We start from the raw sequence: 113622 nt of genomic DNA, 5'->3' as shown, positions 1-113622 counted from the left end.
GTGGACGGGACCAACGTAGGACGCCGGGGGGCCCCGACACGCCAGGACGGCTGGTACTAGGACCAAAGGACACCCCAGGGCCGCACCACCCGGACCCGCGGGCGGGACCGCGCGCGTACCGTGACGCCAGCCACACCGGACCGCACGCTCGGAGAGACCATGCCCCGCACGCCCGCCACGACCGCCGCCACGTCGATCGCAGCCCTGGGCTCGCTGCTCGGCTCGCTGCTCGGCGCCTCGCTCGTCACCGCCGGCGGCGCGCAGGCCGCGCCCGCCAGGGCCGCGCTGGAGTACGTCGCGCTCGGCGACTCCTACAGCTCGGCGGCCGGGGTCCAGCCGGTCGACCCGACGGCGCCGGTGGCGTGCCAGCGCTCGACCCGCAACTACCCCCACGTGATCGCGCGGCGGACCGGTGCGCAGCTCACCGACGTGACCTGCGGCGGCGCGGACACCACCGACTACCGCGAGGCGCAGCACCCCGGGGTGGCGCCGCAGCTCGACGCGCTCTCCGCCGGCACCGACCTGGTGACGATGACCATCGGCGGCAACGACAGCGGGGTCTTCGGCACGGCGATCGCGCAGTGCAGCCTCGCCGGCTTCCGCAGCGGCGGCGTCGGCAGCCCGTGCCGCGACGAGCACGGGTCGACCTACGAGGACACGGTCCGCACCTCGACGTACCCGGCCCTGGTCCGGGCGCTCACCGACGTCCGCGAGCGCGCGCCCCGGGCGCGGGTCGCCGCGCTGGGCTACCCCTGGATCCTCCCGGCCACCGGCGGCTGCTTCGCCAGCATGCCGGTCGCCGAGGGCGACGTGGCATACCTCCGCAGCCTGCAGCACACCCTCAACGACGCCGTCCGGCGCGCGGCCGAGGCGACGGGCGCGACGTACGTCGACATGGAGCAGGTCTCCGAGGGCCACGACGCCTGCCAGCCGGCCGGCACCCGCTGGATCGAGCCGGTCTTCGGCGGCACCAACCCCGTCGTGGTGCACCCCAACGCCTACGGCGAGGCACGGATGGCGGCCCGGACGATCGACGTGCTCGGCCTGGCGACGGTCCCCGACCAGCCGGCGGGCCGCGGCGCGAAGGTGCTCAAGCGCTACGACGCCCTCGCCGCCCACCAGCACCTGCGGGCGGGCGTCGACCACCGGCTCCGCACGCGGGTCTGGGCCATCGTGCGGTACGCCGGCCTCGGGCTCGACTCCGACGCCCGCACCCGGCTCGGGACCTTCCGCGACCAGGTGACCCGGGAGCGCCGGGCGGACCGGCTGACCCGGCCGCAGGCCGAGGCGCTCAAGCGCTTCAGCCGCCGGGCGGCGGAGCTGCTCGACCTCTGACCCCCGGCCGACCCCGGTCCTCCCGCGAGCGGAGCCGTCCGCGCCGGCGGCTACGGTGAGGGCGACGACCCGGGCGACGGAGGTGGGGATGGGGACGGACGCGGAGGACGCGGGCGCGACCCTGCGGTTGTGCGGCGTGGTCGGCGCCCTGCTGCTCTTCGTCGCCGCGACCGGCTGGGCGGTCAGCCTGGGCGTGCGGGCGTCGCGTGAGCCCGTCCGGGACGGAGCGGTCCGTGCCGACTGAGCTGGGCACCGACGAGGTGCTGGCCATGCTGCAGGAGGTCGCCGCGCAGGTGATCACCCCGCGGTTCCAGCGCCTCTCCGAGGACGACATCAGCTCCAAGTCGCACCCCGGCGACCTGGTGACCGTGGCCGACCGCGAGGCGGAGGTGCTCATCACCGAGCGGCTGCTCGCGGCGTACCCGCGGGCGCTGGTGCTGGGCGAGGAGGCCGCCTCCGCCGATCCCGGCGTGCTGGACCGGTTCCGCGACGCCGACCACGCCTTCACCGTCGACCCGGTCGACGGCACCCGCAACTTCGTGAAGGGCTCGCCCGACCACGCCGTGATGGCCGCCGAGCTGCGCGGTGGCGAGGTCGTGCGCAGCTGGATCTGGCAGCCCCAGCACCGGGCGGCGTACGTCGCCGAGCGCGGCGCCGGCGCCTGGCGCAACGACGTGCGGGTGCACCGTCCGCCGGTCGGCGACGGACTGCTCGGCATCACCTCCCGGCGCGGCTGGATCGGTCGCGCGCTGGGCACGCTGCGCACCCTGGAGCTCTCGTGGCGCTGCTGCGGGGTGGACTACCCGGCGATCGTCGACGGCCGGGCCGACTACGCGCTCTACAAGAAGACCAAGCCGTGGGACCACGCGCCGGGCTCCCTGCTCGTGGCCGAGGCCGGCGGGCACGTCGGCACGTTCCGCGGGGAGCCGTACCGCCCGCAGGGGCCCGCCCCCACGGGGCTGGTGGTCGCCGCCGACCGCGCGACGTACGACGTGGTGCGCGGCCTGGTGCCGACCCTTCCCGGGAGGTAGGTGCCGGGCGCACCCTGGAGGCAACCCGGGGGACCGATCCTGCGTCCTCCTGGTGACCAGCCCCCCGCCTGGAAGGAACCTCCCGTGCTCACCAAGCCCACCGCTGCGGTCGTACCCACCGCGCTCGCCGCCCTCCTCCTCGCCACCGCCGGCCCGGCCGCCGCGGCGACCAGCACCTTCACCGACAAGGCCGACGACATCGGTCCCGGGGTCGACCTCCGCTCGGTGAAGGTCGTCAACGGCGAGCAGAATCTCCGGATCACCACCACCCACCGCGACCTGCGCCGCAGCCCGGCCACGGCGGCAGGTGGCACGGTGTTCATCGACACCGACCCCGACGACAAGGGCCCGGAGTACGCCCTCATCGGCGGCTACTTCGACGGCACCGACTACACGCTGCTCGAGGTCGAGGGGTGGCGCACCTCCTCCGACGACGTGGAGCGGGTGAGCTGCTCCTACCGCAGCCGGCTGGACTACCGCGCGGACACGGTGCGCTCGCGGTTCGCCCAGGACTGCTTCGACGACGACGGCGACACCGGCCCGGTGCGGGTCGAGGTCCGGGTCAGCGGCGCGAAGAAGGGCGGCGGCACCGCCGTCGACTGGCTCGGCACGCCGCGGACCTTCAGCGCGGCGGTCCAGCAGGGCTGAGCGGCGCCGCTCAGGCGGCGGGGGTCCCCGCCGCCTGAGCCGTGTCCGCCGGCTCCACCGCGTCCGCCGGCCCGGCCGGCGCGGTGCCCTGGCGCACCAGCAGCGCGACCAGCACGGCCACCGCGGAGATCACCCCGCCGTAGAGGAGCGCCGCGTGCACCCCCGCGGCGGTGGCGTCGACGACGGACGCGCCGCCCTCGACCTCGCTCACCGAGCGGCGGGTCATCACGGTCACGAACAGCGCGGTGCCGGCGGCTCCCGCCACCTGCTGGAGCGTCGAGACGGTCGCGCTGCCGTGGGAGTACAGGTGCTGGGGCAGCGAGCCGAGCGCGGAGGTCAGCAGCGGGGTGAACATCAGCGCCAGGCCGATGCTCATCACGACGTGCACCACGATGACCGTGCCCGCGCCGGTGCCGGTGTCGAACATCGACATGCCCCAGAGGCCCACCGACGTGACGGTGGCGCCCGGAGCGACGAGGGGCCGCGGGCCTACCCGGTCGAACGCGCGGCCGACGAACGGCGCCAGCAGGCCCATCACGAGGCCGCCCGGCAGCAGCACGAGGCCCGTCTCGAGGGTGCTCAGGCCGAGCACCGACTGCAGGTAGATCGGGAGCAGGATCAGGCTGCCGAAGAGCGCCATCATGCTGACCGCCACCAGCAGCACGGCGATGGTGAAGGTGCGGCTGGCGAACGTGCGCAGGTCCAGCAGCGCGCGCTCGCGCAGGGAGAGCTGGCGCGCGACGAACACGGCGAGCGCGAGCCCGCCGACCACGAGCGGCACCCAGACGGGCACGGCGGTCTCGCCGGTCGCGGACTCGCCGATGCTGCTGAGGCCGTAGATCAGGCCGCCGAAGGCGAGGGCGGAGAGGACCACGGACAGCACGTCCAGCGGGACGGCGAGGGGCTCGGTGACGTTGCGGACCCACGCCGCGCCCAGGGCGAGGGAGAGCACGGCGATCGGCAGGACCAGCCAGAACATCCAGCGCCAGTCGAGCTGGTCGAGCACGACGCCGGAGATGGTGGGCCCGATGGCCGGGGCGACCGAGATGACGATCGAGATCGTGCCCATCATCCGACCGCGGCGCTCGGCCGGGACGATCGTGAGGATGGTGGTGATCAGCAGCGGCATCATCAGCGCGGTGCCGACGGCCTGCACGACGCGGGCCGCGACGAGGACCTCGAACGTCGGTGCGAGCGCGGCCAGCAGCGTGCCGACGCCGAAGGAGCCCATGGCGGCGATGAACACCCGGCGCAGCGGGAAGCGGACCAGCAGGAAGCCGGTCACCGGGATGACCACCGCCATCGTGAGCAGGAACGCGGTCGTGAGCCACTGCGCGGTCGTCGCCGGCACGTCGAACTCGCGCATGAGCTCGGGCAGCGCCACGCTCATGATCGTCTCGTTGAGGATGACCACGAAGGCCGAGCCGACGAGGAGGGCGATCAGCCGCCCGGCGCGGTCGACGGTGGGTGGCGGGGTCGTGCTCGGCGCGGGCGCCGCGGTGCTGGTCACGGGGAGTGCTCCTGGGTGGTGTCGGGGCCGCCGGGCCGGGACGTCATGCCGGTGGCAGTGACTGCCAACGCGGCGGGGACCGTCAGCATTCCCTACCCTGGGCCCTGTGACCACGCTTCAGGAGCGACGCCGCCGGACGACCGAGCGCGAGATCAGCGACGCCGCGCTCCGGCTGTTCGAGCAGCACGGCGTGGACGGCACCACCGTCGACGACATCGCCCGCGAGGCGGGGGTCTCGGCCCGCACGGTGTTCCGGTACGCCGCGACGAAGGAGCGCGCCGCCCTCGTCCCGCACCGCGACCTCGAGGACCGGGCGGAGGAGCGGCTGGACTCCCTGGACCCCGCCCGGCCCCTCCTGCCGCAGCTCGAGGCGATGTGGCGCGACCTGCTCGCGGCCTTCGACGACGGCCGCAGCGACGCCGGCGCGCAGGTGCTGCGGCTGCGCCGGCTGATGTGCGCCGAGCCGTCGCTCCAGCTCGCCGCGATCGGGCTGGACGAGGAGCGCGCGGCCGTGCTGGCCGACCGGCTGGCCGGCCTCCTCGACGGCGACGCGCTGACCGCCCGGGTGCTGGTGGAGACCGCCGCCGCGGTCCTGCGCACCGCGCTGGACCGGTGGGCCCAGGACCACGAGGCGGGGCGGCCCACCGACCTGGTCGCGACGTACGACGAGGCCTGCCGGCGGCTGCGCGCGGTCGTCGCCTGAGTCGCCGCCGTCAGCCGCGCAGGCGGGTGAGCAGCGCCTCGAGGTCGCCCGGCGCGACGCCCAGCCCGTCGAGCACGTAGCCCCGCAGGTCGCCGTACGACGCGGCGACGGCGTCCCACGCGGTCCGGAGGTAGGCCTCGTCGGCGACCATGACCGCCTCGTAGACCTCGACCTTCTCGGGACCGAGGTGCTCGGCGATGATCGCGAGGTACTTGTCCCGGGTGGCGGTCGAGAAGGTGTTGGTGAGCAGGTAGTCCTCGAGCACGACCTCCTCGGGCACGCCGAGCAGGCCGAGGACGACCGCGGCGGCCCAGCCGGTGCGGTCCTTCCCGGCAGTGCAGTGGAAGAGCTGGGCGCCGTCGGTCGTCGCCAGCCGGGTCAGCAGCTCGCCGAAGGACGCGCGGGCGTCGGGGTGCTCCACGAACGCGCGGTAGACCGCCAGCATCGCGGCGAGCGACTGCTCCCGCGTCGCCAGCGCGGCCACCTCGTCCATCGGGATCCCGCCCACGGCGAGGTGGTGCCAGGTCGCCCCCGGGACGGGCACGTCGGGGTGCGCCTCGACCTCGTGGGCGGCCCGGAGGTCGTAGACCGCGGTGATGCCGAGGCCGCGCATGGAGTCGGCGTCGGCGTCGGTCAGCTGCAGCTCGTTGGAGCGGAACAGCACGCCGCGGCGCACCCGCCCACCGTCGGAGGTCGGGTGGCCGGGACCGGCGACGTCGCGGAAGTTGTCCGCCGACGCGAGTCGGACCAGCTCCTCGCCGACCTGGGGCTCGCTGGGGAGTTCGCTCACCCGCGCAGGATAGGGGCGGTCGGCGAACGGCGGACGGACAGCGCGCGACGCTCAGACGAGCGGCACGAACCGGTAGCGGCCGTGGCGCTCGACCCCCGGCTCCCGGTCGGGCCGGCGCTCCACCAGCAGCATCTCGCCCGCGACGGGCGCCACCATCCGGCCACCGGGGACGAGCTGGTCGACCAGCGCCCGGGGCAGGTGCCGGGCCTCGGCGGAGACCAGGACCCGGTCGTACGGCGCGCGCCCCGGGTCGCCGAGCACCTCGGGGTCGGCCGGGGAGATCGAGGCCCAGGGACGCCGCGTCCGCGCCAGGTTCGCCGAGCCGAAGGCGACCAGGTCGGGCACCATCTCGCGGCCGACGACGCTGCCGCCCGGCCCCGTGAGGTGCGCGAGCAGCGCGGTGGTCCACCCCGAGCCGGTGCCGACGTCGAGGACGTGGTGGCCGGGGTGGACGTCGAGGAGCCGGAGCATCGCCTCGACGGTGCGGGGCTGGGAGCAGGTCTGCCCGTGACCGAGCGGCAGCGGCCCGTCGTACGACGCCCGCTCGCGCACGGCCTGCGGCAGGAAGTCCGACCGGGGCGTCGCGGCGAACGCCTCGGCCACCGGGTCGGGTGTGGGTGGCACACCCGCCCGGTGACCCGTCAGGCGCTGCCGAAGTCCACGAGGAGCACCGGCTGCTTGGACGGGACGACCGACCCGCCGGCCGGCTCCACGGTGATCCCGAAGCCGTTGGCGGTGGCCGGGTCGCCCTCGAGCGGCACGGTGTTGTCGGGGCCCTCGGGCATCAGCCCGGCCGAGACCATGACGTCGTCGTGCTGCAGCCAGGCCTGGTAGACCTTGCCGTCCGGGGCCGGCCCCATGTCGTGGGTGACGATGACCGCCTCGTTGAGCGAGGCCGACCGGTAGAGCACCGCCTCGGCGCCGTCGGGGAACTCGTGCTCGAAGGTCTGCACGTCGGGCGCGGCCTTGATCCGGTCGACGGCCGACGGCAGCGGGGCCTGGCTGGTGTCGTCCTCCCACGGCTGCTCGACGAGCACGCCGGTGCCGGCGCCGATCGCGACGACCGCGGCAGCAGCGGCCACCAGGCCGGTGAGGCGGCGGCGCCGGGGCCGGGCCGGGTCGGCCGGGACCGAGCCCGTGCTGGGTGCGGGGGCATGGGCCGGCACCAGCGGGGGCAACGGTCGGACGGTGGAGACCTGGGCGAGCACGCGGGCCCGCAGGTCGGCGGACGGCTCGAGCATGGTGGTCTCGGCGAGCAGCGCGGAGGCCTCGCGGAGGCTGTCCACCTCCTCGCGGCAGGTGTCGCACCCGGCGAGGTGCCGCTCGAACTGGGCGCGCTCGATGTCGTCCAGGGCGTCGACGGCGTAGGCGCCGGACAGAGCATGGATGTCGTCGCTCATGTCAGCTCCCCACTCCCATCGTGTCTCGTAGTCTGATCAGGCCGTCCCGGATGCGGGTCTTGGCCGTGCCCACCGGCAGCTCGAGCATGCTGGCCACCTCGGTGTGGGTGTACCCCCCGAAGTACGCCAGCTCAAGTGCCTCGCGCTGGACCGGGGTGAGGCTGCCGAGCGCGGTGCGCACCCGACGGGCCTCGAGGGAGGCGTGTGCGGCCTCCGCGGTGGCGTCGTGCGCCACCGGCTGGTTCTGGTGGTGGTAGTTCTGGTCGCGCCGGGTGGCGGCCTCGGCCGAGCGGACCCGGTCGACCGCCTTGCGGTGGACGATCGTCAGCAGCCAGGCGAGCGGGCTGCCCCGGTCGGCGTCGAACCTGCTGGCCGTCCGCCAGATCTCGAGGAACGCCTCCTGGGCGACCTCCTCGGCCTGCGCCGGGTCCCGCACCACGCGGACGGCGAGGCCGACCACGCGGGAGGAGGTGGCGTCGTACAGCTGCGCGAAGGCGTGCTGGTCCCCGCGACCCGCCGCCCGCAGCAGGTCGGCGAGGTCGGGCGCAGCGGGCGCCCCCTCGGAGGAGGGGTCGCCCGCTGCCACGGGCCTCAGGTGTTCCACCCGTCGATCCTGTCAGTCGTCCTGAAGCCGGTCCGGTCAGGCCTTGGGCATGAGGACCTGGTCGATGACGTACACGGTCGCGTTGGCGGTCGGGATGTTGCCGCAGAGCACGTTCGCGCCCTCGACGGTCATGCCCGAGGTGTCGCCCTCGACGGTGACCATGTCCTTGTTCAGCGTCTCCTGCTTGCCGACCACGGCGTCGGGGTCGAGCTGACCGGCGACGACGTGGTGGGACAGGATCGCGCCGAGGGTCTTCTGGTCCTTGAGGACCGCCTGGAGCTTCTTCTCCGGGATCGCGCCGAAGGCGTCGTTGGTGGGCGCGAAGACGGTGAGCGCCTCGGCGGAGTTCAGCGTGTCGGCGAGGCCGTCGACCGCGCCGACGGCGGTGACCAGGGTCTCGAGGAGCGGGTTGTTCGAGGCGGCGGTCGCGACCGGGTCCTGGACCATGCCGTCGAAGGAGCCGGGGCCGTCGGTCGGGACGGCGGAGCAGGCGTCACCGAAGGTCTGCGCGGCGGCGCCCTCGGCGGCCGCGGTGGTCTCCTCCTCGGCGGGGGCGCTGCTCTCGCTCTCGGTGCTGCTCGACGACGAGGTCGAGTCCGAGGCGCTGTCGCTGCTGTCGTCCTCGCTGCTGCATGCGGCCAGGCCGAGGGAGAGCGAGATCGCGGCGGCCGCGACACCGGTACGGCGCAGGGTCTGGAGCTTCATGGTGGAGCCTTCCTGGAGGGTGCTGGTCCGGAGTGGACTGTCGGGGGTTGTTCGGTCCCGTCGCCGGACCGGATTGGTCCTCGGTCGAAGTGATCGGCGGCACACGGCCCGCCCGGCGCCCTGCTCCACAGGTCCAGTCCGCGCGGCCGGTCCGCTCCGAACCAGTGCCGTGACCAGACCGCTCGCCGCCCTCAGATCCGCCTTCGTCCCCGCCCTGTCCGGTGTGCTCGCCACGCTCGCGGGCGTGGGGGCCGGCCACCTGGTGGCCGCCCTCCTGGACCCGGCGGACTCGCCGGTGCTGGCGGTCGGGTCGCAGGTCATCGACCTGACGCCCACCCCGGTCAAGGAGTGGGCGGTCGCGGAGTTCGGGACCGCCGACAAGCCGATCCTCATCGGCTCGGTCCTGGTCGGCGTGGTGCTCCTCGCCGCCGCCGCCGGGCTGCTGGCCCGGCGGCGGTTCGCGTACGGCGCGGCCGCGCTGGTCGTGCTGGTGGCCATCCCCGCCGTCGTCGCCGCGACCCGGCCGACGGCCGGGGCCGCCGCGGTCGTGCCGAGCCTGGTCGCCGGCCTCGTCGGCGTCGCCGCGCTGTGGTGGCTGGTGCGGGCGGCCCGGCCGGCCGCCGCCGGCTCGGTGCCGGAGGGCGAGCACGCCCGGCGCACCGGCGACGCCGGGCACGGGCCGTCGCGCCGCGGGCTGCTGGTCGCGGTGGGCGTGGTCGCCGGCGCCGCGGCCGTCATGGGCGGCGCGGGACGCTGGATCGCGTCGTACCGCTCCCGGGCCGTCGACATCGACCTCCCCGCAGCCGCGGACCCGCTGCGGGCGCTGCCGAAGGGGCTCGAGACGCGCTTCGACGGCATCACGCCGCTGCAGGTGCCGAACGCGGACTTCTACCGCGTGGACACCCGCCTCGACGTGCCGATCGTCGACGTCGACGACTGGACGCTCACCATCGACGGCGACGTCGACCAGGAGGTCACCTTCACCTTCGACGACCTGCTCGCGATGGACCTGGTCGAGCGTGACATCACCCTGACCTGCGTCTCGACGAGCGTCGGCGGCAAGTTCGTCGGCGGCGCCCGCTGGCTCGGCGTGCCGCTCACCGACCTGCTCGACCGGGCCGGCGTCGGGTCGAGGGCGGACCAGATCTTCTCCACCGACGTCGACGGGATGACCATCTCCACGCCGCTCGCCGTGGCGACCGACGGCCGCGACTCGATGCTGGCGATCGGGATGAACGGCGAGCCGCTGCCGCGCGAGCACGGCTTCCCCGCGCGGATGGTCGTGCCGGGCCTGTACGGCTTCATCAGCGCCACCAAGTGGGTCACCCGGATGACGCTCACGACGTACGACGACCAGCAGGCGTACTGGACCGAGCGGGACTGGGCGACCGACGCCCCGATCAAGCCCTCCAGCCGGATCGACACGCCCAAGGCGCTCGCCCAGCTCGACCCCGGTGAGAACGTCATCGGCGGCGTCGCGTGGGCGCAGTACGACGGCGGCGTCGGCACCGTGCAGGTGCGCGTCGACGGCGGCGCCTGGCAGGACGCCGAGCTGGGCCCCGACCTCGGCACCGACTACTGGCGCCAGTGGTTCCACCGCTGGGACGCCGAGCCCGGCCAGCACCGGATCGCGACCCGGGTCGTCGACGGGCGTGGCGAGCCGCAGACCGCGGTCCGCGCCGAGCCGTTCCCGGCCGGCTCCAGCGGCATCCAGGAGCTCATCGTCACCGTCGGCTGACCCCTGGCTGACCCAAGGCCGCCTCGTGATGCCCAGCGCGCGCCGGGGCGCGCGCCGGGCATCACGAGGCGGGCCACGGGTCGGGCAGGATGCGTCCATGCCCGACGCCCAGCAGCCAGCCCAGCCCGACGAGCTGGTCCACTACGCGGTCGCCGACCAGGTCGCGACCATCACCCTCGACTCCCCGCACAACCGCAACGCGCTGTCCGCGCGGCTGGTGGCCGAGCTCGGCGACCGCCTCGAGCGCGCCGAGGCCGACCCGGCGGCGAAGGTGGTGCTGCTGCGCGCGGAGGGCTCGGTGTTCTGCTCCGGCGCCGACCTCTCCGAGGCCTCGGCGGCCGGCTCCGAGGACGCCCCGCGCGGGATCGTGCGCCTGCAGCGGCTCGTCGTGGGCTCGACGAAGCCGGTGGTGCTGCGGCTGCAGGGCGCGGTGCGCGCCGGCGGGATCGGGCTGGTGGCCGCCGCCGACGTCGTCGTCGCCGTCGAGGACGCCACCTTCGCGCTCACCGAGGTCAAGCTCGGGCTGGCCCCCGCCGTCATCTCGCTCACGGTGCTGCCGCGGCTGACGTCGCGCGCCGCGGCGTACACCTTCCTGACGGGGGAGACCTTCACCGGCACCGAGGCCGAGCGGATGGGCCTGGTGACCCGGGCGGTGCCGGCCGACGCCCTCGACGCGGAGGTGGAGCGGGTCTGCGCCTCGCTCGCGACCGGTGCGGTGCAGGGCCTGCGGGAGAGCAAGGCGCTGCTGGCCGAGGACCTGCTCGAGCGGATCGACCGGCTCGGCGACGACGTGGCGGCGCGGAGCGCGCGGCTCTTCGGGTCCGAGGAGGCCCGCGAGGCGATGACGGCGTTCCTGTCGCGCAAGAAGTAGCCGGGAGACGACGAAACCCGTCCGGCGGTCCCCCAAAGGCGCCGGACGGGTCTCGACGGGCGAGGACGCTCGGCGCCCCCCGGCGCCGCACGCGAGCCATCCCCCCGGTGGCCCGTGTCGTTCCTCGCTGCCAGGCAGGTCGCCCTGCCGATGACCAGAACGCTACGGGCGGACGGTCAACACGACGTCCACGGCCGAGTCAGGGTTCGGTAACAGTTCGTCGCATCAGGAGCCGGCCGCCAGCGCGGTGAGCGCCGCCGCCAGCGCCGGTGAGACGCCGAGCCGGTCCGCGTCCACCGACACCGCGTCGCACGCGCCGCGGTCCAGGCCGATCTCGTACGTCGCGCCGTCGCGGCCCGCGACGACGACGGCGTGCGCCGGGGCCGCCGGGTCGGGCGTGCAGGCCCCGGGCGTGGGGTCGAAGGCGCCGAGGGCGAGCACCCGGACGCGCTCGGCGTCCGTGGCGCGCAGCGCGGTGCTCCGCGGGGCGGCGCCGGGGCCGTCCGCGGGGTCGTAGGTGCACAGCACGGCCGCCGCGGCCGCCGTGGCCGTCAGCCCGGTGGCCGGCCCGTCGGTCACCGGTCCGGCCGCCTCCGGGGCCGCAGCCGGGCAGGACGGGGTCGCGGTCGACCCGCTGGCGCCGGCCGGCGACTCCTGGGCCGCCAGGGCCGTCATCAGCTCGCGGTAGACCTGGCCGCCGGGGACGACCCGGGCGGACGGGGCCGGCCGGGTGTACGCCGCACAGGCCGACGTCTCGCCGTACACCTCGGCCACGGTGCCGTCCTCGAAGCCGACCTGCACCGCCAGCTTCGTGGCCGACGGGGTCGGCCGGCAGGGCTCGTCGGACCCGGCCGCGCGCTGCCAGCCGCGGACGAGCGTCGCGGCGCCGTCGGTGAGCACGGCGTCCGGCACGAGCGCCGAGCCGATCGGTCGCGGGTAGGAGCCGCCCACGACGCAGAACCGCGCCCAGGCCGCCTCGCCGAGCAGGAAGTCGGGGTGGTCGAGCTCCCCGTCGGCGCGCGTGCGGCACCCGGTCGACACCTCGACCACCGACCCCGTGGGCGCCTCGCCTACGGCCGCGACCGGCCGGGAGCCCTCCACCCAGCGCGGGGCGAGCGGGACCGCCACCGCCACCGTCGCGGCCACCGCGATCGCGCCGACGACGCGGGCCCGCCGGCCGCGCCGGGCCCTCCGGGTGGCCTCGGCGAGCAGGCCGGCCAGGTCGGGGGTGCGGGGCACGTCGCGACGCGGGCGGGCGGCGAGCGCCCGGTCGACCGCGTCGGCGGGGTCCTCGACCTCCCGTGCGCCGCGCGGGGCGGGCCGGTGGCGGGGGAGCGCGGCGACCAGCCCGTCGCGCACCAGGGGTGCTGCCGCGTCGGCCGAGCCGTCGGTGAGGTGGGCACGCCGCCCGGCCCGCCGCAGCGCGTCGGCCACCAGCCGCTCGGCGCGGTCCGGGTCGTCCGGCTCGCCGACCAGCAGCCACGCCGCCCGCCACAGCGCGCGGCCGCGCTGGTCGACGTACGCCGCCAGGGCGCCGCTCGGCGGGGGTGTCGGCATGGGCCGCAGGATCCCACAGCGGCCCGCCCGGCGCGGGCCCCGTGTGACGTTCTGGTGAACCCGTCGGCGACCGTCCGCGGCCCCGGTTACGCTTGTCCACTTGCCGCTCCGGGTGCGACGACCGGTGGCGGAGCCCGCGTGGACGTCGCCACGAGTGGAGATCGAAAGCGTTGTCCGAACAGCAGCAGTCCCAGTCCGACGACCGGTCGGCGGATCGGTCCGTCGAGGAGCGCGAGGTCGCGGCCGAGCAGGAGTTCGTCGACCGCGTCTACCGCCAGCTGGCCGACTCGGCCGCGGCGGCGCGCCAGCTCGCCCGGGAGGGCCACCAGCGCGGCCGGCTCGGGCACGAGGGCGGGCTCGTCGAGCGCGACGCGATGGTCTTCCAGGCCGCGAAGCGGATCGCCCAGCTCGACGCCGCCCACGAGGGACTCGTCTTCGGCCGCCTCGACCTGACGCCCGAGCTCGACGCGGCACCGCGGTACGTCGGCCGCATCGGCCTGCGCGACGCCGACCGGGACTCCCTGCTCATCGACTGGCGCGCCCCGGCCGCCGCGGTGTTCTACCAGGCGACCGCGGCCGAGCCGCACCACGTGATCCGTCGCCGGGTGCTGCGCTGCGTCGGCCCCGAGGTCGTCGGCGTCGAGGACGAGCTGCTGGACGCCGAGGCGCTCGAGGAGTCCGGCCTGGACCTGCCGATCGTCGGCGAGGGCGCGCTGATGGCGCAGCTCTCCCGGGCCCGCGACCGGTCGATGCACTCGATCGTCGCGACCATCCAGGCCGAGCAGGACAAGGCGATCCGCGCGCCGGGCAAGGGCGTGGTCACCATCTCCGGCGGTCCCGGCACGGGCAAGACGGTCGTCGCGCTGCACCGCGCGGCGTACCTGCTCTACACCGACCGCCGCCGCTACGAGACCGGCGGCGTGCTGGTCGTCGGCCCCAGCGGGGTGTTCATGCGCTACATCGAGCGGGTGCTGCCGAGCCTCGGTGAGACCGCGGTGGCGCTGCGCTCCCTGGGCGAGGTCGTCGACGGGGTGCGGGCGACCCGGCACGACGAGCCGGCGGTCGCCGACGTCAAGGGCACCGAGCGGATGGCCGAGCTGCTGCGGCGCACGGCGCGGCAGCAGGCGCCGGGCAGCCCGACCCAGTTCCGGATCTTCTGGCGCGACGACACGATCGTGCTCGACCGCGGCCTGCTCGGCCGGCTGCGCCGCCAGCTCATGTCGCAGGGCCGCCGCAACAAGCAGCTGCCCCGGGTCGCCCCGACGCTCCTGGACGCGATGTGGCGGCAGGTGCGCGGCGAGCGCGGGCGCGACCGCGGCCGCGAGGCCTTCGACGAGGAGATGCTGTCCGACCAGCGGTTCGTGGACTTCGCGGTCGCCTGGTGGCCGCCGCTCGACGCCCGGACCGTCCTGGGCTGGCTGCGCGACCCCGAGCTCCTCGCCCGGGTCGGCGAGGGCGTCGTCACGGCCGAGGAGCAGCGGCTGCTGCTGAAGTCCTGGGCCGGGGCCACCGACCTCTCGGTCGCCGACGTCGCGCTGCTCGACGAGCTGCGCTACGCCCTGGGCGACGTGCCGGCCAAGCCCGAGGACGAGCGCGACGACCCGCTCGCGGTCATCGAGGGCGCGGTCGACCTGCAGGAGCTGACCACCGCCTCGGACCGGGAGTACGCCCCCTCCGGCCGGGCCTGGGCACCGCCCCAGCACCGGATCGAGGACGACGGCTTCGCCCACGTGCTCGTCGACGAGGCGCAGGACCTCACGCCGATGCAGTGGCGGATGGTCGGCCGGCGCGGCCGCACGGCGTCCTGGACCATCGTCGGCGACCCGGCCCAGTCCTCCTGGCCGGTCCGCGAGGAGGCCGAGGCGGCCCGCGCCGCGGCGCTCGAGGGCAAGCAGGTCCACGCCTTCCACCTCTCGACCAACTACCGGAACTCCTCGGAGATCTACGCCTACGCCGAGGCCTACGCCCGGCGCGTCGGGCTCGACGCCGACCTCCCGACCGCGGTGCGCTCGACCGGAGTGGAGCCGGTCGAGGTGACCGGCGTGACCGACCTCGAGGCCGCGACCCGCGCGGCGGTGGTCGACCTCGCCGGCCGGGTCGGCGGCACCGTCGGCATCGTGGTGCCGGTGGCGCGGCGCTCGGAGGTCAACTCCTGGCTCGCCTCGTGGTCGGAGCTGGCCGCGGACGCCCCGAGCGCCCGGGCGGCCGTCGACTCCTCGGTCACGCCCTCGGGCGAGGACCGCGTCGTCGTGCTGACCGGCCTGGACACCAAGGGACTGGAGTTCGACGGCATCGTCGTGGTCCGCCCCCAGGAGATCGAGGACGAGTCGCTGACCGGCCGGGCGACGCTGTACGTCGTGCTCACCCGCGCCACCCAGCTGCTGACCACCATCAGCTGACGTCCCTGCTGGTCGAGCAGACGAGCGCCGGCGGGCCGTGTCGACATCCGGTGACCATGGCTGAGTCCATGCGCCCCTCACCGGGTCTCGACACGCTCAGGCCGTCAGCCGGCCTTCGCTGCTCGACCAGCGGGTGGCGGGGCTTCGCCGCCCGGCCGGCGCGCTCACTAGAGTTCGCCCATGACCTCCACGCCGAACGCCCGGGACGCCATCGCCGCGCTCCAGGGGCACGAGGCGTGGGCGATCATCCGGCGCTCCACCCGGGCCGGTGACCGCGACAGCGTCGGGCTCGTCGGCGGCCGGCGCTCCGTGGTCGAGTCCCTGCTCGACGTACCGCTCGAGGAGGGCCCGCCGGCCGAGGGTCACATCGCCGACCGGCTGCTCGCGGTGCCGTTCCGCCAGGTCGCCGAGCGCGGCTTCGAGGCCCACGACGACGGGACGCCGCTGGTCGTGGTCGACGTCGAGACCGAGCTGGAGTTCTCCGTCGCCGAGGTGGTCGAGGCGATCGACGAGGCCGAGGTGGCCTTCGCCGACCGCGGCGGGTTCGAGACCGACGACGAGGAGTACGGGAAGCTCGTCGAGTCGATCATCCGCGACGAGATCGGCCAGGGCGAGGGCGCGAACCTGGTGATCGGCCGGCACTACCGCGCGAAGGTCGCCGACTGGGGCGCCGCCAAGGCGCTCGCGGTGTTCCGCCGGCTGCTCGAGCGCGAGCGCGGCGCCTACTGGACCTACGTCTTCTTCACCGGCGACCGCTACCTCATCGGCGCCAGCCCCGAGCGGCACGTCTCCATCCACGGCGGCGACGTCCGGATGAACCCGATCAGCGGCACCTTCCGCATCCCCCGCGAGCCCGACGCGGACGTCCGCGGTCGGCTCCTGGAGTTCCTGCGCGACGAGAAGGAGATCTACGAGCTCTTCATGGTCGTCGACGAGGAGCTGAAGATGATGTGTGACATCTGCAACCAGGGCGGCCAGGTGCTCGGGCCGTTCCTCAAGCCGATGAGCCGCCTCGTCCACACCGAGTACCTCCTCGCCGGCCGCACCGACCGGGACCCGCGCGAGGTGCTGCGCGACACGATGTACGCCGCCACCGTCACCGGCAGCCCGGTGGAGAACGCCTGCCGGCTGATCAAGGCCTACGAGACCGAGGGGCGCGGCTACTACGGCGCCGCCCTGGCCGTGCTCGGCCGCGACGCGACCGGGGGGCCGGTCGTGGACAGCCCGATCGTGATCCGCACCGCCGACGTCGACCTCGAGGGCAACCTCAAGGTGACGGCCGGCGCGACGCTCGTGCGCGACTCCGACGCGGCGTACGAGGTCGCCGAGACCCACGCCAAGGCCGGCGGCATCCTCAGCGCCTTCGGCCTGGTGGCGCCGGCGCCGACCCCCGACGTCAACGTCGCCGAGCTGGTCAACGACGAGGACGTGCTGCTCGCGCTCAACGCCCGCAACCGGCGGCTCTCGTCGTTCTGGCTGACCGACCAGGGCGGCTCGGCGCCGGACCCGCGGCTGGCCGGCCGGAGCGCGGTGATCCTCGACGGCGAGGACGACTTCGTGAACATGCTGCGCCACGTGCTCGGCGTGCTCGGCATGACCAGCGAGGTCGTGCGCCACGAGGAGTACGTCGCCGGGTGCCTCGACGGGTTCGACCTGGTGATCGTCGGGCCCGGCCCCGGCGACCCGCGCGACGACGACGACCCCAAGATGGCCAACCTGCGGGCCGCGGTCGCCGAGCTGCTCGAGGAGCGGCGCCCGTTCCTCGCGGTGTGCCTGGGACACCAGGCGCTGTGCCACCAGCTCGGGATCCCGCTGGCCTACAAGGACATCGTCTTCCAGGGGACCCAGTCGCCGGTGCCGCTCGAGGGCCGGACCGAGCGGGTCGGGTTCTACAACACCTTCGTGGGGCGGGTCGGCAGGGACGACGCGCTCCCCGCGGGGGTCCGGGTCGACACCGACCCGGACTCGGGCGACGTGCACCACCTGGCCGGGCCGCACTACCGCGGCATCCAGTTCCACGCCGAGTCGATCCTGACCGAGCACGGCTACGACCTGCTGCACGACTACGTCGTGTCGCTGCTGCTGGATGAGCCGGGGAACCCCGCCGCCACGCGGTAGTCTCGGAGGTGCGAGCCCGGTGGAAGCTGCCCCCCAGTCCCATCGGGCTCGCCTCCACTCCTCGCAGCCGGCCCGCCGGACCCCGAGCGGGCCCGCCGCCCGGGACGTCGTCGTCGTCGACCACCACGACTCCTACACGTGGAGCCTGGTCCACCTCGTCGCCCGGGTGACCGGCTCGCTGCCGCTCGTGGTCCAGCACGACGAGGTCACCGCGGACGAGGTCCTCGCGCACGAGCACGTCGTGCTCTCGCCCGGTCCCGGCCGCCCCGACCGGCCGGCCGACTTCGCGGTCGGCCGCGAGGTGCTGGTCGCGGGCACCCGCCCGGTGCTGGGCGTCTGCCTGGGCATGCAGGGCCTGGTGACGACGTACGGCGGGCGGGTCGAGCGGGTGCGGCCGGCGCACGGGGTGGTGTCCCGGGTGACCCACGACGGCCGTGGCGTCCTCGCCGGGCTGCCGCAGGGCTTCGACGCGGTGCGCTACCACTCGCTTGCCGCCACCGTCGTCCCCGACTGCCTCGAGGTCACCGCCCGCTCCGAGGACGGGGCGGTCATGGGGGTGCGCCACCGGACGCTGCCGCTCGAGGGCGTGCAGTTCCACCCCGAGTCGGTGCTCTCCGAGCACGGGCTGCGGATCGTCGCGTCGTTCCTCGGGGCCGCCGGATGAGCGGCCCCCACGGTGGGCCGGCGGGCGGGCCGGGGGTGCTCGAGGCCTTCCGCGAGGTCGCCGGCACGCACCCGCGCTGCTTCTGGCTCGACGGTGCCGGCGCCCGCGGCTGGTCGGGCCGCCGGTCGGTGCTCGGCTGGCTGGAGCCCGACGACGTGTCGTTGTCGTACTCCGCCGCCACCCGCACCGTCACCCGCCACGCCGCCGGCCGGTCGGAGGTGGTGGCGAGCGGGAGCGCCGACGTCTTCGCGGCGCTGGAGGCCGAGCTCGCCGCGGGCGGGCCCGACGACCAGTGGTTCGGCTACCTCGGCTACGCCTGCCGGCCCGACCTGCCCGCCCGCCCCGCGGTGGGGCTGCCCGACGCGGTGTGGATGCGGCCCTCGCACGTCCGCGTGTGGACGCCTCCCGGGCCGGACGAGGCGCGAGGTCCCGCGTCCACGGGGGACGTCGCGCCGGCGCGCCGGCCGACCGCCCACGAATCGTCCCCACCCGCGGCGCCCCCGTGGTACGTCGCGGCGTTCGAGCGGGTGCAGGAGGCGCTGCACGCCGGGGACAGCTACGAGGTCAACCTGACCCACCGCGAGCAGGTGGCGAGCGACCTCGACCCGGTGACGGCGTACCTCCGGCTCCGCGCGCTCAACCCCGCGCCGTACGCCGGGTTCCTCCAGCACGACGTGCCCGGTGCGCGCGCCTGGCTGCTCTCCAGCAGCCCCGAGCGGTACGCCACGGTGACCACCGAGGGCACCCGCGGCGCTCGCGGAACGGGTGGGCGGACGCTCGAGACCCGGCCGATCAAGGGGACGACGCCGCGCGGGGCGACGCCGGCCGAGGACGCGGCGGCGGCGCTGCGGCTGCGCACCGAGCAGCGCTACCGCGCCGAGAACCTCATGGTCGTCGACCTGCTGCGCAACGACCTGGCGACGGTGTGCGAGCCGGGCACGGTCGAGGTGCCGGTGCTGATGGACGTCGAGTCCTACCCCAGCGTGCACCAGCTCGTCTCGACCGTCCGCGGCCGGCTGCGGCCGGAGGTGACCACCGTGGCCGCGCTGCGGGCGCTGTTCCCCGCCGGCTCGATGACCGGGGCGCCCAAGCGGCGCACCATGGAGGTCGTCGACGAGGTCGAGTCGAGCGCGCGGGGCGTGTACGCCGGTGCGTTCGGCTGGGTCGCCGCCGACGGGCGCGCCGACCTGGGGGTGGTGATCCGCAGCCTGGTCACCACGGGTCAGGGCCGGTGGGAGCTGGGTACCGGTGGCGGCATCACCGTCCACTCCGACGCGGCGTCGGAGCACGCCGAGGCAGGATGGAAGGCCGAGCGCCTGCTCGCCGTCTTCGCGACACCAGGAGGTAACACCGCGTGACTACCGTCGAGAGCATGGCCAAGCCGCACGTCATCGTGCTGTTCGGCGCGACAGGCGACCTGTCCCGCCGCAAGCTGCTGCCGGGTCTGCTGCACCTGTTCGAGGCGGGCCTGCTCACCGACACCCGCATCGTGGGGACGTCCCTGGAGGACGTCGACTCGACCCACTTCGAGACCTTCGCGCGCGACGCCTGCGAGGAGTTCGGCGAGGGCACCATCGACGACGCCCGCTGGGCGCCGTTCGGGAACCTGCTCAGCTACCTGCCGCAGTCCGCCGGCCCGCAGGCGCTGGCCGACGAGGTCGCGCGCGCCGAGGACACCCTGCCCGGGCCCGACGAGCGCAAGCGCCGGCTGCACTACCTCAGCGTGCCGCCCAAGGCGGCCCTCGACGTGGTGCACCAGCTGGACAAGGCGGGCCTGGTCGAGCGGTCGCGGATCGTCATGGAGAAGCCGTTCGGCACCGACCTGGAGTCGGCGGTCAACCTCAACGCCGAGCTGCACGAGGTCTTCGACGAGCACCAGATCTTCCGCATCGACCACTTCCTGGGCAAGGAGGCGGCGCAGAACATCCTCGCCTTCCGGTTCGCCAACGGCCTCTTCGAGCCGATCTGGAACCGCAACTTCATCGACCACGTGCAGATCGACGTGCCCGAGACACTCGGCCTCGAGGGCCGCACCAAGTTCTACGAGTCGACCGGCGCCTACCGCGACATGGTCGTCACCCACCTGATGCAGGTGCTGGCGTTCATGGCGATGGAGCCGCCGACGTCGCTGGAGCCGGACCCGATCAGCGACGAGAAGAACAAGGTCTTCCGCTCGATGAAGCCGATCGACCCCCACGACGTGGTGCGCGGGCAGTACGCCGGCTACCGCGGCAAGGAGGAGGTGGCCGACGACTCCGACACCGAGACCTTCATCGCGCTCAAGGTCGAGATCGACAACTGGCGGTGGGCCGGCGTGCCGATCTACCTGCGCACCGGCAAGAAGATGGCCGAGAGTGCGCGGATCATCTCGATCGCGTTCAAGGAGCCGCCGCTGTCGATGTTCCCGGCCGGCTCGCAGGCGGGCATGCAGGGCCCCGACCACCTGACCTTCGACCTCGCCGACCAGTCGCGGATGTCGCTGTCGTTCTACGGCAAGAAGCCCGGTCCGGGCATGAAGCTGGAGAAGCTCTCGATGCAGTTCGCCACCCACGAGACGTCGTCCTCGACCGGCGTGCTGGCGGCGTACGAGCGGCTCATCCACGACGCGATGCGCGGCGACCACACGCTGTTCACGACCGCCGAGGGCATCGAGACGCTGTGGGAGAAGTCCTCGGCGCTGCTGGAGATGCCGCCGCCGGTGCGCACCTACCAGCCCGGCACGTGGGGTCCGAACGCGATCCACCAGCTCGTCGCGCCGCACGCGTGGCGGCTGCCGTTCGAGCGCACCTGGCGGATGCCGTCCCCGGACGGCGCCAACGCCTGAGGGTCAGGCGCCCGACGTCGTACGCCGCCCGTCGTCCTCCCACTGCTCCTTGCCGAGGTCGACGGCGCGGCGGGCGTTGGCGAGCGAGGCCAGCACGATGGTGCCCAGCGCGCCCTCGCGGTCGAAGACGGTCGCGGTGCCGACCGCGATGCCCTCCTGCTCCAGCCGGTCGATGGCGTGCAGCCCGATCTCGGTGCCGGCGGGGCGGCGGACCAGGGTCAGGGTGATGTCGGTGTTGATGTGCTCCACGCCCCGCGTGCCCCAGTTGGTCACGAGGCTGGCGCCGTCGGCGATCGCGGCGACGGCCTGGAACGGCGTGGCCCGCTCACCGGCGACGACCGGGACCGCGCTGTTCCACGACGTCTTGCGCGAGGCGTTCTGGTGCGCCCGGAAGTCCTGGGACCAGCCGGCGTCGCTGTGCAGGAACGGCACGTGGGGCTCGGTCGTCGGCGGCGCGACGTCCTCCGGCGGGGGAGAGGGGTGCACGTCCGGCATCCACACCTCGCCCTCCGTGTCGGCCGTCGGCTTGAGGAACAGCCCGCTGGCGCGGGCGACCGGCACGCCGTCCTGCAGCGCGACGACGTCGACGAGCGCGAGCCGCGGGCCGGCGCGCACGACGTCGGTGGCGAAGGTCAGCGGCTGCCGGGTGGCGGGGCGGAACAGGTCGACGGTGTAGCGCGCCGGCCGCAGGTCGGTGCGTCCCTCCTCCTCGACCCGCCGCTCCAGCGCGCGGGCCATCGCGCCGCTCACGGCCACGCCGTGCAGGTGGTCCTTGCCCCAGCTGCTGACCGCGAGGTCGGTGGCGAGGAGGCTCGCGCCACCGTCGTCGGTCGTGAAGAACGCCAGCTCCATGGCGGCATCCTGGCAGGCGGTCAGTCGGCCGCGCGCTCCGGAGCCCGCTCGGAGAGGCGCGCGAGGACGCCGCGGGTGGCGCGGACCAGGCGCGTGCGGTCGGCGGGGTCGAGCGCGATGGCGTTGACCGACTCGATCAGGCCGCGCGTCTGGACGAACCCGGTGACCGCGACGGCGTCGTCGGTGACCTGGGTGACGGTGCGCGCGGCGTCGGCGCTGGGCAGGTCGAGGTCCTGCACGTCACCGGCGACCTCGCCGATGGTGTCCCACGCGTCCTCGAAGGACCCGTCGAACCACAGGTAGTTCAGGTCCAGCGTCGGCCCGCCCTCGGCGACCGGCACGTAGGTGCAGCGCATCGCGCCGGGGTCTCCGGTCTCCTCGGTCACCTCCTCGCCGAGCAGCCGACCGACCTCGGCGGGGGTGAGGTCGTCGCACGGGTTCCACGAGGGCGGGTCGGCGGACGCGCCGGACGTCGCCGTGCTGCCGCCGTGGGGCGAGGCCGACGACTCCGCGGGCTCGTCGGAGGAGCACCCGGCGGCGGCGAGCGCCAGGACCAGCAGGGGCAGCAGGGGCCCGGCGACGGGTCGGCGGCTCATGCCCGGCTCCCGGTGGTCGAGGGCGCCGGGGACGCCGGGGCCTCGGCGGGCAGGGCCAGGACGAGCCGCGCCCCGCCGGCGGGCGACGTGGTGACCTCCAGCCGCCCGGCGTGGCGGTCGGCGACCTGGCGGACGATGGAGAGGCCGAGCCCGGACCCGGGCATGCCCCGGGACTCCTCGGCGCGCCAGAAGCGGTCGAACACGTGCGGTCGGTCCTCCTCGGAGATGCCGGGTCCCTCGTCGTCCACGGAGAGGACGCCGTCGGCGAGCCGGACGGTGACGGTGCCGCCGGGCGGGCTCCACTTGGCGGCGTTGTCGAGCAGGTTGGTGACGGCGCGCTCCAGCGCGGCCGCGTCGCCGACCAGCTCGAACGGCTCGGCCGCGACGTCGAAGGCCAGGCCGGGTGCCCGGCGGCGTACCCGTGCCAGGGCCTGGTCGACGACCTCGGCGAGGTCGACCGGGGCGACCAGGTGGTCGGCTCGGTCGTCGCGGGACAGCTCGACCAGGTCCCCGACGAGGGTGCTGAGCTCCTCGATCTGGGCACGGACGTCGTCGAGGAGCTCGGCGCGGGCGTCCTCGGGGAGGGTCATCGCCCCCGGGCCGTCGGCCTGGGTGAGCAGCTCGATGTTGGTGCGCAGCGAGGTGAGCGGGGTGCGCAGCTCGTGGCCGGCGTCGGCGACCAGCTGGCGCTGCCGGTCGCGGGACGCGGCGAGCGCGGTGAGCATCTCGTTGAACGCCGAGGCGAGGCGGGCGACCTCGTCGTCCTCCTTGCCCTCCACCTGGATGGGCGTCAGGTCCTCGGTGCGCGCGATGGCCTCGACCTCGGTGGTCAGCCGCCGCACCGGCCGCAGGCCGTTGGTCGCCACCGCCCACCCGGCCATCCCCGCCGCGACGACGCCGAGCAGGCCGAAGAGCAGCATCACCACGCCGAGGCGGGCCAGGACCTGCTGCTGGGGCTCGAGCGACTGGGCGACGACCAGCGCCTCGCCGTCGGTGTTCGCGGGGACCGTCGCCACGCGGTAGCGGGTGTCGCCGGCGACGATCGTGCGGATGTTCCACTTCCGCTCGCCGTGGGCGACCGCCAGCTCGGGCTCGCCGATGTAGAGGCGCGGCCCCTTGTCCTGGGTGAGCACCGACCCGTCGGGGTAGACGAACGCCACCCGGATGTCACCGGCGCCCAGCGCCCACGACGGGATCTCCAGCCTGGTGCTGAGGCTCGACAGCGCCTGGGTGCGGGCGGCGGCCTGCGCCCGGTCCAGCAGCGAGTTGTCCAGCGTGGACTGCATCTGCACGCGGACCGTCATGAAGGCGCCCAGCGCCACGAACGCCACGGACAACCCCACCGCGATCGTGGTCAGCAGCGTGACGCGGCCCGCCAGGGAGGGGTGGCGCAGGGCCCTCATGCTTCCTTCAGCACGTAGCCGACGCCGCGGACCGTGTGGATCAGGCGGGGCTCGCCCTCGGCCTCGGTCTTGCGCCGCAAGTAGCCGACGTAGACCTCGAGGGAGTTCGCGGTGGTCGGGAAGTCGTAGCCCCAGACCTCCTCGAGGATGAACGAGCGCTCCAGGACGCGACGCGGCCGCCGCAGGAACATCTCGAGCAGCGTGAACTCGGTCCGGGTCAGCTCGATGAGGCGTTCGCCGCGGCGGACCTCGCGGGTGGCGACGTCCATCGAGAGGTCGGCGAATGACAGCACCTCGTCGGCGGCGTCGTCGGCCGGCACGACCCGGCGCAGGAGCGCGCGGAGGCGGGCGAGCAGCTCGGCGAGCGCGAACGGCTTGGTCAGGTAGTCGTCGGCCCCCGCGTCCAGCCCCTCGACGCGGTCGCCGACGGCGTCGCGGGCGGTGAGGACCAGGACGGGTACGTCGTTCCCGGCCGCGCGCAGCGCGCGGGTCGCCTCGATCCCGTCGAGCCGCGGCATCATCACGTCCATCACGACCACGTCCGGCGCCGCCCGGCCGATCGCGGCCAGCGCCTCGGCGCCGTCGGTGGCCAGGTGCACGTCGTACCCGTTGAACTCCAGCGACCGCCGCAGCGACTCCCGCACGGCCCGGTCGTCGTCGACGACGAGCACGCGGGGCTTGGCGGTCGGTGGCACCCCGCCATGGTGCCAGCAGGTCCTGAGCCGGCGCTGAGAGCCGGGCACCCGGGCGGGAACCCGGGCAGAGGACCGGAAGCCGGGACACGGGCGCGATCGCTCCCTAGGCTGCGGACGACCTTGGGGGGTCTCCATGCTGCATCGCGGTCTCGTGCTCGCGCTCGTCTCGTCCGTGCTCGCCGTGCTGGGGGTGACGGCGCCCGGGGCGGCGGCGCCCTCGGCGGAGCGGCGCGCGGCGCCGCGGGTCGAGCGGCACGCGGAGCCGGTGCTGCCCGACCGGTTCCAGGAGGAGGTCGTGCTCGGCGGGCTCGACGAGCCGACGGCGGTCGACTTCGGGCCGGACGGCGAGATCTTCGTGGCCTCCAAGAGCGGCGTCGTCCAGGTCTGGGCCACGCCGGAGGCGGAGCCGGTCGAGGTCGTCGACCTCAGCACCGAGACCCACAACCTCTACGACCGCGGGATGCTCGGCCTGGCCCTCGACCCCGGCTTCCCGGCGCGGCCGTACCTCTACCTGCTCCACGCCTACGACCACATCCTCGGCAGCGACCTGCCGACGCCGCAGTGGGGCGTCCCCGGCGTGCCGTACGACGAGTGCCCCGACCCCGAGGACGGCGGACCGGGCGCCGAGGACATGGGCTGCCTGGCCAGCGGCCGCCTCGTGCGGCTGGCCCTGGCCGAGGTGCCCGGCGGCTGGCGGGCGGCCGGCGAGCCGGAGGTCATGCTCGAGGACTGGTGCATGCAGTACCCCTCGCACGCCACCGGCTCGCTGCACGTCGGCCCCGACGGCGACCTGTGGGCCAGCGGCGGCGAGGGCGCGCACTACCTCGAGGTCGACCACGGCCAGCTCGGCGCGCCGTTCTGGCCCGGCGGCAACGCCTGCGACGACCCGGCGCGCGAGGGCGGCTCGCTGCGCGCCCAGGACGTCCGCGCCGGCGGCGACCCGACCGGCCTGTCCGGCACCGTCGTGCGCATCGACCTCGACACCGCCGAGGGCGTGCCCGGCAACCCGCTCGCCGGCCGGGACAGCGCGAACGAGCGTCGGATCGTGGCGTACGGCATGCGCAACCCGTTCCGGTTCGCGTTCCGCCCCGGCACCGGCGCCGACCCGGAGGTGTACGTCGGCGACGTCGGGCAGGGCGGCTGGGAGGAGATCGACCGGTTCCGCCCCGGCGGCCGGCAGCCGGAGAACTTCGGCTGGCCCTGCTACGAGGGCCCGGACCGCAACGCGGGCTTCGACCCGCTCGACCTGCCGCTGTGCGAGTCGCTGTACAAGGCGCGCACGGCGAGCGAGCCGTTCTTCGCCTACCCCCGGACCGGGGCGCTCGCGGGCGAGACCTGCCCGACCGGGTCGGCCTCGATCTCCGGGCTGCAGTTCGGCGCCAGCCGGTCCTACCCGGCGGCGTACCGCGGGGCGCTCTTCTTCTCCGACTACTCCCGCCAGTGCGTGTGGGTGATGGGCAAGAAGGCCGACGGGTCGCCCGACCCGCGAAGGGTGCGGCCGTTCCTCCAGGGCGCCGCCAGCCCCGTGGACCTGCTCACCGGCCCCGAGGGGGACCTGTACTACCTCAGCCTCGGCGTCGACGAGCAGGGCTACCCCTCGGCGGGCGCGGGCTCGCTGCGCCGGATCCGGTACGTCGCCGGCAACCGCGCACCGGTCGCGCGCCTGGTCCCCCGCACCCCGACCTGGGGCCCGACGCCGCTCGAGGCGGTCCTCGACGCCTCCGGCTCGACCGACGCCGAGGGCGACGACCTGACCTACCGCTGGGACCTCGACGGCGACGGCGGGTTCGACGACGCCCAGGGGCCCCTGGTGCGGACGACCGTCACCGGCACCGACGACGTGACGGTGCGGGTCCGGGTGGCCGACGGCGGCGGTGGCGAGGACGAGGCGGCGCTGGTCCTGCACCCGGGCGACGCCGGCCCGCCGGTGGTCAGCATCGCCTCCCCGGCCCGGGACCTGCGCTGGTCGGTCGGCGAGGCGATCGACCTCTCCGCGACCGCGGTCGACCCCGACGGGACCGACACCACGGTCACCTGGTCGGTCGCGCTCGCCCACTGCCCGAACGACACCTGCCACACCCACCCGCTGCAGACCGCGGTGGCCGACGGCACGACCGTCCGGGGGCCCGACCACGAGCACCCGTCGTACCTCCTGGTGTCGGTCACCGCCACGGACGCCCGGGGCCTGAGCACCACCGAGTCCTATCGGCTGGAGCCGCGGACGGTGCGGCTGCGGTTCCGGACCCGGCCGGGCGGACTGCCCCTGTCGGTGGCCGGCGTCAGGCACCGGCGCACCTGGACGGGCACCTTCATCGTCGGCTCCCGGATCACCCTCACCGCGCCGCGCAGGCAGCGGCGCGGCCGGGCGGCGTACGCGTTCGCGCGGTGGTCCGACGGCGGGTCGCGGTCCCACACCCTGGTGGCGCCCGGTCGGACGCGCACCCTCACGGCCGTCTACCGCCGGCGGTGACCGAGGGGCGGGGTCAGCGGTAGCGGGCGGCCGCGGCCGCGGCGCGCGCGCCGTACCCGCCGCCGAACATGCAGGCGTGCACGAGCAGCGGGAAGAGCTGGTGCAGCGCCAGCCGGTCCTCCCAGCCGTCCGCGAGCGGGGCGGCGTCGACGTACGCCTCGAGCGCCTTGGGCAGGTGCGGCAGCCCGAACAGCGACAGCATCGCCAGGTCGGTCTCGCGGTGGCCGCCGTGGGCGGCGGGGTCGACCAGGTGGACGCCGTCGCCGCCCCAGACGACGTTGCCGTTCCACAGGTCGCCGTGCAGCCGGGCCGGGCCCTCCTCGGGCACCAGGGTGGGCAGCCGGCCGACCACCGACTCGACGCTCGCGGCCTGCTCGGGGGTGACGGCGCCCCGGTCGCGGGCGAGCTTGAGGTAGGGCAGCACCCGGCGGACGGCGAAGAACTCCGCCCAGGTGGGGGCGGCCCGGTTCGGCAGGGGGAGGCGGGCGATGTAGCCGTCGCGGTGCTCGCCGTCCGGTCCCGCCCCGTACGCCGCGGCGCCGGCGGCGTGGGTGGCGGCCAGCGCCCGGCCGAGGTCCGCGGCCGCCTCGGCCGTCTGCTTGCCCGGTTCGACCCAGCGCACCACGAGGCACTCGGCGTCCACGGCCAGCACGTCCGGCACGCGGGCCCCGCCCTCGACCGCGCCCAGCCAGCGCAGTCCTCGGGCCTCGACCTCGAAGAAGTCGGCCGGCGCGTGCGCGAGCGTCTTCATCAGCGCGGTGGTGCCGTCGCTGAGCCGCAGCTTGGTGGCGGTGGCGGTGTCGCCGCCGGCCACCGGGGCCGTGGCCACCACGGCGGCGCCGAGGAGCTCCTCGGCGCGACGGGCGACCAGTGGCTGGCGGGCCATCTCAGCCCAGCGTCCGCTGGCGGGTCACGGGCGGTCCATCAGCCGCTGCAGGGCCGCGGTGATCGCGACCGACGTTCGCTCGACCATCTGCAGCACCTCCTCGAAGCCGTCCGGGCCACCGTAGTACGGGTCCGGCACCTCGGTGCCGGGGGTGACGGGGTCGAACTCGCCGAAGAGCATGACCCGCTCGCTGCGCCCGCCGACGTCGTCGAGGTTCGCGCCGTCCATCACCAGCACCAGGTCCAGCTCGTCGAGCCAGCTGCGCGCGAACTGCCGGGCGCGGTGCCGGGTCGCGTCGTACCCCGCGGCGGTGAGGGTCGCCGCGGCCCGGTCGTCCATCGGGTTGCCGACGTGCCAGTCGCCGGTGCCGGAGCTGCGGACCTGGACCAGGCCGGACAGCCCGGCGTCGTCGAGGCGCTGGACGAGCACGACGTCGGCCATCGGCGAGCGGCAGATGTTGCCCAGGCAGACCAGCGCGATCGCGTAGCGGCCGGGCAGGCGGGGCTGGGGCAGCAGGGTGTGGGCGTTGCTCATCGGCGGTCCTCCCCGACCAGGCGGTCGACGACCCACGTCATCAGGGTGATGACGATCGCACCGAGGACGGCCGGCCAGAACCCGTCGACCCGGAAGCCGAGGTCGAGCTGCTCGGCCAGCCAGCCGGTGAGCGCGAGCATCGCGGCATTGATGACCAGCAGGAACAGCCCGAGGGTGACGATGATGAACGGGATCGACAGCAGGGTGAGCACCGGCTTCACCACCGAGGTGACCACGCCGAGGATGAGCGCGACCAGCAGCAGGGACGCCCACTTGTGCTCGAGCTCGGCGGTGCCGCTCGAGGGGCCGGTGAACCGGACCCCGTCGACCAGCCAGGCCGCCGTCGCCAGCGCGACCGCGTTGGTCAGGAGCCAGGAGAGGAAGCGCACGCCGCCATCCTGGCAGCCGGGCCTGAGGCGGGGCTGAGCCCCTGCCGGGTCAGCGCTCGATGCCCAGCGCCTCGATGATCGCCACCTCGGCGTCGGCGAGGTGGCGGTCGAGGAAGGCCGAGGCGCCCGGGATGTCCCCCGCCTCGAGCAGGTCCAGCAGCGCCCGGTGGGAGTCGGCCTGGTCGTGGGCGTTGCGGCGGATGCGGTCGACCTGGGCGAGCGCCAGCTTCAGCTCGGTGACCAGGAGCTCGGCCATGTGCACCAGCCGCGGGGACCCGGTCAGGCCGACCAGCGAGACGTGGAAGGCGAGGTGCCGCTCGTTGAGGAGCTGGTAGGAGCCGCCGTCGGCGACGGCCGAGGTGTAGGCGACCAGCGTCGTGCGGACCAGGTCCCGGGCGGGCTGGCCGGCCTCCCCCCAGCGGTGGACGCCGGCGCCCTCGAGGACCGCGCGGGCGCGGCACACGTCGCGCACCGAGTCCGGGTCGGGCGTGGTCACGCTGACGCCCCGGTGCGGCTCGCGGGTGGCCAGTCCCTCGGCCACCAGCAGGGTGAGCGCCTCCCGGACCGTCGGCCGCGAGACACCGAGCGAGGCCGCGAGGGCGACCTCCCGCAGGGCGGTGCCGCTCGCGAGCTCGCCGTCGAACACCGCCCGCCGCAGCTCCTCGGCCACGCGGTCGACGGTCGAGGAGTGATCGAGGCTCAGCGTGCCGAACGGCTCGGACATGGGCTCCATCATCCACCACGCGCGCCGAGTTGTGCGGGGAGCCCGTCGTGCCCCACACTCCGCGTTGTCAGATTGTCTGACAATCGTCGGAGGACGAGGAGCGGGAGGTGTGCTCGTGGAGCAGCTGCAGTGGGGCCGTCGGTACGTCGCGGTGGAGCCGTCGCACTTCCGCATCGAGTACGCCATCAACCCCTTCATGGACGTCGCCGACCAGCCCGACCCCGCGCTGGCGCTGGCCCAGTGGCAGGCGATGGTCGGCGCGATCGAGGGGCTCGGCGGCACGGTCGACGTGCTGCCGCAGCGCCCGGACGCGCCGGACATGGTCTACGCGATGAACCTCGGCCTCGGCCTGGTCCGCCAGGACGGCTCGCGGCACGTGGTCATGTCGCACATGCGCTACGCCGAGCGCCGGATGGAGACGCTGTCGGCGCAGCCGTGGTTCGCCGGCACCGGCGCCACCACGTCGTACGTCGGCCGGGACGGCGTGGGTGCCCACCTCGAGGCGGGCGACGCGTTCGCCTTCCGCGGCGACCTGGTCGTCGGCCATGGCCCGCGCACCGAGGAGCTGGCGCTCAAGCACCTGGCCACCGAGCTCGGCGTGCGGGTGCGCGGCCTGCGGATCACCCACCCCGGGATGTACCACCTCGACCTGGCCTTCTGCCCCCTCGACGACCGCCGGGCGCTGGTCTGCCCGTCCGCGCTGGACGACGCCTCGGCGGCCGCGCTCTTCGAGCTCGTCCCCGAGCCGCTGGTGCTGACCGAGGAGGAGGCGCTCACGACGTTCTGCGCCAACTCGGTGGTCGTCGGCCGGACCGTCGTGATGCCGGCCTGCCCCGACCGCGTCCGCGCGCAGCTGGAGGAGTGGGGCTTCGAGGTCGTGCTCGTCGACGTCTCGGAGTTCCACAAGGGCGGCGGCTCGATCCGCTGCCTGACCAACCCGGTCGACATCGCCCTGGGTCGCGACCTCGCGGTCGTCCCGGGCGGCGAGGTGCTGCTGCCGGCCTGAGCGCCGCGCGGTGGGCGTCGGCGACGGCGTCAGCGGCAGTCGTCGCTGGCGCAGGTCGTGGTGACCGTCGCCCCCTGCTCGGGCGCGGCGTGACCGAACGAGAGCACGGTGAGGGCCGTGACGAGCAGGCCCAGGCCGAGGTTGCGGACGATCAGCACCCGAGCACCATAGGGACCGACCGGAGGCGGGACGCCCGTTCTTGGGTGCAGATGGTCCGATCGGGTGGTACGGCGTGTCCGGTCGTCGGGGTCCGGCTAACGTCCGGGGCGTGTTCCCCATCGGCGGCGTGGGCGTCATGCTCCTCGGCATCGTGCTCTCCGGAGCGGTCTGCCTGCTGCTCCACCTCGCGCTGCGGGGCCGGCTCGGCGCGCTGACCTCGGGCTCGCTGGCGGCCTTCGTGTGGTCGCTGACCGTCATCGGGTTCATCACGCTGATCCCCGCGAACGGTGCGCCGGGGGTGGTCCCCGCCGAGGGCCGGCTCGACACCTGCTCGTGGGACATCGGCGGGCCCGCCCCGGACGGGTTCTGGATCTTCTCCGGCGGCCAGCGGCTGCTCAACACGGTCGTGTTCATCCCCTCCGGCGCCCTGCTCGTGCTCGCGGCCGCCCGCCGCACCCGCGGCGCGTTCCTCGCCGTGCCGATCGGGCTGGCCCTGCTCACGGCGTACTCCGTCGGCATCGAGGTCACCCAGCTCGTCCTCGCCCGCCTCGACCGCGCCTGCGACGTCACCGACGTCGTCGACAACGTCCTCGGCGCCGCCATCGGCGTCGGCATCGGGCTGCTCCTCGCGCTGGTCCTGCGCCCCTGGCGCTCGCGCTAGCCGGCACCGCCTGCCCGGGCCCGCTCCTCCCGGCCGGGTCTCCTCCCGCCTCAATCGTTCAATTGCGCGGTTGCGACGGCCTGGAAGCGCTCCCACCGGCTCCGGGCCCGCACGAATCGTTCAATTGAACGATTCGTGCGGCGGCAGCAGCGTCGCCCGCCGGCCCCGGCCGACCCGGGCCCACCCCCGGCCGGCAGCGGCCTAGCCTGGGCGCGTGAGCACGCCGCAGCCCCGCCCGAACGTCGCCGACATCCCGCCGTACGTCGCCGGGCGGCCGCCGACGGTGCGGCCCGGGATGGTGTCCTACAAGCTCTCCAGCAACGAGAACCCCTACCCGCCGCTGCCCGGCGTCGTCGAGGCGGTCCAGGTGGCCGTGGGGGCGATGAACCGCTACCCCGACATGGGGTCGGCGGCGCTCTACGCCAAGCTGGCGGAGACCTTCGACGTGCCCGCCGACCACCTGTCGGTGGCGACGGGGTCGGTGGGGCTGATCTACCAGCTGGTGCAGGCCTTCTGCGACGCCGGCGACGAGGTGGTCTTCGCCTGGCGCTCCTTCGAGGCCTACCCGATCGCGGTCACCGCGGCGGCGGCCACGGCGGTGCGGGTGCCGCTGCTGCCCGACGGTCGCCACGACCTCGACGCGATGGTCGCGGCGATCACCGACCGGACCAGGGTCGTCCTGGTCTGCACGCCCAACAACCCGACCGGGCCGGCGGTGACCCAGGCCGAGCTGGACGCGTTCCTCGCCCGGGTGCCGGCACACGTGCTGGTCGTCGTGGACGAGGCCTACGTGGAGTTCGTGCGCACCGACGACCCGGTCGACGGCATCGCGACGTACCGCCGCCACGACAACGTCGTGCTGACCCGCACGTTTTCCAAGGCCTACGGGCTCGCCGGCTTCCGCGTGGGGTACGCCGTGGCGCCCGCGCCGGTCGCGGCGGCGCTGCGGGCGGTGTCGCTGCCCTTCGGGGTCTCCACCGTCGCGCAGGTCGCGGCGATCGCAAGCCTGGAGCGGCGCGCGGAGCTGCTCGAACGGGTCGACGCGCTCGTGGCCGAGCGGACCCGCGTGGTCGAGGGCCTGCGCGAGCGCGGGTGGGACGTGCCGGACGCCCAGGGCAACTTCGTCTGGTTCGGGCTCGGCGGGCGGACGGCCGACTTCGCGGTGGCGGCCGACGACCTCGGCATCGTGGTCCGGCCGTTCGCGGGCGAGGGCGCCCGGGTGTCGATCGGCGAGACCGAGGCCAACGACCGGCTGCTGCGGCTCGCGGAGTCCTTCGCCCGCTGACTCCGGCCGCGGTCGGCGCCGGGCTCCGTCAGACTTGGCGCCGTGACCGTCCTGCGCGACTACGCCGCCGCCGTCGCCCGGCCGGCGCTGCTCGAGGGCGGGGGCCCCGGTGGCGGCTACGACGAGGTCGTCGGCCCGGACGGCTCGCTGCGCCCGGCCTGAAGGGGCTCGCCGAGGTCGCCGTCGGCCTGACCCCGGCCGACCTGCACCGCGTCGACCGCGGCATCGCCCGGCTGCTGGCGAACGACGGCGTCACCTCGCCGCGCGCCGGCGGGCCCGGCAGGCCGGGCGGGTGGCGGCTCGACCCCGTGCCGCTCGTGCTCGACGCCGCGCAGTGGACCCCGCTGGAGGTCGGCCTGGCCCAGCGCGCGGAGCTGCTCAACGCCCTGCTGCAGGACCTGTACGGCGAGCAGCGGCTGCTCGCCGAGGGGGTGCTGCCCGCCGCGGCGGTGCTCGGCCACGCCGGCTTCGTGCGGCCGGTCGCCCGCCGCTCGGCCACCGACCCGCGCCCGCTCGTGCTGTGCGGCGTCGACCTCGGCCGCGACGCCGCCGGCGAGTGGCGGGTCCTCGGTGACCGGGCGCAGGCGCCGTCCGGGCTGGGGCACGCGATGGAGAACCGCCGGGCGGTCTCGAGGGTCGTGCCGGAGCTCTACCGCGAGGCCGGCCCGCACCGCGTCGAGCCCTACCTGTGGGCGCTCCGGTCCGCGCTCCTGCAGTCGGCCGACGACGACCTCGCCGACCCGCGGGTGGTCGTGCTGTCGCCCGGCACCTGCTCGGGCTCGGCGTACGACCAGGCCTTCCTCGCCTCCGCGCTCGGCTTCCCGCTGGTCCGCGGCAGCGACCTCGTGGTCCGCGACGGCTGGGTGCACCTGCGCGCCAGCGGCCGGCTGGAGCGCGTCGACGTCGTGCTGCGCCGGGTCGACGCGGCGTGGAGCGACCCGCTGGAGCTGCGCGGCGACTCCCGGCTGGGGGTCGCCGGGCTCACCGAGGCGGTACGCCGCGGGCGGGTCCGGGTCGTCAACGGGCTCGGTGCCGGCGTGCTCGAGAACCCCGCCCTGCTGCCCCACCTGCCGGCGGCCTGCCAGGCGCTGCTCGGCGAGCCGCTGCGGCTGGCCTCGGTGCCGACGTGGTGGTGCGGGGACCCCGACTCGCTCGAGCACGTGCTGGACCGGGTCGGGGAGCTGGGGTGCGCACCCTCGACGGGCCGGCCGCGCCGATCCGCCAGGGGGCGGCCGGGCTGCGCCGGCGGATCCTCGCCGAGCCGCACCGGTACGTGGGCCAGGAGCGGCTGCCGCTCTCGCACGCCCCGGCGTACCGGCCCGGCGCCCGGCCCGGCGCCGTCGGCGCGACCACGCCGAGGCCGCTCACCCTGCGGACGTTCGTGCTCCGCTACGGCTCGGCCTACCGCCCGTTCGTCGGGGGCCTCGCGACCGTCCACGACGAGCACCCGTTCACCGGCGGCGGGGACGGCGGCGGGGGCGGCGGGGCGAGCAAGGACGTGTGGGTGCTCAAGGGGTCGCCCGAGGAGCCGGACCAGGGGCTCGCCGAGGTGCTGCCGATGACCAGCTCGCGGGCGCTGACGGTGACCGTGCCGCGGGTGCTGGAGGACATGCACTGGCTCGGGCGGTACGCCGAGCGGGCGGAGGCGATGCTGCGGCTGGTGCTCGTCGCGCACGCGCTGGCCGAGGACTTCCGCACCCGCCCGCGGTCGGCGGGCGGCGCGGTCCTGGCGGTGGTCATGGACGCCGTCCACCGGCTCGCCGGGAGCAGCGAGGGCGACCTCGACGCCGACTTCCGCTCGCTGCTGCTCGACGCCGGCCGGCCCGGCTCGGTGGCGCAGGCGCTGGCCGGTCTCCGCGAGGCCGCGGCCGCCGTCCGCGACCAGCTCTCGCCCGACGTGTGGCGCACCCTCGGCGCGGCCGACCGGGCCGCTGCGGCGCTGGAGGGATCGACGCACAGCCACCAGGTCGCGGAGTCGGCCGGCCGGGCGCTCGACGCGCTAGAGGGCGCCGCCCACGGCCGAGGCCAGGACCGAGGTGCCGACCAGCGCCACGAGCCCCCAGGCGACCGCCCTGCCACCGTGCAGGCGGCGGGCGCCGGGGCGCGGCTCCGGCACGCCCGGCGTCGGCCCGGCCAGCAGCAGGTACGCCGTCACGCCGACCGGCGTGGCGAGGAACATCAGCCAGAACCAGGCCCACCGGGTGGCCCGCCACGGCTCGGGCGAGCCGATGAGCAGCAGGAGCGTGCCGAGCCCCGCCACGAGCGGCAGCAGCGCGGCCCACCCGGGCAGGCGGTAGCCCAGCACCGTGGCCTCCGTCGACGGGCGGTCGGCGCGGTGGACCTCGAGGTCGGGGTCGATCGCCCTCAGGCGGGTGGCGAGCTCGCCGGTGACGACACCGGTGACGTGCTCGCCGCGCTGCTGCGGCGCCTTGCGGCGCGGCCGGGCCTCGACCACGTCGGTCGTCCGGTTCGCGAGGCCCTCGCGCCAGTGGACGGTGACCACGGCGAAGCCGCGTCCCTCCGGGCCGATCCCCTCGGTCATCGCCACCTCGTGCACGTCGCCGGTGGCCACGGCCTCCCGGAGCTCGCCGAGCGTGGACTGGCGCTCCCCGACCACGAACGCGGCGGCGAGGACGGCCACCCAGGCCAGCGCGACCAGCAGGCGCAGGCCCTGCGCGAGGGGGCTCCAGGGGCTCGGCACCCGCGGGACGGTACCCGCACCGTCCCCCAGCGGCCGGGAGGCTGCGATCATGGGACCCTGCCTCACGCGCCGGCCCTCGGCGCACGACACGCCACCGAACGGACGCACACCGTGAGCCACCCGCACCCCGAGCTCCAGAAGCCACCCCGGCTGCCCCAGGACGGCCTCCGCGTCGTCGGTCTCGGGGGGCTCGGCGAGATCGGCCGGAACATGACCGTCTTCGAGCACCGCGGGAAGCTGCTCGTCGTCGACTGCGGCGTGCTCTTCCCCGAGGAGCACCAGCCGGGCATCGACGTGATCCTGCCCGACTTCAGCTGGATCCGGGACCGCCTGGACTCGGTGGTCGGCATCGTGCTCACCCACGGCCACGAGGACCACATCGGCGGGGTGCCGTACCTCCTGCGCGAGCGCGCCGACATCCCCGTCATCGGGTCGCGGCTGACGCTGGCGCTGATCCGGGAGAAGCTCAAGGAGCACCGGATCGTCCCGGACCTGCGCGAGGTCGCCGAGGGCGACCGGTCGCCGTTCGGCCCGTTCGACCTGGAGTTCCTCGCCGTCAACCACTCGATCCCCGACGGGCTCGCGGTGGCGATCCGCACGAAGGCCGGCCTGGTGCTGCACACCGGCGACTTCAAGATGGACCAGTTCCCGCTGGACCGCCGGATCACCGACCTGCGCGGCTTCGCCCGGCTCGGCGAGGAGGGCGTGGACCTGTTCCTCACCGACTCCACCAACGCCGAGGTCCCCGGCTTCACCATGTCCGAGCGCGACCTCGCGCCGGCCATCGAGCAGGTCTTCCGCACCGCGCCGCGCCGGATCATCGTGTCCAGCTTCGCGAGCCACGTGCACCGCATCCAGCAGGTGCTCGACACCTCGCACGCGCACGGGCGCAAGGTCGCCTTCGTCGGCCGCTCCATGGTCCGCAACATGGGGATCGCCCAGGACCTCGGCTACCTCAAGGTGCCCCAGGGCCTGATCGTGCCGCTCGACCAGCTCGAGCGGCTGCCCGCGCACAAGGCGACGCTGATCTGCACCGGCTCGCAGGGCGAGCCGATGGCAGCGCTCGCCCGGATGGCGAACCGCGACCACAAGATCCGCGTCGGCGAGGGCGACACCATCCTGATGGCCAGCTCCGCCGTGCCGGGCAACGAGACCGCGATCTCGGGGCTGATCAACAACCTCAGCCGCTGGGGCGCGAACGTCGTGCACAAGGGCAACGCGAAGGTGCACGTGTCGGGCCACGCCAGCGCCGGTGAGCTCGTCTACTGCTACAACATCGTCAAGCCGCGCAACGTGATGCCGGTGCACGGCGAGTGGCGCCACCTCAAGGCCAACGCCTCCCTGGCGATCGACACCGGGGTCCCCGAGGACCACGTGGTGCTCGCCGAGGACGGTGTCGTCGTCGACCTGGTCAAGGGGCACGCGAAGGTCGTCGGCAAGGTCCGCGCGGGCAACGTGTACGTCGACGCGCAGACCGTCGGCGGGGCGACCGAGGCGACGCTGAAGGACCGCCGGACCCTCGCCGAGGAGGGCGTGGTGACGGTGCTGGTCATCGTCGACGCCGACACCGGCGGGCTGGCCGACCCGCCGGACTTCTCGGTCCGCGGCTTCGTCCACGAGCCGAAGGCCTTCGACCCGGCCGTCCAGGTGATCGAGAAGACGCTGGCCCGCGCGGCCGCCGAGGGCATCGGCGACCCCCAGCAGCTCGAGCAGCTGCTCAGCCGGGAGGTCGGCCGCTGGGCGCACCGCACCTTCCGCCGCAGCCCGCTGATCATCCCGCTGGTCATCGACGCCTGAGGCCGGGCCCGAGGCCGGGTCTGAGGCCGGGGCCCGGTCCCGGCCTCAACGCCCGTCTCAGCCGCCGGTCGCGCTGAAGTGCTGGTAGTCCTTCAGCGACCGGTAGTCCCCGCCCCACGCCCAGCCGATCCGGGCGAAGGCGCGGACCACCGGGCCGTCGGGGGTGACCATCCCGGGCCGGACGTCGTCGCGGTCGAGGTAGGCCGAGGCCAGCTCGGGCAGCACCACCCGGCCCGCCGGCAGGTCGCGCAGGTAGGGGTTCTGGAACGGGTTCACGTCGACGGCCCGACCGTAGGCGTGCTCGGAGTACGACGTGCCGCCGGTGACCGGCCGGCACACGAACGCCCCGGTGCCGTTGCCGTCGCCGGTGGGCGGCGCGTCCAGCGCCGACCGCGGCGTGATCGTCAGCTGCTCGAGCGGAAAGCCGGCCCGCCACAGGTCGCCGAAGACCCCGGCCAGGTCGTCGGCGGCGTCCGCAGCGACCAGCAGCTCGCCGGTGTGCCGGTCGCCCTCGAATCCGCGGAAGGCGACCCGCAGCCAGGCCAGGTCCTCGGCCGCCACCGGGCAGGCCGGCTCCCAGGTCGAGCGGGCCAGCACGTCGGCCGGCGGCGGGTTGACCACCCGGGAGGCGTAGCCGTCGCCCGGCAGCGCCGGGACCGCGTCGGGCAGCGTGAACCGCCGCTCGCGCAGCACCCGCGGCGTGGGGCGCACCGCGCCGTACCCCGTCGCGGTCTCGGGCAGCACGCGCGTCCCCAGCCAGGGCGGCGGCACGGTGCCCGGCTCCGGCTCCGGGTCCGGCTCCGGGTCCGGGTCCGGCTCCGGGGCCGGCTCCGTCTCCTGCTCCGTCTCCTGCTCCGGCGGGGTGCTGCTCCGAGGGCCCGCCGACGGCGTGGGCGTCCGCTCGACGCGCGTCTCGTGCCGCGGGTCGGGCCGGGGTGCGGCGTCCGGGGACGTGCCGCAGCCGGCGGTGAGCGCCGCGGCGGCGAGCAGGCCGGCGAACGGGCCGGCGGGACGCGGACGCAGCACGCGCCGACCGTACCCGCGGCGGCCGGGCGAGGAGTCGTTGAGGGTTCACCTAGGCTGGGTGCATGGCGCCCCAGGACAGCTCGGACAGCTCGGCCGCGAACGACGGCAAGCCGACGTACACCGAGAAGGGCAAGGCCTTCGACCGGGACATGTCCTACATCCCCGACCGGATCACCCGGGTCGTCGACGGCGCACCGCGCACGCCCGAGCACGGACCCGTCGCGGGCTCGCTGTGGCCGGTGGAGCCCGGGCGGTACCGCCTCGTCGCCGCCAAGGCCTGCCCCTGGGCCAACCGCTCGATCATCGTGCGGCGGCTGCTGGGCCTGGAGGACGTCATCTCGCTCGGCCTGCCCGGGCCGACCCACGACAAGCGCAGCTGGACCTTCGACCTCGACCCCGGCGGCGTGGACCCCGTGCTCGGCATCGAGCGGCTGCAGGACGCCTACCTCGCGCGCTTCCCCGACTACGCCAAGGGGATCACGGTGCCCGCGGTGGTCGAGGTGGCGACCGGGCAGGTCGTCACGAACGACTTCCCGTGGATCACCCACGACCTCTACTTCGAGTGGCGGGACCACCACCGCCCCGGCGCCCCCGACCTCTGGCCGGACGACGTCCGCGAGGAGATGGAGGCCGTGATGAAGCGGATCTTCACCGAGGTCAACAACGGCGTCTACCGCTGCGGGTTCGCCGGCTCCCAGGAGGCGTACGACGACGCCTACGACCGGCTCTGGACGGCGATGGACTGGCTCGAGGAGCGCCTCGCGGACCGGCGCTTCCTCATGGGCGACACCGTCACCGAGGCCGACGTCCGGCTGTTCACGACGCTCGCCCGCTTCGACGCCGTCTACCACGGTCACTTCAAGTGCAACCGCAACAAGCTCACCGAGATGCCGGTCCTGTGGGCCTACGCCCGCGACCTGTTCCAGATGCCCGGGTTCGGCGAGACGATCGACTTCGACCAGATCAAGGCGCACTACTACGTCGTCCACACCGACATCAACCCCACGGGCGTCGTGCCGAAGGGGCCCGACCCGGCCGTCTGGCTGACCCCCCACGGCCGCGAGGCGCTCGGCGGGGAGCCGATCCGCCCCTGGTGACCCGGCGCCGGGGCTACTGACGCCGCAGCAGGGCGACGACCGGCCGGCCCTGCCGCCAGCGGAGGTGGCCGGCGAAGAGCGAGCGCTGCGGCACCAGGCCGGGGCGCCGCTCGAGGTCGTGGCGCGGCGGGCAGGCCCGGTCGGTGCGCCAGCAGGTCCAGCCGTGGAAGTAGACGAGGTTCCGGGCGCCCCGCCGCTCCAGCACGTCCAGGCCACCGGGCCCGCAGACCCCCTGCTGCGAGCGGCGCAGCAGCGGCGCGCGGCGGGAGTGCTCCCACCGCCAGAGCCGGGTGGTGCGGCGGTACGTCGTGCGGTAGCCGCAGTCGCCGAAGTAGCCCTCGGACGTGAACAGCACCAGGTGCCGGCCGCGCCGCACCAGCTCGGGGTTCTCCGTGACCCCGCGCCGCCGGACCAGCTCGTGGCTGCGCTGGCCGCGCATCACGCGCCCTCCGCCCACCGTCAGCTGCACCATCCGGATCGTCGAGGGCGCGGTCTGGGTCTTGTAGAGCAGGTAGCGCCTGCCGTCCCGGTCGCGGAAGCCGGACGGGTCGATGACGCCGCGGCGGGCGTGCACCCGCCGCACCTTCCGGACCGGGTCCTGCGCCCGCGGGGCCCGCGCCCGGGCGGGGCACACGAGCGGGCGGCGGCCCACCGGCCGGAACTCGCCCAGCAGGTCGCGCGCCCGCGCGACGCCGATGCAGCGGCCCTCGGGGCCGAGCCCGCGGACCGGGGCGGAGTAGTACAGCAGCCAGCGGCCGCCCGCCCGCACCACGTCGGCGGCCCAGATCCGCGGCGAGGAGGCCCAGCCCGGCAGCCGGGTGAGCGCCGGCCGGGCCGGGGTCCAGGGGCCCGTCGCGGAGGGGGCCGTGGCGCGCGGGGCGTACGGGCCGGTCGACACCGCGACGTACCCCCCGGCGTGCCGGACGACCGCCGGGTCGGCGAAGCCGCGCTGCCCGCCCACCGGCTGCGCCTGCCCCGTGCGGCCGGCCGCGGGCGCGACACCCGCGGGCAGGCCGACGACCACGAGCGCCACCAGCAGCCCGACCAGCGCCCTCACCAGGGCGCGCGGCACCCACCCCACCAGCACCATGCGTCCCCGCCCCTCCGTAGCCCGGGAGAGGATCGCCCGCCGCCGTCGGGAGCGCAGGCGGCGTGACCGAACCGTGACCCGGCAGGATGGGGCGCGTGGGACACGGGCACACGCACGCGACCGGCCGCGCCGAGGACCGGCGGCGGCTGCGGGTCGTGCTCGCGATCACCGCCACCGTGCTCGTCGTGGAGCTCGTCGGCGCCTGGGCGACCGGCTCGCTGGCGCTGCTCGCCGACGCCGGCCACATGGCCACCGACGCCGCGGCCGTCGTGCTCGCGCTCGGGGCGTCGTACGTCGCGGCGCGCGGTGGCGGCCCGCGCTCGACGTTCGGCCTCCACCGCGCGGAGATCCTCGCGGCGCTGCTCAACGCGCTGGTGCTGCTCGGCGTCTGCGCCTACCTGGCGTACGCCGGCGTGGCCCGGCTCCTCGACCCCGGCGGGACGCACCTGGAGGCCGGCCCGATGGTCGCCTTCGCCGCGGTCGGCCTGGTCGCGAACCTGCTCGCGGTGCTGGTCCTGCGCGGCTCGACCAGCGGCTCGCTCAACATGCGCGGCGCGACCAACGAGGTGCTCGCCGACACCGTCGGGTCGGTGCTGGCCCTGGTCGCCGGCCTCGTGGCCTGGACCACCGGCTTCGACCGGGCGGACCCGATCGCGTCGCTGGTGATCGCGGTGCTCATCGCGCCGCGGTCGTGGGTGCTGCTGCGCGACAGCGTCGCGGTGCTGCTGGAGCTGGCCCCGGCCGGCCTCGACCTCGATGACGTGCGCCACCACCTCGGGCACGTGCCGGGCGTGGTCGACGTCCACGACCTGCACGCCTGGACGATCACCAGCGGGATCCCGAGCCTGTCGGCGCACGTCACGGTGACCGACGAGGCGCTCGCGGAGCGCGGCGTGGGTGCCGTGCTCGACGACCTCTGCGCGTGCGTGGGCGAGCACTTCGAGGTGCGGCACGCGACGTTCCAGGTGGAGCCGGTCTCCCACGGCGCGCACGAGGACCTCGGCGAGGTGCACTGAGGTCCACTGGGGTCCGCGCGCCTCACCCGACCGGAGGCGTCTGGGACCCCCCTCGCCGGGTCAACGGGTGACCATGACCTCCACGCACGCCCACGCGCACCCGTCGGTCGGCCGGATCGTCGAGGGCTACGACCCCGACGGCGAGGTCGCTCTCGGCGGGTACGCCGGCAGCCTCACGACGTACGGCATGGTGCTCGCCGGGATCGCCGCGGCGGGCTCGGCCTCGGGCCACCAGCTGGCCGAGCGGTACGACCTGGCCGACATCGCCCTCGGCGGCCTGGCGGTGCACAAGTTCACCCGGCTGCTGTCGAAGTCGTCGGTCGCGGCGCCGGTGCGGGCGCCGTTCACCTCCTTCGAGGGCGCAGCCGGCTCGGGCGAGCACCTCGAGAGCGCCCGGGAGGGAGGCGGGATCCGGAGCACGGTCGGCAAGCTGATCACCTGTCCGTTCTGCCTGGGCGTGTGGATCGGCACCGCCTACATCGCGGGGCTCAACCTCGCCCCGCGGCCCACCCGCACCTGGGCCGCGCTCTTCGCCGTCACGGCCGTCTCCGACTCGCTCCAGCACGCCTACGCGCGGCTGCGCGGCGACTGAGCCGGGCGCCTTTCCCGGTCGGGCGTCTGGCGCTCGCGACCGCGCCCGGGCCACGGCGGCTCGAGGACCCTCGGACCGGCGCTCAGGCGTCGGCGTCCTCCTCTGCGGCCGCCTTCAGCCGGGGCAGGGTGCCCTCGATGCCGCGCCGGTTCTTCTCCGGCATGCCGAGCCGCTTCATCGCCGCCCGCCCGAGCCGGTTGTAGTACGTGCCGTCCCAGGTCTCGGTGACGCGGGTGCCGGGCCGGCCGGCGAGGTCGACCGGCTCGAGCTCGTAGCGCCAGCGGTGCGAGCCGAGGTGCTTCCAGGCGATGAGCCGCCCCTCCTCGAACTCCACGACCTTGTTGCGGATGCGGTACGGCGCGCCCATCTTCATGCTCATCCCGAACGTCGCCCCCAGGCCCAGCCGCTCCGGACCGGAGACCGAGCCCCGGACGGTGCCGGAGCCGTCGATCCGCGGGTGCTGGCGGGGGTCGGCGAGGATCGCGAACACGGTCTCGGGCGGTGCGGAGACGATCTCGGTGGCGGACACGCGCAGCTCGGGGTCGGTCATGGGCCGAACCTAGCCCCGGGACCCCAGGTTGGCGCCCGCCCGGCGGGCGCCGGTACGTTGTTCGCCACCACGCATGTGGTCCCGGTCACAAGGCGCACCACCCCCGCGTCGTACGGTCCGGGAACTCACCACCCGGCGACCGGACGACCCCGGAGGCCGGTGACCACGAAGGAGTGCGCCCGTGAGCCAGACGTCCGGATTCGGCCCCGACCTGGCGGAGGTGTTCGGCCCCTCGCAGCGCGACGGCGGGCCGGAGCTCGTCCAGCTGCTGACCCCCGAGGGTGAGCGCGTCCACCACCCCGAGTTCGACCTCGACTTCTCCGCCGACCAGCTGCGCGGGTTCTACCGCGACATGGTGCTGACCCGGCGGATCGACACCGAGGCCACGGCGCTCCAGCGCCACGGCGAGCTCGGGATCTGGGCCCAGCTGCTCGGCCAGGAGGCCGCGCAGATCGGCGCCGGTCGCGCGCTGCGCCCCCAGGACCACGTCTTCCCGACCTACCGCGAGCACGGCGTCGCCTGGTGCCGGGGCCTCGACCCGCTGCGCCTGCTCGGCCTCTTCCGCGGTGTCGACCAGGGCTCCTGGGACCCCGAGGAGTTCCACTTCGGGCTCTACACGATCGTGATCGGCGCCCAGACCCTGCACGCCACCGGCTACGCGATGGGGATGCAGCGCGACGGCGTCGTCGGCACCGGCGACCCCGACCGCGACGCCGCGGTCGTCGCGCACTTCGGCGACGGGGCCAGCAGCCAGGGCGACGTCAACGAGTCGTTCATCTTCGCCGCGTCGTACAACGCGCCGGTCGTCTTCTTCTGCCAGAACAACCAGTGGGCCATCTCCGAGCCGATCGAGCGGCAGACCCGGATCCCGCTCTACCAGCGGGCGCTCGGCTTCGGCTTCCCCGGCGTGCGGGTCGACGGCAACGACGTGCTCGCGACGTACGCCGTGACGCAGGCGGCGCTCCAGCGTGCCCGGGACGGGCAGGGCCCGACGCTGGTGGAGGCCTACACCTACCGGATGGGCGCCCACACCACGACCGACGACCCGACCCGCTACCGGCTCTCCGACGACGTCGAGCACTGGAAGCTCAAGGACCCGATCGCGCGGCTGGAGGTCTACCTCAAGCGCAACGGCCTGGCCGAGGGTGGCTTCTTCGAGGAGGTCAAGGACGAGGCCGACCAGCTCGGCGCCACGCTGCGCGAGGGCTGCCGGTCCATGCCGGACCCGGCCCCGCTGAGCATGTTCGACCACGTCTACGCCGAGCTCACCGAGGAGCTCGCCGTCCAGCGCGACGGCTTCGCGGCGTACCTCTCCCAGTTCGAGGAGGCCTGAGATGACCGGACACCCCACCCAGGCCGCGACCCAGAGGGTCACCCTGGCAAAGGCGCTCAACATGGGCCTGCGCGCCGCGATGGAGCACGACGACAAGGTCCTCGTGATGGGCGAGGACGTCGGCAAGCTCGGCGGCGTCTTCCGGATCACCGACGGCCTGCAGAAGGACTTCGGCGAGGACCGGGTCATCGACTCCCCGCTCGCGGAGTCCGGCATCGTCGGCACCGCCGTCGGCCTCGCGCTGCGCGGCTACCGGCCGGTGGTGGAGATCCAGTTCGACGGGTTCGTCTACCCCGCCTACGACCAGATCGTCTGCCAGGTCGCGAAGATGCACTTCCGCAGCCAGGGCCGCTCGCGCCTGCCGATGGTCATCCGGATCCCGTTCGGCGGCGGCATCGGCGCGGTCGAGCACCACAGCGAGTCGCCGGAGGCGCAGTTCGCCCACACGCCCGGCCTCAAGGTCGTGGCCTGCTCGAACCCCGTCGACGGCTACTGGATGCTGCAGCAGGCCATCGCCAGCGACGACCCGGTGGTCTTCCTCGAGCCCAAGCGGCAGTACCACGCCGACAAGGCCGAGCTCGACGTCCACGCGACCCCCGAGCCGCTGCACGCGTCCCGCGTCGTCCGGCGGGGGACCGACGTCACCGTGCTGGCGTACGGCCCGACGGTGAAGACCGCGCTCAAGGCGGCCGAGGCGGCCTCCAACGAGGGCCGGTCGCTCGAGGTCATCGACCTGCGCACGCTCTCGCCGCTGGACATGGCGCCGGTCCACGAGTCGGTGCGCCGCACCGGTCGCGCCGTCGTCTGCCACGAGGCGCACGTCAACCTCGGCATGGGTGCCGAGCTCGCCGCGCGCATCACCGAGGAGTGCTTCTACTCCCTCGAGGCGCCCGTGCTCCGGGTCGGCGGGTTCGACACGCCGTACCCGCCCTCCCGCATCGAGGAGGACTTCCTGCCCGACCTGGACCGCGTCCTCGACGCCGTCGACCGCTCGCTCGAGTTCTGAGAGGACGACCGTGCCCCACTACCTCCTCCCCGACGTCGGCGAGGGCCTCATCGAGGCCGAGATCGTGTCCTGGAAGGTCAAGGTCGGCGACGTCGTCGACATCAACGACGTCGTCGTCGAGATCGAGACCGCGAAGTCGCTGGTCGAGCTCCCCTCGCCGTACGCCGGCGCGGTCACCGCGCTGCTCGTGCCCGAGGGGGAGACGGTCGCCGTCGGCACGCCGATCATCGCGATCGGCGAGCCCGACGCCGCTGCGGCCTCCGCGGCTCCCGCGCCCGGTGAGCAGCCGGGGGCGTCGTACGCGACCCCCACGCCCGAGATGGAGATCGACCTGTCCAACCCCGCGGCCAGCGGGGGCGGGGAGGGCGAGAGCCTGGTCGGCCGCAACAAGGCCGACCGCGGCCCGCTGCGCCGCCCGCGCAAGGGGTCGGCCTCGCCGTCGACGGAGTCCGCGGCGGCGACCCAGATGCAGGTGCAGGGCGCCTTCGCGCCCGGGGGCGCCCAGTCCGACCCGGTCGTCGAGGCCGACGAGCCGGCCGTCCCGGCCACGCCCGCCCCGCCGCTGCCGGTCGACGAGCGCGTGCTCGCCAAGCCGCCGGTGCGCAAGCTGGCCAAGGACCTCGGGGTCGACCTGACGGCCTGCGCGGCGTCCGGCCCGGACGGCACCGTCACGCGCGAGGACGTCGTCGCCGCCTCGCAGGCCGGGTCGCCGTCGGCCGCGTCGGCTGCAGTCCCTGCGCAGGTGCAGGCCCCGGCCCGCGTTCCCGGGGAGCGCGAGACCCGGGAGCCGATCAAGGGCGTGCGCAAGATGATGGGGGCCGCGATGGTGCAGTCGGCCTTCACGATCCCGCACGTGACCGAGTGGGTCACCGTCGACGTCACCCGCACCGTCGAGCTCGTCGAGCGGCTCAAGGGCCACCGCGAGCTGCGCGACGTGCGGGTCTCCCCGCTGCTCGTCGTGGCGCGCGCGGTGGTGCTCGCCATGCGGCGTACGCCGGAGGTCAACTCCTACTGGGACGACGCCGCGGGCGAGGTGGTGCTCAAGCACTACGTCAACCTCGGCATCGCCGCGGCCACCCCCCGCGGGCTGGTCGTCCCGAACGTCAAGGACGCCCAGGACCTCACCCTGCGCGAGCTGGCCGAGGCGCTCGGTGCCCTCACCGCCACCGCACGCGAGGGACGGACCCAGCCGGCGGAGATGAGCGGCGGGACGTTCACGATCACCAACGTCGGGGTCTTCGGCGTCGACGCGGGCACGCCGATCATCAACCCCGGCGAGTCGGCGATCCTCTGCGTCGGCGCGATCGGCAAGCGGCCGTGGGTCGACGAGGGGACCGGCGAGATCGTCGCCCGCGACGTCACGACGCTGGCGCTGTCGTTCGACCACCGCCACATCGACGGGGAGAAGGGCTCGCGGTTCCTCGCCGACGTCGCCTCGATCCTCGCCGACCCGGCCTCGGCGCTGCTCTTCTAGCCCTCCCACCAGTGCCTCGTGATGCCCGGCGCGCGCCCCGGCGCACGCTGGGCACCACGAGGCGGGTGGGACGGCTCGGACGGCCTGGGCCTGGGGAGGACCGAGTAGGACCGGCCCGGTCGGGGTAAGCGGACGAGGTGAGCGACGACGGGTACCCCGAGGTCGGGGAGCGGCTGGGTTCCTACAGCGTCGGTGCGCGGATCGGCACCGGCGGGATGGGCTGGGTCTTCGAGGCCCTCGACACCCGGCTGAACCGGCAGGTCGCGCTCAAGGTGATCGCCCCGCAGCTCGCCGGCGACGAGGGCTTCCGGGAGCGGTTCGTGCGCGAGGCGCAGGCGCAGGCCTCCCTGGACTCCCCGCACGTCGTCCACGTCTACGAGCACGGTGACGTCGACGGGCGGCTCTACCTCGTCACCCAGCACGTCCCCGACGGCGACCTCGCCGGCCAGCTGCGGGCCCACGGCGCGCCGCCGCGCGAGGCCGCGGTCGACATCGTCGCCCAAGTGGCGGCCGGGCTGGCCGACGTCCACGCGGCCGGGTTCGTCCACCGCGACGTCAAGCCGTCGAACGTCCTGCTGCGGCGACGCGAGTCCGGCGTCACGGCGTACCTCGGCGACTTCGGGATCGTCCGCGAGGCCGGCGCCGACCACACCGCGACCGCGGCGGGCACGGCCGGCACGCCCGGGTTCATGGCACCCGAGCTGCACAGCGGCGCCAAGGCCGGCCCGCGCACCGACGTCTACTCCCTCGGCTGCCTGCTCTGGACCACGCTGACCGGATCCCCGCCGTACGACGGCTCCTCGGAGTGGGAGGTCGTCACCGCCCACCGCGAACGGCCGGTGCCGCAGCTGCCCGACGACGGCTCGCTGGCCGAGGGGATCAACGGCGTGCTCCGGCGGGCGATGGCGAAGGACCCGGCGGAGCGGTACGCCGACGCCGCGCCGATGCGCGACGACCTCCGAGCGCTCCTGGCCCTGCCCGCGGAGGGGCACGTCGTGCCGGTCGAGGCCGTCGACCCGCCCGTCGCCGCGCCGCTCCCACCGCCACGGAACGCCAGGCTCAAGATCGCCGCGGTCGTGGTCGCGCTGCTCGTGCTCGCCGCGGCGGCCGTCGCGGTGTGGGCGCTCACCTGGGGCGACGACGACGACCCGGCCTCCTCGGCACCGTCGGCAGGAGCGGGAGCGGGGCCGGCGGACCCGGTGGGCCGCGGTGCCGTCGCCAGCATCGCCACCGCGCTCCTCGAGCAGGGCGAGGTGACCCCGGCGGTCGCGTCCTGCGCCGCCGAGACCTGGGTCGAGCAGGCCGGCGTGGACCGCCTGCGGGCCGAGGGCTACCTCGACGAGCAGCTCGCGTACGTCGACCGGCCGGCCTCCGAGGTCTCCGCCGACATGCGCTCGGCGATCGCCACCGCCGTCGCGGCCTGCGGCGGCACGACGGCGGACTGACCCCCGTCGGCGCTCAGGCGTAGCGCCGGGCGCGGTCGGCGGGGCTGCCCGGCCCCGCGTCCAGGAGCGCGGCCAGCTCGTGCTCGAGCGCGGCGCCGACCCGCCGGCAGAACGCCTCGGGCTCGTCGGCGGCGTCGGGTCGCTCGGCGACGATCCGGTCCACGATGCCCAGCCGGTGCAGGTCGAGGGCGCGGACCTGCTGCTTGCGCGCCATCTCGGGTGCGTGGTCGAGGTCGCGGTGGACGATCGCGGAGGCCCCCTCCGGCGGCAGCGGGGAGAGCCAGGCGTGCTGGGCGGCGACCACCCGGTCGGCGGGCAGCAGGGCGAGCGCGCCGCCGCCGTTCCCCTCGCCGAGCATGAGGCACAGGGTCGGTGCGTCGAGCGTGACCAGGTCGGCGAGGCTGCGCGCGATCTCGCCGGCGAGCCCGCCGTTCTCGGCGTCGGGGGAGAGGGCGGCGCCCTGGGTGTCGATGACCGTCACCAGCGGCAGGCCGAGCTCGGAGGCGAGCCGCATGCCGCGGCGCGCCTCGCGCAGCGCGCCCGGACCCATCGGGTGGTCGGCGGTCTGGCCGCGGCGGTCCTGGCCGAGGAACACGCACGGCGCCTGCCCGAACCGGACCAGCGCGATGAGCAGGCCAGGGTCCTGCTCGCCCTGGCCGGTGCCGTTGAGGGGCACGACCTCGGAGGCGGCGTACTTCAGCAGCCGGCGGACGCCGGGGCGGTCCGGCCGCCGGGAGCGGGTGACCGCGTCCCATGTCTCGACGTCCGGGACGGTGCCGGCCGCGGAGTCGTCGGCTGGGGAGGGGACGGGCGTGATGCCGTGGCGCGGGGCGAGGATGACGCCCAGCGCCCGGTCGAGGATGCCGGCGATCTCCTCCGGCGCGACGACGGCGTCGATGATGCCGTGGGCGTAGAGGTTCTCGGAGGTCTGCACACCCTCGGGGAACGCCTTGCCGTAGAGCGCCTCGTAGACCCGCGGGCCGAGGAAGCCGACGAGCGCGCCGGGCTCGGCGACGGTCACGTGGCCGAGCGAGCCCCACGACGCCATGACGCCGCCGGTGGTGGGGTGGCGGAGGTAGACGAGGTACGGCAGGCCGGCCGCCTTGTGCGCGGCGACGGCCTGGCTGATCCGGATCATCTGCACGAACGCCGGTGTGCCCTCCTGCATCCGGGTCCCGCCGCTCACCGGCGCGGCCAGGAGCGGGAGGCGCTCGCGGGTGGCGCGCTCGATCGCCGCCACGAGCCGGTCGGCGCTGTCGCGGCCGATCGACCCCGCCAGGAACCGGAACTCCCCGACGACCACCGCGACCCGCCGGCCCTTCATCAGGCCCTCGCCGGTCAGCACGGACTCGTCGACGCCGCTCTTCTCCTCCGCCCGCCGCAGCTCCGCGGCGTACTCCTCCGAGACGCCGGTCCGTTCCGGGGCGGTGTCCCACGAGGTCCACGACCCCGCATCGAGCACGAGGTCGATCAGTGCGGCTGCGTCAGGTCGGCCCATGGCCGTGCAACCTAACGGCCGGGCCGGTGTGGGCGAGACCGCGACCCGCTGGTCGAGCAGCGAGCGCGAGCGAGCGTCGTCGAGACCCGGTGAGGTACGCAGGGCGTCAGGTGGTCGCCGGGCCGCCGGGCGGGCTCGGCGCGAGGCTTCCTTCTTGGAGTCGTGTGGTTGCGCGCCGCTGTGGTCGAGGTCCTGGTCGCGCCTGCTTCTCGGCCCACGGTCGGCGGGGGTCGACCGCTGTGGTCGCGGAGGTGGAGGAGGGAGTCGCTCCACTCGGCCTAGGGCCGTCGGTGGAAGGCGACCTTCCCGCCTTGCAGGTGGGTGGTGTCGTAGGCCGGGTCGTGGATGCGGGCGTGGTGGCGCGGGCAGAGGTTGCGGGCGTTGGCCAGGTCCGTGGCGCCGCCGGTGGACCAGGGTTGGTCGTGGTGGGCGTGGCAGAGGTGGGCGGGCCAGTCGCAGCCTTCTGCGGTGCAGGTCGGCTGGGTGAGGTTCAAGGCTCTGCGTTGGGCACCGGTGAAGAGCCTCGCGGTGCGGCCGAGGTCGAGCAACTCTGACTGAGTGCCGAGGACAGCGGGGATCAGTCCTGCCTCACAAGCCAGCCGTCGCGCCTGGGCGGCGGAGATGGTGGCGCCGTCGTCGAGGACACCCGGTGCGAGGCCGCCGAGGAGCGAGGCGAAGTCCATCGTGACGACGACTGAGGCGTTGAGGCCGCCGAGCTTCGGAACCGAGGAGGCGGTGGGGAGGCGTTCGAGGAGCTCGCAGAACGCGTCACCCATCCGCTCCGGTGACGGGCGGCGCTCGACCGCCTCGGGCGCGCCTGGTTCCTGGGTGGCGGCCTGGTGCTTCGGCGCCGCGAACGCCAACAGCGTCTTCTTGAGCATGGCGCCGTGCAGCTCGGGGAGCTTGAACTTCCCGACCACCGACCCGCGCCCGTCGGGGCTCATCGTCAGCCAAGCGGTCTCCCGAGCGAGGCGCTCCTCGGCCTTCAGGGCCTTGGCGTCGCGTGCTTCACCGATCTCGGGTGCGACGACGGTGAGGACGTGCTTGGCCAGGATGCGCAACGACTTGGGGTCACGGTGCCGCGCCTCGGCCAGCAGGTGCTGCTCGGCACGGAGCGGGATGGTCGGGTCGTCGAGGTCGGCGGGGAGCTTGTCGAGGCACTCGGTGATCACCCGAGCGTGGTGCACCGACACCTCGCCCTCGGCGAAAGCGGTGGCCGTCGGGCTGTGGCGGTCGAGGGACTCGGCCAGCCGCATGCGGTGCTTCGCAGCGGGACGGGTCTGATGCGTTTCGGTCGCCCACCAAGCGGCGGTGTCGGTGGCGCCGACCCGTTCGCCGGCGTGACGGCGTTCGGCCTCGGCGGCGAGCCGGAGCTCGAGCGCCTCGACGCGGGCGCGGAGGCGGGCAGCCTCGAGAAGGGTCGCCGCGACGTCGTCGTCGGACATCGACCACAGGTGGACCTCGTGGGCTCGGTCGAGGCGGGTGTGGGACTTCGCGACGGCGCGGGACACCACGTGCGCGCTGCGTCGGGAGTCCTTGGCCATGGGTCTACTCAAGCACCGACCACCGACAGTCAGACGCATGTTTCCCCAGGTCAAACCACATTATGGACCACGAGTTCGGGAACTTCTCGCCGGCCCCGGAGGCTCGAGGCCCTGCGCGCCTCACTGGGTCTCGACGACGCCTCGCCGGGGCTCGGCTGCTCGACCAGCGGGGGCCGACCTGATACCCGGGAGACCGCCGCGTCCACCCGCCGTACCTCTCCCGTAGCTGCCCCCACCGCAACCACCTATGGCCCGGAAGTCGGAGACGAGTGCCCGAGGCCTGCGCGCCTCGGCGGGGCTCGGCTGCTCGTCCGAGCTGGACGGCGGGGTGTCACAGGGCGGCGAGGACGGCGGCCTCCTCGTCGCGGGTGAGGCCGGTGACGGGGGCGTCGGGGGTGGCGCGGAGCCAGGCGAGGGTGTCACGGGCGGTGTCCTCGACCGGGCGGACCACCAGGCCGGCGTCGAGGGAGGGGTCGGCGTCGTGGGCGACGAGGCCGTCGTACTCGGGGCGCGGCAGCCAGAGCGGGAGCGACCGTGGGCCGGCCCACGGCTCGACGCCGTGGGCCTCGAGGGCGTCACGGGCGGTCCAGCGCAGGAGCGCGTCCCCGCCGCCGCTGCCGAGGGCGACGGCGGCGAGGAGGTCGCGGACCGGGGTCGCGGGCCCGACGCCGTCGAAGGTCCCGGTGGTGCGGCGCTCGGCCAGCGTGACGAGCCAGGCGGCGAGGTCGCGCACGTCGACGACCTGCACCAGGTCGTCGGGGTCGCCGGGGGCGAGGACGGTGGGGTGGGTGTCGACCGCGGCGAACCGGGCCGGCCAGTAGGTGAAGCGCCCCGTCGGGTCCCCCGGCCCGACCACCAGGCCGGGACGGACCACGGTGGAGGACCGGGCGCCGGCGCGCACGATCGACTCGCACGCGACCTTCATCGGGCCGTAGGCCTCCATGTCGACCGACAGGTCGGCGTCCTCCCGGTGCGGCTCGCGCAGCGGCAGCGAGCCGGGCGTGCCGCCGGGCGTCGACTCGTCGGCGTACACGTTGATCGTCGAGACGAACACCCAGTGCGCCTCCGGTGTCGCGGCCACCGCCGCCCGCACCCACGAGGGGTGCCGCGCCACGTCCACCACCGCGTCGTACGTCGCCGCGTCGGCCTGCAGCGTCTCCGGCAGCGGCTGCGTCCGGTCGAGCTCGACGTGGTCGGCCCCGTCCGGCACGGGTCCGGACCTCCCGCGGCACGCGCACACCACCTCGTGGCCGCGGGCCAGCGCCTCCTCCGCCACCGCGCGCGAGAGGAACACCGAGCCGCCGAGCACCAGGAGCCGCATGACCCCACCGTGCCCGCCCGGACGGGGCGGGGGACAGGGGTTCCGCCGAGGGCGAACGGTCCACCACGCGGTCGCCCCGGTTCAATGTCGAGTTTTTCGATCGACTATGCGTAGTATCCGGAGCGACCTGATCGGGACACCCGACTTTCGCCATCCGGAGGAACCCATGCCACTCCTGTCCGCACGCCGGCGCCTGCCGGCACTCCTCGCCACGGCCCTGGTCGGCCTCGTCGGAGCCACGGCCACGGCCTGCGGCGGCTCCGCGGGGGCCGACGGCGGCGGCGAGGTGACGACCATCCGCTACCAGTCCGGCGCCGGCTCGCTGGACCCGCTCGAGCTGGCCGACGCCCTCGGCTACCTCGACGGGCTGACCCTCGACAAGGTCGGCGACGTCCAGGGCGGTCCGGAGAGCCTCCAGGCGCTGGCGACCGGCCAGATCGACATCTCCGCCTCGGCGTTCTACGGCGCGACCGCGAAGCTCGTCGCGAGCGGCGTGCCGATCAAGGCCGTCGTGTCGACCTACGGCTCCAACGACGAGGTCAGCGCCTCGGTCGTCACGCTCGAGGACTCCGGTGTCCGCGAGGCCGAGGACCTGGTCGGCAGGAAGGTCGCGGTGAACACCCTCGGCGCCAACGCCGAGGCGGTGCTCGACACCTACCTGCAGTCCGAGGGGCTCAGCCAGGACCAGATCGACCAGGTGACGCTCGTGCCGCTGCCCGCGCTGAACTCCGAGGCGGCCCTGCGCGAGGGCCAGGTCGACGCGGCCTACATGAGCCGCGGCGCGCTCGACAACGCCAAGAAGAACGGCGGCATCAGGGTGCTCGCCGAGGACGTCGACTTCGTCGGTCCCTACAACGGCGGCGGGTTCCACCTCACCGAGCGCTTCATCCAGCAGAACCCCACCACCACCCGCACGCTCGTCGCCGGCGTCGCCCGCGCCAACGAGTACATCGCGACGCACTCGCGCGAGGAGGTGCTCGACGTGATCGGTGAGTACCAGACCGAGCACGGCCGGGAGGACTACCTCGAGCCGCTCCAGATCTGGCCCGGCACCAACGGCGTCGCCACCGAGGGCGGCGTCATCCGCGACCAGGACGTGACCATCTGGCTGGACTGGCTCGAGAGCGAGGGCGAGGTCGACACCGGCGACATCACGCCCGAGGACGTCTTCACCAACGAGTTCAACCCGTACGCCGACGGCGCCGGCACCAGCAAGGAGGAGGACCAGTGAGCAGCAGCATCGAGCTCCGCGACGTCAGCCAGGTCTTCGCCGTCCGCGGCGACGAGGACCGCCAGCTCCGCGACTTCGTCGCCCTCCAGGGCGTCGACCTGACCGTGGCCCCGGGGGAGCTGCTCGCCCTCGTGGGGCCCAGCGGCTGCGGCAAGTCCACCGTGCTCGACCTGGTGGCCGGGCTGACCCGCCCGACCTCGGGCCGGGTGCTGGTCGACGGCGAGGAGATCACCGGACCCGGCCTGGACCGGAGCGTGGTCTTCCAGCAGTACACCCTCCTCCCGTGGCGCACGGCCACCGCGAACGTCGAGCTCGCGCTCGAGGCGACCGGTCGCTACACCCGTGCCGAGCGGCGCGAGCGGGCCCGCGAGCACCTCGAGCTGGTGGGCCTGACCGAGTTCGCCCATCGCTACCCCCACGAGCTCTCCGGCGGCATGAAGCAGCGGGTCGCCATCGCCCGCAGCCTCTCCTACGAGCCCGGCGTGCTGCTGATGGACGAGCCGTTCGGCGCCCTCGACGCGCAGACCCGCGAGCGGCTCCAGGAGGAGCTGGTCGGCATCTGGGAGCGCACCGGCACCACGATCGTCTTCATCACCCACGACATCGAGGAGGCGGTCTTCCTCGGGCAGCGCGTCGCGGTGATGAGCAGCCGGCCCGGGCGGGTCAAGGAGGTCGTCGACATCGACCTCGACCGCTCGGGCGCCGGGGAGAGCGACATCCGGTCGACGCCGGAGTTCGCGGCGTACCGCCACCACGTCTGGGCCTCGCTGCGCCAGCAGCCCGCCCGCCGCCTCGAGGAGGTCGAGCGCGTTGCCTAGCGTCCTGGAGGAGCGGACCGAGGCCCGCCCGAACCCGCGCCAGGAGGAGGCGGCGAAGGTCCGCCACGTCTCCCGGCACCGCACCCGCGCGCTCAGCGCGCTCCGGGGCGCCGCCGGCATCCTCGTGCTCGCGGTCGTATGGGAGCTCGCGCCGCGGTACGGCCTGGTGGACCGGTACTTCGTCCCACCGCTGAGCGAGGTGCTCGACGTGTGGTGGGGGCTCGCGCGCTCCGGCGACCTGACCGAGCACCTGCGCGCCAGCCTGGTCCGCTCCGGCGTCGGCTTCGGCCTCGCGGTCGCCACCGCGATCCCGCTCGGCGCGGCCATCGCGTGGTACTCCCCGGTCCGCCAGCTCTTCACCCCGGTGCTCGAGATCTTCCGCAACACCGCCGCGCTCGCGCTGCTGCCGGTCTTCGTCCTGGTGCTGGGCATCGGCGAGACCAGCAAGATCGCGATCGTCCTCTACGCCTGCTTCTTCCCGATCCTGCTCAGCACGATCAGCGGCGTCGCCAACGTCGACGCCCAGCTGCTGCGCTCGGCCCGGGTGCTCGGCCTGTCACCGGTGGCGACGTTCCGCAAGGTCGTCTTCCCGGCGGCCGTCCCGACGATCTTCACCGGCATCCGGATCTCCGGCGCCGCCGCGATCCTCGTCCTCATCGCCGCGGAGATGATCGGCGCCACCGCGGGCCTGGGCTACCTCATCAACTACAGCCAGTTCAACTTCCTCATCCCGCAGATGTACGCCGGCATCCTCACGACCTCCGTCGTCGGCCTGGCCGTCAACTACGCGCTGGTCGCCCTCGAGCGCCGGTTCTCCCGCTGGCGCGCCTGAACGCTGCACCGACCAACCACCCCCGCCACCACCGGAACGGAGCCCTCCATGCCCGAGAAGACCCAGCTCGTCCTCAACGCCTTCCTCATGACCGCCGGCCACCACGAGTCGGCCTGGCGCCTCCCGGAGAACGACACCTCGCGCGTCCGCGACGTGGCGTACTTCCAGGACCTGGCCCGCACCGCCGAGCGCGGCCTGCTGGACTCGGTGTTCTTCGCCGACCACCCCGGCCTCGGCCAGGTAGCCCGGCGCCCCGCCGAGCTCCCCGACCCGGTCCTGCTGCTCACCGCGATGGCCGCGGTCACCGAGCGGATCGGCCTGGTCGCCACCGCCTCGACGACCTTCTCCGAGCCCTACAACCTGGCCCGCGCCTTCGCCTCGCTCGACCTCCTCAGCGGTGGCCGCGCCGGCTGGAACGTCGTCACGACCGCCGCCGAGCAGGCTGCGAGCAACTTCGGCGACGGGCCGCTGCCCACGCCGGCCGAGCGGTACGCCCGCGCGCAGGAGTTCCTCGACGTCGTCCTGGGCCTGTGGGGCGGCTGGGACGACGACGCCCAGCTGGCCGACAAGGAGCGCGGCGTCTGGATCGACCCGGACCGGGTCCGCACGCTCGACCACGTCGGGGAGCACTTCCGCGTCAAGGGACCGCTCAACGTCGGGCGCAGCCCCCAGGGCCACCCGGTCGTGGTGCAGGCGGGCTCCTCGCCGGCCGGCATCGAGCTGGCCGGGAGGTACGCCGAGGCGGTGTTCACCGCCCAGCCGACCCTCGAGGAGGGCCGCGCGTTCTACGCCACCCTCAAGGCCGCCGCGGTCCGCGCCGGCCGCAACCCCGACCACGTCAAGGTGCTGCCCGGCGTCGTCCCGGTCATCGGCGGCACCGAGGCCGAGGCCCGCGACCTCGAGCGCCGCCTCGACGAGCTCGTCGTCCTCGACCACCCGCTCGAGCAGCTCGCGGAGATGACCGGCCTGCCGGTCGAGCGGCTCGAGCTGGACGCCCCGCTGCCCCAGGACATCCGCCCGGTCGAGGAGGTCCGCACCATCAGCAGCCGCTACCGGCTGGTCGTCGACCTCGCCCGCCGCGAGGACCTCACCGTCCGCCAGCTGCTGCTGCGCCTCGGCGGCGGCCGCGGCCACCGGACCTTCACCGGCACCCCGGAGCAGGTCGCGGACACGATCGAGCAGTGGGCCGCGGCCGCCGCGGCCGACGGGTTCAACGTGATGCCGCCCGTGCTGCCCGCCGGTCTCGAGGCGTTCGTGGACCACGTCGTGCCGATCCTGCAGCGGCGCGGTCTCTTCCGCACCGAGTACGCCGGCAGCACGCTGCGCGAGCACTACGGGCTGCCGGTCCCCGCGACCGGTGCACCCGCCGCGGCCGCCGCGCTGACCGCCTGAGGGGCCTCCGGAACGGGCCTAGGACCGGGCTGGGGTGGTCTCGCCCAGCAGCCAGTCGTCGAAGAACGCCGACAGCTCCAGCCCGGTCTCCTGCTCGACCCACGCGACGTACTCCTCGCGGTCGGCGGCGCCGTCCTCCTGGGAGGCCGGCCAGCCGCGCACCATCGACCAGAACGCGTCCTCGCCGACCCGGCCGCGCAGCTCGTGCCACATGAGCGCGGGCCCGTAGTAGACCGTCGAGGCGCCGAACGCGTCGGGGTCGTAGGCGCCGGGCGGACCGGCGGACGCCCGCTCGCGGACCTCCGCGGCCGCGTAGGCGTCGAGCACCGCGTCGAGGTCCGTGCCGTCCTCCTCGGCCTGCCAGAGGACCTGGAGGTACATCACCATGCCCTCGTTCATCCACACGTCGCGCCAGTCCGTGGGGGTGACCTGGTCGCCGTACCACTGGTGCGCCAGCTCGTGCACGACCACGGCCGGCGACCTGGCGTACTCGGACGTGCCGATCGTCATCATGGTCTGGGTCTCCATGGCGCTCGCGGAGTCCACGACCACCGCGCCGAGCGTGTCGAACGGGTACGGCCCGAGCCGCTCCTCCAGCCAGCCGAGCTCCTCGGCGGTCGTGCGGGCCCCGCGCCCCAGGTCCGGCTGGTCGCGCGGCACCCACCACGTCACCGGCACCCCGCTGTCCGAGGTGGCCTCGGCGGTGACGTAGTCGCCGGTCGCGACGGTGACGAGGTACGACGCCGCCGGCTCCGCGAGGTGCCAGCGGGTGACCGTGTCCGGGCCGTCCTCCTCCCGGGAGACCAGCGCGCCGTTGGCGACGCCGACGAACGGCGTCGGCACCCGGACGGTGATGTCGTAGAGCGCCTTGTCGGAGGGGTGGTCGTTGACGGCGTACCAGGTGAACGCGCCGTACGGCTCCTGCATCGTCCACGTCCACCCGTCCGCGGTCGTGGTCCAGCCGGTGGTGGCGACGTCCCGCCGCCGGGTCGGTGCCGGCACCGGCCGCGGGGTGCCGGCGTAGGTCACGACCAGCGCGTAGCGCCGGTCGGCGACGACGTCGTGGCGCACGACCAGGTCCTTGCCGCGGTGCCGGAACCGCGCCTCCTCGCCGTCGACCCGCACCGAGCCGACCTCGAGCTCGGGCGCCAGGTCGAGCCGGAGCCGGTCGTCGTCCCCGGTCGAGCGCAGCACGACCCGCTCGGTGCCCTCCAGCACCCGTGCCACGGGGTCCCAGGTGAGGGAGAGGTCGTAGTGGAGGGCGTCGACGCCCGGGTCGCCGACGTCGGGGTAGACCGAGTCCTCCCGGGGCTCGCTCAGCGCGACGTCGAGGGCCGCGCCCGTCGGCCTCCTCGGGACCGCCGTCGCCGATCCGGAGTCCGTCGCCGTGCTCGGCCCGGGCGACGGGGGGCCGTCCGTAGGGCCCCGGCCGTCGTCGTCGCTGCACCCGGCGAGGGGGAGGAGCGCGACGGCGAGCAGCGCCGGGAGCCGTCTCACCCGTCGCTCACCCGTCGCCGCGGAGCATGGGCCGCACCAGCTTGCGGCCGTGGTGGACCTGCGCCTTGACGGTGCCGGTGGGCAGGCCGAGCTGCGCCCCGATCTCGTCGTACGCCATCCCGTAGACGTCGCGCAGCAGCAGCGGCTCGACCATCTGCGGGTGGTCGCGCTCGAGGGTCTCGAGCGCCTCGAGCAGGTCCAGGCGGGTGCCGGCGATGACCGAGGTGGTCCGGGGGTCGGGCTTCTCGGCGGGGGCGTGGTCGCTGGCGACGGCCTGGTTGCGCATCCGCCGGTACGTCGAGCGCGCGCTGTTGACCGCCACCACGTGCATCCACGTGGTGAACCGGCCCCGACCGCCCCACGACCCGATCTTGCCGGCGATGTTGAGCAGGGCCTCCTGGCAGGCGTCCTCGGCGTCGGAGGAGTGCGGCAGCACGCCGCGGCACACGTTGAGCGCCCGCGGACGGACCGCCGCCAGCAGGTCCTCGAGCGCGCCGCGGTCGCCGTCCCGCGCGCGCCGGGCGAGCTCGTCGATCTCGTCCGGGGTCCGCGCGACCCCGCTGCCGGTGCCCGAGTCAGTGGCCATGCCGGGTTTCCTCCCTCGTCCCCTGCAACATAATGCCGACGTGTCCCACCCCACCCGTCTCGGCCGCTACGCGGTGCGTCGACGGATCGGGTCGGGCGGGTTCGCGACCGTGTGGCTGGCCTACGACGAGCAGCTCGACAGCCCGGTCGCGATCAAGGTCCTCGCCGACAACTGGACCGAGGACCACCACGTGCTGCAGCGGTTCGTGGAGGAGGGCCGCTACCTGCGGCGGGTCGAGTCGCCCCACGTCGTCCCGGTGTACGACGCCGGGGAGCTCGAGGACGGGCGGCCCTACCTGGTGATGGCCTACGCCGACCAGGGCACGCTCGCCGACCGACTCGACGCGGAGCCCGGCGCCGAGGGCCTCACCGTGCCCCAGGCGGTGGAGGTGGTCCGGCAGGTCGGCGCGGGGCTGACCGCGCTGCACGCCCGCGGCATCCTCCACCGCGACGTGAAGCCGGCCAACGTCCTGTTCCGCACCGTCGACGGCGCCGTGCGCGTGATGCTCGGCGACCTCGGGCTCGGCAAGGCGCTCGACATGTCCTCCCGGTTGACGATGGTCGCGGGCACGCCGACGTTCGTGGCCCCCGAGCAGGCGCAGGCCGAGCCGCTCGACGCGCGCGCGGACCAGTACTCCCTCGCCGTGCTCACCTACCTCCTGCTCGCCGGCCGCGCGCCGTACGCGCACGCGACGCTGACCGCGGCCGCCGCCCCGGGCCCGCCGCCTCCGCTGCCGACGCCGGACCGGCCGCTGCCGGAGGCGACCGACGCCGTGGTCCGCCGCGCCCTGGCCCGCGACCGCGAGGAGCGGTTCCCCGACGTCGCGTCCTTCGTGGCGGCGCTCGAGGAGTCCCTCGAGGGCTGGCGCGAGGGCCCGTGGGGCGCGGACGACGCGGCCGCCGCGGCGCCCGCGCTGCCCCTGGACCCCGACCTCACCCAGGCCGGCGCGCGCCCGGGCCCGCCGCCCGCGGCGGTCGCGACCGCGCCCGTCCCTGGACCCGTGCCGGCACCCGACCCCGCCGTCGTGGCTGCGCCGAGGTCTCGACGGCGGTGGGCGGTGGCCGGGCTGGTGGGCGGCCTGGCACTCCTGCTGGGCGGGGCCGGCGGCTACCTCTGGCATGCCGGCCGGACCGAGCAGGTGCGGCTCGTCGACGACCAGGGCAGCCTGGGCGTCGCGGTGCCGGGCGACTGGGAGCGGGTGGTGGCGGCCGACGGGTGGACGCCGCCGAACGACGACGTGACCTACCCGGCCCTCTCCGTCGGCACCGTCGCGGACTGGAACGTGCCGTCCACGAGCGGCGAGGGCGTCTTCCTCGGCCTCTTCCCCGGGACCGAGCTGCCGACGACGATGCCGCAGCACCCGGAGTGCGAGGAGGCCCAGGAGCCGGTCACCGAGACCACCGGCGACCCCTCGCGCACGGTCGTCCACACCGGCTGCCCCGACGGGATCACCGTCGAGCGGGTGGTCCAGGTCGCCGGGAACCGGCTGCTGTGGGTCCAGGTCCGCAGCGCGGACCGGGCCACGGCGAACGGCGTGCTCGACAGCGTGGACACCTACGGCATCTGACGCCGGGCTCAGGAGGTGGTGGCCCCGCGCACGATGCGCTCGACGAGGTCGGCCATGCCGCGCCGGTCCCGCTCCCGCCCGACGAGGGCGATCGCGGCGTACGCCGTGTCCCCGTCGACGGAGAGGAACCGCTCCATCGCCACGCGGCGGTACCGGTCCAGCACGTACGTCGCGGTGAACCCCGCCTCGTCGCGCGACTCGACGACGAGGTCCTCGACGCTCGAGGCGCCGCCGAGGTCGTCGAGCCGCTGCTGCAGCGCGGAGGACCGCGTCTGGGTGCCGCCGATGAGCCGGACGCGCAGGAAGAAGGCGTTGTCGGTCGGCTGGTCCGGCGGGAACCACTTCCACTCGCCGAGCTGGGAGTCGCTGCGGGTCCACCCGACCGGGACCGGCAGGCGGAGCCCGTAGGGGGCGACCGCGATCTCCACCGGCCGGGTGCGCACCCCCGGCTCGAGCGCGGGGGTGTCCGGGTCCGCGACGACCTCGGCGGGCGGGTCCGCGGGGTAGGACGGCGAGACCGCCGGCACCGGCGCCGCGGTCGCCAGCGCGCGCGGCTCCTCGTCGAGCAGGCCGGCCAGCAGTGCCCCGCCGGCGAACCCCACGACGGCCAGCACCACCGCGACGACGGCGACGACCACCGTCCCTGGCCGCCGCGTCCTCATGCCGCCCGAGGGTAGACGGGTTCGGGGCCGCGACTACGTTCTGCCCCATGACCAGCCTGCTCGTCCGCAACGCCCGACCGGTGCCGCTGCGACCCGTTGACGCCGCCCCCGGCGGACCCTCCGCCTCCGAGCCGGTCGACGTGCTCGTGGAGGGCGGCACGGTGACCGCGGTCGCCCCGCGCCTCGACCCGCCGGCCGGCGACGCGGTCGAGGAGGTCGACGCCGCCGGACGCTGGCTGCTCCCCGGGCTGTGGGACCAGCACGTGCACATGGGTCAGTGGACGCTCGCCTCCCAGCGGCTCGACCTCGGTGCCGCCCGCACGCCGGAGGACGTCACCCGCGCGGTCGCCGAACGCGTCGCCGAGCACCCCGACCAGCCCGTCATCGGGTGGGGCCACCGTTCCGGCGGCTGGGACCGCGAGGTCACCGTGTCCGAGCTCGACGCGGTCTCCGGGCAGACGCCGGTGGTGCTGATCAGCGGCGACGGGCACCACGCCTGGCTCAACACGACCGCGCTGCTGCACCTCGCCATGCCGGTGCGCGACTCGGTGGTCCGCGAGACCGAGTGGTTCGCGGCGTACCCGCGCCTGGTCAGCCTGGTCGGCAACGAGGGGACCTCGCCCGAGGCCTACCGCCGCTCGCTCGAGACCGCGGCCGCGCTGGGCGTCGTCGGGCTCGTCGACTTCGAGTTCGGGCGCGGGCCGATGGACTGGGTGGAGCGGTGGCACTCCGGCGCCGACCTGCTGCGGGTGCGCGCCGCGACGTACGCCGAGCACCTCGACGACGTCATCGCCCTCGGCCTGCGCACCGGCGAGGCGCTCCCCGGCTGCGGGCCGCTCCTCACGATGGGGTCGCTGAAGATCATCAGCGACGGCTCGCTGAACACCCGCACGGCGTGGTGCTGCGAGCCGTACGGCGACGCCCACCGCCTGGAGTACCCCGCCGGACAGCCCAACCTCTCCGGCGACGAGCTGCGCGAGCACCTCGCCCGCGCCCACGCCGCCGGCCTCGAGGTCGCCACCCACGCCATCGGTGACGCGGCCGTCGCCGAGGCGCTCGCGTCGTACGCCGCCACGGGCGCGCGCGGCTCCGTCGAGCACGCCCAGATGGTCGGTCGCGACGACGTGCGCCGGATGGCCGAGCTGGGCATCCGGGCCAGCGTGCAGCCCGCGCACCTGCTCGACGACCGCGACCTGACGGAGAAGATCTGGGGCGAGCGGTCGGCCCGCTGCTTCGCGTTCCGGTGGATGCTCGACGACGGCGTCGAGCTCGTGCTCGGCTCGGACGCGCCGGTCTCCCCGCTGGACCCGTGGCTCGCCGTCGCGGCCGCCGTCCACCGCAGCGCCGACGAGCGCGGGCCGTGGCACGGCGAGCAGGCGCTGTCGGTCCAGGAGGCCCTCGCCGCCTCCGTGGACGGCCAGCCCACCGTCGGCGTCGGCTCCCGCGGCGACCTCGTCCTCGTCGACGCCGACCCCCTCGCCGCCCACGCCTCCACGGCCGACGCCGGCGCCGCCCTCCGCGGCACCCACGTCGCCCTCACCGTCGTCGCCGGGGCGGTCGTCCACCGGGAGATGTGACAGGGAAGCGTCAGCATCCCAAGTCAACTTGGGATGCTGATGCTTCACGGCCTTTGCAATGGCCGTGAAGCGGCAACATCGGCCGCGGAGCGCGGGCTGTCGACCGGACCGGGTCAGTCCTCGTCGTCGGCGAGCTTCTCCAGCACCAGGCCGGCGACGGCCTCCTGCTCGACCTTGAGCGGGTGGAAGGCCAGCGCGGTGGCGGCGCTGGTGGTGCGGCCGTTGATCCAGGGGTCGTCCGAGCAGACGTCGTGGCCGTCGCTGGCGGCGTAGAGGTCGACGTACGGCACGTCGGCGCGCTCGGCGGCCTCCTCCTGGACGTCGGCGAGCAGCTCGTTCATGGCCGCCGCGAAGGGGTAGTCGCCGGTGGCGAGCGGGAGCAGGTCGGGGCAGGTGCGGTCCGACGGGACGATCTCGGGGTAGCCGACCACGACGACCTCCGCCTCCGGGGCGCGGTTCCGGACCCCCTCGACGACGGCGACGAGCCGGTCGCCGACGGTACGGATGTTCGAGCGCAGCTCCGCGACGCCGTCGCGGCCGAGGGTGGTGCGGCACGGCGAGCCGTCGGGGTCCTGCTGGGCGGCCTGCACGCAGGAGCCGGTCAGGGTGCTGTAGATGCCGAAGTCGTTGCCGCCGATGCCGATCGTGACCAGGCTCGTGTCGGGCTGCAGCGCCTGGAGCTGCGGCGGCACGGCCCCGCCCTGGAGCACCCGCTGGGCCCCGACGAGCGCGGCGGTGTCGGCGCCGGTGCAGCTGACGTCGGTCAGCCGGGCACCGAGCGCCTCGGCCACCTGGGCGGGGTAGTTCTGCGCGGAGCGCAGGCAGGACTGGTCGCCCGTCGGGCCCGCGAGCGGAGCGGCGGTGAAGGAGTCACCGATCGCGACGTACGTCGGGAAGCGGCCCGGCTCGGGGGTGGCGAGCGGGCTCGGCCCGTCGGTGCGCGGGATCGTCGAGGACGGGCTGACCGGCGAGGTGTCCGGGTCCGCGTCGTCGTCGCTGCAGCCGACGAGGGAGGCGGCGAGCAGGGGTGCGGTGAGCAGGGCGGCCAGCGTGCGGCGGGCCGTCGTGGGGAGGGTCACGGGTTCTCCAGCTGTCGCGGGAAGGACGGGGGGCCGGTGCCCGGACCGAGCAGTGCGGGAACGGTGCGCTCCGACACCCTGCCGCACGCGCAGGGGCCCCCGGCGTGGCCGGGGACCCCTGGGCGAGGCGGGTGGAGCGAGTGGTGCCGGTGGTGCCGGTGGTGCCGGTGGATCAGAGGTCGACCGGGCGCAGCACGCGGTCGATCGCGTGGCCGACCTGCTTGTTGCCCTTGTTGATGTCGAGGACGACGACCCGCGGGTTGCGGTCGTCCTTGTCGGCGTCGAGGAGGGTGACCTTGCCCTTGATCACGTGGACCTTGATGGAGCCGCCCTGGGCGGTGGCGACCTTGGAGCCCTCGGCGGCCAGCACCTTGTCGGAGGTCAGCGTCTTGCCGGCGACCACGTGGTAGAGCAGCACGGTCTCGATGGTGTCGACGCCGAGCTTGGCGACCTGCTTGAGCGTCTTGGCCTCGGTCTTCGGGGCGAAGCCCTTGAGGTCCCTGACCAGCAGGCGGAAGGCGTTGTCGGTGGGGATGAAGGCGGTGGCGCGCTTGCCGCCCTGGGCGAGCAGGCCGACCGGGCTGCCGGGCTTGGCGTCGAGGACGGCGAGGACGGCGGCCTCGGTGAGGTCGAAGTCCTTCCCGTTCTTGTCGAGCTTGGTGCCGTCGGCGGCGAGGACCTCCGCGAGGCTGGTGGTGCCGGCCTTCGCGGCCTTGGCGGGGGCGTCGGCGGCCTGGGCCGGGGCGCCGGCGACGGCGGTCGAGGTGGCCAGTACGGCGACGGCTGCTGCGGCGATGCGGTGCTTCATGGTTCTCCCTCTCGATGGTGTGTCGTGCTCCCTTGCCGAGGGGGTTCGGTGTCTTGTGCGAGCCGGATTGGTGAAATCTGTACTAATGCTCGGGGTCCCTCGCCGACCCGCCCGCCGGCGTGTCCGAGGTCGGCTGGTCCGAGGGCTCCGCGACCCCCAGGGCGAGCGTCAGCCTGAGGACGGTCGCCGGGTCCTCCAGCCGGTCGCCGTAGAGGTCACGCAGCTGACCGAGGCGGTAGCGGACCGTCTGGGGGTGCACGAAGAGGTCGGCCGCGACGTCCTCGCGCCGGCCCTGGTGCAGCAGCCAGGAGCGCAGCGTCTCCGTGAGCTTCTCCGCGGTCGCCGGTCGAACGTCGGCGAGCGGTGCCAGGGCCTGCGCCCGGAGGTCGGCGAGCGCCTCGGGGTCGGCGGTGAGGACCAGCTCGGGCAGGTGCGCCTCGGTGTCGTCGCGCAGCCCGAGCGCGTGGGCGCGACGGGCACGCAGGTAGGAGGTGCGTGCCTCGGCCCACGGCCGGGCGGGTCCGGCGACGGCGCCGCGGCCCCGCAGCGTCCGCAGCAGGGCCCCCCGCGCGCGGCCGTGCGCGTCCGGGACGAGCAGGACGTCGACGTCCTCGGCCCCGGGCAGCTCGCCGGCGTCGATGGTCGCCGCCGGGACGCTGCCGAGCACCGGACGCACCTGCGAGCGGGGCACCAGCACGGCGGTGAGGGTGGTCGGGAGGTTCCAGTCGGCCTTGTCGGCGGCGTCGACCACGGCGTCCTCGGGCGAGCCGTCGAGCAGGGCGCGCGCCAGCCGCTCGAGCATGCGCGCGCGGACCCGGCCGGTCGTCGCCAGCTCGTCGGTGTGGCCGGCGACGCTGGCGGCGGACAGCTCGTCGATGTAGGCGAAGACGAGCTCCGCGAACGCCGCGAGGGTCTCCCCGTCGAGCCCGGCCGCGACGGCCCGGCTCGACATCTCGCGCCAGGACACCCGCGCGCCGATGCGGTACGCCGCGAGCAGGGCGTCGGTGGTCCGCTCGCTGCGCGCCTCGCCGCGCCCGAGCTGGTAGGCACCCTCCATCGCGGGCGCGGGCGTCCGCAGGTCCACGCCGCGGCGGCCGGCGGCCAGGGTGAGGAAGCCGCCGAGCGCGAGCTGGACCGCGTTGCGGATCGTCTCGCCCATCGGCCCGTCGAAGGCCGCCTCGTAGCTCGGCACCTCCTCGACGATGGTCTGCACGACGTGCTCGGCGACCGCCGGCAGCTCCGCGCGCATGGCCGCGACCGCCTCGGCCGGGAGGCGCAGGGCTGCGGCGGGCAGCTGGCGCGGCTCGCGTCGTACCATCGGATCCTCCTGTGCCACAGCGTCTGTGCGGGCCGCGCGGATGAGTTTTTGTCACCTGCGAACAACAAGTCTCGCCCGGTTCACGTCCCGCGGACAGGACTTTACTCCGCCGATCTAGCACAGTAGGTGCATGACCACCGCTGCCGAACCGTTCGCCGCGCCCCGCGGCCGTTCGCTCCGGAGCGTCCTGCGCCGCGTCGCGGAGTCCGCGGTCACCCCGCTGGAGCTCGACGACGTGCTCGACGTCTTCCACCCCCTGCGCTCGGGCGCCGAGCTGCGTGGCCGGATCGTCCAGGTCCTGCCGGAGACGCCCGAGTCCGCCACGATCGTGCTCAAGCCGGGCCGCGACTGGACCGGCCACGTGCCGGGGCAGTACGTCCGCGTCGGCGTCGACGTCGAGGGCGTGCGCCTGTGGCGCACCTACTCCCTGACCCACGGCCCGCGCCCCGACGGCTGCGTCAGCATCACCGTCAAGGCGATCCCGGGCGGCGTGGTGAGCAACCACCTCGTCCACTCCGCGCGCAAGGGGCAGATGCTCCAGCTGGCGCAGGCGGAGGGCGAGTTCGTGTTGCCCCAGCCGCTGCCGGCCAAGCTGCTGCTCGTCACCGGCGGCTCGGGCATCACGCCGGTCATCGGCATGCTGCGCAACCTGCACTCCAAGGCCGTCGCGCCCGAGACCGACATCGTGCTCGTGCACGTCAACGCCACGGAGTCGGCCGCGATCTTCCGGGCCGAGCTGCGCGCGCTCGACGCCTCGGGCCGGATCCGCCTCGTCGAGCGCTTCGACGACCAGCACGGCCTGCTCGACGTCGCCGTGCTGGCCGAGCTCGTGCCCGACCTCGACGAGCGGCTCAGCTACGCCTGCGGCCCCGCGGGGCTGCTCGACGCGCTCGAGGAGCACCACGCCGCCCGCGGCCTGGACCTCACCACCGAGCGCTTCCGCCCCGTGGTCCTCGCACCGGCCGACGGCGAGGGCGGCGGCACGGTCACGCTGACCGGCACCGCGGGCGCCGGGACGACCCTCGAGGTCGACGGCACCACCCCGATCCTCGACGCCGCCGAGCAGGCCGGCGTCCTCATGCCCAGCGGCTGCCGGATGGGCATCTGCATGGCCTGCGTGCTGCCCATGCGCGAGGGCGCCGTGCGCGACCTGCGCAACGGCGCGCTGACCGTCGCGGTCCCCGGTGAGACCGGGCCGCAGGGCGTCCCCATCCAGACCTGCATCAGCACCGCCGCCGGTGCCTGCTCCATCGACCACTGACGACGAAGGAGACACCCGATGACGACCATCACCCGCAAGCCCGAGAGCCCCATCGCCCACCTCACCCCCGAGGACATCGAGCAGATCGGCGTCGAGCTCGACGCGATCCGCCAGGAGGTCATCGACAGCCGGGGCGAGAGCGACGCGGCGTACATCCGGCGCATCGTCGACGTCCAGCGCAAGCTCGAGCTCGGCTCCCGGGCCGTCCTGCTCGTCAGCGTGCTGCCCCCGGCCTGGATCGCCGGCACGATCGGCCTCTCGATCGCCAAGATCCTCGAGAACATGGAGATCGGCCACAACGTCATGCACGGCCAGTGGGACTGGATGCGTGACCCGAAGATCCACTCCACCACCTGGGAGTGGGACAACGCCTCGACCGCCGACGGCTGGAAGCACTCCCACAACGAGGTCCACCACACCTACACGAACATCGTCGGCAAGGACAACGACCTCGGCTACGGCATCATGCGCGTCGACGAGGACCAGCGCTGGTACCCGATGTACCTGGGCCAGCCGCTGTGGAACTTCCTCAACGCCTGCTTCTTCGAGTACGGCATCGCCGCCTACGACCTCGAGCTCGGCAAGAACCTGTCGGTGCCGAAGGAGAAGCGCAGCGAGACGTTCAAGAAGAACGCCCGCAACACCCTGCGCAAGATCCGCAAGCAGGCCACCAAGGACTACGTCGTCAACCCCGGCCTCGCCATCCCGACCGGGTCCTTCCTGCCGACCCTGGCCGCGAACTTCACCGCCAACCTGGTCCGCAACCTCTGGTCGCACTCGGTGATCATGTGCGGCCACTTCCCCGAGGGCGTCGAGACCTTCGAGAAGGCCTCGATCCCCGAGAACGAGACCCGCGGCGAGTGGTACGTCCGCCAGATGCTCGGCTCGGCCAACATCTCCGGCTCGAAGTTCATGCACCTGATGACCGGCAACCTCTCGCACCAGATCGAGCACCACCTCTTCCCCGACCTGCCCTCGAACCGGTACGCCGAGGTCGCGCCGCGGGTCAAGGCGCTGTTCGAGAAGTACGACCTGAACTACCACGAGGCCTCCCTGCCCGCGCAGGTCGGCAGCGCCTGGCACAAGGTCGTCCGGCTCTCGCTGCCCAACGGGTGGCTGGCCACGACCAACCGCTCGAACGCCCCCCAGCAGCTCGCGCTGCTGTGGAAGATGACGACCGGCGACCGCAAGACGCGCCGCGCCGCCCAGGCCCGCCTCGACCAGCTGGCCCGCCGCCAGGGTGGCGAGCGGACCGAGGTCGCCGCCGCGGCCTGAGCCTGCGACGGCGCGTCAGGTCGCGCCGACGTACGGCAGCGCGGCGTACGCCGCCACGACGTCAGGGGCGTCGACGAGTGCCCGGACACCGGCCAGCAGGTCGGCCGCCCGGGGCCCGTCGGCGCCCCTGCTCGCGTCGGTGGGGCGGTCCGGACCCGCCGCCAGGAGCCGGTCGATCTTCGCGACCACGTCCGCCTCGCCCAGGGGGAAGTGGGCCGTGTCCCCGATCGGGTCGGGCTGGGCGAGCGCGACGGTCCGTCCGTCGGCGAGCTCGACGACCACCTCGGTCACCCGCCGGCGGGGCAGGTGGGCGTCGAGGTCGGCGCGCACCTCGACCACCACCCGGTCGCTGAAGGCCGCGGCACGCTCGAACGCCGCCGTGCCGGGCTCCATCGTGCTCGGGTCGACGGCGTCGGCGGTGCAGGCCACGGCCACGACGAACGGCATCGAGAACATCGCGCCGAGCCGGGTGACCGGGTCGCGCTGGAGGAGCGGTCGGGCCAAGCCGTGGGTGGCGACGTGGACCGAGGCGACGTCGTCGCCCGACCAGCCGTCGGCGCGGCGCAGCGACTGCACGAGGTCGACCGCCGGGTGGGTGTAGGAGCAGGCGGCGTGCTGCTTGAGGTAGCCCTCGGCCACCAGCCACCGCTCGCCGAGGTCCTCGACCAGCACGTCCGGGTCCAGCGTGCCGAGCAGGTCGAACGCCGCCGCAGCCCCGCCGCGGTTGACCGCCAGGCCGGCGCGGGCCAGCCGGGCGGCCAGCAGCCCGCCGACCGCGGCCTGCCCGAGCCACAGGTTGCGCGCGAAGTCGCCGGCGAGCACCGAGGTCCAGGGGGTGACGGTCATCAGGTCGGTGCTGACGTCGATCGCGGCGGCCAGCTGCTCGACCGTGCAGCCGTGGACGACCGCGGCGGCGGCCGCCGCCCCGGTCACGCCCCAGTGGCCGTGCGTGTGCCATGCGGGGTCCCGGCGCAGGGCCCGGCCGAACCGTGCGGCGACCTCGTAGCCCACGGCGACGGCGGTCAGCAGCCGCTCCCCGGTGACCGGCGTGGGCGACTCGTGCGCGGCGGCCAGGGCGGCGGGCACCACGTGCGCGGCCGGGTGCCCGGCGGCGTGCTTGTTGCCCTCGTCGAGCTCCTGTGAGCAGGCGGCGGTGGCGAGCAGCCGCGCGGCGGTGTCGGGGTCCGTGCGCCGCTCGCAGCCGACGAGCGGGTGCGGTCCGGCCGGCGTCGGCCACACGTCCAGGAGGCGCCGGAGCTCGGGCGTCCGCATGCCGGCGACCGTGACCCCGAGGAGGTCGGTGAGCACCACCGGGAGGCGGTCGGCCACTGGTCGCACGTCCCCGTGCCGGTAGTCGTGCAACGTGCCGGCCAAGCGGTCGATCGCCGATCGCGTCTGTTCCGCCAGAAGGAACGCATCTGTCGTCGTCACCCCGCGACGGTACGCCGGGCGCGGGGTTCCGACAATGGGCGCTCGGGCTCGCGGTGCGCGCAAGTTGGCCGCTGATCGTGAGTATTCGACCGGCAGAGTCTTCTGTTCCGGCGGGTGATGTGGTTAGAGTGAGGCCCTGTCAGATGTTTCTGCAAGCGGAACGGATGGACGCGTGCCAGAGCCGATGCCACTGGAGGGCCTGCGGGTCCTCGACGTCTCGACGATCCTGGCCGGCCCGCTGTGCTGCCAGATCCTGGGCGACTACGGCGCCGACGTCGTCAAGATCGAGCACCCCCGCCACGGCGACAACATGCGCGGCCACGGCCGCAGCAAGGACGGCGTCCCGCTGTGGTGGAAGGAGATCAGCCGCAACAAGCGGACGGTCGCCCTCGACCTCAAGCACCCCGACGGCGCCGCGGTCTTCCGTCGGCTCGCCGCGACCGCCGACGTCGTCGTCGAGAACTTCCGCCCGGGCACGCTCGAGCGCTGGGGGATCGGCCCCGACGTGCTCCAGGCCGACAACCCCGGGCTCGTGGTCGCCCGGCTGACCGGCTTCGGGCAGACCGGGCCGTACTCCTCGCGCGCCGGCTTCGGCACCCTCGCCGAGGCGATGAGCGGCTTCGCCGCCGCCACCGGTGAGCCGGACGGCCCGCCGACGCTGCCGGCGTTCGGCCTGGCCGACAGCATCTGCGGCATCGCCGCCTCCTCGGCCGTGCTCATGGCGCTGCGCCACCGCGACGCCACCGGCCGCGGGCAGGTCGTCGACCTCAGCATCCTCGAGCCGATCATGGCCGCCGTCGGCCCGGGGCCGACGGTCTACCAGCAGCTCGGCGAGGTGCCGCAGCGCCAGGGCAACCGGTCCACCAACAACGCCCCGCGCAACACCTACCGCACCGCCGACGACCGCTGGGTCGCGATCAGCACCAGCGCGCAGCGGATCGCCGAGCGGGTCATGGAGCTCGTGGGTCATCCCGAGGTCATCGACGAGCCGTGGTTCGCCACCGGCGCCGGTCGCGCCGAGCACGTCGACCTGCTCGACGAGATGGTGGGGGGCTGGATCGCCCAGCGCGACCGGGAGACGGTCCTCGACGCCTTCACCGAGGCCGGGGCCGCCATCGCGCCGGTCTACGACGCGCGCGACATCACCGAGGACCCCCACGTGCGGGAGACGGAGATGCTCGTCGAGGTCGACGACCCCGACCTCGGCCCGCTCCTGCAGCACAACGTGATGTGGCGGATGAGCGAGACGCCGGGCCGCATCCGGTTCACCGGCCGCGCGATCGGCGCCGACACCGACGAGGTGCTCGGCGAGGTCGGCCTGGACGCCGACGAGATCGCCACCCTGAAGAAGAAGGAGATCGTGCGATGACGGACGCCCTGCTCGGGGCCGTGCAAGCAGGCGTGGAGGTCGTCGACCTCGGTCGCCAGCTGCGCGTCGGCATGCCGCAGTCGCCCAACCACCCGGCGTTCTGGCACACCCTGCCGCGCCGCCACGGCGACATGGTGCGCTCCGACGGGAGCAGCGCCGCCAACGACATGATCACGACCGGCACCCACGTCGGCACCCACATCGACGCGCTCGCGCACGTGTCCTTCGACGGCAAGATGCACGGCGGCGTCGACGCCGTCGCGGCCGGCGTCGGGGGCAAGTACGAAGAGCTCGGCGTCCACACCATCGCCCCGATGGTCCGTCGCGGGGTGCTCCTCGACGTCGCCGGACACCTCGGTGTGGAGCACTGCGAGGGCGGCTACGAGATCACCGTGGCCGACCTGGAGGCCACCTCCGCCCGGCAGGGCGTCGAGGTCGGCGAGGGCGACGTGGTGCTGATCCGCAGCGGCTGGGGCTCACGCTTCGCCGAGGGTGCGCCGTACGTCGGCGGGCCCTCGGGCGTGCCCGGCGTCGGCGAGGCCGGTGCCCAGTGGCTCGCCGACCGGCGGGTGCACGCGGCGGGCGCCGACACCATCGCCTTCGAGCGGCTCGCCCCGGGTGGCGGGCACGCGCTGCTGCCGGCGCACCGGGTCCTCCTGGTCGAGGCGGGCATCTACATCGTCGAGGCGCTCGACCTCGAGGGTCTCGCCGCGACCGGCTGGGCGGAGTTCACCTTCGTCCTGGTGCCGCTCAACATCTACGGCGCCACCGGCTCGCCGGTGCGTCCGCTCGCGATCCGCTCGGCGGCGACGGCATGAGCGAGCGGACCCTCGCCCAGCAGCTCGGCGACTTCGCCGCGGCCACCGGCTACGACGACCTCCCGCAGGACGTCGTCGACAGCGTCCGCAAGCGCGTCCTCGACACGCTCGGCATCGCCGTGGCCGCCTCGACCCTGGAGACCAGCCGGGCCGCACGCTCCTGGGCCAGCTACCAGGGCGGCCGGCCGGTCGCGTCCGCGGTCGGCGTGCCGGAGCGGCTGCCCGCCGCGCTGGCGGCGTTCGTCAACGGGGTGCTCGCGCACTCCCTCGACTACGACGACACCCACCTGCCCTCGGTGCTGCACCCGAGCGCCACGGTCGTCCCGGCGGCCCTCGCGGCCGCCGAGCGGCACGGCGCCGACGGTCGGGAGCTGGTGCGCGCCACCGCGATCGGGCTGGAAGTCTGCGTCCGGCTGGGCATGGCGGGCTACGACGAGGCGGCCAAGAACTCCACCTTCTTCGAGCACGGCCAGCACGCCACCTCGATCTGCGGCGCGATGGGCGGGGCGGTCGCCGCGACCGTCCTGGCCGGCGGCGACGCCGACGCGGTCGTGGACGCGCTGGGCGTCGCGGCGTCGATGGCGTCGGGGATTATCGAGGCCAACCGCACCGGCGGCACCGTGAAGCGGATGCACTGCGGCTGGGCCGCCCACGCGGCGGTCTCGGCGGCCGAGCTGGTCGAGCACGGCTTCACCGGCCCGCCGACCGTCCTGGAGGGCCGCTTCGGCTTCTACCAGGCGTGGCTGCACGGGCAGTACGACGCCGCCGCGGTGACCGACGGCCTCGGCACCGACTGGGCGGTGCCGGGCATCTTCGTGAAGCCCTACCCGGCCAACCACTTCACCCACGCCGCGGTCGACGCGGCCGGCCGCCTCCGCGAGGCGGGGATCGGTCCCGACGACGTCGAGCGGCTCGTCCTCGGCGTGCCCGCGCCCAACCTGCGCACGATCGGGGAGCCGATCGACGTCAAGCGGGCCCCGGAGACCGGCTACATGGCGCAGTTCAGCGGGCCGTACGCCGTCGCGGTCGGCCTGCTCGGCGGCTCCGGCCTCGGGGCGGGCGTGGACGACTACACCGACGAGCTGGCCCGCGACCCGGAGCGCCGGGCGATCATGGCCAAGGTCGACGTGGTGCCGGACCAGCGCTGCACCGACATCTTCCCGCGGCAGTTCCCGGCGGTCCTCACCGCGCACCTGACCGACGGCCGTGAGGTCGTGCACGAGGTGCTGACGACCCGCGGCGGCCCGGAGCGGCCGCTGTCGTTCGAGGAGCTGACCGCCAAGTTCGACGCCAACGCGTCCCGGGTCCTGGAGGCGGCCGACGCGGCCGCCCTCGCGGAGGCCTGCCGGACGCTCGAGACCTGCACCGACCTGTCCGCCGTCCTCGCGCCCCTCACGCGCGTCGACGCCGGCGCCATGCGAGACAACGAGAAGGGTGACCGACCGTGAGCAACGCCAGCGAGACCTCGGGGTACGACCTCGTCATCAAGAACGCCCGGGTCGTCCGCCCCGGCCAGGAGCAGCCGGAGGACCTCGACGTCGCGGTCCGCGACGGCCGGTTCGCCGCGTTCGAGCCCTCGATCGACGCAGGTGGTGCCGAGGTCCTCGACGCCGGCGGGAAGCACCTCTTCCCGGGCGTCGTGGACGTGCACCAGCACTGGGGCATCTACAACGAGCTCGGCGAGGACGCCGACACCGAGAGCCGCGCGTCCGCCCAGGGCGGCGTGACCTCCGGGATCACCTACATCCGCACCGGCGCCTACTACATGAACCGCACCGGGCCCTACCGCGAGGTCTTCCCCGACATCCTGGCCGCGACCGACGGCCGGGCGTTCGTCGACTACGCCTTCCACGTCGCCCCGATCCTCCAGGAGCACATCGAGGAGATCCCGATGATGATCGAGGAGCACGGCGTGCCGTCCTTCAAGATCTTCATGTTCTACGGCAGCCACGGGCTGCACGGGCGCTCCGCGGACCAGGGCTCGTTCCTGATGCTGCCCGAGGACGAGTCCTACGACCTCGCCCACTTCGAGTTCATCATGCGTGCGCTGCAGAAGGCCCGCGCGGACGAGCGCTTCGCCGAGGACCGCGACGCCATCTCCCTCTCGCTGCACTGCGAGACCGCCGAGATCATGCGCGCCTACACCAAGCTGGTCGAGCAGGAGGGCAAGCTCACCGGGCTCGAGGCGTACAGCGCCTCGCGTCCGCCGCACTCCGAGGGCCTGGCGATCACCATCGCCTCCTACCTCGCCCACGAGACCGAGCTGCCCACCATCAACCTGCTCCACCTCACCTCGCGCAAGGCGATCGAGGCGGCGATGATGATGCAGCAGACCTTCCCGCACATCGACTTCCGCCGCGAGGTCACCGTCGGCCACCTGGTCGCCAACTACAACACCGCCTCGCTCGGCGGCAAGGTGAACCCGCCGCTGCGTTCCCCCGAGGACGTCGACTCCCTGTGGGAGCACGTGCTCGCCGGCAACTTCTCGTGGGTCACCTCCGACCACGCGTGCTGCCGCGAGGAGACGAAGTTCGGGGAGCCCAAGGAGGACGTGTTCCTCGCGAAGTCCGGGTTCGGCGGCACCGAGTACCTCCTGCCCGCGCTGGTCACCGAGGGCCGTCGCCGCGGCCTGTCGTACACCCGCATCGCCGAGCTCGTCTCCCGCAACCCCGCGGAGCGCTTCGGCATGAAGGACAAGGGCGACCTGGCCGTCGGCAAGGACGCCGACTTCTGCCTGCTCGACGACGACGTCACCTACGAGGTGCACGCCGAGGACTCCCTCTCCACCCAGGAGTACACCCCCTTCGAGGGGTTCGAGCTGACCGCCAAGGTGACCGACACCTACCTCCGCGGCGAGGCCGTCCTGCGCGACGGCGACATCGTCGGCTCCCCGCGCGGGCAGTTCGTCCGCCGCTCCGGCCGCCGCTGACCCACTCTCCAGGCCCGGGCTCCCGGAGGGGGTCCGGGCCTGGTGCTGTCCGCACGCCGCCGCTCGAGCGGCGCGCCTGCACCGCCGGTCGAGCAGCGAGCCCCGGCGAGCGTCGTCGAGACCCCGCCCCGCCATCCAGACCGGCTCCGCGGCCAGCACTGCGTCTTCCCCGGCCGTAGTCGCCCGGCCCAGCAACCACCAGCGGGGTCGAGTGCGACGCGTGGTCCCCCACGATTGAGGCGGGCCGACCGAGATCGAGATTCTCGCAAGTCGTGAGTCTGCCCCCATTACGTCGTTACGATCGCCGCATGGCGAACCCGTACACCATCTGGCCGCAGTTCGGCTTCAGGGCAAACCCCTATAATAATCTCAATCTTCCAGGTGACGAAGTTGGCGACAGACTACTCGTGGGTCGAGACCGCGAAGTCGAGCAACTACAGCGGCGAATCGGCTCGATGGGGACGCACCCGACCGTCGAAGGCCTTGCGGGTGTTGGCAAATCCAGCTTGATCGCCGTCGCCACCTATCGGATGCTTCGACGAGGCGCAGCAAGTCCCAGTAAGAATCTTTTTGTACCGTGCGAGCCATTCCAGGCGACCATGACGGTCGATCAGTTCGAGAAACAGGTTTATTTCGGCATTGCCCAAACGCTGATCGCTCACATTGAAGCTTTCCGCAAGGCGGGGCTGGATATACCCGACGTGGCGCGCCTTGACAACTGGTTGAACGACGCTACCTTCCGTCAGGCAACCGGCTCAATAGCTGGGTTCGGCGGCGGCGGAGGGGCGGTTCCGAACGAGTCGGATGGTTACGCGTCGAGTGGTTTCCCAGAGGCTGTTCGGGAACAACTCTTGCGCTGCTTTCCAACGAATGACGCCGGGGCCGTAGTCTGCGTCGTGGACAACCTCGAACTCCTTGAGACGGCCGGCGAAGCGCGGCGGACCCTTGAAGCGCTGCGGGATACAGTTTTCAAACTGCCCGGCACGAGGTGGGTTCTGTGCGGCTCGCGAGGCATCGTTTCGCGGGCTCGCTCTGCAAGGCTGAGCGGCGTTTTCGACGCCCCCATGAGGGTAGGCCCCCTCTCTGACGAGGCGTCACTTGCTGCCGTCGAGAGACGACTCGAGGAATTTGGCGGCCCTAACGCGTACGCGCCTGTCCCTCCGGAAGGGTTCGAGTTCCTGTACGGAGTCCTGAATCGCAACTTGCGTGACGCGATGGCCTACGCGCAACAATTCAGCGACTACGTATATGCAGAGTACCTGGTCAAGGACTTGGAGTTGCCGACTGGCCAGGAACTTCAAACCGCGATGGAAAATTGGCTACAAGACGTTGCCGATAGTGCACACTCCGACGCTAGAGGCATCAGTCAGCGCACTTGGCAGTTTTTTGATCAGTTGGCGGAGATGGGCGGCTTTTGTCGAGTCAGCGACTGGAGGACGTTCTTCAGTCAGTCGCAAAACATGTCAATTGCGATCACTGATTTCAAGGAAGTTCAGCTGATGGAAAAGGGGGTTGACCCCGAGAATGCTTCACGGGTCGTAGCGAACTTGACGCCACAGGGTTGGCTGGTCTACCACCACCGGAAGCGGCTCGGCCTTCCGTCCCATAACAACGTGGCTGCTGAGGAGGCTGCGCGCTCTTAACGTGAATTAGCAACGCACGCCACCAGGCCTCAGCCACTCCAGCCTTACCCGCCGGAGCGACTGGCCGGCGGGGCACCGGCACGCCCAGGTGCCGGTGAGCGGCAGGTCGGCTCAGCCGGCCCGCTCGGCGCGGGCCAGCACCTCCCGCGCCTCCCGGACGACGGCGGCGTCGATGAGCCGGCCCCGCGCGTCGGTGGTCACGCCGCCCTCGGCCGCGTCGAAGCGGGCGACGAGGTCGCGGGCGTCGGCGACCTTCTCGGGCGTGGGGGTGAGGACGTCGTGGACGACCGGGACCTGGGCGGGGTGCACGGCGGTGCGGGACCGGAAGCCCAGGCCGACGAGGGCACGGGTCGACTCGGCGAACGCGTCGAGGTCCCGGAAGTCGGTGGACGTCGGGGCGACGGGTGCCTCGAGGCCTGCCGCAGCGCTGTGCACGACGACCTGCGTGCGCAGGTGGGTGACCGCCGCGTCGGTGGCCGGGCCGCGCGACATCCGCAGGTCGCCGAGCAGGTCGACCTCGCCGATCCCGAAGGCGGTGAGCCGCTCCTCGGCCGCGGACTCGGCGAGGGACAGCAGTCCCTCGGCGCTCTCGACGAGCCCGACCACGCGGACCGACCCCGGGACGAGCCCGCGCTCGGGCTCCAGGCGGGCCAGCAGTGCGGCGACCGTCCGGACCGCGGCCGGGGTGACGGTCGCGAGCAGGAGGCCGTCGAGACCCTGGCGGACCGCCGCGTCGAAGTCGTCCTCCAGCGCGGTCGGGCTGACCCGGACCCACGTCTCGCCCGAGCCCGCCGCGGACGCCCCCAGCCAGTCGCGTACGGCGCCGCGCGCGGCGGCCTTCTCGGACAGCGGCACCGCGTCCTCGAGGTCGAGCACGACCGCGTCGGCGGGACCGGCCGCGGCCTTGGGGAACAGGTCGGGCCGGTTGCCGGGGACGTACAGGAACGAGCGGGGGAGCATGGCGGGTCCTTCCGGGTGCCGGGCCGGCCCAGGACCGGCCGGCGCGGTGGCTAGCTAGGGGAGAGCCGGGCGGTGATGTCGCGGGCGGCCTGCACGACGAGACGGGTGTGCTCCTCGTCGGTCTCGGCGTAGCGGAAGACCGGGCCCGAGGAGCTGACCGAGCCGGCGACGTTCCCGGCGGAGTCGAAGAAGGGTGCCGCGATCGAGGCGGCCCCCGTCCCGCGCTCGTTGAGGGACACGGCGTACCCCTGCTCCCGGATCCGTGCGAGATCGGCCCGGTAGGCCTCGACGTCGAGGTCGGGCCGTGCCGCCTGCAGCTGGCCGACGGCCTCCCCGACGAACGACTCCGGCAGGTGGGCCAGGATCGCGCGGCTCGAGGCGCCGGAGTGCAGCGGGAACCGCGGGCCGATCTCCACGACCATCTTGATCTCCTGCGGGCTCTCGATCTGGTCGAGGTAGATCCGCTGGTTCCCGACCAGCACCGACAGCGTGGTCGTCTCGCGGGTCTGGTCGCGCAGCCGGCGCAGCACGGGCGAGGCGACCGAGCGGACGTCGAGCTGGCTCCAGGCGCGGGCGGCGAGGCCCGCGGCCGCAGGGCCCAGGACGTACGCCGAGCCGCCGGGGAGGGGCTGCACCAGGGAGCGCGACGCGAGCGACTGCAGGATGCGGTGGACCACGGCCTTGCTGAGCTCGAGGGAGCGGGCGATGCGGGAGACGCCCAGGGCGTCGTCGGAGCGGGCGAAGAGCAGCAGCACGTCCGCGACCCGGTCGGCCGCCTCCGTCCCGCCGGGTGTCTCCCGCGGAACGGATCCGCTGATCCCTGCGCCCATGCCACATCTCCGTTTCCAGGTTGTTTCGCCTAGCGGAACTGTATCGGTCGGCGTGCTTTGCCGTCGAGCCCCTAGAAATCACAATGAGATCCGTGCCATACTCGCCGAATCCCGCAACTTGCCCCATCCGTGGCGTCCCGGGCGCCTGGAGTCGCACCGCTCAGCGGAACGGCCAGAAAGCATCGGTCGTTCCTTCTGACGGAACACACCCACTGTGCCTTGGCACGAAAGGTTGGTCCAGCACGATGAAGAAGGTCTCACTCGCGGCGGTGCTCGCCGCAGGCACCGTGGCGCTCGCCGCCTGCGGATCCGGCTCCTCCGGCAGTGGCTCCGACGGCGACATCATGATCGGCTCGGTCCACCCGCTGACGGGCGCGCTTGCCGGCGTCGGCGCGCTGATGAACGACGGCGCGAAGCTCGCGGTCGAGGACGTGAACGCCGACGGCGGCATCGAGTCGCTCGACGGCCGGAAGCTCACGCTGGGCGAGGGCGACAGCAAGGGCGCCGCGGACACCGGCCAGAGCGAGGCGCAGCGGCTCATCAGCGACGGCGCGGTCGCGCTGGTCGGCACCTACCAGAGCGACGTCACCGCGAATGTGTCCGCCGTCGCGGAGCGCTCCCGGGTGCCGCTGGTGATCGACGTGGCCGTCGACGACTCGATCCTCGAGCAGGGCTACAAGAACACCTTCCGGATCCAGCCCGACGCCACGAGCATGGGCGCCGACGGTGCGGACGACCTGATCGCGCTGGCCGAGGCCAACGGCAAGCCGGTCAAGACCGTCTCCTACATCCACATCGAGGGTGCCTTCGGGCAGAGCGTCTTCGACGCCTTCAAGGAGCAGGCCGAGAGCCAGGGGGTGCAGGTCCTCAAGGAGGTCACCTACCCCGGCACGAACTTCACCGACGCGACCACCCAGGTCCGCGAGGCCGCCGCCGGCAACCCCGACGTCATCGTCGCGACCGGCTACTACCCCGACCAGCTCCTGGTCGCCCAGGCGGTCAAGGCGCTCGACCCCGACATCGACGCGCTGTACGGCGTCGCGAACGGCGCCTTCGACGACGGCTCCTTCCCGAACGACGCGGGTGCCGCGGGCGAGAACGTGCTCTCGGCCAACTACCACTACGGCGCCACGAACGACGAGGTCGCCGACATCCGCAAGCGCTTCGAGGCCGAGTTCGGCCGCCCGATGGAGACCGCCTCGGTGCTCTCCTACCAGGCCGTGATGGTCATCGCCCAGGCGCTGGAGGAGGCCGGGTCCGACGACCCGGAGGACGTCCGCGACGCGATCGCCGAGATCGAGGTCGAGGACCCGCTGCTCGCCTTCGACGGCCCGATCACCTTCGACGAGACCGGCCAGAACGAGAACGCGACGGTCATCGTGATGCAGACCAAGAAGGGCAAGGTCGAGCAGGTCTTCCCCGACGAGTTCACGACCTCCGAGCCGGTCTACCCGGCCAAGTGACCTCCGGGCCGGTGGCGGGGTGACCCGCCACCGGCCGGCAGGCGCGCGGCCCGCGGCCGCACCGCCGCACCGCCGCAGCGACGTACCCCAGCCACGACTCCGCCACGAAACGGACGGCCATGACCGACACCACCACCTCCCCACCGGAGACCCAACCGGACGACGGGAAGACCCGCTCCGGTCGACCGAGCCTGCCGCTGCTGCCCCTGGGCATCGTCGGCGCGGTGGTGGTCGCGCTGCTCCTCGTCTACACCGTCGGGGGCAAGGACTCCGGACTGGTCACCCAGTCGATCGTCACCGGGCTGCTGCTCGGCGGCGTCTACGCCCTGGTCTCGGTGGGCCTCACCCTGATCTTCGGCGTGCTCGGCATCGTCAACTTCGCGCAGGGCGCGATGCTCACCTTGGCGATGTACCTCGTCTACCAGATGGTCGACGCGGGCGGCATCCCCGTGTACGTCGCGACGCTGCTCGCCATCCCGGTGATGTTCCTCTTCGGCGTCCTCGTCCAGGCCGCCCTGCTGAACAAGCTGACGATGGCCGACAACGAGGAGGGCCCGCTGCTGGTGACCCTCGGCCTGAGCCTGCTGATCGTCAACGTGCTGCTGATGATCTTCGGCGGTCGTCCGAAGCGGGTGCCGAGCTCGGTCGAGGGCTCCTTCGAGGTCCTCGACGCGATCGTGTCGTGGGAGCGGCTCATCGCCTTCGCGGGAGCGCTGCTGGTCGCCGGCGCGCTGACGCTGATCCTGCGCGGCACGTCGTTCGGCCTCTCGATCCGCGCGGTCTCGGCCAACACCCAGGGTGCGTCGCTGGTCGGCATCGACGTGCGCCGCATCTACGCGATGACCTTCGGCATCGGCTCGGCCTGCGTGGCCGTGGCCGGCGGCCTGATGGTGCCGTTCCTCAGCCTCACCCCGACCGTGGGCGAGCAGTTCACGATCCTCGCGTTCGTGATCGTCGTGCTCGGCGGCCTCGGCAGCGTCAAGGGAGCCGTGGTCGGCGGCCTGGTGATCGGGCTCGTCCAGACCGTCGGGGCGCTCTACCTGCCGGGGACGGGGTCGCTGATCCTCGTCTTCGCGGTCTTCGTCCTCGTCCTGTTCTTCCGTCCGCAAGGGATCTTCGGAGTGAAGCAATGACCGCCCTCACCACCGAGCGCGCACCCAGCGTGAGCTCGGACGACCCGCGGCTGAAGGACCGGTCGACCGCGCGCACCTACCTCGCGCTGGTCGTGCTCCTCGCCGTCGCCGCCGTCCTGCCGTTCGTGCTGGACGAGCAGACCGAGACCGTCGCCGTGCGCACGCTGATCTTCGCGATCATGGCCGTCGGCTGGAACCTGATGAGCGGCTACGGCGGCATGTTCAGCTTCGGCCACGCCGCGTTCTTCGGCATCGGCGCCTACACCGACGCCTATCTCCTGGTCGAGCACGGCATCTCGCCGTGGATCGCGATGGTGGTCGGCGCCTCGATCTCCGCCGCGGCCGGCACGCTGATCGCCTTCCTCTGCCTGCGCTACCGGCTGGCCGGCGCGTACTTCGCCCTGGCGACCTTCGCCTTCGCGCAGGTATTCCTCCTCGTGGTGCAGAACCTCGACTTCCTGCGCCGCACCGAGGGCTTCAACGTCCCGCTGCTGACCGAGAACTCCTGGTGGATGCTGCAGTTCGAGCAGGGCAGCCACTTCTACTACTGGATCCCGCTGGCGATCCTCGGCGCCGGTCTCCTCGGGACGGTCGCGTACGTCAACTCCCGCTCGGGGCAGTACGTCCAGGCGGTCCGCGACGACGAGGTGGCCGCTGCCTCGCTCGGCATCAACGTGATGCGGGTGCGGCTCGTCGCGGTGGCGATCAGCTGCGCGTTCACCTCGCTCGCCGGGGCGTTCTACACGCAGTACTACTTCTTCGTGGGCCCGGAGCAGGCGTTCGGCTCGGCGGTCTCGGTCAACGCCATCGTGCCCGCGGTCATCGGCGGCATCGGCACGGTCTTCGGCCCGGTCGTCGGCGCGATGGTCGTCGGCCCGCTCTCGGAGTGGATCGCGACCGTGCTGCGCGAGCCCCCGCCGTTCCTGGAGTTCCTCCAGGGCGTCACGGGCCTCGACGTCGCCGTCTACGCCGCACTGCTCATCCTGATCGTGCTGTTCATGCCCAAGGGCATCTACGGCACCCTGCGTGATCGGTTCCGCTCATGAGCCTCCTCCAGGTCGAAGACCTCACCAAGTCCTTCGCCGGCCTGACCGCCGTCGACTCCGTCGACGTCACCGTCGCGGACCGCGAGTTCCTCGGGATCATCGGTCCCAACGGCGCCGGCAAGACCACGCTGTTCTCCCTGCTCGCCGGGCAGCTCCCGCCGACCCGCGGCCGGGTGGTCTTCGACGGGCGCGACATCACCGGCTGGTCGCCCGCGAAGGTCGCGGACGCCGGGCTCGTCCGCACCTTCCAGCTGATGCGGCCCTTCGAGTCGATGAGCGTGCTCGACAACGTCGCGATCGCCGCCCACCACCGGCACCGCTCGCGCAAGGCCGCCCGACGGCACGCGCTCGAGGTGATCGACCGGGTCCAGCTCGACCGCTACGTGCACAGCCCGTCCGGCAGCCTGCCGACCGCCGGGCTCAAGCGGCTGGAGCTGGCCCGCGCGCTGGCCCTCGAGCCGCGCCTGCTGCTGCTCGACGAGGTGCTGGCCGGGCTGGTCCCCGCCGAGCGGGCGCCGATCATCGAGCTGCTGCGCGAGATCCACGCCGACGGCGTCACGGTCATGTTCGTCGAGCACATCATGGCGGCGGTCATGGCGCTGTCCGAGCGCCTGCTGGTCATGGCCGAGGGCCGCGAGCTCGCTCTCGGCGACCCCCAGCAGGTCATCGCCGACCCCCGCGTCATCGAGGCCTACCTCGGAGAGGACTACGCATGATCCTGGAGCTGCAGGACCTGCACGCCGGCTACCGGCGGCTGGAGATCCTCCACGGCCTGTCGATGCACGTCGACCGGGGCGAGATCGTCTCGCTGATCGGCGCGAACGGCGCCGGCAAGACCACCACCCTGCGGGCGATCCACGGGCTGGTCGCGACGACCGGCGGCCGGATCGTCTTCGACGGCCACGAGGTGCAGAAGATGCGGGCGCACCAGATCGTGCGCTCCGGCCTCGTCCACGTCTCCCAGGACCGGGCGCTCTTCGGCGACCTCCAGGTGGTCGAGAACCTCGAGATGGGCGCCTACACCCAGTCCCGGTCCACGGTCCGCTCGTCCCTCGACGAGGTCTACGAGCTCTTCCCGATCCTCGCCGAGCGGCGCACGCAGCGGGCCGACACCATGTCCGGCGGCCAGCAGCAGATGCTCGCGATCGGCCGCGCGATGATGGCGCGACCCACGTGCCTGACGCTCGACGAGCCCTCCGTCGGGCTCGCGCCCAACCTCGTGGCGCAGGTGCTCGAGGCGATCAAGCGGATCCGCGACACCGGCGTGACCGTGCTGATCGTGGAGCAGAACGCCTCCCAGGCGCTGGCCATCTCCGACCGCGCGTACGTCATCGAGAGCGGGTCGATCGTGCTCGAGGGGACCGGCTCGGAGCTGGCCGACGACCCTCGCGTGCGCGAGGCCTACCTGGGGGTCTGAGTGGCCGAGTTCCTGGTCCACATCGAGATCGTCTGGCCCCCCGACGCCCCGGTCGGGCAGCGCGAGGAGATCTTCGCGCGCGAGCTCGAGCAGGGGCAGCGGCTGGCGCACGCCGGCCAGCTGCGGCGCCTGTGGCGGGTGCCGGGCCGCTGGGCGAACTGGAGCCTGTACGACGTCGCCGACGCCACCGAGCTGCACGCGGCGCTGACGTCGCTGCCCCTCCACCCCTGGATGGACATCGAGGTGCACGCGCTCGCCGAGCACCCCAACGACCCCCGCGCGCTGGGCATCGAGCCCGCCGCGCCGCGCCCCGAGGAGGGCGCTCGCTGATGCGGATCCTGGCCATCACCCCGATCGTCATCGACGACGCCGAGCTCGCGCGTCGCCAGCAGCGCTACGACGAGCTCGCCCCCGAGGGCGTCACCGTCGTGCTCGAGCACCTCGGCGACGCGGCCGGCCTGCCGCGCGCCCTCGAGACCGCCGACGACGTCCGTGCCAGCGAGCTGGCGCTCCTGGAGCGGTACCGCGCCGTGGACCCGGACGGCTGGGACGGCTTCCTGCCCGACTGCGTGCTCGACCCGGTCAGCGGGCTGGACCACGACCTCCCGCGGCCGGTCTTCGGGATCGGTCACCTCGCCTCGGCGTTCGTCGCGGGCCAGGGCGCCAGCATCGGTGCGGTGGCCCGCAACGAGGCGATCGCCACCGAGCTGGACCGCAAGCTCGCGGAGTACGACGTGGTGCCGGTCGGTCCGACCACCGTCCTGGACCTCTCGGTCGAGGACATCGCCGACGACGCGACGTGGGCGGCTGCGGTGACCGACCGCGCCGGCGACCTCGACTGCGACTTCGTGCTCAACGCCTGCTCGGCGGTCGACGTCGCCCCCCAGGAGCGAGCGCCGTACCTGCTCGACCCCACGCGGACCGCCCTCGCGATGCTCGGGCTCCGCGCCCAGGCGACGGGAGCGACCCGGTGAGCACCCCGACGAGCGCCCCGCAGGACGTCGAGACCGAGGGCCCGGACCTCGTCGTCGCCGGCGCCGGCGGCGGGCTCGTGGCCGCGCTCCGCGCCGCCCAGCTCGGGCTGTCGGTGCTGGTCGTCGAGCGCAACGAGCACTTCGCGAAGGCCAACAACACCGCGATGTCGACGGCGATGGTTCCCGGCGCCGGCTCTCGGTGGCAGCGCGAGGCCGGGGTGGAGGACTCCCCGGAGCGGTTCGTCGCGGACGTGCTCGCCAAGACCGGCGGCACGGCCGACGAGCGGCTCGCGCGGGCCCTGGCTGAGGTCAGCGGCCGCCTGGTCGAGTGGCTCGCCGACGAGGCCGGCCTGCCGCTCTCGCTGGTGACCGACTTCTCCTACCCCGGCCACTCGAGCCTCCGTTGCCACACGGTGCCCGGACGCTCCGGCGAGGCCATGCTCGGCGGCCTGGTGCGCGCGGTCCGCGAGCACGACCTGATCGACCTGCTGGTCCCCGCCCGGCTCGTCGACGTCGTCGTCGACCCCGAGGACGGCGGCGTCCGCGAGGTCGTCGTGGAGTCCCCCCACGGCCAGGAGCGGATCCCCACCCGCGCGGTGCTGCTCGCCACCAACGGCTACGCCGCGGACCGCGAGCTCGTCGCGCGGCACCTCCCGGAGATCGCGACGGCGACGTACCACGGCAGCGAGGGGTCGACCGGCGACGCGCTCCGCCTCGGCGAGCGCCTCGGCGCGGCCACGGCGTACCTCGACGCCTACCAGGGCCACGCCGCGCTCACCCCCGCCGCGACCCTCGCCGGCTGGGCGACGGTCATGCACGGCGGCGTGGTCGTCGACGTCGAGGGGCGCCGGTTCGGCGACGAGACGACCGGCTACTCCGAGTACGCCGCGCGGCTGGGCGCGCAGCCCGGTGCCCGCGGCTGGATCGTGCTCGACGAGCGGATCCACGAGGCCTGCCTGGTCTTCGACGACTACCGGGCGACCGTCGACGCCGGTGCCGTCCGGGAGGCGGCCGACGTCGAGGCGCTGGCCGCCGTGGTCGGCTGCGACGCGGGCGAGCTGGCGCGCACCCTCGACGCCGCCCGGGCCAGCGCCGAGGGGCGCGCCGAGGACGCGTTCGGCCGCACCGCCTGGGAGGCGCCGCTGCAGGCGCCGTACCGCGCGGTGCCGGTGCAGCCGGCGCTCTTCCACAGTCAGGGCGGGCTCGTCGTCGACGAGCACGCCCGGGTCCTGACCGAGGCCGGCACGCCGGTGCCGGGGCTGTACGCCGCCGGGGGCGCCGCCGCGGGCATCTCCGGGCACGGCGCGGCCGGCTACCTCGCCGGCAACGGCCTGCTGCCGGCGCTCGGGCTCTCGCTGCTCGCCGCGGAGGACGTCGCCGCGTCCGCCTGAGGGCCGGCCTGTCGGCGTGCGGCCCGGGGGCTAGACGGCCACCCGGGCCTCGTCGTCCGCCTCGGCGGTGGCGGCCGCGGCGGCCTGCACCGCGCGGTGCAGGCGCCGCTGCTGCGTGGTCATCAGCGTCACCGCGAGCACGGCCGCGCCGACGGTCACGGCGAACGCCGCCGTGGCGCCGTCGGCGTCGGCCAGCCGGCCGGCGAGGCTGGACCCGAGCGCGTAGCCGAGGCCGGTCGCGCTGGCCAGCGACGTCATCGCGGCACCGACGCGGGCGGGCGGCACGACCCGCTCGGCCAGGGAGAAGATCCCGATCATGTACGGCGCGACCGCGAAGCCGAGCGCCAGCACCGCGACGAAGGCGCCGGTCAGGGAGTCGACCAGCAGCAGCGGGAGCGACAGCACCAGCAGCGTGCAGGCGGCGACGAGCGAGCGGCGCTCGTGCCCGATCCGCTCCGGGACGTAGGCCGTCGCGATGCCGGCCACGGCGCTGCCCACGCCCAGCGTGGCGTGGATGAGGCCCGCGAGGCCGGGCTGGTCGGCGTCGTTCGCGAGCACCGTGGCGCCGGTCTGGGTGGCGCCGAAGAGCATGCCGATCGAGACCTGGGCCAGCGCCAGGACGACGAAGACCGCCGTGACCAGGGGGCCGGTCGCGAGCGGGGTCCCGCCGCGGCGGGTGAGCCGGGCCGAGGGGTCCAGGGCGAAGGCGGTGCCGAAGACGGCCAGGAGCGCGGCCGCCACGAGGAGCGCGCCACCGGGCGAGACCAGGGCGACGGCGAGGCCGACCAGGGCCGGGCCGATGGCGAACGACGCCTCGTCGGCCGCGCCCTCGTAGGAGTACGCCGCGTCGACCAGGCGCCGCTGGAGCGGCCCGGTCCCGCGGGTGAGCGGGCGCCAGCGGACCCGCGCGAGCGGGCCCACCTGCGGCAGCACGAGGCCGGTCGCCGCCGCGGTCGCCACGACGAGCGCGTCGGCCGCACCGCCGTGGACGACGGCCACGAGCGAGGCCAGGCCGGCCGCGCCGATCAGGGACTGCACCAGGACGACCGGCCGCTGGCCGGTGCGGTCGGCCAGCGCCCCGGCGACCGGTGCGCCGAGGGCGTTGGCCACCGCGAGCGCACCGGCGCTGAGGCCGCCGAGCCCGTAGCTGTCGGTGGCGGTCGAGACGAGCAGGAGCGTGCCGAGCTGGCTCATGGCGAGCGGCAGCCGGCCGAGGAACGCCACGACGACGTACGTGGGTCCGGCGAGGGCGAAGAGGCGTCGGTAGGACGCGAGGGGGGTCACGCTGGGAGGGCCTTTCGGGTGCGTCTGTACGACGCGCCGTACCCACCTCCGAGAACGCGTTGAACCCTCTGCGCCCCCGATCCTACGACTCGTCCGCGGCGCGGCCGGAATCCGTGCGCGGGGTCAGCCGGCGATGCGGTCGAGCTCGGCGAGGTCGTCGGGGGAGAGCCTCAGGTCGACGGCCGCGACGTTCGCCCGCAGGTGCTCGACCGAGGAGGTGCCGGGGATCAGCAGGATGTTCGGCGAGCGCTGCAGCAGCCAGGCGAGCGCGACGGCCATCGGCGTCGTGCCGAGGCGGCCGGCGACGGCGGAGAGGGCGTCGGACTGCAGCGGGCTGAAGCCGCCGAGGGGGAAGTACGGCACGTAGGCGATGCCCTGCTCGGCGAGGGCGTCGACCAGCGCGTCGTCCTCGCGGTGGGCGAGGTTGTACTGGTTCTGCACGCACACCACCGGCGCGATCCGCTGCGCCTCGGCGACCTGCGCGGCCGAGACGGTGCTCAGGCCGATGTGCCGCACCAGGCCCTCGTGCTGGAGCTCGGCCATCGCCTCGACGCGCCTCGCGATCGAGGCGTCCGGGGCGGCCGGGTCGTCCATGACCCGCAGGTTGACGACGTCCATGGCCTCGAGCCCGAGGTTCTCCAGGTTGTCCAGCACGCCCCGGCGCAGCTCGGCCGGCGACTGGGCCGGGAGCCAGGCGCCCCGGTCGTCGCGGCGCGCGCCGACCTTGGTGACGATGACCAGGTCCTCGGCGTAGGGGTGCAGGGCCTCCCGGATGAGCCGGTTGGTGACGTGCGGGCCGTAGAAGTCGCTGGTGTCGACGTGGTCGATCCCCAGGGCGCGCACCTCGCGGAGCACGGCCAGCGCCCGGTCGGGGTCGGCCGGCGGGCCGAGGACGCCCGGTCCGGCGAGCTGCATCGCGCCGTACCCCATCCGGGAGACGGTGAGGCCCTCGGCGAGGGTGAAGGTGCCGCCGAGGGCGGGCTGGGTCGTGGGCTCGGTGGTCGTGGGCTCGGTGCTCATGCCTCCACCGTGCGCCCCGGCCGGTCGGCGGAGAAGGCCCCGTCGATCCTGGGGGTCGCAGGGCCAGGGACGGGGGCGCCGCCGCGGCTACCGTGGACGCCGTGGAGGAGAACCGGCTCGGGGACTACCTGCGGGCCCGCCGCGAGCTGGTGACGCCGGAGACGGTGGGGCTCCCGCCCGGTGGCGTACGGCGCGTGGCCGGCCTGCGCCGCGAGGAGGTCGCGATGCTCGCGGGCATCAGCGCCGACTACTACCTCCGGCTCGAGCAGGGCCGGGACCGCAACCCGTCGGTGCAGGTGCTGGAGGCCCTGGCCGGGGTGCTGCAGCTCGACGCCGCGGCGACCGACCACCTGCTGCGCATCGCCGCGCCGCGCCCCCGCTCGCGGGCCCGCCGGCTGCGGCCCGAGGTGGCACCGCCGGACGTCGTGCAGCTGCTCGACGTGATCGGCCTGCCGGCGTTCGTCGAGGGCCAGTGGCTCGACGTGCTCGCCGTGAACCCGCTGGCCGCCGCGCTCAACCCGAGCCTGCGGGTGGGCGAGAACCGGATCCGCTCGCTGTTCCTCGACCCCGCCGAGCGCGCGCTGCACCCGGACTGGGAGGAGACCGCGCCGCGGCTCGTCGCGGGCTTCCGCGGCCGGGTCGCCGACATCGCGGACGACCCGCGGGTCGTGCAGCTGGTCGGCGAGCTGACGCTCGGCAGCGAGCTCTTCGCCCGGCAGTGGGCCCGCCACGACGTGCGCCAGGTCCGCGGCAAGGAGCTCCGGATCGACCACCCGCAGGTCGGCGAGATGACCCTGCGGATGTCCAAGCTCGCCGTCGAGGGCACCGACGGCCAGCTGCTCGTCGTCCACCACGCCGAGCCGGGCACCGCCAGCGCCGAGCGGTTGGCGCTGCTCTCCGCGCTCGTGGAGCCGTCCGGGGCCGCCGCAATCGTTCAATTGCGCGGTTCTGACGCTTCTACCGGCGGGTAACCGGTCGCAACCGTTCAATTGCTCGATTCCGGTGGCCCGCAGAGCACCACATGGCGGACCTCACCCCAGGTAGCGCACGTCCATCGGCGACTCGGCGACGTCGGGTGCCTCCATGCCGTCCTCGACGTCGAGGGCGTCGCCGGAGAGGTGCACGCGGTAGGCGCGGGCGTCGGGGCGCGAGGAGACCGCCTCGACCAGCTCGCCGTCGCGGAAGACGAGCGCGCAGCCGTCGTCGGCGGCGTACCCGTTCGGGAGCCGGCGGGTGCCGACGAGGTCGAGGTACGTCGGGCGGCGGTCGGCCTCGCCGTCGTAGTGCGGGCAGGCCGAACCGGGCAGGAGGCCGAGTCCGTCGGGCAGCGCGGCCAGCGGCCCGTAGGAGTCGGTCACCGATCCCTCGAACCAGCAGTTCATGCCGGCGCTGACCCCGGCCAGCACGACCCCGTCCTCGCCCGCATCGCGCAGGACGTCGTCGAGGCCGTGGAGCCGCCACAGGGCGAGCAGGTTCGCGGTCGAGCCGCCGCCGACGTGGATGACGTCCTGGCCGAGCACGAACGAGCGCAGGTCGCCGCCGGGGATCTCGTCGTAGCGGAACAGCGGCAGGACGCTGGTCTCCGCGCGCCCCTCGAACGCCGTGCGGAACTCCTCGGCGTAGGAGGCCGAGTCGCCGCTCGCGGTCGGGACGAAGCAGACGCGGGGCAGGCCGCCGGCGCCACGGCGGCGGGTGGCCAGGGAGAGCAGGTGGTCGTCGAGGAGCGGGTTGTCCGGCTCCATCGCGAAGCCGCCACCGCCCATGGCCATGATCGTGGTCATGCGGCGAGCCTGCCAGGTGCGCCTCAGCCGCCGCCGACCTCCACCGCCACCTCCAGCTCCGAGGCGCCCGCCGGGAGGTCGAACGTCGCCGACGCGCCGCCGGAGGACACGGCGTACCCGCCCGCCCAGCCGCTGACCCTGACCCGCCCACGCTCGTCGGTGCGCAGCGTCGTCGGCGGGAGCCACCACTCGCCGCGGACCAGCGAGCGCAGGGCGTCGTACGCCGGCTTCGGGCTGCCGTCGGCGCGGACCAGGCCGGCGGGGGCGCCGAGCCACGCGCCGCGGTCGGTGAGGCCCCAGTAGGTCACCGCCTCGACGGAGGGGTGCGACATCAGCGTCCGGTAGTGCCGGACCACCTCGTCGGCCTGCCGCTCCTCCCCTTCCGGCGTCGAGGGCCAGGAGTCGACCCGGTGGTCGTTGAGGTCCTCGACCTCGGGCGGCATCAGCGCACCGGAGAGCAGCGTGGTCTCGGTCAGGTGCAGCGGCAGCCCGTGGCGCGCGAACCGCTCGAGCACCTCGAGGGTCCGCTCCTCGCCCCAGTAGCCCTGGTGCATGTGGCTCTGCAGGCCGATGGCGTCGACTTGCACGCCGGCGTCGAGGACCTCCTCGACGAGCCGGTCGTACGCCGGGGACATGTCGAAGTCGTTGAGCACCAGCGTGGCCGCGGGGTCGGCGGCGCGGGCCTCCTCGAACGCCAGCCGGACGGTCTCCACACGGCCGAGCCGGCGGCACAGGCGGGTGATGCCGTTCTCGTGCTGCTCGTTGGCGAAGACCGGCATGATCACCGCCTCGTTGACCGCGTCCCAGGTCGACACCAGCCCCGCGAAGTCGGCGGCCTCGCGGCCCACGCGCGCCCGCACCGTCGCCTCGAGCCGGTCGTCGGGCAGCTCGCGGAGCCAGCCCGGTGCCAGCGTGTGCCAGACCAGCGGGTGGCCCTTGACCGCGACGTCGCGCTCGCGGAACCAGCGGGCCGCGGCCAGCAGCCGGGCGGTGTCCGGCCGGCCCGGCACCGGCTCGAAGCCGGCCCAGTAGAACGGCAGCGTGGCGGTGTCGAAGACGCCCAGCCAGAGGTCGACCAGGTCGGCGGCCGCCTCCGGGCCGGACCCGCCGAAGACGTCCCCGGTCTCCCCGTCCCCGGCTCCGGGCGCGCTGGTCCCGAGCCCGGCCCGGGCCGCTGCCAGCGCGACGAGGTCGAACCCGATGCCGCCGAGGGCGACCGCGTGCCGCCGCTGCTCGACGACCACGTCGGCGAGGTCGAGGAGCGAGCCGTCGGCGCGCCGGAGCGTCACCGTCGCGGTGCCGCGACGGTGCTCGAACGAGGAGTCCATGCGGCTGCACCGTAGTCGTGGAAAACGTTATCGACATCGATTGACAAAGCGGTAGACCGCCTGGCACGGTCCTGTGACCCACATCACCGAAGAGGTGGGGCGGACAAGAGGGGTTCAGATGTCGAGGAAGACTCGAGGCGCGGCGCTGGCCGTGCTCTGCGCAGGCGTGCTGACCGCCGCCAGCGCGTGCGGAGGCGGCGACGACTCGTCGTCCGGCGGTGACGCCAACACGATCACGTGGTGGCACAACTCGAACAACGAGCCCGGCAAGGGCTACTACGAGCAGGTGGCCAAGGACTTCGAGGAGGCCAACCCCGGCGTCGAGGTCGAGGTGACCGCCATGGCCCACCAGGACATGGTCGACAAGCTCGCCGCGGGCTTCCAGAGCGGCGACGTCCCGGACGTCTACATGGAGCGCGGCGGCGGCGAGCTCGCCGACCACGTCGAGGCCGGCCTGACCCGCGACCTGACCGAGGCCGCCGGCGAGGAGATCGGCAAGATCGCCGAGGGCACGCTCGCCGGCTGGCAGGTCGACGGCAAGACCTACGCGATCCCGTACTCCGTCGGCGTCGACGGGTTCTGGTACAACAAGGACCTCTTCGAGCAGGCCGGCATCGACGCGCCGCCGGAGACGATGGACGAGCTCCTCGACGTCGTCGACCAGCTCAAGGCCGCCGACATCACCCCGATCTCCGTGGGCGCCGGCGACAAGTGGCCGGCCGCGCACTACTGGTACTTCGGCGCGGTCCGCACCTGCTCGCAGGACGTGCTCAACTCCGCGATGGAGAGCATGGACTTCTCCGACCCCTGCTTCGTCGAGGCCGGCGAGGTCGTCGACCAGGTGATCGCCGCGGAGCCCTTCAACCCCGGCTTCCTCACCACCCCCGGCCAGGAGGGCGCGACCTCGGCGTCCGGCCTGCTCGCGACCGGCAAGGTGGCCATGGAGCTGCAGGGCCACTGGGAGCCCGGCGTCATGCAGGGCCTGACCGACGACGGCAAGGGCCTGGGCGAGCGGACCGGCTGGTTCCCCTTCCCCCAGGTCGAGGGCGGCGAGGGCGACCCCGCGGGCCAGCTCGGTGGCGGTGACGCCTGGGCCGTCGCGGAGACCGCCCCGGACGCGGCCGTCGACTTCGTCAAGCACCTCTTCTCCGACGAGGTCCAGCAGGGCTTCGCCGAGAACGACATGGGACTGCCGACCAACCCGGCGGCGATCGACTCGCTCTCCGACCCGGCGCTGGCCGACCTGATCCAGGTGCGCGACGACGCGGCGTACGTCCAGCTGTTCTTCGACACGCTGTTCGGCGCCTCGGTCGGCGGGGCGATGAACGACGCGATCGCGCTGCAGTTCGCCGGCGACGCCTCCCCCCAGGACGTCGTCGACGCCACCCAGCAGGCCGCCGACCAGGAGAAGTGAGTCGTCCGTGACCTCGACCGGTGCCGCAGTCGCGGCGACGCCCGCCGCAGCGCCTGCGGACCCGGACGACCCGGGCAGCTCCCGGTGGCGGCAGCGGCTCGAGATCGCGCTGTTCGTCACTCCGGCGCTGGCGCTGATGGCGACGTTCGTGGTGTGGCCGGTGTTCTCGGCCGTCCGGATGTCGTTCTACCGCTGGAAGGGCTTCGGCCCGATGGACGACTTCGTCGGGCTGCGCAACTACGAGCGCGTGCTGACCGACGACGTCTTCAAGGACGCCGTCCTGCACAACCTGACCATCGTCGGGCTGTCGGTCGCGGTGCAGCTGCCCCTCGGGCTGCTGCTCGCGGTCCTGCTCAACCGCAGGATCCGGGGCCGCGGGCTGCTCCGCACCATCGTCTTCGTGCCCTACGTGCTGGCCGAGGTGATCGCCGGCGTCGTGTGGTTCCAGCTCCTCCAGCCGCGCAGCGGCCTGGTCGAGGAGATCCTGACCACCGTCAGCATCACCCCGCCCGACCAGGGCTTCCTCGGGACGCCCGGCCTCGCGCTGTGGACGGTCTTCGTCGTGCTCACCTGGAAGTACCTCGGGCTCGCGGTGCTGCTCTTCCTCGCCGGCCTCCAGGGCGTGCCCGACGAGCTCTACGAGGCCGCCCAGCTCGACGGCGCCGGCTGGTGGCAGGTGCAGGTGCGGGTGGCGCTGCCCCTGCTCGGACCGACCATCCGCACCTGGGCGTTCCTGTCCATGATCGGCTCGCTCCAGCTCTTCGACATGGTCTGGATCCTCACCGGCGGCGGCCCCGCCAACGCGACGACCACCATGGCCACCTACCTCGTCAGCCAGGGCACCCAGCGCGGCAACTACGGCATCGCCGGCGCCGCCTCGGTCGTGCTGTTCGTCGTGGCGTTCGCGATGGCGCTGCTCTACCAGGTGCTGGTGCTGCGCCGGGACACGGCGGAGCAGCGATGAGGAGCCCGCGATGACCACCCTCCAGGAGATGCCTCCCGTGACCGACCGTCCCCCGACCGGCACGACGCCCCGCGGCTCGCGCCGGCGCGGCCGCTCCTTCGGCGGCGGCGGCCCGCTGGTCTACCTGCTGGCGCTGGCCGTGGTGGCGCTGACCGTGGGCCCGGTGCTGTACGGCGCGCTCGGCGGCTTCCGCAGCAACGAGCAGCTGATCCGCGACCCCGCCGGCCTGCCCGACCCGTGGGTCACCGAGAACTACGAGGGCGTCGTCACCAACCCCGACTTCTGGGGCTACGCGCTCAACTCGACCGTCATCGCGCTGATCACGACCGTGGTCGCGGTGCTGGCGGGCGTGATGGCGGCGTACCCCCTGGCCCGCTACCAGTTCAAGCTGCGCGAGCCGCTGTTCATGGTCTTCGTGCTCGGCCTGCTCTTCCCGGTGGCCGTGGCGATCATCCCGCTGTTCATCCTGATCACCCGCGACCTCCAGCTGGGCAACACCTGGTGGGGCGTGGCGCTGCCGCAGGCGGCGTTCGCCCTGCCGACGACCGTGGTGATCCTGCGGCCTTTCCTGATGGCGCTGCCGCGGGAGCTGGAGGAGGCGGCGTTCATCGACGGGGCCACGCCGATCGGCGTCTTCCGCCACATCGCGCTGCCGTTGACCGCTCCCGGCCTGGTGACGGTCGGCGTGCTGGCCTTCGTGGGCTCCTGGAACGCCTACCTGCTGCCACTCCTGCTGCTGCAGGACGACATGCGGACGCTGCCCCTGGGTGTGGCCGACTACTCGACGCAGTACTCGGCCGACACCGCCGGCGTCCTGGCGTTCACCACGATCGCCATGATCCCCGCGCTGGTGCTGTTCCTGGCGATGCAGGGCCGGATCGTGAGCGGCCTGCAGGGCGCGGTGAAGGGATGAGGGACTCCGAGGTGGACCTGGACCAGCAGACCGGACCCGAGGTGCCCGACCCGGGCCGGGAGCCCGGCCGGGAGACCGGGTCGCCCGTCGGCCGGGTCACCATGCAGCAGGTGGCTGCGGAGGCCGGGGTCTCGGTCTCGACGGTCTCCAAGGTGCTCAACGGCCGGTACGGCGTCTCCCCGGCGACCTCCGAGCACGTCATGGGCGTGATCACCCGGCTCGGCTACGAGGCCAGCCTGGTCGCGCGGAGCCTGCGCAACCGGCGCACCAACGTCATCGGCGTGCTCGTCGCGGACTTCGAACCGTTCAGCACCGAGGTGCTCAAGGGTGCCGCGGACGCGATCCGCGGCTCGGGCTTCGAGCTGGTCGCCTACTCAGCCGGCGGCCGGGTCGACGAGCACGTCGGCTGGGAGCGGCGCTACCTCTCCCGGGTCATGGGCACCCTGGTCGACGGCGCGGTGCTGGTCACCCCGACCGTCACCGACGTGCAGTACGACGGGCCGGTCGTCGCGGTGGACCCGCACACCGGGCGGTCGCGGCTGCCCACCGTCGCGGGCGACAACCTCCAGGGCGCACGGCTCGGCGTCGACCACCTGATCGGGCTGGGGCACACCCGCATCGGCATGGTCACCGGCCGGCCCGACCTGGTCTCGGCGCAGCTGCGCGAGCGCGGCTACCGCGAGGCGCACGCGGCCGCCGGGCTGACGGTCGACGAGGACCTGCTCGCCCCCGGCGCCTTCGAGGCCGAGCAGGCGCGGGTGGCCGCCCGGCAGCTGCTGGCCCTGCCCGAGCCGCCGACGGCGATCTTCGGCGCCAACGACCTCTCGGCGATCTCGGTCCTCGAGGTCGCCGCCGAGCGCGGGCTCGACGTCCCCGGCGACCTGTCGGTGATCGGCTTCGACAACGTCCCGGAGTCCGCCCTGGCGCACCCGGCGCTGACCACCGTCGAGCAGCCGATCCGCCGGATGGGCCACGACGCCGTCGCACTCCTGCTCGCCCTGCTCGACGGCGACGCGGTCGCCGACACCCAGCTCACCCTCCCCACCACGCTCGTCCAGCGCCGCTCGACCGCCCCCCGGTCGTCGAGCGCGGCGCGGACCGGCCGACACGCGAACGGAGCGGTCTCGTGACCGACCCCTGGCAGGACACCTCCCTCCCCGTCGACACCCGCGTCGCGGACCTCGTCGCCCGGATGACCCTGGCCGAGAAGGTCGCCCAGCTCTCCGGCATCTGGGGGGTCGACCCCGACGTGGGCGACATGGCTCCGATGCTGCGCGACGCGCTCGCCGCCGGGCAGCGCTTCGAGGACCTCGTCCGCGACGGGCTGGGCCAGCTGACCCGGCCCTTCGGCACCGACCCGGTGGAGCCGGCCGCCGGCCTCCGCTCGCTGGCCGAGCGGCAGCGGCAGGTGGTCGCGGCGAACCGGTTCGGCATCCCGGCCCAGGTGCACGAGGAGTGCCTCACCGGGCTCGCCGCCTGGCAGGCCACGGTCTACCCCAACCCGCTGTGCTGGGCGGCCACCTTCGACCCCGCGCTCGTCGAGCGGATGGGTGCGCGGATCGGGACCACGCTGCGCGGGCTCGGCGTGCACCAGGGCCTCGCGCCCGTGCTCGACGTCGTCCGCGACCTGCGCTGGGGCCGGGTCGAGGAGACGATGGGCGAGGACCCGTACCTCGTCGGCTCCATCGGCAGCGCCTACGTCCGCGGCCTGGAGAGCACCGGCGTCGTGGCCACGCTCAAGCACTTCGCCGGCTACTCCGCCTCCCGCGCCGCGCGGAACCTCGCGCCGGTGCCGCTGGGGCCGCGCGAGCTGGCCGACGTGATCCTGCCGCCGTTCGAGATGGCGCTGCGCGCCGGCGCCCGCTCGGTGATGAACTCCTACACCGACACCGACGGCGTCCCCGCCGCCGCCGACCCGGCGCTGCTCACCACGCTGCTGCGCGAGACCTACGGCTTCACCGGCACCGTCGTCGCCGACTACTTCTCCATCGCCTTCCTGGAGTCCCTGCACCACGTCGCCGAGGACGTCGAGCAGGCCGCGCGGCTCGCGCTCGAGGCCGGCATCGACGTCGAGCTGCCCTCGACCAACGCGTACGGCGAGCCGCTGCTCGCCGCCGTCGCCGCCGGGCTGATCGACGAGAAGCTCGTCGACCGCGCGCTGGTCCGGGTGCTGCGCCAGAAGTGCGAGGTCGGCCTGCTCGATCCCGGCTGGGCGCCGGTCGAGCCCGGTCCGGACGCGGTGGACCTCGACCCGCCGGAGGCGCGGGCGATCGCGCTGGAGGTCGCCCGCCGCTCGGTGGTCCTGCTCGCCGACGACGGCGGGGCGCTGCCGCTGGCGGCCGGCGCGCGGCTCGCGGTCGTCGGCCCCCGCGCCGACACCCCCGAGGCGATGCTCGGCTGCTACTCCTTCCCGATGCACGTGCTGGTCCACCACCCCGGCACCGAGCCGGGACTGGAGATCAGGACGGTCCGGGAGGCGCTCGCCGAGACCTTCGACGTCACCTCGGCCCTCGGCTGCCCGGTGCTCGGCGGGTCCGACGCCGACATCGCCGAGGCCGTGGCGGTCGCGACCGACGCGGACGTGTGCGTGGTCGTGCTCGGCGACCGGGCCGGGCTGTTCGGCAACGGCACCTCCGGCGAGGGCTGCGACGTCGCCGACCTGACGCTGCCCGGCCGGCAGGAGGAGCTGCTCGAGGCGCTGCTCGCCACCGGAACACCGGTCGTCGCGGTGCTCCTGGTAGGTCGCCCCTACGACCTCACCCGGCAGGTCGGCCGGCTCGCCGCGCTGGTGTGCGGGTTCTTCCCCGGCGAGGAGGGCGCGCAGGCCGTCGCCGACGTCCTCGCGGGCCGGGTCGCACCGACCGGCCGGCTCCCGGTCTCCTTCCCGGGCCCCGGCTCGACCCAGCCGGCGACGTACCTCTCCTCGGCGCTGGGGCAGCGCAGCGAGGTCAGCGTCGTCGACCCCACGCCGCTGTTCCCCTTCGGCCACGGCCTGTCCTGGGCGGCGGCGACGTGGGAGGAGGCGTCCTCGGCGACCGGTGCGGAGTGGCCGACCGACGGGACCTGCGAGCTGGTGGTGCCGCTGGTCGGCGACGCCGAGCGGGCGACGACCGAGGTGGTGCAGGTCTACCTCCACGACCGGACGTCCTCGGTGGTGCGACCGGTCCAGCAGCTGGTCGCGGCCGCGCGGGTCGACCTGGCGGCGGGCGAGCGGGTGGAGGTGCGGTTCGCGCTGCACGCCGACCTGACGTCGTTCACCGGCCGGGACCTGGTCCGGCTCGTCGAGCCGGGGGCGGTCGAGCTGCGCGTCGGTGCCTCCAGCGGGGACGTCCGCTCGGTGGTCGACCTCCGGCTGACCGGGTCGGTGCGCGAGGTCGGCGCCGACCGGGTGCTCGAGCCGACCGTCACCGTCGTCCGCGGCTGACCGGCCCGGGCGACCGACGGGAGAGCGGTGGAGACCGATTGGCCGCTGGAGCAGCTCGAGGCCTACCGCCCCGAGCTGCCCGAGCCGGCCGGCCTCGACGCGTTCTGGGCCGAGACGCTCGCCCCGCAGCTCGCCCGCGGTCCTCGCTCGAGCCTCCAGCCGGTCGACTCGGGGCTCGTCGCCGTCGAGTCGTGGGCCGTGGTGCTGCACGGGTACGACGACCACCCCGTGCACGCCTGGCTGCACCTGCCGGCGGCGCCGCTGCGGGACGGGCGCCCGCTGGCGGGCGTGGTGCAGCTCCAGGGCTACAACGGCGGCCGCGGGCTCGCCCACGAGCACGTGCTGTGGGCGCTCGCCGGCTACGCCCACCTCGTCGTCGACACCCGCGGCCAGGGCAGCGGCTGGAGCGTCGGGGCGACCGGGGACCCGGCGGGCTCGGGCGCCGCCCAGCCGGGGTTCCTGACGCGGGGGATCGAGGACCCGCGCACCTGCTACTACCGCCGGGCGTACGCCGACGCCGTGGCCGCCCTCGACGTGCTGCGGGCCCACCCGCTCGTCGACGCCGACCGGGTCGGCGTGGCCGGTGCCAGCCAGGGCGGCGCCCTCGCCACGGCCGTGGCCGCACTCGCGCCGGACCGGGTGGCGGCGGCGCTCGTGGACGTGCCGTTCCTCGCCGACGTGCGCCGGGCCGTGGCCGTCGCGCAGACCGACCCCTACCTGGAGCTGGTGCGCTACCTCGCCGCCCACCGCGACCGCGTCGAGCAGTCCTTCGCGACCCTGGCCCACGTCGACGCCGCGGTGCTGGCCCGCCGGGCCACCGCGCCGGCCCTGCTCTCGGTGGCGCTGAGGGACCGCACCTGCCCGCCCTCGACCGTGTTCGCGGCGTACCGCTCCTGGGCCGGGCCGGCGGAGCTCGAGGTCTACCCGTTCAACGACCACGACGGCGGTGGGGCGTTCCACGTCCAGCGGCAGGTGGCGTGGCTGCGCTCGACGCTGGGGGCCAGACTGGGCTCGTGAGGCAGAGCAGATGAGGTTCACCGAGCACGAGCTGACCGCCGCGCTGACCGGGGCCGCCAAGACGGTCTTCGCCGCTCAGGACAAGGACGTGCGGCGCGGCCGGCGCGACGTCGACGAGGCGTGGAAGGCGCTGACCACCGTGCAGCGGTTCCACCTGCTCGACGCGCTCGGTGACCAGGTGTTGCCGGTGCTCGTGGCCCTGCCCGACGTCACCGTCGAACCGGGCACCCGCCCGACGTACAGCGACGCCGAGGTCACCCGGGTCGTCGAGGAGAAGCTCGGTGACTCCGTCGGTCGCGTCCGCCGCGCCCTCGTGGTCAAGGGCCGGGTCGCCCTGGTGCAGGCGGCGCTCGCTGCGCTGCCGCCACGCCAGGACCCCGACGCGCTCGTCGTCCCCGACCACCTGTGACCGGTCCGGGACCCGCCCGACGGGGCGGGTCCCGGAGCCGCTCAGGACCTGCCGGCCGGGTGCGCCTCGCTGCGCGCGGCGACCACGCACACGACGGCGGCGAGGAGCAGCAGCGCGACGTTCGTGACGAGCGCGGCGGCGAAGGCGTCCTCGGGGGTGGCGCCGCCGGCCAGCTGGTGGCTGAAGACCACGCCCAGGATGGCCGGGCCGAGGGCGCCGCCGTACTGGCGCAGCACCGTGTTGGTCGCGGCGGCCATGCCGGCCATCCGCATCGGCACGGAGTTGATCGCGGCGGTCGTCACCGCGGTCATCATCGTGGTGTTGCCGAGGCCGAAGACGGCCAGGCGCCAGCCGAGGTCCCACACGCCGGTCCCGGCGGTGATGGAGGTCAGCGACCAGAGGCCGATGGCGCTCGCGACCAGGCCGAGGGACAGGACGTGCATCGCCTTGAGCCGCTGCATGAGCCTGGCCGCCAGCGGCCCGACCGCGACGCCGAGCCCGGTGGCGAAGAGCAGCCGCAGGGCGATGTCGAGCGCCCCGAGTCCCTGGACGAAGCCGAGGAACAGGCTCAGCAGGAACATGCCGCCGACGATCGAGAACATCGCGATGACGCCTGCGAAGCCCGACGCGGAGAACGACGGCGACCGGAAGATCCCCAGGTCCATGAGGGGTGCGTCGGTGCACCGCTCGATGAGCAGGAACGCCACGAGCGCGGCGGCGCCGACGACCAGCCCGAGGAGGGCCTGCCAGGAGGTCCAGCCCTTCTCGCCGCCCTCGATGATGCCGAAGATGGAGAAGGCGATCGCGACGGTGGCGGTCAGCTGTCCCGACCAGTCCAGGCGACGGCCCTCGACGGTCGCCGACTCCGGCAGCAGCCGCAGGGCGACGAGGACCGCGACGACGGCGAGCGCGGTGGACGGGGCGTAGATCCAGTGCCACGGCCCCACCTCGAGCACGGTGCCGGAGAAGATCGGGCCGAGCGCGAGGCCGGCCATCAGGCCCATCGACCAGAACCCGATGAACTTGCCGCGGGCGCGGAAGTCCGGCACCGCCTGGGCGATGAGCGCCAGCGTGGTGGGGATGAGCAGGCCGGCCCCGAGCCCGGCGACGGCCTGGCCGGTCCACAGGACGGTCAGCGCGTGGTCGTCGAGGAGGGCGGAGCCCAGCCCGGCGGTCAGCCCGCCCAGGACCGTGAGGCACATGCCGGCCAGGTACACGCGGCGTCGCCCGTGGATGTCGCCGAAGACGCCGGCCGAGAGCACCGCGGCCGCCATCGGGATGACGTAGGCGTCGGAGACCCACTGCAGGCCGGAGGTGGAGGCGCCGGTGTCGGTGCCGATGGTGGTGAGCGAGACGCTGACGGCCGTGATCGGCACGTAGGTCACGAAGATGCCGAGGATCGCCAGTGCGATGGTGGCCCTGGCGTGGTCCGGGTGTCCCGCAGGCGCGGGTGCGCGCCGGCCGGCGGCGGTGGTGGTGGGTGACGACATCGGTGGAGAGAGCCCTTCGGTTTGGTTGAGGGCTACAGTAGTCGCAGTGTTGAACTAATTTTGCAGTGTTGGATCGCTTCCCAGGGGGAGGGACGCCGTGGCCAGTGAGCACCGGGACCGTGTCGACTCGATCCTGGACTTCGTCCGGGACGCCGGCGGCGACGTGGCGGCCAAGGAGGTGCACATCCGGCTGCGTCGGCTGGCGCACCACCTCGACACCGAGGCGCGCCGGCGGCTAGCGCCGCAGGGCATGGAGTTCTGGGAGCTGCCGCTGCTCTCCAGCCTGGTGCGCTCCGAGGGCCCGCTCAGCGTCGGTGTCCTCCAGGACCTGGCCCAGGTGACCCCGGGCGCGATCACGCACCGGATCGCCAAGCTGGAGGAGAACGGCGCCGTCCGCCGTGCCTTCGACACCCGCGACCGGCGCCAGGTCAACGTCGAGCTCACCGATGCGGGCCGCGCCCGCTTCCAGCAGCTGGTCGAGGCGGTGGGCGCGGTCGAGCGCGAACTCTTCGCCGACGTCGACCCGGACCTGATGACGCGCCTGGCCCGGGACCTGCGGCTGTTCATGCTCGCCACCGAGGGTCCCGACCCCGCGCCCACCCGGCGCGGGGAGGGCTAGCAGTCGGCCGCCGACCTCACGCCTGCGGGTCGCCCGGCGGGTGCTCGCCGAGGCAGAACAGGTTGCCCTCCGGGTCCGCCAAGGTCGTCCACCGGACCCACGGGACCTCGTCGAGGACGTCCCACCGGTGCTCGGCCCCGGCAGCCACCAGCCGCTCCACCTCCGCCTCGCGGCTGCCCCAGGGGACCGTGAGGTCGAGGTGGAGGGTGCTGCCGGACTCGTCGGTGCGCTGCATGAACATCATCCCGAAGCCGCCGGCCGTCGGCGGCAGGATCACCAGCCCGGGCGTCGGGGACGTCGACGGTGCGCCGAGCACCGTGGACCAGAAGGCGGCGAGGCCCTCGGGGTCGTGGGCGGCGACGTTGACGGCGCCGAGGCTGACGGTTGCGGCGGGTGCGTCCTGCGGTGTGGTCTCCATGTCCGCACGCTAGGCGCCACCACCGACGGCCGACAGGGGCCCGGGAGCCTCCGCCTACCCGAGCGCGGCGGTGACGAGCGCCTGCGCCTCCTCCTGGACGAGCGCGAGGTGCTCGGGGCCGCGGAACGACTCGGCGTACACCTTGTAGACGTCCTCGGTGCCCGACGGCCGGGCCGCGAACCACGCCGACTCCGTGGTCACCTTCAGCCCGCCGATCGCGGCGCCGTTGCCGGGCGCCTCGGTGAGGGTCGCGGTGATCGGCTCGCCGGCGAGCTCGGTGGCCGTGACGTCGTCCGCGGACAGCCTCGACAGGGCCGCCTTCTGCTCGCGCGTGGCCGGGGCGTCGATGCGGGCGTACGCCGGCTCGCCGTGCGCGGCGACCAGGTCGGCGTAGTGCTCGGAGGGCGAGCGGCCGGTGCGCGCGACGATCTCGGAGGCGAGCAGGGCGAGGATGATGCCGTCCTTGTCGGTGGTCCAGGCGCTGCCGTCCGTCCGCAGGAACGACGCGCCGGCCGACTCCTCGCCGCCGAAGCCGAACGACCCGTCGACGAGCCCCGGCACGAACCACTTGAACCCGACCGGCACCTCCACCATCGGCCGGCCGAGCGAGGCCGCGACCCGGTCGATCATCGAGGAGGAGACGAGCGTCTTGCCGATCCGCGCGCCGGCGGGCCAGTCCGGCCGGGCGCCGCCGAAGAGGTGCCCGATGGCGACGGCGAGGAAGTGGTTGGGGTTCATCAGCCCGGCGTCGGGCGTGACGATCCCGTGCCGGTCGGCGTCGGCGTCGTTGCCGGTCGCCACGTCGTAGTCCGCGCGCCGCTCGATCAGCGAGGCCATCGCGTGGGGGGAGGAGCAGTCCATCCGGATCTTGCCGTCCCAGTCCAGCGTCATGAACCGCCAGGTCGGGTCCACGAGCGGGTTCACGACGGTCAGGTCGAGGCCGTGCCGGTCGGCGATCTCGCCCCAGTACGCCACGGACGCGCCGCCCAGCGGGTCCGCGCCGATCCGCACCCCGGCCTGGCGGATCGCCGCGACGTCCACCACGGAGGGCAGGTCGTCGACGTAGGAGCCGAGGAAGTCGTAGGAGCCGGCGTCGGCGCGGGCGCGCGCGAACGGCACGCGTCGTACGTCGCCCAGGCCGCCGGCGATCAGCTCGTTGGCGCGGGCGGCGATCGCGGTCGTCGCGTCGCTGCCCGCCGGGCCGCCGTGGGGCGGGTTGTACTTGAATCCGCCGTCGGTGGGCGGGTTGTGCGAGGGGGTGACGACGATGCCGTCGGCGAGCCCGGCGCCGGTGGTGCGACCGCCGTTGGCGCGCAGGATCGCGTGGGAGACCGCGGGCGTGGGGGTGTAGCCGTCGCGGGAGTCGACCAGCACGGTCACGTCGTTGGCGACCAGCACCTCGAGCGCCGAGGCCCAGGCCGGCTCCGACAGCGCGTGGGTGTCCCGGCCGAGGAACAGCGGGCCGTCGTACCCCTGCTCGCGCCGGTGGTCGCAGATCGCCTGGGTGGTCGCGACGATGTGGGTCTCGTTGAACGACGTCGACAGCGACGTGCCGCGGTGCCCGCTGGTGCCGAAGGCGACCTGCTGGGCGACGTCCTCGGGATCGGGCACGCCGGTGTAGTAGGCGGTGACGAGGTGCGCCACGTCGACGAGGTCCCGGGGTTCCGCGGGCTGTCCCGCGCGCTGGTCGGCCACGTGGTGATCATTGCCCACCCGGGCGGCCCGGCAACCGGCCGGTCGTCGTGGACGGCCCCGGAAACAGGTCACGACCGCCGGAGTTCCTCGCACGTGGGGGGACGACGAGGGGGCACCAGCGGCCGTGACGAGGACAATCTAGCGGTACGGCGCGCGGTCGGCCACCACCGGGCCGGTGCTTCGCTGCTCCCTAGGATCGGGCCCCATGACCGTGACCTGCACCGTCGAGGACGGCATCGCCCAGGTCCGCCTGGCGCGGCCGGAGAAGCTCAACGCGCTGACCCTGCCGATCCTGGCCGAGCTGGCCGCGACCGCGCACCGCCTGCGCCGCGACCGCGGCCTGCGCGCGGTGGTGCTCGCCGGGGAGGGCGACGCGTTCTGCGCGGGACTGGACTTCGCGGACGTGCTGCGGAAGCCGGCGGCCATCGTCCCGGCGTTCCTCCCCGTGCCGTGGCGCGGCACCAACACCTTCCAGGAGGCCTGCTGGGCGTGGCGGCGCCTGCCGGTCCCGGTCGTCGCCGCCGTGCACGGCCACTGCCTGGGCGGCGGGCTGCAGATCGCCCTGGCCGCCGACGTCCGGGTGGCCTCGCCGGACTCGCGCTGGTCGGTGCTCGAGGGCAAGTGGGGGATCGTCCCCGACATGACCGGCATCCGGTCGCTGACCGAGCTGGTCGGTCCCGACCGGGCCAAGCTGCTGACGATGACCGCCGACGTCATGACCGGCGAGGAGGCCCGCGACCTCGGGCTGGTCACCGAGCTGGCGCCTGACCCGGTCGAGGCGGCCACCGCGCTGGCCCGCCGGCTCGCGACCCGCTCGCCGGACCAGCTCGCGGCGGCCAAGCGGCTGGTCGAGGGGGCGACCACCCGCAGCGCACGCCGCACCTTCGCCCTCGAGCGGCTCGAGCAGGCCCAGCTGCTCCTCCTCGCCAACACCGCCAAGGCCCGCAAGGCGGCGTTCGGCGGCGCGGCGGCGACGTTCGGCCCCCGCACGCGTCGCTGACGGCCTACCCTCGGCCACCGTGGCGTCCGGCAGGTTCAGGTTCCAGCGCTCGTCGGCGCTGGCCGGCGTCGCGCTGCTGACCTGGGCGCTCGGCCCCCTGGTGCTCGTCGCGGCCCTCGGCGCGCTGGCGTCCGGGCGCGTCCGGTCGTGGCTGCGCCCGACGTGGCGCGTGGTCGCCGGCTGGGCGGCCGCCGTGCTGGTCCTCGTCGGCGTGGTGGTCGTCGTGCCCGACGGCTGGCTCCCCGTGCCGCCCGGACCCGGCGCACTGGTGACCCCCGGCTACACCGGCCGGCCGTTCACGCCCCAGCCCCTCGAGCTCGACGTCCCGCAGAACCCCTTCCTCGCCCCCAACGGCGTCAGCTCGATGCACCACGACGCCTGGGCCACCGACGCCACCGTCCACCCCGGCCCGCTCGGGGAGTCACCGCGCGTCGACACCGCGTGGTACGGCCTCGAGGAGTGCGCCACGCTCGCCTTCGACCGCCACGAGCGGCTCGTCGCGCTCTGCGGCGACCTCCAGGGGCCGCGCCTGCACGTGATCGACCCCGACTCGCTGCGGCCGCTGGTCACCAAGGACCTCCCCGACCGGCCCGACGTCGAGGGCACGCGGCCGTGGGAGAACCTCTGCGCCGGCGCCTACTTCTACCTCGACGCCGACGACCGCGCCGTCGTCGCCACGACGGACCGCCGCGTCCTGGTCGTCGCCACCTCCGACGCCGACGGCGACCCCGACCTGACCACGGACGCGACGTACGACCTCTCCGCGGCGGTCCCGGCCGACGACTGCCTGGTCGCGGTGCTGCCCGACTGGGCCGGCCGGATCTGGTTCGTCACCCAGGACGGACGCACCGGGTTCGTCGAGCCCGGCTCCGGTGACGTCAGCGCGATCGAGCTCGGCGAAGAGGTCGCGAACTCCTTCGCCACCGACACCGACGGCGCGGTGTACGTCGTCACGACCCACGCGCTGCACCGGCTCGAGGTGTCGCCGGCGGGCCGTCCGCGGGTGCGGTGGCGTGCGCCGTACGACCGCGGCTCGACGCAGAAGCCCGGCCAGGTCTCCCGGGGCAGCGGCACCACGCCGACCCTGCTGTCCGGGGGCGTCGTCGCGATCACCGACAACGCGAGCCCCCGCATGCACGTGCAGCTCTACGACACCCGCGACGGGTCGCTCGTCTGCCAGGAGTCGGTCTTCGACGACGACGCGAGCGCCACCGACAACTCGCTGGTCTCCGTCGGCAGCGGGGTGGTGGTGGAGAACAACCACGGCTACTCCGGTCCGTGGCGCACCATGCTCGGCCGCACCACCCCGGGCGGCTTCGCCCGCGTCGACCTGGTCACTGGCAAGGACGGCGAGCGCACCTGCGAGACGGTGTGGACCTCCGAGGTCAGCGCGCCGACCTCGGTCGCGAAGCTGTCGCTGGCCACCGGGCTGCTCTACGCCTACGAGAAGCAGAAGAACTGGTGGGGCGCGAACGCCTGGTACCTCGTCGCGATCGACGTCCGGACCGGCCGCACGGCCTACCGCGTCCGCACCGGGCTGGGCACCCTGATGAACAACCACTACTCGGCCGTCACCCTCGGCCCCGACGGCGCGGCGTACGTCGCCACGCTGGCCGGCATGGTGCGCGTCCGCGACCGCGCGGACTAGTCGCGCCCCGGCTCCGGCTGCCCCGGCTGCCCCGGCTGCTCCGGCTGCTCCGGCTGCTCCGGCTGCTCCGCCTCCTGGTCGCGCTTGCGGCGGCGGTTGACCTCGCCGCGGGCGAGCAGGAAGGCCAGCGCGACGGGCCAGACGTAGCCGAGCACGTCGACCACCCGCTCCACCCACCCCGGCAGGTCGGGCAGGTCGGGCAGGGGGATGCTCGGCAGGTCCGGCCGGGGGACGTCGGGCCAGGGGATGCTCGGGAGGTCGGGCAGGTCCGGCCAGGGGATGCTCGGCAGCGGCAGGTCGACGTCGGGCAGGAAGCGGGACAGCAGGCTCAGCAGGAGCGGCACGGCGATCACCGCGATCGCGACGCCGGCGCGGGTGGCGGCGTACCGGTTGGGGTGGGCGAGCAGCCGCTCCTCGTGGTGCGCTGCGGGGGATTCCGCCTCGGGCACCAGGTCCGTGCCGCCGACGCCGGTGATCGCGCCGACCTGGTCGGCGTGCAGGCTGGCGCGGCGCGGGGCGCCGAGGGCGCTGAACCGGACCTTCACCGCGCCGAGGGCCGGGTCGTCGTCGGCCTGCAGCTCGGGGGCGTCCTCGAGGGTGCGCTTCTCGGCGACGAGCGCGCCGTCGACGTACCACCGCAGGTGCCGGCGGACCGACCCCTCCGCCTCCACCCGGTGGTGGCGGCCGTCGACCGTGCGCTCCCAGACCTGCATGCCCCGACGCTAGGCGGGCCGCGACCCGCGCACATCGGACCCCGGTCGGGTGCCCCCAGACCTTGGTCTAGGGATCAGGGGTAGGCGACGCCGGTGACGTCCTCGCTGATCTCCCACAGGCGCCGCTGGGCGACCTCGTCGTGGGAGAGCCGGTTGCTGGCGACGACGCGGGGCGGACCCGACATCTCCTGCAGCCCGCCCGGGCCGCAGTACGTCGCGCCGGGCAGGTCCGCGGTCGCCGCCATCAGCGTCGGCTCCGCGCCGGCCGCGGCGGACTGGGAGACCGCGCGGACCGCGGCGTCGAGGATCGAGGCGACGCCGCCGGCGGAGCGGCCGTACTGGCCGTTGGCCGCCAGGTGCGTGCCCGCGAAGCCCGGGTGCGCGGCCAGCGCCTTCACCGGCAGCTCCGCGCGGCGCAGCCGGCGGTCGAGCTCGTAGGTGAAGAGCAGGTTGGCCAGCTTGGTCTGCCCGTACGTCGGCCAGCGGGAGTACCGGCCCTGCTGGACCCGCGGGTCGCCGAGCGGAGCGCTCCGGGCGTAGCGGTGGAACTGCGAGCTGACCGCGACGACGCGGCCGTCCCTGCTCGCCACCAGCTGGGGCAGCAGCAGGCCGGTCAGCAGGAACGGGCCGAAGTGGTTGGTCGCCATCTGCAGCTCGAGCCCGTCGCCGGTCCGGGAGTACGGCGTGCCCATCACGCCGGCGTTGTTGACCAGCAGGTCGATCGGGCCGAGACCCGCGGCCTCGGCCGCCCCGCGGCGTACCGACCCCAGGTCGGCGAGGTCGACCACGAGCTTCACGAGCTCGGCGTGCGGGACCTCCCCGTGGATCGCCTGCTCGGTCGCGTCGAGCTTGGCCTGGGTCCGGCCGGCGAGGACGACCCGCGCGCCGCGGCGGGCGAGCTCGAGCGCGGTGTGGTGGCCGAGGCCACCGACGCTCGTGCCGGTGACCAGCGCCGTCCGCCCGGCCTGGTCGGGGATGTCGGCGAGGGTCCAGGTGTCGGTGCCCGGCGCGGTCACGGGGTGGTCGCCATCCGTGCGAGGACCTGCTCGCCGAGCGCCCGGTCGCCCTCGACGACCACCGCCTCGGCGGCCGCCGGGCGACGACCGCCGACGAGCAGCAGGAACGTCTCCCGGTCGGTCCGCAGGGTCACGGTCGGCTCGGCGGGGACCGTGTCGAGCCGGCGGCCGCGGCCCTGCTCGTCGACGCCGAACGCCTGCGGTGCGCTGCCCTCGACGTCCATGAGGAGCGTCGTGCCGGCGGGCGCGCCGACCCGCTTGGCCAGCACGAACCCCATGCTCTCCAGCAGGTAGTCGGCGGTGTGCTGCGCCGCCGGGCTGTCCATGCCGCCGGGTCGGTCGACCGCACGGCGCACGTCCTGCTCGTGCATCCACACGTCCAGCGGCCGGTTGCGCAGCAGCGTCTCCCAGCTCCACGGCACTCCGGCGAAGACCCGCTCGGGCTTGGCGGTGGCGTCGGTCGGCGGGTCGGCCAGCAGCGCGGTGTGGCGGGCGGTGGCCGCCTCGCGGATCTCCATGATCAGCTCGTCGGGGGAGGCGGTACGCCGGTTGGCCGGGCCGATCTCGGTGTAGAGGCCCATCATCCCGGTCACGTGCGCCGGCTCGCCGACCTCGGCGTGCTCCTCGACGCCCGTCGCCAGCACCTTCTCCAGGTGCGCGACGTGCGCGACGACCGCCCGGACGTCCCACCCGGCGAGGTCGGTCGGCCGCGACCAGTCCTCCTCGGGCAGCTTCTCCAGCAGCCCGGTGAAGTCGTCGACCGCACGCCACCAGACCTCGACGTACCCCGCCAGCCGTTCCTGATCGCTCACGCTGCGGAGCCTACTGATCCCCCGCGCGCGCCGCCGGTCGAGCAGCGGGCCGTCACCTGCTGGTCGAGCAGCGAGCGCGAGCGAGCGTCGTCGAGACCCGGGATCGTGCTGGTCGAGCAGCGAGCGCGAGCGAGCGTCGTCGAGACCCGGCGAGGTGCGCAGGGCGTCAGGTGGTCGCCGGGCCGCCGCTGGTCGAGCAGCGAGCGCGAGCGAGCGTCGTCGAGACCCGGCGAGGTGCGCAGGGCGTGGGGGTGGTCGTCGGGCCGGCGGGTGGTGCCAGGGCAGGTTTTTTCGAGTCGTGTGGTTGCGCGCCGCTGGGGTCGAGGTCTTGGGCGCGGCTGCTTGTCGGCTCACGGTCGGCGGGGGCGACCGCTGTGGTTGGGTGGCGGAGGGAGTCGCTCGGGTCGGCCTATGTCCTGCGGTGAAACGCGACCTTTCCTCCGGGCAGGTGGGTGGTCTCGTAGGCCGGGTCGTGGATGCGGGCGTGGTGTCGGGGGCAGAGGTTGCGGGCGTTGACCAGGTGGGTGGCGCCGCTGGTGGACCAGGGTTGGTCGTGGTGGGCGTGGCAGAGGTGGGCGGGCCAGTCGCAGCCGTCTGCGGTGCAGGTCGGTTGGGTGAGGTTCAGGGCCCGGCGTTGGGCTCCGGTGAAGAGCCGGGTGGTGCGGCCGAGGTCCAGCAGCTCCGAGCGAGTGCCGAGGACAGCGGGGACCAGGCCCGCCTCACAAGCCAGCCGTCGTGCCTGGGCGGCGGAGATGGTGGTGCCGTCGTCGAGGACACCCGGCGCGAGGCGGCCGAGGAGCGAGGCGATGTCCATCGTGATGACGACCGAGGCGTTGAGCCCGCCGAGCTTCGGGACCGAGGCGGTGGGGAGGCGTTCGAGGAGCTCGCAGAACGCGTCGCCCATCCGCTCCGGCGAAGGGCGTCGCTCGGCAGGTGCTTGAGCGTCAGCGTCCTGGGTGGCGGCTTGGTGCTTGGGTGCCGCGAACGCCAGCAGCGTCTTCTTCAGCATGGCGCCGTGCAGCTCGGGGATTTTGAACCTCCCGACCACCGACCCGCGCCCGTCGGGGCTCATCGTCAGCCACGCGGTCTCGCGGGCGAGCCGCTCCTCGGCCTCCAGGGCTCGGGCGTCGCGGGCCTCGCCGATCTCGGGTGCGACGACGGTGAGGACGTGCTTGGCCAGGACCCGCAGGGCCTTGGGGTCCCGGTGCCGTGCCTCGGCCAGCAGGTGCTGCTCGGCGCGGAGCGGGATGGTCGGGTCGTCGAGGTCGGTGGGGAGCTTGTCGAGGCACTCGGTGATCACCCGGGCGTGGTCCACCGACACATCACCCTCGGCGAGAGCGGTGGCCGTCGGGCTGTGACGGTCGAGGGACTCGGCCAGCCGCATGCGGTGCTTCGCGGCGGGTCGGGTCTGGTGGGTCTCGGTCGCCCACCAGGCGGCGGTGTCGGTGGCACCGACGCGTTCGCCGGCGTGACGGCGGTCGGCTTCCGCGGCTAGCCGCAGCTCTAGGGCCTCGACGCGGGCGCGGAGGCGGGCGGCCTCGAGGAGCGTGTCGGTGACGTCGTCGTCGGACATCGACCACAGGTGGACCTCGGCGGCTGACCGCATCTGCTTGCGGGACTTCGCGACAGCGCGGCACACCACGTGTGCGCTGCGTCGGGAGTCCTTGGCCATGGGTCTACTCAAGCACCGACCACCGACAGTCAGACGCGTGTTTCCCCAGGTCAGACCACATCGTGGACCACCACTTCAGGGAACTCGAGTGCCCGAGGCCCTGCGCACCTCACCGGGTCTCGACGACGCCTCGCTGGCGCTCGGCTGCTCGACCAGCGGCAGTCGGGAGACCGCCGCGACCACCAGCCCTACCTCCCGTAGCTGCCCCCACCGCAACCACCGATGACCAGGAAGCCTGAGGCGCGCACCCGAGGCCCTGCGCACCTCACTGGGTCTCGACGACGCCTCGCCAGGGCTCGGCTGCTCGACCAGCGGCAGTCGGGAGACCGCCGCGACCACCAGCCCTACCTCCCGTAGCTGCCCCCACCGCAACCACCGATGACCCGGAAGCCGGAGGCGATTGCCCGAGGCCCGAGCCCTGCGCCTCACCGGGTCTCGACGACGCCTCGCCGGGGCTCGGCTGCTCGACCAGCGGAGGCGGTCAGTCGCCGAAGCGGACGGCGAGGACGGCGACGTCGTCGGAGGCGGTGTCGGCGCCGAGGTCGGAGAGGACGTGGTCGAGGAAGGCCGGGACCGGCTCGGAGGCGTGCCGGGCGGCGGAGGCGGCGAGCCGGTCGAGGCCGAGGCGGAGGTCCTCGCCGCGGCGCTCGACGAGGCCGTCGGTGTAGAGCAGCAGCAGCGAGCCGGGTGCGACGTAGGAGCGGTGGTCGCCCCGGGGTGCGGACGGGGAGACGCCGAGCATCAGCTCGGGCAGCGGGCCCTGCAGCCAACGGGTCGTGCCGTCCGGTTCCACGACCAGCGGCGGCGGGTGGCCGGCGTTGGTCCAGCGCACGAGCCGGCGGCCGTCGGTGTCCTGCTCGATCCGGGCGTAGACGAGGGTCGCCATCGCGTCGACGTCGAGGTCGCGGACGGCGAGGTCGAGGCGGGTGACGTTCGCGGAGGGAGCGTCGTCGACGGCCCACGCGATGGCGCGGAGCATCGTGCGCAGCTGGCCCATGACGGCCGCGGCGGCGATGTCGTGCCCGACGACGTCGCCGATCATCAGGGCGGTGTTGCCGTCGGGCATCACCACCGCGTCGTACCAGTCGCCGCCCACCTGCTGCCGCTGCGCCGCCGGCCGGTACCGCGCGGCCAGCTCGAGGTCGTCGGGCTCCGGCAGCCGCGGCAGCATCGCGCTCTGCAGCGTCACCAGCGCCTCGGTGCGCTCCTGGTGCAGCCGACCGCGGACGACGCCCTGCGCGGCGTACGCCGACATCGCGCGGTACGTCGCCCGGTCGCCGTCGCTGAACTCCCGCGTCCGCGCCCAGACCAGCACGAGCGTGCCGATCTGCTGCCGGCGCACGACCAGCGGCAGGAACATCCGCGCCTCGCCCACCTGCGCGTCGGTGGCCAGGTGCGGCCAGCGCGCGTTCTGCTCCGCGACCGAGGTGAAGGAGACCGGTTCGCCCAGCCGGAGCGCGAGACCGACCGGGTTGGTGTCGTCGGTCGGCAGCGCCGCGTGCCGCGTGGCCGACTCCCAGGTCGACCCGCCGGTCGGCTCGACGTACTGCAGGAGCTCCACGGCGGCGTCACCCGGGTCGGACACGGTGAGCGGCAGGTCGGCGGTGACCGGGCGCGAGGAGCGGTGCAGCCAGAGGCCGCCGCGCAGGCAGTCGAGCTCGTCGAGGGAGACCCGCTCGACGGCGGCGGCGACCTCCGCGAGCGTCTGGGTCCGCGAGAGGCCCTCGCTGAGCGCGAGCAGCACGCGGCTGCGGTGCGCCAGCTCCTGCGCCTCGCGCTGCCCCTCGAGCGCCAGGTCCCGCAGCCGCCGCTGGGTCAGCTCGGCCGAGCAGGCCGCGGCGAGGTCGGCGAGGCTGTCGAGCTCGTCCTGCTGCCACAGGTGCGGCTGGTCGTCGATCGCGCACAGCGAGCCCACCACCGCGCCGGTGTGGTCGGTGATCGGCCACCCGGCGTACGCCACGACGCCCAGGTCGGGGATGGCGAGGTTGTCGCGCACCCGGTCGTCGAGCCGGGCGTCGGCGACGACGAGCGGGGCGGCGTCGGCGACGACGTACTGGCAGAAGGAGTGGGACAGCGGCGTCTCGCGCGTGGACTGGTACGGCGCCGGCAGCCCGACCGCTCCGGGGAACACCTGGCGGTCGGCCTCGACCAGCGAGACCAGCGCGACGGGGACCCGCAGCGCGCGCCGCACCATCCGGGCGTACCGGTCGAAGGACGTGTCGACGTCCGCCGAGCGCGTCGTGGTCATCCGGCCCCTCCCGCCGTCGTGCCGCGGGAGAGCCCGCCGCCGGCGAGCCTAGCCACCGTGGGCGAGGATGGACCCATGCGCGTGCGTGCCCCGGAGCTGGTCGGTCGCGGCTGGCTCAACACCGACGGCCCGGTCCGCCTCGCGGACCTGCGTGGCCGGTTCGTCCTGCTCGACTTCTGGACCTTCTGCTGCATCAACTGCCTGCACGTCCTCGACGAGCTCAAGCCGGTGGAGGAGAAGCACGCCGACGAGCTGGTCGTCATCGGCGTGCACTCGCCGAAGTTCGTCCACGAGGCCGACCCCGACGCCCTGCGCGCCGCCGTGGAGCGCTACTCGGTCACCCACCCGGTCCTCGACGACCCCGAGCTGGTCACCTGGCAGGCCTACACCGCCCGCGCCTGGCCGACCCTCGTGCTCGTCGACCCCGAGGGATACGTCGTGGGGCAGTACGCCGGCGAGGGCCACGCCCACGCGATCGAGGCGCTGCTGGGCCAGCTGGTCGAGGAGCACCGCGCGAAGGGCACGCTCCAGCCCGGTGACTCGCCGTACGTCGCGCCGGTCGTGGAGCCCACCGACCTCCGCTTCCCGGCCTCGGCCGTGCCGCTGCCCGACGGGCGGGTGCTCGTCGCGGACGCCGGCCACGACGAGGTCGTCGAGCTGGACGCCGGGGGTGCGGTGCTGCGCCGGACCGGCGGCTTCCGCGAGCCCAACGGCCTCTGCCTGCTGCCGGCGGACGTCGCCGCCGAGGTGGGGTACGACGCGGTCGTCGCCGACACCGTCGGCCACCGCCTCCACGGCCTGGCGCTCGCGGACGGCTCCACCCGCGTGCTCGCCGGCGACGGCCGGCAGTGGATGGCCGGCGACGGCACCGACCGGCTCTCCAGCCCCTGGGACGTCGCCTGGTGGCGCGACCGGGTCTGGGTCGCGATGGCCGGCATCCACCAGCTGTGGACCTTCGACCCCCGCACGGGTGCCGTCGAGGTCGCTGCGGGGACGGCCAACGAGGGGCTGCTCGACGGCCCGCTCGCCGAGGCGTGGTTCGCCCAGACCTCCCGGCTCGCGCCGGTCGGCGACCGGCTCTGGATCGCCGACAGCGAGACCTCCTCGGTCCGCTGGGTGCAGGAGGCGGCCGACGGCGCGCTCGAGGTCCGCACCGCGGTCGGCACCGGCCTCTTCGACTTCGGCTTCCGCGACGGACCGGCCGACCAGGCGCTGCTGCAGCACCCGCTCGGGGTGACGGTCCTGCCGGACGGCTCGGTCGCGGTCTGCGACACCTACAACGGGGCGGTCCGCCGGATCGCCGTCACCGACGACGGGCCGGGCGAGGTCACGACGCTCGCCGGCGGCCTGGCCGAGCCCTCCGCGGCGTACGTCGACGGCGCC

At 74.2% G+C, this 113622-nt stretch carries 102 protein-coding genes and 1 pseudogene (1 of these 103 only partly in view); 59 read left to right on the top strand and 44 right to left on the bottom strand.

Annotated elements, in window-relative coordinates:
- Nucleotides 1-159 precede the first annotated feature (159 nt).
- The 4 genes from OSR43_RS20365 to OSR43_RS20350 all read left to right on the top strand — a co-directional run bounded on the left by OSR43_RS20365 (nucleotide 160) and on the right by OSR43_RS20350 (nucleotide 3014).
- Entirely contained in the window at nucleotides 160-1335 is a 1176-nt protein-coding gene (locus tag OSR43_RS20365) for an SGNH/GDSL hydrolase family protein (protein WP_302268641.1), read from the top strand.
- Between the two features lie 88 nt (nucleotides 1336-1423).
- A complete protein-coding gene (locus OSR43_RS20360; RefSeq protein WP_302268640.1) occupies nucleotides 1424-1579 on the top strand; it encodes a hypothetical protein in 156 nt (51 codons plus the stop codon).
- On the top strand, nucleotides 1569-2366 hold the full coding sequence (locus OSR43_RS20355; RefSeq protein WP_302268639.1) for an inositol monophosphatase: 798 nt from the start codon (nucleotides 1569-1571) through the stop codon (nucleotides 2364-2366). Before OSR43_RS20360 ends, OSR43_RS20355 begins: the two co-directional genes overlap by 11 nt.
- An 84-nt stretch (nucleotides 2367-2450) precedes the next feature.
- Entirely contained in the window at nucleotides 2451-3014 is a 564-nt protein-coding gene (locus OSR43_RS20350; RefSeq protein WP_302268638.1) for a hypothetical protein, read from the top strand.
- Between the two features lie 10 nt (nucleotides 3015-3024).
- On the opposite strand, the gene OSR43_RS20345 is transcribed toward OSR43_RS20350, so the two are convergent.
- On the bottom strand, nucleotides 3025-4524 hold the full coding sequence (locus OSR43_RS20345) for an MDR family MFS transporter (RefSeq protein WP_302268637.1): 1500 nt from the start codon (nucleotides 4522-4524) through the stop codon (nucleotides 3025-3027).
- A 106-nt stretch (nucleotides 4525-4630) separates the two neighbouring features.
- Between OSR43_RS20345 and OSR43_RS20340 the strand changes: the two genes are divergently transcribed.
- Nucleotides 4631-5227, top strand: a complete 597-nt coding sequence (locus tag OSR43_RS20340) for a TetR/AcrR family transcriptional regulator (protein ID WP_302268636.1) — start codon at nucleotides 4631-4633, stop codon at nucleotides 5225-5227.
- A gap of 10 nt (nucleotides 5228-5237) precedes the next feature.
- On the opposite strand, the gene OSR43_RS20335 is transcribed toward OSR43_RS20340, so the two are convergent.
- The 5 genes from OSR43_RS20335 to OSR43_RS20315 are packed head-to-tail and all read right to left on the bottom strand — an operon-like array spanning nucleotide 5238 to nucleotide 8726.
- The gene (locus OSR43_RS20335) at nucleotides 5238-6017 is read right to left on the bottom strand and encodes a tyrosine-protein phosphatase (RefSeq protein WP_302268634.1); all 780 of its coding nucleotides are present in this window, start codon (nucleotides 6015-6017) and stop codon (nucleotides 5238-5240) included.
- Between the two features lie 51 nt (nucleotides 6018-6068).
- The gene (locus OSR43_RS20330) at nucleotides 6069-6641 is read right to left on the bottom strand and encodes a protein-L-isoaspartate O-methyltransferase (RefSeq protein WP_302268633.1); all 573 of its coding nucleotides are present in this window, start codon (nucleotides 6639-6641) and stop codon (nucleotides 6069-6071) included.
- Between the two features lie 17 nt (nucleotides 6642-6658).
- Nucleotides 6659-7417 (bottom strand): anti-sigma factor, encoded by a 759-nt coding sequence (locus OSR43_RS20325; RefSeq protein WP_302268632.1) that lies wholly within the window; start codon nucleotides 7415-7417, stop codon nucleotides 6659-6661.
- A 1-nt stretch (nucleotide 7418) separates the two neighbouring features.
- Nucleotides 7419-8021 carry an ECF RNA polymerase sigma factor SigK gene (gene sigK / locus OSR43_RS20320; RefSeq protein ID WP_302268631.1) on the bottom strand — a complete coding sequence of 201 codons (603 nt, stop codon included), beginning with the start codon at nucleotides 8019-8021 and terminating at the stop codon, nucleotides 7419-7421.
- Between the two features lie 36 nt (nucleotides 8022-8057).
- The gene (locus OSR43_RS20315) at nucleotides 8058-8726 is read right to left on the bottom strand and encodes a fasciclin domain-containing protein (protein WP_302268630.1); all 669 of its coding nucleotides are present in this window, start codon (nucleotides 8724-8726) and stop codon (nucleotides 8058-8060) included.
- A gap of 169 nt (nucleotides 8727-8895) precedes the next feature.
- On the opposite strand from OSR43_RS20315, the gene OSR43_RS20310 reads away from it, so the two are divergent.
- Both OSR43_RS20310 and OSR43_RS20305 read left to right on the top strand, forming a co-directional pair.
- On the top strand, nucleotides 8896-10464 hold the full coding sequence (locus OSR43_RS20310) for a molybdopterin-dependent oxidoreductase (protein ID WP_302268629.1): 1569 nt from the start codon (nucleotides 8896-8898) through the stop codon (nucleotides 10462-10464).
- 97 nt (nucleotides 10465-10561) lie between these two features.
- Nucleotides 10562-11335, top strand: a complete 774-nt coding sequence (locus OSR43_RS20305; protein ID WP_302268628.1) for an enoyl-CoA hydratase family protein — start codon at nucleotides 10562-10564, stop codon at nucleotides 11333-11335.
- Nucleotides 11336-11560: 225 nt separating this feature from the next.
- Here OSR43_RS20305 and OSR43_RS20300 read toward each other — a convergent pair whose 3' ends face one another.
- Nucleotides 11561-12892, bottom strand: coding sequence for a hypothetical protein (locus tag OSR43_RS20300; protein WP_302268626.1), 1332 nt, complete (start codon nucleotides 12890-12892; stop codon nucleotides 11561-11563).
- 170 nt (nucleotides 12893-13062) lie between these two features.
- Between OSR43_RS20300 and OSR43_RS20295 the strand changes: the two genes are divergently transcribed.
- The 5 genes from OSR43_RS20295 to zwf all read left to right on the top strand — a co-directional run bounded on the left by OSR43_RS20295 (nucleotide 13063) and on the right by zwf (nucleotide 20897).
- The gene (locus tag OSR43_RS20295; protein ID WP_302268624.1) at nucleotides 13063-15291 is read left to right on the top strand and encodes a UvrD-helicase domain-containing protein; all 2229 of its coding nucleotides are present in this window, start codon (nucleotides 13063-13065) and stop codon (nucleotides 15289-15291) included.
- 180 nt (nucleotides 15292-15471) lie between these two features.
- Complete coding sequence (locus OSR43_RS20290; RefSeq protein WP_302268622.1) at nucleotides 15472-17409, top strand: anthranilate synthase family protein; 1938 nt, start codon at nucleotides 15472-15474, stop codon at nucleotides 17407-17409.
- Nucleotides 17410-17428: 19 nt separating this feature from the next.
- A complete protein-coding gene (locus OSR43_RS20285; RefSeq protein ID WP_302268621.1) occupies nucleotides 17429-18073 on the top strand; it encodes an aminodeoxychorismate/anthranilate synthase component II in 645 nt (214 codons plus the stop codon).
- Nucleotides 18070-19431 (top strand): anthranilate synthase component I family protein, encoded by a 1362-nt coding sequence (locus tag OSR43_RS20280; RefSeq protein WP_302268620.1) that lies wholly within the window; start codon nucleotides 18070-18072, stop codon nucleotides 19429-19431. Before OSR43_RS20285 ends, OSR43_RS20280 begins: the two co-directional genes overlap by 4 nt.
- A 14-nt stretch (nucleotides 19432-19445) precedes the next feature.
- The gene (gene zwf, locus OSR43_RS20275; protein WP_302268619.1) at nucleotides 19446-20897 is read left to right on the top strand and encodes a glucose-6-phosphate dehydrogenase; all 1452 of its coding nucleotides are present in this window, start codon (nucleotides 19446-19448) and stop codon (nucleotides 20895-20897) included.
- A gap of 3 nt (nucleotides 20898-20900) precedes the next feature.
- On the opposite strand, the gene OSR43_RS20270 is transcribed toward zwf, so the two are convergent.
- From OSR43_RS20270 to OSR43_RS20255, 4 genes are read right to left on the bottom strand one after another with little or no spacing between them, the layout of a single operon-like run.
- Entirely contained in the window at nucleotides 20901-21749 is an 849-nt protein-coding gene (locus OSR43_RS20270; protein WP_302268617.1) for a thioesterase family protein, read from the bottom strand.
- 20 nt (nucleotides 21750-21769) lie between these two features.
- The gene (locus tag OSR43_RS20265) at nucleotides 21770-22345 is read right to left on the bottom strand and encodes a DUF3558 family protein (protein WP_302268615.1); all 576 of its coding nucleotides are present in this window, start codon (nucleotides 22343-22345) and stop codon (nucleotides 21770-21772) included.
- On the bottom strand, nucleotides 22342-23748 hold the full coding sequence (locus tag OSR43_RS20260) for a HAMP domain-containing sensor histidine kinase (RefSeq protein WP_302268613.1): 1407 nt from the start codon (nucleotides 23746-23748) through the stop codon (nucleotides 22342-22344). The genes OSR43_RS20265 and OSR43_RS20260 overlap by 4 nt, the downstream gene beginning before the upstream one ends.
- Nucleotides 23745-24443 (bottom strand): response regulator transcription factor, encoded by a 699-nt coding sequence (locus OSR43_RS20255; protein WP_302268611.1) that lies wholly within the window; start codon nucleotides 24441-24443, stop codon nucleotides 23745-23747. The genes OSR43_RS20260 and OSR43_RS20255 overlap by 4 nt, the downstream gene beginning before the upstream one ends.
- A gap of 133 nt (nucleotides 24444-24576) precedes the next feature.
- On the opposite strand from OSR43_RS20255, the gene OSR43_RS20250 reads away from it, so the two are divergent.
- On the top strand, nucleotides 24577-26913 hold the full coding sequence (locus OSR43_RS20250; RefSeq protein WP_302268610.1) for a sorbosone dehydrogenase family protein: 2337 nt from the start codon (nucleotides 24577-24579) through the stop codon (nucleotides 26911-26913).
- A gap of 13 nt (nucleotides 26914-26926) precedes the next feature.
- Here the strand turns inward: OSR43_RS20250 and OSR43_RS20245 are convergent, their stop codons facing one another.
- From OSR43_RS20245 to OSR43_RS20230, 4 genes are read right to left on the bottom strand one after another with little or no spacing between them, the layout of a single operon-like run.
- Nucleotides 26927-27799 (bottom strand): fructosamine kinase family protein, encoded by an 873-nt coding sequence (locus tag OSR43_RS20245; protein WP_302268609.1) that lies wholly within the window; start codon nucleotides 27797-27799, stop codon nucleotides 26927-26929.
- Nucleotides 27800-27823: 24 nt separating this feature from the next.
- Nucleotides 27824-28333 carry a low molecular weight protein-tyrosine-phosphatase gene (locus tag OSR43_RS20240; protein WP_302268608.1) on the bottom strand — a complete coding sequence of 170 codons (510 nt, stop codon included), beginning with the start codon at nucleotides 28331-28333 and terminating at the stop codon, nucleotides 27824-27826.
- Nucleotides 28330-28722 (bottom strand): phage holin family protein, encoded by a 393-nt coding sequence (locus OSR43_RS20235; protein ID WP_302268607.1) that lies wholly within the window; start codon nucleotides 28720-28722, stop codon nucleotides 28330-28332. The genes OSR43_RS20240 and OSR43_RS20235 overlap by 4 nt, the downstream gene beginning before the upstream one ends.
- Nucleotides 28723-28771: 49 nt before the next feature.
- Nucleotides 28772-29446, bottom strand: a complete 675-nt coding sequence (locus OSR43_RS20230; protein ID WP_302268605.1) for a GntR family transcriptional regulator — start codon at nucleotides 29444-29446, stop codon at nucleotides 28772-28774.
- A 115-nt stretch (nucleotides 29447-29561) separates the two neighbouring features.
- Between OSR43_RS20230 and OSR43_RS20225 the strand changes: the two genes are divergently transcribed.
- Nucleotides 29562-30452, top strand: coding sequence for a dimethylarginine dimethylaminohydrolase family protein (locus OSR43_RS20225; RefSeq protein WP_302268604.1), 891 nt, complete (start codon nucleotides 29562-29564; stop codon nucleotides 30450-30452).
- A gap of 29 nt (nucleotides 30453-30481) precedes the next feature.
- Here OSR43_RS20225 and OSR43_RS20220 read toward each other — a convergent pair whose 3' ends face one another.
- Nucleotides 30482-30610: a hypothetical protein gene (locus OSR43_RS20220; protein WP_302268603.1), complete on the bottom strand. Its 129-nt coding sequence runs from the start codon at nucleotides 30608-30610 to the stop codon at nucleotides 30482-30484.
- Nucleotides 30611-30720: 110 nt separating this feature from the next.
- Between OSR43_RS20220 and OSR43_RS20215 the strand changes: the two genes are divergently transcribed.
- The 4 genes and pseudogenes from OSR43_RS20215 to OSR43_RS21335 form a co-directional block, all read left to right on the top strand.
- Nucleotides 30721-31272 (top strand): VanZ family protein, encoded by a 552-nt coding sequence (locus tag OSR43_RS20215; protein ID WP_302268602.1) that lies wholly within the window; start codon nucleotides 30721-30723, stop codon nucleotides 31270-31272.
- A gap of 214 nt (nucleotides 31273-31486) precedes the next feature.
- Nucleotides 31487-32557: a histidinol-phosphate transaminase gene (gene hisC, locus OSR43_RS20210; protein ID WP_302268601.1), complete on the top strand. Its 1071-nt coding sequence runs from the start codon at nucleotides 31487-31489 to the stop codon at nucleotides 32555-32557.
- Nucleotides 32558-32865: 308 nt separating this feature from the next.
- A complete protein-coding gene (locus OSR43_RS20205) occupies nucleotides 32866-34119 on the top strand; it encodes a circularly permuted type 2 ATP-grasp protein (RefSeq protein WP_367891504.1) in 1254 nt (417 codons plus the stop codon).
- Nucleotides 34116-34517: pseudogene (locus tag OSR43_RS21335) on the top strand (alpha-E domain-containing protein); the annotation flags it as partial. The gene OSR43_RS20205 and the pseudogene OSR43_RS21335, both read left to right, overlap by 4 nt.
- A gap of 39 nt (nucleotides 34518-34556) precedes the next feature.
- On the opposite strand, the gene OSR43_RS20195 reads toward OSR43_RS21335, so the two are convergent.
- Nucleotides 34557-35258: a hypothetical protein gene (locus OSR43_RS20195; protein ID WP_302271763.1), complete on the bottom strand. Its 702-nt coding sequence runs from the start codon at nucleotides 35256-35258 to the stop codon at nucleotides 34557-34559.
- Between the two features lie 111 nt (nucleotides 35259-35369).
- Here OSR43_RS20195 and OSR43_RS20190 point away from each other — a divergent pair, with 111 nt between their 5' ends.
- Nucleotides 35370-37055, top strand: coding sequence for a ribonuclease J (locus OSR43_RS20190; RefSeq protein ID WP_302271735.1), 1686 nt, complete (start codon nucleotides 35370-35372; stop codon nucleotides 37053-37055).
- Between the two features lie 57 nt (nucleotides 37056-37112).
- On the opposite strand, the gene OSR43_RS20185 is transcribed toward OSR43_RS20190, so the two are convergent.
- Nucleotides 37113-38081 carry a M15 family metallopeptidase gene (locus OSR43_RS20185; protein ID WP_302268599.1) on the bottom strand — a complete coding sequence of 323 codons (969 nt, stop codon included), beginning with the start codon at nucleotides 38079-38081 and terminating at the stop codon, nucleotides 37113-37115.
- Between the two features lie 62 nt (nucleotides 38082-38143).
- Here OSR43_RS20185 and OSR43_RS20180 point away from each other — a divergent pair, with 62 nt between their 5' ends.
- Nucleotides 38144-39178 (top strand): glutathione S-transferase family protein, encoded by a 1035-nt coding sequence (locus OSR43_RS20180; RefSeq protein WP_302268597.1) that lies wholly within the window; start codon nucleotides 38144-38146, stop codon nucleotides 39176-39178.
- A 13-nt stretch (nucleotides 39179-39191) separates the two neighbouring features.
- On the opposite strand, the gene OSR43_RS20175 is transcribed toward OSR43_RS20180, so the two are convergent.
- Nucleotides 39192-40268: a family 43 glycosylhydrolase gene (locus OSR43_RS20175; RefSeq protein WP_302268596.1), complete on the bottom strand. Its 1077-nt coding sequence runs from the start codon at nucleotides 40266-40268 to the stop codon at nucleotides 39192-39194.
- An 86-nt stretch (nucleotides 40269-40354) separates the two neighbouring features.
- Here OSR43_RS20175 and OSR43_RS20170 point away from each other — a divergent pair, with 86 nt between their 5' ends.
- Nucleotides 40355-41284, top strand: coding sequence for a cation diffusion facilitator family transporter (locus OSR43_RS20170; protein ID WP_302268594.1), 930 nt, complete (start codon nucleotides 40355-40357; stop codon nucleotides 41282-41284).
- Between the two features lie 73 nt (nucleotides 41285-41357).
- Nucleotides 41358-41876 carry a DUF1360 domain-containing protein gene (locus OSR43_RS20165; protein ID WP_302268593.1) on the top strand — a complete coding sequence of 173 codons (519 nt, stop codon included), beginning with the start codon at nucleotides 41358-41360 and terminating at the stop codon, nucleotides 41874-41876.
- An 82-nt stretch (nucleotides 41877-41958) separates the two neighbouring features.
- Here the strand turns inward: OSR43_RS20165 and OSR43_RS20160 are convergent, their stop codons facing one another.
- Nucleotides 41959-42426 (bottom strand): SRPBCC family protein, encoded by a 468-nt coding sequence (locus OSR43_RS20160; protein ID WP_302268592.1) that lies wholly within the window; start codon nucleotides 42424-42426, stop codon nucleotides 41959-41961.
- A 211-nt stretch (nucleotides 42427-42637) separates the two neighbouring features.
- Between OSR43_RS20160 and pdhA the strand changes: the two genes are divergently transcribed.
- The 4 genes from pdhA to OSR43_RS20140 all read left to right on the top strand — a co-directional run bounded on the left by pdhA (nucleotide 42638) and on the right by OSR43_RS20140 (nucleotide 47684).
- Complete coding sequence (gene pdhA, locus OSR43_RS20155; RefSeq protein WP_302271733.1) at nucleotides 42638-43759, top strand: pyruvate dehydrogenase (acetyl-transferring) E1 component subunit alpha; 1122 nt, start codon at nucleotides 42638-42640, stop codon at nucleotides 43757-43759.
- A gap of 1 nt (nucleotide 43760) precedes the next feature.
- Nucleotides 43761-44765 carry an alpha-ketoacid dehydrogenase subunit beta gene (locus OSR43_RS20150; protein WP_302268590.1) on the top strand — a complete coding sequence of 335 codons (1005 nt, stop codon included), beginning with the start codon at nucleotides 43761-43763 and terminating at the stop codon, nucleotides 44763-44765.
- A gap of 10 nt (nucleotides 44766-44775) precedes the next feature.
- Entirely contained in the window at nucleotides 44776-46239 is a 1464-nt protein-coding gene (locus tag OSR43_RS20145) for a dihydrolipoamide acetyltransferase family protein (protein ID WP_302268588.1), read from the top strand.
- A 137-nt stretch (nucleotides 46240-46376) separates the two neighbouring features.
- On the top strand, nucleotides 46377-47684 hold the full coding sequence (locus OSR43_RS20140; protein WP_302268586.1) for a serine/threonine-protein kinase: 1308 nt from the start codon (nucleotides 46377-46379) through the stop codon (nucleotides 47682-47684).
- Nucleotides 47685-47697: 13 nt separating this feature from the next.
- On the opposite strand, the gene OSR43_RS20135 is transcribed toward OSR43_RS20140, so the two are convergent.
- The 3 genes from OSR43_RS20135 to OSR43_RS20125 form a co-directional block, all read right to left on the bottom strand.
- A complete protein-coding gene (locus tag OSR43_RS20135) occupies nucleotides 47698-49182 on the bottom strand; it encodes a carboxyl transferase domain-containing protein (protein WP_302268585.1) in 1485 nt (494 codons plus the stop codon).
- A 278-nt stretch (nucleotides 49183-49460) separates the two neighbouring features.
- Nucleotides 49461-50726, bottom strand: a complete 1266-nt coding sequence (locus OSR43_RS20130) for an HNH endonuclease signature motif containing protein (protein WP_302268583.1) — start codon at nucleotides 50724-50726, stop codon at nucleotides 49461-49463.
- A 331-nt stretch (nucleotides 50727-51057) separates the two neighbouring features.
- Nucleotides 51058-52047, bottom strand: a complete 990-nt coding sequence (locus OSR43_RS20125) for an NAD-dependent epimerase/dehydratase family protein (protein WP_302268582.1) — start codon at nucleotides 52045-52047, stop codon at nucleotides 51058-51060.
- 166 nt (nucleotides 52048-52213) lie between these two features.
- Between OSR43_RS20125 and OSR43_RS20120 the strand changes: the two genes are divergently transcribed.
- The 4 genes from OSR43_RS20120 to OSR43_RS20105 are packed head-to-tail and all read left to right on the top strand — an operon-like array spanning nucleotide 52214 to nucleotide 56320.
- Nucleotides 52214-53278 (top strand): ABC transporter substrate-binding protein, encoded by a 1065-nt coding sequence (locus OSR43_RS20120; protein ID WP_302268580.1) that lies wholly within the window; start codon nucleotides 52214-52216, stop codon nucleotides 53276-53278.
- Nucleotides 53275-54096 carry an ABC transporter ATP-binding protein gene (locus OSR43_RS20115; protein ID WP_302268578.1) on the top strand — a complete coding sequence of 274 codons (822 nt, stop codon included), beginning with the start codon at nucleotides 53275-53277 and terminating at the stop codon, nucleotides 54094-54096. The genes OSR43_RS20120 and OSR43_RS20115 overlap by 4 nt, the downstream gene beginning before the upstream one ends.
- Nucleotides 54089-54928 carry an ABC transporter permease gene (locus OSR43_RS20110; RefSeq protein ID WP_302268576.1) on the top strand — a complete coding sequence of 280 codons (840 nt, stop codon included), beginning with the start codon at nucleotides 54089-54091 and terminating at the stop codon, nucleotides 54926-54928. The genes OSR43_RS20115 and OSR43_RS20110 overlap by 8 nt, the downstream gene beginning before the upstream one ends.
- Before the next feature lie 48 nt (nucleotides 54929-54976).
- Complete coding sequence (locus tag OSR43_RS20105; RefSeq protein WP_302268575.1) at nucleotides 54977-56320, top strand: LLM class flavin-dependent oxidoreductase; 1344 nt, start codon at nucleotides 54977-54979, stop codon at nucleotides 56318-56320.
- A gap of 18 nt (nucleotides 56321-56338) precedes the next feature.
- Here OSR43_RS20105 and OSR43_RS20100 read toward each other — a convergent pair whose 3' ends face one another.
- Nucleotides 56339-57817: a M1 family metallopeptidase gene (locus tag OSR43_RS20100; protein ID WP_302268574.1), complete on the bottom strand. Its 1479-nt coding sequence runs from the start codon at nucleotides 57815-57817 to the stop codon at nucleotides 56339-56341.
- Nucleotides 57818-57824: 7 nt separating this feature from the next.
- Complete coding sequence (locus tag OSR43_RS20095) at nucleotides 57825-58403, bottom strand: RNA polymerase sigma factor (RefSeq protein ID WP_302268573.1); 579 nt, start codon at nucleotides 58401-58403, stop codon at nucleotides 57825-57827.
- Between the two features lie 40 nt (nucleotides 58404-58443).
- Between OSR43_RS20095 and OSR43_RS20090 the strand changes: the two genes are divergently transcribed.
- A complete protein-coding gene (locus tag OSR43_RS20090; RefSeq protein ID WP_302268572.1) occupies nucleotides 58444-59970 on the top strand; it encodes a serine/threonine-protein kinase in 1527 nt (508 codons plus the stop codon).
- 8 nt (nucleotides 59971-59978) lie between these two features.
- Here OSR43_RS20090 and OSR43_RS20085 read toward each other — a convergent pair whose 3' ends face one another.
- The gene (locus tag OSR43_RS20085) at nucleotides 59979-60632 is read right to left on the bottom strand and encodes a hypothetical protein (RefSeq protein WP_302268571.1); all 654 of its coding nucleotides are present in this window, start codon (nucleotides 60630-60632) and stop codon (nucleotides 59979-59981) included.
- Nucleotides 60633-60679: 47 nt separating this feature from the next.
- On the opposite strand from OSR43_RS20085, the gene OSR43_RS20080 reads away from it, so the two are divergent.
- Nucleotides 60680-62209 carry an amidohydrolase gene (locus tag OSR43_RS20080; protein ID WP_302268570.1) on the top strand — a complete coding sequence of 510 codons (1530 nt, stop codon included), beginning with the start codon at nucleotides 60680-60682 and terminating at the stop codon, nucleotides 62207-62209.
- A gap of 113 nt (nucleotides 62210-62322) precedes the next feature.
- On the opposite strand, the gene OSR43_RS20075 is transcribed toward OSR43_RS20080, so the two are convergent.
- The 3 genes from OSR43_RS20075 to OSR43_RS20065 all read right to left on the bottom strand — a co-directional run bounded on the left by OSR43_RS20075 (nucleotide 62323) and on the right by OSR43_RS20065 (nucleotide 65414).
- Nucleotides 62323-63288, bottom strand: a complete 966-nt coding sequence (locus OSR43_RS20075; protein ID WP_302268569.1) for an SGNH/GDSL hydrolase family protein — start codon at nucleotides 63286-63288, stop codon at nucleotides 62323-62325.
- A 172-nt stretch (nucleotides 63289-63460) separates the two neighbouring features.
- On the bottom strand, nucleotides 63461-64096 hold the full coding sequence (locus OSR43_RS20070; RefSeq protein ID WP_302268568.1) for a fasciclin domain-containing protein: 636 nt from the start codon (nucleotides 64094-64096) through the stop codon (nucleotides 63461-63463).
- 82 nt (nucleotides 64097-64178) lie between these two features.
- Nucleotides 64179-65414 (bottom strand): CdaR family transcriptional regulator, encoded by a 1236-nt coding sequence (locus OSR43_RS20065; RefSeq protein WP_302268567.1) that lies wholly within the window; start codon nucleotides 65412-65414, stop codon nucleotides 64179-64181.
- Between the two features lie 130 nt (nucleotides 65415-65544).
- On the opposite strand from OSR43_RS20065, the gene OSR43_RS20060 reads away from it, so the two are divergent.
- Together OSR43_RS20060 and OSR43_RS20055 are read left to right on the top strand one after the other, a co-directional pair.
- Entirely contained in the window at nucleotides 65545-66675 is a 1131-nt protein-coding gene (locus OSR43_RS20060) for a ferredoxin reductase (protein ID WP_302268566.1), read from the top strand.
- Between the two features lie 18 nt (nucleotides 66676-66693).
- The gene (locus OSR43_RS20055; RefSeq protein WP_302268565.1) at nucleotides 66694-67950 is read left to right on the top strand and encodes an acyl-CoA desaturase; all 1257 of its coding nucleotides are present in this window, start codon (nucleotides 66694-66696) and stop codon (nucleotides 67948-67950) included.
- 15 nt (nucleotides 67951-67965) lie between these two features.
- On the opposite strand, the gene OSR43_RS20050 is transcribed toward OSR43_RS20055, so the two are convergent.
- Nucleotides 67966-69381 carry an MmgE/PrpD family protein gene (locus OSR43_RS20050; RefSeq protein WP_302268564.1) on the bottom strand — a complete coding sequence of 472 codons (1416 nt, stop codon included), beginning with the start codon at nucleotides 69379-69381 and terminating at the stop codon, nucleotides 67966-67968.
- A gap of 184 nt (nucleotides 69382-69565) precedes the next feature.
- Here OSR43_RS20050 and OSR43_RS20045 point away from each other — a divergent pair, with 184 nt between their 5' ends.
- The 5 genes from OSR43_RS20045 to OSR43_RS20025 all read left to right on the top strand — a co-directional run bounded on the left by OSR43_RS20045 (nucleotide 69566) and on the right by OSR43_RS20025 (nucleotide 76140).
- Complete coding sequence (locus OSR43_RS20045) at nucleotides 69566-70750, top strand: CaiB/BaiF CoA-transferase family protein (RefSeq protein ID WP_302271732.1); 1185 nt, start codon at nucleotides 69566-69568, stop codon at nucleotides 70748-70750.
- Entirely contained in the window at nucleotides 70747-71568 is an 822-nt protein-coding gene (locus tag OSR43_RS20040) for a cyclase family protein (protein WP_302268563.1), read from the top strand. Before OSR43_RS20045 ends, OSR43_RS20040 begins: the two co-directional genes overlap by 4 nt.
- Nucleotides 71565-73016, top strand: a complete 1452-nt coding sequence (locus OSR43_RS20035; protein ID WP_302268562.1) for an MmgE/PrpD family protein — start codon at nucleotides 71565-71567, stop codon at nucleotides 73014-73016. Before OSR43_RS20040 ends, OSR43_RS20035 begins: the two co-directional genes overlap by 4 nt.
- Nucleotides 73013-74497: a dihydroorotase family protein gene (locus OSR43_RS20030; RefSeq protein WP_302268561.1), complete on the top strand. Its 1485-nt coding sequence runs from the start codon at nucleotides 73013-73015 to the stop codon at nucleotides 74495-74497. Before OSR43_RS20035 ends, OSR43_RS20030 begins: the two co-directional genes overlap by 4 nt.
- 308 nt (nucleotides 74498-74805) lie before the next feature.
- Nucleotides 74806-76140, top strand: coding sequence for an ATP-binding protein (locus tag OSR43_RS20025; RefSeq protein WP_302268560.1), 1335 nt, complete (start codon nucleotides 74806-74808; stop codon nucleotides 76138-76140).
- A gap of 111 nt (nucleotides 76141-76251) precedes the next feature.
- Here OSR43_RS20025 and OSR43_RS20020 read toward each other — a convergent pair whose 3' ends face one another.
- Together OSR43_RS20020 and OSR43_RS20015 are read right to left on the bottom strand one after the other, a co-directional pair.
- Nucleotides 76252-77100, bottom strand: coding sequence for a CoA ester lyase (locus OSR43_RS20020; RefSeq protein WP_302268559.1), 849 nt, complete (start codon nucleotides 77098-77100; stop codon nucleotides 76252-76254).
- 50 nt (nucleotides 77101-77150) lie between these two features.
- Nucleotides 77151-77930, bottom strand: coding sequence for an IclR family transcriptional regulator (locus tag OSR43_RS20015; RefSeq protein ID WP_300952455.1), 780 nt, complete (start codon nucleotides 77928-77930; stop codon nucleotides 77151-77153).
- A gap of 245 nt (nucleotides 77931-78175) precedes the next feature.
- Between OSR43_RS20015 and OSR43_RS20010 the strand changes: the two genes are divergently transcribed.
- From OSR43_RS20010 to OSR43_RS19975, 8 genes are all read left to right on the top strand, one after another.
- Nucleotides 78176-79393, top strand: a complete 1218-nt coding sequence (locus OSR43_RS20010) for an ABC transporter substrate-binding protein (RefSeq protein ID WP_302268558.1) — start codon at nucleotides 78176-78178, stop codon at nucleotides 79391-79393.
- Between the two features lie 119 nt (nucleotides 79394-79512).
- Nucleotides 79513-80526, top strand: coding sequence for a branched-chain amino acid ABC transporter permease (locus OSR43_RS20005; protein WP_300952457.1), 1014 nt, complete (start codon nucleotides 79513-79515; stop codon nucleotides 80524-80526).
- A complete protein-coding gene (locus OSR43_RS20000; protein WP_300952458.1) occupies nucleotides 80523-81572 on the top strand; it encodes a branched-chain amino acid ABC transporter permease in 1050 nt (349 codons plus the stop codon). The genes OSR43_RS20005 and OSR43_RS20000 overlap by 4 nt, the downstream gene beginning before the upstream one ends.
- A complete protein-coding gene (locus OSR43_RS19995; protein ID WP_300952459.1) occupies nucleotides 81569-82288 on the top strand; it encodes an ABC transporter ATP-binding protein in 720 nt (239 codons plus the stop codon). The genes OSR43_RS20000 and OSR43_RS19995 overlap by 4 nt, the downstream gene beginning before the upstream one ends.
- Nucleotides 82288-82989 (top strand): ABC transporter ATP-binding protein, encoded by a 702-nt coding sequence (locus tag OSR43_RS19990; RefSeq protein ID WP_364868055.1) that lies wholly within the window; start codon nucleotides 82288-82290, stop codon nucleotides 82987-82989. The genes OSR43_RS19995 and OSR43_RS19990 overlap by 1 nt, the downstream gene beginning before the upstream one ends.
- Complete coding sequence (locus OSR43_RS19985) at nucleotides 82990-83319, top strand: muconolactone Delta-isomerase (RefSeq protein ID WP_302268556.1); 330 nt, start codon at nucleotides 82990-82992, stop codon at nucleotides 83317-83319.
- Nucleotides 83319-83963: a hypothetical protein gene (locus OSR43_RS19980; RefSeq protein WP_302268555.1), complete on the top strand. Its 645-nt coding sequence runs from the start codon at nucleotides 83319-83321 to the stop codon at nucleotides 83961-83963. Before OSR43_RS19985 ends, OSR43_RS19980 begins: the two co-directional genes overlap by 1 nt.
- Entirely contained in the window at nucleotides 83960-85354 is a 1395-nt protein-coding gene (locus OSR43_RS19975; protein ID WP_302268553.1) for an FAD-binding protein, read from the top strand. The genes OSR43_RS19980 and OSR43_RS19975 overlap by 4 nt, the downstream gene beginning before the upstream one ends.
- A 30-nt stretch (nucleotides 85355-85384) precedes the next feature.
- Here the strand turns inward: OSR43_RS19975 and OSR43_RS19970 are convergent, their stop codons facing one another.
- Together OSR43_RS19970 and OSR43_RS19965 are read right to left on the bottom strand one after the other, a co-directional pair.
- The gene (locus OSR43_RS19970; RefSeq protein WP_302268552.1) at nucleotides 85385-86638 is read right to left on the bottom strand and encodes an MFS transporter; all 1254 of its coding nucleotides are present in this window, start codon (nucleotides 86636-86638) and stop codon (nucleotides 85385-85387) included.
- A gap of 123 nt (nucleotides 86639-86761) precedes the next feature.
- Complete coding sequence (locus tag OSR43_RS19965; RefSeq protein ID WP_302268551.1) at nucleotides 86762-87658, bottom strand: aldo/keto reductase family oxidoreductase; 897 nt, start codon at nucleotides 87656-87658, stop codon at nucleotides 86762-86764.
- 101 nt (nucleotides 87659-87759) lie between these two features.
- On the opposite strand from OSR43_RS19965, the gene OSR43_RS19960 reads away from it, so the two are divergent.
- The gene (locus OSR43_RS19960) at nucleotides 87760-88629 is read left to right on the top strand and encodes a helix-turn-helix domain-containing protein (protein ID WP_302268550.1); all 870 of its coding nucleotides are present in this window, start codon (nucleotides 87760-87762) and stop codon (nucleotides 88627-88629) included.
- A 60-nt stretch (nucleotides 88630-88689) separates the two neighbouring features.
- On the opposite strand, the gene OSR43_RS19955 is transcribed toward OSR43_RS19960, so the two are convergent.
- Complete coding sequence (locus tag OSR43_RS19955; RefSeq protein ID WP_302268549.1) at nucleotides 88690-89439, bottom strand: peptidase E; 750 nt, start codon at nucleotides 89437-89439, stop codon at nucleotides 88690-88692.
- Nucleotides 89440-89462: 23 nt separating this feature from the next.
- The gene (locus OSR43_RS19950; protein ID WP_302268548.1) at nucleotides 89463-90767 is read right to left on the bottom strand and encodes an endo-1,4-beta-xylanase; all 1305 of its coding nucleotides are present in this window, start codon (nucleotides 90765-90767) and stop codon (nucleotides 89463-89465) included.
- Between the two features lie 118 nt (nucleotides 90768-90885).
- Between OSR43_RS19950 and OSR43_RS19945 the strand changes: the two genes are divergently transcribed.
- From OSR43_RS19945 to OSR43_RS19915, 7 genes are read left to right on the top strand one after another with little or no spacing between them, the layout of a single operon-like run.
- Nucleotides 90886-92181, top strand: a complete 1296-nt coding sequence (locus OSR43_RS19945; RefSeq protein ID WP_302268547.1) for an ABC transporter substrate-binding protein — start codon at nucleotides 90886-90888, stop codon at nucleotides 92179-92181.
- Nucleotides 92182-92188: 7 nt separating this feature from the next.
- Complete coding sequence (locus OSR43_RS19940; protein ID WP_302268546.1) at nucleotides 92189-93145, top strand: carbohydrate ABC transporter permease; 957 nt, start codon at nucleotides 92189-92191, stop codon at nucleotides 93143-93145.
- Between the two features lie 10 nt (nucleotides 93146-93155).
- Complete coding sequence (locus OSR43_RS19935; RefSeq protein WP_302268544.1) at nucleotides 93156-94058, top strand: carbohydrate ABC transporter permease; 903 nt, start codon at nucleotides 93156-93158, stop codon at nucleotides 94056-94058.
- Nucleotides 94055-95188, top strand: a complete 1134-nt coding sequence (locus OSR43_RS19930) for a LacI family DNA-binding transcriptional regulator (protein ID WP_302268543.1) — start codon at nucleotides 94055-94057, stop codon at nucleotides 95186-95188. The genes OSR43_RS19935 and OSR43_RS19930 overlap by 4 nt, the downstream gene beginning before the upstream one ends.
- Nucleotides 95185-97482: a glycoside hydrolase family 3 N-terminal domain-containing protein gene (locus tag OSR43_RS19925; protein ID WP_302268542.1), complete on the top strand. Its 2298-nt coding sequence runs from the start codon at nucleotides 95185-95187 to the stop codon at nucleotides 97480-97482. The genes OSR43_RS19930 and OSR43_RS19925 overlap by 4 nt, the downstream gene beginning before the upstream one ends.
- Nucleotides 97483-97509: 27 nt before the next feature.
- Nucleotides 97510-98499 (top strand): acetylxylan esterase, encoded by a 990-nt coding sequence (locus OSR43_RS19920; protein WP_302268541.1) that lies wholly within the window; start codon nucleotides 97510-97512, stop codon nucleotides 98497-98499.
- A 10-nt stretch (nucleotides 98500-98509) separates the two neighbouring features.
- Nucleotides 98510-98908, top strand: coding sequence for a hypothetical protein (locus OSR43_RS19915; RefSeq protein WP_302268540.1), 399 nt, complete (start codon nucleotides 98510-98512; stop codon nucleotides 98906-98908).
- 41 nt (nucleotides 98909-98949) lie between these two features.
- Here the strand turns inward: OSR43_RS19915 and OSR43_RS19910 are convergent, their stop codons facing one another.
- Complete coding sequence (locus OSR43_RS19910; RefSeq protein ID WP_302268539.1) at nucleotides 98950-100398, bottom strand: MFS transporter; 1449 nt, start codon at nucleotides 100396-100398, stop codon at nucleotides 98950-98952.
- Nucleotides 100399-100495: 97 nt separating this feature from the next.
- Between OSR43_RS19910 and OSR43_RS19905 the strand changes: the two genes are divergently transcribed.
- A complete protein-coding gene (locus OSR43_RS19905; RefSeq protein WP_302268538.1) occupies nucleotides 100496-101017 on the top strand; it encodes a MarR family winged helix-turn-helix transcriptional regulator in 522 nt (173 codons plus the stop codon).
- Between the two features lie 16 nt (nucleotides 101018-101033).
- On the opposite strand, the gene OSR43_RS19900 is transcribed toward OSR43_RS19905, so the two are convergent.
- Nucleotides 101034-101435: a VOC family protein gene (locus tag OSR43_RS19900; RefSeq protein ID WP_302268537.1), complete on the bottom strand. Its 402-nt coding sequence runs from the start codon at nucleotides 101433-101435 to the stop codon at nucleotides 101034-101036.
- A gap of 54 nt (nucleotides 101436-101489) precedes the next feature.
- Entirely contained in the window at nucleotides 101490-103130 is a 1641-nt protein-coding gene (gene pgm, locus OSR43_RS19895; protein WP_302268536.1) for a phosphoglucomutase (alpha-D-glucose-1,6-bisphosphate-dependent), read from the bottom strand.
- A 205-nt stretch (nucleotides 103131-103335) separates the two neighbouring features.
- Between pgm and OSR43_RS19890 the strand changes: the two genes are divergently transcribed.
- Nucleotides 103336-104130, top strand: a complete 795-nt coding sequence (locus OSR43_RS19890; RefSeq protein ID WP_302268535.1) for a crotonase/enoyl-CoA hydratase family protein — start codon at nucleotides 103336-103338, stop codon at nucleotides 104128-104130.
- Nucleotides 104131-104149: 19 nt separating this feature from the next.
- Complete coding sequence (locus tag OSR43_RS19885; protein WP_302268534.1) at nucleotides 104150-105778, top strand: hypothetical protein; 1629 nt, start codon at nucleotides 104150-104152, stop codon at nucleotides 105776-105778.
- Here OSR43_RS19885 and OSR43_RS19880 read toward each other — a convergent pair.
- The 5 genes from OSR43_RS19880 to OSR43_RS19860 form a co-directional block, all read right to left on the bottom strand.
- The gene (locus tag OSR43_RS19880; RefSeq protein ID WP_302268532.1) at nucleotides 105775-106491 is read right to left on the bottom strand and encodes a hypothetical protein; all 717 of its coding nucleotides are present in this window, start codon (nucleotides 106489-106491) and stop codon (nucleotides 105775-105777) included. The two genes, OSR43_RS19885 and OSR43_RS19880, sit on opposite strands and share 4 nt — an antisense overlap.
- Before the next feature lie 74 nt (nucleotides 106492-106565).
- Complete coding sequence (locus OSR43_RS19875; protein WP_302268531.1) at nucleotides 106566-107507, bottom strand: oxidoreductase; 942 nt, start codon at nucleotides 107505-107507, stop codon at nucleotides 106566-106568.
- Nucleotides 107504-108319: a maleylpyruvate isomerase family mycothiol-dependent enzyme gene (locus OSR43_RS19870; RefSeq protein WP_302268530.1), complete on the bottom strand. Its 816-nt coding sequence runs from the start codon at nucleotides 108317-108319 to the stop codon at nucleotides 107504-107506. Before OSR43_RS19870 ends, OSR43_RS19875 begins: the two co-directional genes overlap by 4 nt.
- 409 nt (nucleotides 108320-108728) lie before the next feature.
- Nucleotides 108729-109991 (bottom strand): HNH endonuclease signature motif containing protein, encoded by a 1263-nt coding sequence (locus tag OSR43_RS19865; protein ID WP_302268529.1) that lies wholly within the window; start codon nucleotides 109989-109991, stop codon nucleotides 108729-108731.
- Nucleotides 109992-110472: 481 nt separating this feature from the next.
- Nucleotides 110473-112239: a GAF domain-containing SpoIIE family protein phosphatase gene (locus tag OSR43_RS19860; RefSeq protein ID WP_302268528.1), complete on the bottom strand. Its 1767-nt coding sequence runs from the start codon at nucleotides 112237-112239 to the stop codon at nucleotides 110473-110475.
- Between the two features lie 75 nt (nucleotides 112240-112314).
- Between OSR43_RS19860 and OSR43_RS19855 the strand changes: the two genes are divergently transcribed.
- Nucleotides 112315-113622: the 5' portion of a thioredoxin-like domain-containing protein gene (locus OSR43_RS19855; RefSeq protein ID WP_302268526.1), read on the top strand. 453 nt of this gene lie beyond the right edge of the window; only the first 1308 of its 1761 coding nucleotides appear in the window; the start codon lies at nucleotides 112315-112317; its stop codon lies beyond the right edge, outside the window.

The organism is Nocardioides sp. Arc9.136 (assembly GCF_030506255.1).
GTDB lineage: Bacteria > Actinomycetota > Actinomycetes > Propionibacteriales > Nocardioidaceae > Nocardioides.
This window is presented reverse-complemented; position numbering and strand designations above follow the sequence as displayed.

Excerpts from the sequence above, each read along its gene's own strand:
- OSR43_RS20365 (WP_302268641.1), top strand. The coding sequence starts at position 160 with ATGCCCCGCACGCCCGCCACGACCGCCGCCACGTCGATCGCAGCCCTG.
- OSR43_RS20360 (WP_302268640.1), top strand. The coding sequence starts at position 1,424 with ATGGGGACGGACGCGGAGGACGCGGGCGCGACCCTGCGGTTGTGCGGC.
- OSR43_RS20325 (WP_302268632.1), bottom strand. The coding sequence starts at position 7,417 with ATGAGCGACGACATCCATGCTCTGTCCGGCGCCTACGCCGTCGACGCC.
- OSR43_RS20315 (WP_302268630.1), bottom strand. The coding sequence starts at position 8,726 with ATGAAGCTCCAGACCCTGCGCCGTACCGGTGTCGCGGCCGCCGCGATC.
- OSR43_RS20305 (WP_302268628.1), top strand. The coding sequence starts at position 10,562 with ATGCCCGACGCCCAGCAGCCAGCCCAGCCCGACGAGCTGGTCCACTAC.
- OSR43_RS20300 (WP_302268626.1), bottom strand. The coding sequence starts at position 12,892 with ATGCCGACACCCCCGCCGAGCGGCGCCCTGGCGGCGTACGTCGACCAG.
- OSR43_RS20290 (WP_302268622.1), top strand. The coding sequence starts at position 15,472 with ATGACCTCCACGCCGAACGCCCGGGACGCCATCGCCGCGCTCCAGGGG.
- OSR43_RS20280 (WP_302268620.1), top strand. The coding sequence starts at position 18,070 with ATGAGCGGCCCCCACGGTGGGCCGGCGGGCGGGCCGGGGGTGCTCGAG.
- zwf (WP_302268619.1), top strand. The coding sequence starts at position 19,446 with ATGGCCAAGCCGCACGTCATCGTGCTGTTCGGCGCGACAGGCGACCTG.
- OSR43_RS20270 (WP_302268617.1), bottom strand. The coding sequence starts at position 21,749 with ATGGAGCTGGCGTTCTTCACGACCGACGACGGTGGCGCGAGCCTCCTC.
- OSR43_RS20265 (WP_302268615.1), bottom strand. The coding sequence starts at position 22,345 with ATGAGCCGCCGACCCGTCGCCGGGCCCCTGCTGCCCCTGCTGGTCCTG.
- OSR43_RS20260 (WP_302268613.1), bottom strand. The coding sequence starts at position 23,748 with ATGAGGGCCCTGCGCCACCCCTCCCTGGCGGGCCGCGTCACGCTGCTG.
- OSR43_RS20250 (WP_302268610.1), top strand. The coding sequence starts at position 24,577 with ATGCTGCATCGCGGTCTCGTGCTCGCGCTCGTCTCGTCCGTGCTCGCC.
- OSR43_RS20245 (WP_302268609.1), bottom strand. The coding sequence starts at position 27,799 with ATGGCCCGCCAGCCACTGGTCGCCCGTCGCGCCGAGGAGCTCCTCGGC.
- OSR43_RS20240 (WP_302268608.1), bottom strand. The coding sequence starts at position 28,333 with ATGAGCAACGCCCACACCCTGCTGCCCCAGCCCCGCCTGCCCGGCCGC.
- OSR43_RS20230 (WP_302268605.1), bottom strand. The coding sequence starts at position 29,446 with ATGTCCGAGCCGTTCGGCACGCTGAGCCTCGATCACTCCTCGACCGTC.
- OSR43_RS20180 (WP_302268597.1), top strand. The coding sequence starts at position 38,144 with ATGGCGCCCCAGGACAGCTCGGACAGCTCGGCCGCGAACGACGGCAAG.
- OSR43_RS20175 (WP_302268596.1), bottom strand. The coding sequence starts at position 40,268 with ATGGTGCTGGTGGGGTGGGTGCCGCGCGCCCTGGTGAGGGCGCTGGTC.
- OSR43_RS20170 (WP_302268594.1), top strand. The coding sequence starts at position 40,355 with ATGGGGCGCGTGGGACACGGGCACACGCACGCGACCGGCCGCGCCGAG.
- OSR43_RS20165 (WP_302268593.1), top strand. The coding sequence starts at position 41,358 with ATGACCTCCACGCACGCCCACGCGCACCCGTCGGTCGGCCGGATCGTC.
- OSR43_RS20160 (WP_302268592.1), bottom strand. The coding sequence starts at position 42,426 with ATGACCGACCCCGAGCTGCGCGTGTCCGCCACCGAGATCGTCTCCGCA.
- OSR43_RS20150 (WP_302268590.1), top strand. The coding sequence starts at position 43,761 with ATGACCGGACACCCCACCCAGGCCGCGACCCAGAGGGTCACCCTGGCA.
- OSR43_RS20135 (WP_302268585.1), bottom strand. The coding sequence starts at position 49,182 with ATGGGCCGACCTGACGCAGCCGCACTGATCGACCTCGTGCTCGATGCG.
- OSR43_RS20130 (WP_302268583.1), bottom strand. The coding sequence starts at position 50,726 with ATGGCCAAGGACTCCCGACGCAGCGCGCACGTGGTGTCCCGCGCCGTC.
- OSR43_RS20125 (WP_302268582.1), bottom strand. The coding sequence starts at position 52,047 with ATGCGGCTCCTGGTGCTCGGCGGCTCGGTGTTCCTCTCGCGCGCGGTG.
- OSR43_RS20120 (WP_302268580.1), top strand. The coding sequence starts at position 52,214 with ATGCCACTCCTGTCCGCACGCCGGCGCCTGCCGGCACTCCTCGCCACG.
- OSR43_RS20105 (WP_302268575.1), top strand. The coding sequence starts at position 54,977 with ATGCCCGAGAAGACCCAGCTCGTCCTCAACGCCTTCCTCATGACCGCC.
- OSR43_RS20095 (WP_302268573.1), bottom strand. The coding sequence starts at position 58,403 with ATGGCCACTGACTCGGGCACCGGCAGCGGGGTCGCGCGGACCCCGGAC.
- OSR43_RS20085 (WP_302268571.1), bottom strand. The coding sequence starts at position 60,632 with ATGAGGACGCGGCGGCCAGGGACGGTGGTCGTCGCCGTCGTCGCGGTG.
- OSR43_RS20080 (WP_302268570.1), top strand. The coding sequence starts at position 60,680 with ATGACCAGCCTGCTCGTCCGCAACGCCCGACCGGTGCCGCTGCGACCC.
- OSR43_RS20070 (WP_302268568.1), bottom strand. The coding sequence starts at position 64,096 with ATGAAGCACCGCATCGCCGCAGCAGCCGTCGCCGTACTGGCCACCTCG.
- OSR43_RS20065 (WP_302268567.1), bottom strand. The coding sequence starts at position 65,414 with ATGGTACGACGCGAGCCGCGCCAGCTGCCCGCCGCAGCCCTGCGCCTC.
- OSR43_RS20060 (WP_302268566.1), top strand. The coding sequence starts at position 65,545 with ATGACCACCGCTGCCGAACCGTTCGCCGCGCCCCGCGGCCGTTCGCTC.
- OSR43_RS20055 (WP_302268565.1), top strand. The coding sequence starts at position 66,694 with ATGACGACCATCACCCGCAAGCCCGAGAGCCCCATCGCCCACCTCACC.
- OSR43_RS20045 (WP_302271732.1), top strand. The coding sequence starts at position 69,566 with ATGCCACTGGAGGGCCTGCGGGTCCTCGACGTCTCGACGATCCTGGCC.
- OSR43_RS20040 (WP_302268563.1), top strand. The coding sequence starts at position 70,747 with ATGACGGACGCCCTGCTCGGGGCCGTGCAAGCAGGCGTGGAGGTCGTC.
- OSR43_RS20035 (WP_302268562.1), top strand. The coding sequence starts at position 71,565 with ATGAGCGAGCGGACCCTCGCCCAGCAGCTCGGCGACTTCGCCGCGGCC.
- OSR43_RS20025 (WP_302268560.1), top strand. The coding sequence starts at position 74,806 with ATGGCGAACCCGTACACCATCTGGCCGCAGTTCGGCTTCAGGGCAAAC.
- OSR43_RS20020 (WP_302268559.1), bottom strand. The coding sequence starts at position 77,100 with ATGCTCCCCCGCTCGTTCCTGTACGTCCCCGGCAACCGGCCCGACCTG.
- OSR43_RS20015 (WP_300952455.1), bottom strand. The coding sequence starts at position 77,930 with ATGGGCGCAGGGATCAGCGGATCCGTTCCGCGGGAGACACCCGGCGGG.
- OSR43_RS20010 (WP_302268558.1), top strand. The coding sequence starts at position 78,176 with ATGAAGAAGGTCTCACTCGCGGCGGTGCTCGCCGCAGGCACCGTGGCG.
- OSR43_RS20005 (WP_300952457.1), top strand. The coding sequence starts at position 79,513 with ATGACCGACACCACCACCTCCCCACCGGAGACCCAACCGGACGACGGG.
- OSR43_RS20000 (WP_300952458.1), top strand. The coding sequence starts at position 80,523 with ATGACCGCCCTCACCACCGAGCGCGCACCCAGCGTGAGCTCGGACGAC.
- OSR43_RS19995 (WP_300952459.1), top strand. The coding sequence starts at position 81,569 with ATGAGCCTCCTCCAGGTCGAAGACCTCACCAAGTCCTTCGCCGGCCTG.
- OSR43_RS19980 (WP_302268555.1), top strand. The coding sequence starts at position 83,319 with ATGCGGATCCTGGCCATCACCCCGATCGTCATCGACGACGCCGAGCTC.
- OSR43_RS19965 (WP_302268551.1), bottom strand. The coding sequence starts at position 87,658 with ATGAGCACCGAGCCCACGACCACCGAGCCCACGACCCAGCCCGCCCTC.
- OSR43_RS19955 (WP_302268549.1), bottom strand. The coding sequence starts at position 89,439 with ATGACCACGATCATGGCCATGGGCGGTGGCGGCTTCGCGATGGAGCCG.
- OSR43_RS19950 (WP_302268548.1), bottom strand. The coding sequence starts at position 90,767 with ATGGACTCCTCGTTCGAGCACCGTCGCGGCACCGCGACGGTGACGCTC.
- OSR43_RS19945 (WP_302268547.1), top strand. The coding sequence starts at position 90,886 with ATGTCGAGGAAGACTCGAGGCGCGGCGCTGGCCGTGCTCTGCGCAGGC.
- OSR43_RS19935 (WP_302268544.1), top strand. The coding sequence starts at position 93,156 with ATGACCACCCTCCAGGAGATGCCTCCCGTGACCGACCGTCCCCCGACC.
- OSR43_RS19930 (WP_302268543.1), top strand. The coding sequence starts at position 94,055 with ATGAGGGACTCCGAGGTGGACCTGGACCAGCAGACCGGACCCGAGGTG.
- OSR43_RS19915 (WP_302268540.1), top strand. The coding sequence starts at position 98,510 with ATGAGGTTCACCGAGCACGAGCTGACCGCCGCGCTGACCGGGGCCGCC.
- OSR43_RS19910 (WP_302268539.1), bottom strand. The coding sequence starts at position 100,398 with ATGTCGTCACCCACCACCACCGCCGCCGGCCGGCGCGCACCCGCGCCT.
- OSR43_RS19900 (WP_302268537.1), bottom strand. The coding sequence starts at position 101,435 with ATGGAGACCACACCGCAGGACGCACCCGCCGCAACCGTCAGCCTCGGC.
- OSR43_RS19890 (WP_302268535.1), top strand. The coding sequence starts at position 103,336 with ATGACCGTGACCTGCACCGTCGAGGACGGCATCGCCCAGGTCCGCCTG.
- OSR43_RS19880 (WP_302268532.1), bottom strand. The coding sequence starts at position 106,491 with ATGCAGGTCTGGGAGCGCACGGTCGACGGCCGCCACCACCGGGTGGAG.
- OSR43_RS19865 (WP_302268529.1), bottom strand. The coding sequence starts at position 109,991 with ATGGCCAAGGACTCCCGACGCAGCGCACACGTGGTGTGCCGCGCTGTC.
- OSR43_RS19860 (WP_302268528.1), bottom strand. The coding sequence starts at position 112,239 with ATGACCACGACGCGCTCGGCGGACGTCGACACGTCCTTCGACCGGTAC.